Annotated in this window: 111 protein-coding genes, 3 tRNA genes and 2 pseudogenes (2 of these 116 running past the window's edge); 45 read left to right on the plus strand and 71 right to left on the minus strand. The window is 71.0% G+C overall.

Annotated features, from left to right (window positions below):
• Together GA0070561_RS07180 and GA0070561_RS07185 are read right to left on the minus strand one after the other, a co-directional pair.
• On the minus strand, window positions 1-360 hold the start of the coding sequence (locus tag GA0070561_RS07180) for a glycosyltransferase 87 family protein (protein ID WP_091396668.1). It extends 1,107 nt beyond the left edge of the window; 360 of the gene's 1,467 nt are visible here — the first part of the coding sequence; the start codon lies at window positions 358-360; its stop codon lies off the left edge, out of view.
• 215 nt (window positions 361-575) lie between these two features.
• Window positions 576-1,121, minus strand: coding sequence for a DoxX family protein (locus GA0070561_RS07185; protein ID WP_091396671.1), 546 nt, complete (start codon window positions 1,119-1,121; stop codon window positions 576-578).
• Window positions 1,122-1,254: 133 nt separating this feature from the next.
• Here GA0070561_RS07185 and GA0070561_RS07190 point away from each other — a divergent pair, with 133 nt between their 5' ends.
• Complete coding sequence (locus tag GA0070561_RS07190) at window positions 1,255-1,803, plus strand: GNAT family N-acetyltransferase (RefSeq protein WP_091396674.1); 549 nt, start codon at window positions 1,255-1,257, stop codon at window positions 1,801-1,803.
• A 24-nt stretch (window positions 1,804-1,827) separates the two neighbouring features.
• Here the strand turns inward: GA0070561_RS07190 and GA0070561_RS07195 are convergent, their stop codons facing one another.
• The 3 genes and pseudogenes from GA0070561_RS07195 to GA0070561_RS34100 form a co-directional block, all read right to left on the minus strand.
• Window positions 1,828-3,069 (minus strand): ATP-binding protein, encoded by a 1,242-nt coding sequence (locus tag GA0070561_RS07195; protein WP_091396677.1) that lies wholly within the window; start codon window positions 3,067-3,069, stop codon window positions 1,828-1,830.
• Window positions 3,070-3,225: 156 nt separating this feature from the next.
• Window positions 3,226-3,675, minus strand: a complete 450-nt coding sequence (locus tag GA0070561_RS34600; protein WP_091397548.1) for an LppU/SCO3897 family protein — start codon at window positions 3,673-3,675, stop codon at window positions 3,226-3,228.
• Window positions 3,676-4,097: 422 nt separating this feature from the next.
• Window positions 4,098-4,583, minus strand: a pseudogene (locus GA0070561_RS34100) (LppU/SCO3897 family protein); the annotation flags it as partial.
• A gap of 398 nt (window positions 4,584-4,981) precedes the next feature.
• Between GA0070561_RS34100 and GA0070561_RS07210 the strand changes: the two are divergent.
• Together GA0070561_RS07210 and GA0070561_RS07215 are read left to right on the plus strand one after the other, a co-directional pair.
• Window positions 4,982-5,986, plus strand: a complete 1,005-nt coding sequence (locus tag GA0070561_RS07210; RefSeq protein WP_208603692.1) for an EamA family transporter — start codon at window positions 4,982-4,984, stop codon at window positions 5,984-5,986.
• Between the two features lie 10 nt (window positions 5,987-5,996).
• On the plus strand, window positions 5,997-6,650 hold the full coding sequence (locus GA0070561_RS07215) for a prepilin peptidase (RefSeq protein ID WP_091396685.1): 654 nt from the start codon (window positions 5,997-5,999) through the stop codon (window positions 6,648-6,650).
• A 141-nt stretch (window positions 6,651-6,791) separates the two neighbouring features.
• Here the strand turns inward: GA0070561_RS07215 and GA0070561_RS07220 are convergent, their stop codons facing one another.
• From GA0070561_RS07220 to GA0070561_RS07240, 5 genes are all read right to left on the minus strand, one after another.
• Complete coding sequence (locus GA0070561_RS07220) at window positions 6,792-9,971, minus strand: UvrD-helicase domain-containing protein (protein WP_091396689.1); 3,180 nt, start codon at window positions 9,969-9,971, stop codon at window positions 6,792-6,794.
• A gap of 61 nt (window positions 9,972-10,032) precedes the next feature.
• Window positions 10,033-11,277: a metallophosphoesterase gene (locus tag GA0070561_RS07225; RefSeq protein WP_091396693.1), complete on the minus strand. Its 1,245-nt coding sequence runs from the start codon at window positions 11,275-11,277 to the stop codon at window positions 10,033-10,035.
• A 13-nt stretch (window positions 11,278-11,290) separates the two neighbouring features.
• Window positions 11,291-11,545: a MoaD/ThiS family protein gene (locus GA0070561_RS07230; RefSeq protein ID WP_091396696.1), complete on the minus strand. Its 255-nt coding sequence runs from the start codon at window positions 11,543-11,545 to the stop codon at window positions 11,291-11,293.
• A 2-nt stretch (window positions 11,546-11,547) separates the two neighbouring features.
• Window positions 11,548-12,561, minus strand: coding sequence for a GTP 3',8-cyclase MoaA (gene moaA, locus GA0070561_RS07235; protein ID WP_091396699.1), 1,014 nt, complete (start codon window positions 12,559-12,561; stop codon window positions 11,548-11,550).
• Window positions 12,558-13,472: a fructosamine kinase family protein gene (locus GA0070561_RS07240; protein WP_091396702.1), complete on the minus strand. Its 915-nt coding sequence runs from the start codon at window positions 13,470-13,472 to the stop codon at window positions 12,558-12,560. The genes moaA and GA0070561_RS07240 overlap by 4 nt, the downstream gene beginning before the upstream one ends.
• Before the next feature lie 173 nt (window positions 13,473-13,645).
• Here GA0070561_RS07240 and GA0070561_RS07245 point away from each other — a divergent pair, with 173 nt between their 5' ends.
• The 4 genes from GA0070561_RS07245 (at window position 13,646) to GA0070561_RS07260 (ending at window position 16,233) form a co-directional block, all read left to right on the plus strand.
• Complete coding sequence (locus GA0070561_RS07245; RefSeq protein WP_091396706.1) at window positions 13,646-14,689, plus strand: DUF4192 domain-containing protein; 1,044 nt, start codon at window positions 13,646-13,648, stop codon at window positions 14,687-14,689.
• A 61-nt stretch (window positions 14,690-14,750) separates the two neighbouring features.
• Entirely contained in the window at window positions 14,751-15,002 is a 252-nt protein-coding gene (locus tag GA0070561_RS07250; protein ID WP_091396709.1) for a hypothetical protein, read from the plus strand.
• The gene (locus GA0070561_RS07255) at window positions 14,999-15,397 is read left to right on the plus strand and encodes a hypothetical protein (protein WP_091396713.1); all 399 of its coding nucleotides are present in this window, start codon (window positions 14,999-15,001) and stop codon (window positions 15,395-15,397) included. Before GA0070561_RS07250 ends, GA0070561_RS07255 begins: the two co-directional genes overlap by 4 nt.
• A 119-nt stretch (window positions 15,398-15,516) precedes the next feature.
• The gene (locus GA0070561_RS07260; RefSeq protein ID WP_091396716.1) at window positions 15,517-16,233 is read left to right on the plus strand and encodes a GAP family protein; all 717 of its coding nucleotides are present in this window, start codon (window positions 15,517-15,519) and stop codon (window positions 16,231-16,233) included.
• A 13-nt stretch (window positions 16,234-16,246) separates the two neighbouring features.
• Here the strand turns inward: GA0070561_RS07260 and fdhD are convergent, their stop codons facing one another.
• Window positions 16,247-17,113: a formate dehydrogenase accessory sulfurtransferase FdhD gene (gene fdhD, locus GA0070561_RS07265; RefSeq protein WP_091396719.1), complete on the minus strand. Its 867-nt coding sequence runs from the start codon at window positions 17,111-17,113 to the stop codon at window positions 16,247-16,249.
• Window positions 17,114-17,401: 288 nt separating this feature from the next.
• Between fdhD and mobA the strand changes: the two genes are divergently transcribed.
• From mobA to GA0070561_RS07285, 3 genes are all read left to right on the plus strand, one after another.
• Window positions 17,402-18,196: a molybdenum cofactor guanylyltransferase gene (mobA, locus tag GA0070561_RS07275; protein ID WP_091396725.1), complete on the plus strand. Its 795-nt coding sequence runs from the start codon at window positions 17,402-17,404 to the stop codon at window positions 18,194-18,196.
• Window positions 18,193-18,459 (plus strand): DUF6457 domain-containing protein, encoded by a 267-nt coding sequence (locus GA0070561_RS07280; protein ID WP_091397554.1) that lies wholly within the window; start codon window positions 18,193-18,195, stop codon window positions 18,457-18,459. The genes mobA and GA0070561_RS07280 overlap by 4 nt, the downstream gene beginning before the upstream one ends.
• A gap of 81 nt (window positions 18,460-18,540) precedes the next feature.
• Window positions 18,541-19,647, plus strand: a complete 1,107-nt coding sequence (locus GA0070561_RS07285) for a T3SS (YopN, CesT) and YbjN peptide-binding chaperone 1 (protein ID WP_091396729.1) — start codon at window positions 18,541-18,543, stop codon at window positions 19,645-19,647.
• Between the two features lie 6 nt (window positions 19,648-19,653).
• Here GA0070561_RS07285 and GA0070561_RS07290 read toward each other — a convergent pair whose 3' ends face one another.
• Window positions 19,654-20,610, minus strand: a complete 957-nt coding sequence (locus GA0070561_RS07290; protein WP_091396732.1) for a zinc-binding dehydrogenase — start codon at window positions 20,608-20,610, stop codon at window positions 19,654-19,656.
• Window positions 20,611-20,683: 73 nt separating this feature from the next.
• Window positions 20,684-21,148: an Lrp/AsnC family transcriptional regulator gene (locus GA0070561_RS07295; protein WP_091396736.1), complete on the minus strand. Its 465-nt coding sequence runs from the start codon at window positions 21,146-21,148 to the stop codon at window positions 20,684-20,686.
• A gap of 59 nt (window positions 21,149-21,207) precedes the next feature.
• On the opposite strand from GA0070561_RS07295, the gene ddaH reads away from it, so the two are divergent.
• Entirely contained in the window at window positions 21,208-22,041 is an 834-nt protein-coding gene (gene ddaH, locus GA0070561_RS07300; RefSeq protein WP_341844839.1) for a dimethylargininase, read from the plus strand.
• Between the two features lie 67 nt (window positions 22,042-22,108).
• Here ddaH and GA0070561_RS07305 read toward each other — a convergent pair whose 3' ends face one another.
• A complete protein-coding gene (locus GA0070561_RS07305; RefSeq protein ID WP_091396743.1) occupies window positions 22,109-23,296 on the minus strand; it encodes an ABC transporter substrate-binding protein in 1,188 nt (395 codons plus the stop codon).
• A gap of 81 nt (window positions 23,297-23,377) precedes the next feature.
• The gene (locus GA0070561_RS07310; RefSeq protein ID WP_091396746.1) at window positions 23,378-24,175 is read right to left on the minus strand and encodes an alpha/beta hydrolase family protein; all 798 of its coding nucleotides are present in this window, start codon (window positions 24,173-24,175) and stop codon (window positions 23,378-23,380) included.
• 84 nt (window positions 24,176-24,259) lie between these two features.
• On the opposite strand from GA0070561_RS07310, the gene GA0070561_RS07315 reads away from it, so the two are divergent.
• A complete protein-coding gene (locus tag GA0070561_RS07315; protein WP_091396749.1) occupies window positions 24,260-24,862 on the plus strand; it encodes a bacterial proteasome activator family protein in 603 nt (200 codons plus the stop codon).
• A gap of 2 nt (window positions 24,863-24,864) precedes the next feature.
• Here GA0070561_RS07315 and GA0070561_RS07320 read toward each other — a convergent pair whose 3' ends face one another.
• The 3 genes from GA0070561_RS07320 to GA0070561_RS07330 all read right to left on the minus strand — a co-directional run bounded on the left by GA0070561_RS07320 (window position 24,865) and on the right by GA0070561_RS07330 (window position 27,558).
• Window positions 24,865-25,677 (minus strand): HAD family hydrolase, encoded by an 813-nt coding sequence (locus tag GA0070561_RS07320; RefSeq protein ID WP_091396753.1) that lies wholly within the window; start codon window positions 25,675-25,677, stop codon window positions 24,865-24,867.
• Complete coding sequence (locus GA0070561_RS07325; RefSeq protein WP_091396756.1) at window positions 25,677-26,498, minus strand: HAD family hydrolase; 822 nt, start codon at window positions 26,496-26,498, stop codon at window positions 25,677-25,679. The genes GA0070561_RS07320 and GA0070561_RS07325 overlap by 1 nt, the downstream gene beginning before the upstream one ends.
• Window positions 26,499-26,817: 319 nt before the next feature.
• Entirely contained in the window at window positions 26,818-27,558 is a 741-nt protein-coding gene (locus GA0070561_RS07330; protein ID WP_091396759.1) for a hypothetical protein, read from the minus strand.
• 131 nt (window positions 27,559-27,689) lie between these two features.
• Between GA0070561_RS07330 and GA0070561_RS07335 the strand changes: the two genes are divergently transcribed.
• The 3 genes from GA0070561_RS07335 (at window position 27,690) to GA0070561_RS07345 (ending at window position 29,449) form a co-directional block, all read left to right on the plus strand.
• Entirely contained in the window at window positions 27,690-28,121 is a 432-nt protein-coding gene (locus GA0070561_RS07335) for an OsmC family protein (RefSeq protein ID WP_091396762.1), read from the plus strand.
• A 149-nt stretch (window positions 28,122-28,270) separates the two neighbouring features.
• A complete protein-coding gene (locus tag GA0070561_RS07340) occupies window positions 28,271-28,618 on the plus strand; it encodes a metallopeptidase family protein (protein WP_181518411.1) in 348 nt (115 codons plus the stop codon).
• Window positions 28,619-28,726: 108 nt separating this feature from the next.
• Window positions 28,727-29,449: an AIM24 family protein gene (locus GA0070561_RS07345; protein WP_091396765.1), complete on the plus strand. Its 723-nt coding sequence runs from the start codon at window positions 28,727-28,729 to the stop codon at window positions 29,447-29,449.
• Window positions 29,450-29,522: 73 nt separating this feature from the next.
• On the opposite strand, the gene pheA is transcribed toward GA0070561_RS07345, so the two are convergent.
• The 5 genes from pheA to GA0070561_RS07370 all read right to left on the minus strand — a co-directional run bounded on the left by pheA (window position 29,523) and on the right by GA0070561_RS07370 (window position 33,019).
• Window positions 29,523-30,476, minus strand: coding sequence for a prephenate dehydratase (gene pheA, locus GA0070561_RS07350; protein ID WP_091397560.1), 954 nt, complete (start codon window positions 30,474-30,476; stop codon window positions 29,523-29,525).
• Window positions 30,477-30,486: 10 nt separating this feature from the next.
• Window positions 30,487-30,981: a hypothetical protein gene (locus GA0070561_RS07355; RefSeq protein ID WP_091396769.1), complete on the minus strand. Its 495-nt coding sequence runs from the start codon at window positions 30,979-30,981 to the stop codon at window positions 30,487-30,489.
• A gap of 207 nt (window positions 30,982-31,188) precedes the next feature.
• On the minus strand, window positions 31,189-31,578 hold the full coding sequence (locus tag GA0070561_RS07360; RefSeq protein ID WP_091396773.1) for an ACT domain-containing protein: 390 nt from the start codon (window positions 31,576-31,578) through the stop codon (window positions 31,189-31,191).
• Between the two features lie 75 nt (window positions 31,579-31,653).
• Window positions 31,654-32,112: a hypothetical protein gene (locus GA0070561_RS07365; protein WP_091396776.1), complete on the minus strand. Its 459-nt coding sequence runs from the start codon at window positions 32,110-32,112 to the stop codon at window positions 31,654-31,656.
• A 169-nt stretch (window positions 32,113-32,281) separates the two neighbouring features.
• Window positions 32,282-33,019, minus strand: a complete 738-nt coding sequence (locus tag GA0070561_RS07370) for a hypothetical protein (protein WP_091396779.1) — start codon at window positions 33,017-33,019, stop codon at window positions 32,282-32,284.
• Between the two features lie 163 nt (window positions 33,020-33,182).
• Here GA0070561_RS07370 and GA0070561_RS07375 point away from each other — a divergent pair, with 163 nt between their 5' ends.
• Window positions 33,183-34,400 carry an arginine deiminase gene (locus GA0070561_RS07375; protein WP_091396783.1) on the plus strand — a complete coding sequence of 406 codons (1,218 nt, stop codon included), beginning with the start codon at window positions 33,183-33,185 and terminating at the stop codon, window positions 34,398-34,400.
• Between the two features lie 73 nt (window positions 34,401-34,473).
• Here GA0070561_RS07375 and GA0070561_RS07380 read toward each other — a convergent pair whose 3' ends face one another.
• The 15 genes and pseudogenes from GA0070561_RS07380 to GA0070561_RS07450 all read right to left on the minus strand — a co-directional run bounded on the left by GA0070561_RS07380 (window position 34,474) and on the right by GA0070561_RS07450 (window position 49,705).
• Entirely contained in the window at window positions 34,474-35,361 is an 888-nt protein-coding gene (locus GA0070561_RS07380; protein ID WP_091396786.1) for a DUF5926 family protein, read from the minus strand.
• A 60-nt stretch (window positions 35,362-35,421) separates the two neighbouring features.
• Window positions 35,422-35,841: an ATP-binding protein gene (locus tag GA0070561_RS07385; protein ID WP_244166079.1), complete on the minus strand. Its 420-nt coding sequence runs from the start codon at window positions 35,839-35,841 to the stop codon at window positions 35,422-35,424.
• A gap of 61 nt (window positions 35,842-35,902) precedes the next feature.
• On the minus strand, window positions 35,903-37,357 hold the full coding sequence (locus GA0070561_RS07390) for a PAS domain-containing sensor histidine kinase (RefSeq protein ID WP_091396793.1): 1,455 nt from the start codon (window positions 37,355-37,357) through the stop codon (window positions 35,903-35,905).
• Between the two features lie 53 nt (window positions 37,358-37,410).
• A complete protein-coding gene (locus GA0070561_RS07395) occupies window positions 37,411-38,199 on the minus strand; it encodes a glycerophosphodiester phosphodiesterase (protein WP_091396796.1) in 789 nt (262 codons plus the stop codon).
• 10 nt (window positions 38,200-38,209) lie between these two features.
• Window positions 38,210-38,545 (minus strand): rhodanese-like domain-containing protein, encoded by a 336-nt coding sequence (locus GA0070561_RS07400; RefSeq protein WP_030487745.1) that lies wholly within the window; start codon window positions 38,543-38,545, stop codon window positions 38,210-38,212.
• A gap of 58 nt (window positions 38,546-38,603) precedes the next feature.
• On the minus strand, window positions 38,604-39,521 hold the full coding sequence (locus GA0070561_RS07405) for an LCP family protein (protein WP_244166080.1): 918 nt from the start codon (window positions 39,519-39,521) through the stop codon (window positions 38,604-38,606).
• A gap of 218 nt (window positions 39,522-39,739) precedes the next feature.
• Window positions 39,740-40,771, minus strand: a complete 1,032-nt coding sequence (locus tag GA0070561_RS07410; RefSeq protein ID WP_244166111.1) for an LCP family protein — start codon at window positions 40,769-40,771, stop codon at window positions 39,740-39,742.
• A gap of 399 nt (window positions 40,772-41,170) precedes the next feature.
• Window positions 41,171-42,397 carry an LCP family protein gene (locus GA0070561_RS07415; protein WP_091396803.1) on the minus strand — a complete coding sequence of 409 codons (1,227 nt, stop codon included), beginning with the start codon at window positions 42,395-42,397 and terminating at the stop codon, window positions 41,171-41,173.
• Window positions 42,398-42,473: 76 nt separating this feature from the next.
• Window positions 42,474-43,451, minus strand: coding sequence for an NAD-dependent epimerase/dehydratase family protein (locus GA0070561_RS07420; protein ID WP_091396807.1), 978 nt, complete (start codon window positions 43,449-43,451; stop codon window positions 42,474-42,476).
• 89 nt (window positions 43,452-43,540) lie between these two features.
• Complete coding sequence (locus GA0070561_RS07425) at window positions 43,541-45,232, minus strand: solute symporter family protein (protein ID WP_091396810.1); 1,692 nt, start codon at window positions 45,230-45,232, stop codon at window positions 43,541-43,543.
• On the minus strand, window positions 45,210-45,575 hold the full coding sequence (locus tag GA0070561_RS07430) for a DUF485 domain-containing protein (RefSeq protein ID WP_088950720.1): 366 nt from the start codon (window positions 45,573-45,575) through the stop codon (window positions 45,210-45,212). Before GA0070561_RS07430 ends, GA0070561_RS07425 begins: the two co-directional genes overlap by 23 nt.
• Before the next feature lie 175 nt (window positions 45,576-45,750).
• A pseudogene (locus GA0070561_RS07435) lies at window positions 45,751-46,302 on the minus strand (flavin reductase family protein); the annotation flags it as partial.
• Window positions 46,265-47,164 (minus strand): alpha/beta fold hydrolase, encoded by a 900-nt coding sequence (locus tag GA0070561_RS07440; protein ID WP_091396818.1) that lies wholly within the window; start codon window positions 47,162-47,164, stop codon window positions 46,265-46,267. The pseudogene GA0070561_RS07435 and the gene GA0070561_RS07440, both read right to left, overlap by 38 nt.
• 88 nt (window positions 47,165-47,252) lie before the next feature.
• Complete coding sequence (locus GA0070561_RS07445) at window positions 47,253-48,956, minus strand: ABC transporter permease (RefSeq protein ID WP_425255884.1); 1,704 nt, start codon at window positions 48,954-48,956, stop codon at window positions 47,253-47,255.
• Window positions 48,941-49,705 (minus strand): ABC transporter ATP-binding protein, encoded by a 765-nt coding sequence (locus GA0070561_RS07450; RefSeq protein WP_091396824.1) that lies wholly within the window; start codon window positions 49,703-49,705, stop codon window positions 48,941-48,943. The genes GA0070561_RS07445 and GA0070561_RS07450 overlap by 16 nt, the downstream gene beginning before the upstream one ends.
• A gap of 157 nt (window positions 49,706-49,862) precedes the next feature.
• On the opposite strand from GA0070561_RS07450, the gene GA0070561_RS07455 reads away from it, so the two are divergent.
• Together GA0070561_RS07455 and GA0070561_RS07460 are read left to right on the plus strand one after the other, a co-directional pair.
• Window positions 49,863-50,363 carry a SigE family RNA polymerase sigma factor gene (locus tag GA0070561_RS07455; RefSeq protein WP_091396827.1) on the plus strand — a complete coding sequence of 167 codons (501 nt, stop codon included), beginning with the start codon at window positions 49,863-49,865 and terminating at the stop codon, window positions 50,361-50,363.
• Window positions 50,356-51,210: a hypothetical protein gene (locus GA0070561_RS07460; RefSeq protein WP_091396831.1), complete on the plus strand. Its 855-nt coding sequence runs from the start codon at window positions 50,356-50,358 to the stop codon at window positions 51,208-51,210. Before GA0070561_RS07455 ends, GA0070561_RS07460 begins: the two co-directional genes overlap by 8 nt.
• A gap of 115 nt (window positions 51,211-51,325) precedes the next feature.
• Here GA0070561_RS07460 and GA0070561_RS07465 read toward each other — a convergent pair whose 3' ends face one another.
• From GA0070561_RS07465 to GA0070561_RS07485, 5 genes are read right to left on the minus strand one after another with little or no spacing between them, the layout of a single operon-like run.
• The gene (locus GA0070561_RS07465) at window positions 51,326-52,969 is read right to left on the minus strand and encodes a sodium/solute symporter (protein WP_091396835.1); all 1,644 of its coding nucleotides are present in this window, start codon (window positions 52,967-52,969) and stop codon (window positions 51,326-51,328) included.
• On the minus strand, window positions 52,970-53,383 hold the full coding sequence (locus GA0070561_RS07470; protein WP_238687560.1) for a DUF485 domain-containing protein: 414 nt from the start codon (window positions 53,381-53,383) through the stop codon (window positions 52,970-52,972). It lies immediately after the preceding gene.
• Window positions 53,384-53,427: 44 nt separating this feature from the next.
• The gene (locus GA0070561_RS07475; protein ID WP_091396838.1) at window positions 53,428-55,131 is read right to left on the minus strand and encodes a DUF4153 domain-containing protein; all 1,704 of its coding nucleotides are present in this window, start codon (window positions 55,129-55,131) and stop codon (window positions 53,428-53,430) included.
• Entirely contained in the window at window positions 55,128-56,210 is a 1,083-nt protein-coding gene (locus tag GA0070561_RS07480; protein ID WP_091396842.1) for a sensor histidine kinase, read from the minus strand. Before GA0070561_RS07480 ends, GA0070561_RS07475 begins: the two co-directional genes overlap by 4 nt.
• Complete coding sequence (locus tag GA0070561_RS07485) at window positions 56,207-56,887, minus strand: response regulator transcription factor (RefSeq protein ID WP_091396845.1); 681 nt, start codon at window positions 56,885-56,887, stop codon at window positions 56,207-56,209. The genes GA0070561_RS07480 and GA0070561_RS07485 overlap by 4 nt, the downstream gene beginning before the upstream one ends.
• 183 nt (window positions 56,888-57,070) lie before the next feature.
• On the opposite strand from GA0070561_RS07485, the gene GA0070561_RS07490 reads away from it, so the two are divergent.
• Window positions 57,071-57,622, plus strand: coding sequence for a Uma2 family endonuclease (locus GA0070561_RS07490; protein WP_167362343.1), 552 nt, complete (start codon window positions 57,071-57,073; stop codon window positions 57,620-57,622).
• A gap of 92 nt (window positions 57,623-57,714) precedes the next feature.
• On the opposite strand, the gene GA0070561_RS07495 is transcribed toward GA0070561_RS07490, so the two are convergent.
• The 5 genes from GA0070561_RS07495 to GA0070561_RS07515 all read right to left on the minus strand — a co-directional run bounded on the left by GA0070561_RS07495 (window position 57,715) and on the right by GA0070561_RS07515 (window position 63,191).
• Window positions 57,715-58,377, minus strand: a complete 663-nt coding sequence (locus tag GA0070561_RS07495) for a DUF5701 family protein (protein ID WP_091396851.1) — start codon at window positions 58,375-58,377, stop codon at window positions 57,715-57,717.
• 66 nt (window positions 58,378-58,443) lie between these two features.
• The gene (locus tag GA0070561_RS07500) at window positions 58,444-59,205 is read right to left on the minus strand and encodes a LytR/AlgR family response regulator transcription factor (protein ID WP_088950711.1); all 762 of its coding nucleotides are present in this window, start codon (window positions 59,203-59,205) and stop codon (window positions 58,444-58,446) included.
• Window positions 59,206-59,228: 23 nt separating this feature from the next.
• Window positions 59,229-60,455, minus strand: coding sequence for a sensor histidine kinase (locus GA0070561_RS07505; protein ID WP_091396854.1), 1,227 nt, complete (start codon window positions 60,453-60,455; stop codon window positions 59,229-59,231).
• Between the two features lie 39 nt (window positions 60,456-60,494).
• Window positions 60,495-62,066, minus strand: a complete 1,572-nt coding sequence (locus GA0070561_RS07510; RefSeq protein WP_167362353.1) for a sugar transferase — start codon at window positions 62,064-62,066, stop codon at window positions 60,495-60,497.
• A 264-nt stretch (window positions 62,067-62,330) separates the two neighbouring features.
• Window positions 62,331-63,191 carry an Fpg/Nei family DNA glycosylase gene (locus GA0070561_RS07515; RefSeq protein ID WP_091396860.1) on the minus strand — a complete coding sequence of 287 codons (861 nt, stop codon included), beginning with the start codon at window positions 63,189-63,191 and terminating at the stop codon, window positions 62,331-62,333.
• Between the two features lie 80 nt (window positions 63,192-63,271).
• Here GA0070561_RS07515 and GA0070561_RS07520 point away from each other — a divergent pair, with 80 nt between their 5' ends.
• On the plus strand, window positions 63,272-64,543 hold the full coding sequence (locus tag GA0070561_RS07520) for a glycosyltransferase (RefSeq protein WP_091396863.1): 1,272 nt from the start codon (window positions 63,272-63,274) through the stop codon (window positions 64,541-64,543).
• A 160-nt stretch (window positions 64,544-64,703) separates the two neighbouring features.
• Here the strand turns inward: GA0070561_RS07520 and GA0070561_RS07525 are convergent, their stop codons facing one another.
• From GA0070561_RS07525 to GA0070561_RS07545, 5 genes are all read right to left on the minus strand, one after another.
• Window positions 64,704-65,426: a CDP-alcohol phosphatidyltransferase family protein gene (locus tag GA0070561_RS07525; protein WP_091396866.1), complete on the minus strand. Its 723-nt coding sequence runs from the start codon at window positions 65,424-65,426 to the stop codon at window positions 64,704-64,706.
• Window positions 65,401-66,468 (minus strand): iron-containing alcohol dehydrogenase family protein, encoded by a 1,068-nt coding sequence (locus tag GA0070561_RS07530; RefSeq protein WP_091396869.1) that lies wholly within the window; start codon window positions 66,466-66,468, stop codon window positions 65,401-65,403. Before GA0070561_RS07530 ends, GA0070561_RS07525 begins: the two co-directional genes overlap by 26 nt.
• Window positions 66,456-67,187: a phosphocholine cytidylyltransferase family protein gene (locus GA0070561_RS07535; protein WP_091396874.1), complete on the minus strand. Its 732-nt coding sequence runs from the start codon at window positions 67,185-67,187 to the stop codon at window positions 66,456-66,458. The genes GA0070561_RS07530 and GA0070561_RS07535 overlap by 13 nt, the downstream gene beginning before the upstream one ends.
• Window positions 67,188-67,265: 78 nt before the next feature.
• Window positions 67,266-68,033: a hypothetical protein gene (locus tag GA0070561_RS07540; RefSeq protein WP_091396877.1), complete on the minus strand. Its 768-nt coding sequence runs from the start codon at window positions 68,031-68,033 to the stop codon at window positions 67,266-67,268.
• On the minus strand, window positions 68,030-68,479 hold the full coding sequence (locus tag GA0070561_RS07545) for an NUDIX hydrolase (protein ID WP_181539502.1): 450 nt from the start codon (window positions 68,477-68,479) through the stop codon (window positions 68,030-68,032). Before GA0070561_RS07545 ends, GA0070561_RS07540 begins: the two co-directional genes overlap by 4 nt.
• 112 nt (window positions 68,480-68,591) lie before the next feature.
• Here GA0070561_RS07545 and GA0070561_RS07550 point away from each other — a divergent pair, with 112 nt between their 5' ends.
• From GA0070561_RS07550 to corA, 4 genes are all read left to right on the plus strand, one after another.
• Window positions 68,592-68,984, plus strand: a complete 393-nt coding sequence (locus GA0070561_RS07550) for a CBS domain-containing protein (protein ID WP_091396882.1) — start codon at window positions 68,592-68,594, stop codon at window positions 68,982-68,984.
• An 83-nt stretch (window positions 68,985-69,067) separates the two neighbouring features.
• Window positions 69,068-69,526: a nuclear transport factor 2 family protein gene (locus GA0070561_RS07555; RefSeq protein WP_091397569.1), complete on the plus strand. Its 459-nt coding sequence runs from the start codon at window positions 69,068-69,070 to the stop codon at window positions 69,524-69,526.
• A gap of 106 nt (window positions 69,527-69,632) precedes the next feature.
• On the plus strand, window positions 69,633-70,727 hold the full coding sequence (locus tag GA0070561_RS07560; RefSeq protein ID WP_091396885.1) for an aminotransferase-like domain-containing protein: 1,095 nt from the start codon (window positions 69,633-69,635) through the stop codon (window positions 70,725-70,727).
• A gap of 323 nt (window positions 70,728-71,050) precedes the next feature.
• Window positions 71,051-72,205: a magnesium/cobalt transporter CorA gene (gene corA, locus GA0070561_RS07565; RefSeq protein WP_091396888.1), complete on the plus strand. Its 1,155-nt coding sequence runs from the start codon at window positions 71,051-71,053 to the stop codon at window positions 72,203-72,205.
• An 82-nt stretch (window positions 72,206-72,287) separates the two neighbouring features.
• Here corA and GA0070561_RS07570 read toward each other — a convergent pair whose 3' ends face one another.
• Window positions 72,288-73,067, minus strand: a complete 780-nt coding sequence (locus GA0070561_RS07570; RefSeq protein WP_091396891.1) for a hypothetical protein — start codon at window positions 73,065-73,067, stop codon at window positions 72,288-72,290.
• An 84-nt stretch (window positions 73,068-73,151) separates the two neighbouring features.
• Between GA0070561_RS07570 and GA0070561_RS07575 the strand changes: the two genes are divergently transcribed.
• Both GA0070561_RS07575 and GA0070561_RS07580 read left to right on the plus strand, forming a co-directional pair.
• Complete coding sequence (locus GA0070561_RS07575) at window positions 73,152-73,682, plus strand: peptidylprolyl isomerase (protein ID WP_091396894.1); 531 nt, start codon at window positions 73,152-73,154, stop codon at window positions 73,680-73,682.
• Window positions 73,683-73,776: 94 nt separating this feature from the next.
• Window positions 73,777-74,688, plus strand: a complete 912-nt coding sequence (locus GA0070561_RS07580) for a rhomboid family intramembrane serine protease (protein ID WP_091396897.1) — start codon at window positions 73,777-73,779, stop codon at window positions 74,686-74,688.
• Here GA0070561_RS07580 and GA0070561_RS07585 read toward each other — a convergent pair.
• On the minus strand, window positions 74,681-75,109 hold the full coding sequence (locus GA0070561_RS07585; protein WP_091396899.1) for a PH domain-containing protein: 429 nt from the start codon (window positions 75,107-75,109) through the stop codon (window positions 74,681-74,683). The genes GA0070561_RS07580 and GA0070561_RS07585 overlap by 8 nt on opposite strands.
• A 112-nt stretch (window positions 75,110-75,221) precedes the next feature.
• Here GA0070561_RS07585 and GA0070561_RS07590 point away from each other — a divergent pair, with 112 nt between their 5' ends.
• The 6 genes from GA0070561_RS07590 to GA0070561_RS07615 all read left to right on the plus strand — a co-directional run bounded on the left by GA0070561_RS07590 (window position 75,222) and on the right by GA0070561_RS07615 (window position 80,978).
• Window positions 75,222-76,394, plus strand: coding sequence for a thiolase family protein (locus GA0070561_RS07590; RefSeq protein WP_091396902.1), 1,173 nt, complete (start codon window positions 75,222-75,224; stop codon window positions 76,392-76,394).
• A 55-nt stretch (window positions 76,395-76,449) separates the two neighbouring features.
• Window positions 76,450-77,463 (plus strand): phosphotransferase family protein, encoded by a 1,014-nt coding sequence (locus GA0070561_RS07595; protein ID WP_091396905.1) that lies wholly within the window; start codon window positions 76,450-76,452, stop codon window positions 77,461-77,463.
• A 111-nt stretch (window positions 77,464-77,574) separates the two neighbouring features.
• Window positions 77,575-78,081: a hypothetical protein gene (locus GA0070561_RS07600; protein ID WP_091396909.1), complete on the plus strand. Its 507-nt coding sequence runs from the start codon at window positions 77,575-77,577 to the stop codon at window positions 78,079-78,081.
• An 89-nt stretch (window positions 78,082-78,170) separates the two neighbouring features.
• A complete protein-coding gene (locus GA0070561_RS07605) occupies window positions 78,171-78,863 on the plus strand; it encodes a response regulator transcription factor (RefSeq protein ID WP_091396912.1) in 693 nt (230 codons plus the stop codon).
• A gap of 28 nt (window positions 78,864-78,891) precedes the next feature.
• Complete coding sequence (locus tag GA0070561_RS07610) at window positions 78,892-80,322, plus strand: sensor histidine kinase (RefSeq protein ID WP_425255889.1); 1,431 nt, start codon at window positions 78,892-78,894, stop codon at window positions 80,320-80,322.
• Window positions 80,323-80,378: 56 nt separating this feature from the next.
• A complete protein-coding gene (locus GA0070561_RS07615) occupies window positions 80,379-80,978 on the plus strand; it encodes a hypothetical protein (RefSeq protein ID WP_091396919.1) in 600 nt (199 codons plus the stop codon).
• A 39-nt stretch (window positions 80,979-81,017) separates the two neighbouring features.
• On the opposite strand, the gene GA0070561_RS07620 is transcribed toward GA0070561_RS07615, so the two are convergent.
• Window positions 81,018-82,619, minus strand: a complete 1,602-nt coding sequence (locus GA0070561_RS07620) for a ricin-type beta-trefoil lectin domain protein (protein ID WP_091396922.1) — start codon at window positions 82,617-82,619, stop codon at window positions 81,018-81,020.
• 212 nt (window positions 82,620-82,831) lie between these two features.
• Complete coding sequence (locus GA0070561_RS07625) at window positions 82,832-85,051, minus strand: glycosyltransferase family 39 protein (RefSeq protein WP_244166081.1); 2,220 nt, start codon at window positions 85,049-85,051, stop codon at window positions 82,832-82,834.
• 123 nt (window positions 85,052-85,174) lie between these two features.
• On the opposite strand from GA0070561_RS07625, the gene GA0070561_RS07630 reads away from it, so the two are divergent.
• Window positions 85,175-85,882 carry a glycosyltransferase family 2 protein gene (locus tag GA0070561_RS07630; RefSeq protein WP_091397575.1) on the plus strand — a complete coding sequence of 236 codons (708 nt, stop codon included), beginning with the start codon at window positions 85,175-85,177 and terminating at the stop codon, window positions 85,880-85,882.
• Here the strand turns inward: GA0070561_RS07630 and GA0070561_RS07635 are convergent.
• Together GA0070561_RS07635 and GA0070561_RS07640 are read right to left on the minus strand one after the other, a co-directional pair.
• A complete protein-coding gene (locus GA0070561_RS07635; protein WP_091397579.1) occupies window positions 85,868-86,761 on the minus strand; it encodes a transketolase family protein in 894 nt (297 codons plus the stop codon). The two genes, GA0070561_RS07630 and GA0070561_RS07635, sit on opposite strands and share 15 nt — an antisense overlap.
• A 5-nt stretch (window positions 86,762-86,766) precedes the next feature.
• A complete protein-coding gene (locus tag GA0070561_RS07640; protein WP_091396924.1) occupies window positions 86,767-87,462 on the minus strand; it encodes a transketolase in 696 nt (231 codons plus the stop codon).
• A gap of 47 nt (window positions 87,463-87,509) precedes the next feature.
• On the opposite strand from GA0070561_RS07640, the gene soxR reads away from it, so the two are divergent.
• Entirely contained in the window at window positions 87,510-87,983 is a 474-nt protein-coding gene (soxR, locus tag GA0070561_RS07645; RefSeq protein WP_091396927.1) for a redox-sensitive transcriptional activator SoxR, read from the plus strand.
• Between the two features lie 27 nt (window positions 87,984-88,010).
• Here the strand turns inward: soxR and GA0070561_RS07650 are convergent, their stop codons facing one another.
• Window positions 88,011-89,009, minus strand: coding sequence for an NAD(P)H-quinone oxidoreductase (locus tag GA0070561_RS07650; RefSeq protein ID WP_091396935.1), 999 nt, complete (start codon window positions 89,007-89,009; stop codon window positions 88,011-88,013).
• A gap of 161 nt (window positions 89,010-89,170) precedes the next feature.
• Between GA0070561_RS07650 and GA0070561_RS07655 the strand changes: the two genes are divergently transcribed.
• Window positions 89,171-89,260 (plus strand) — tRNA-Ser (locus GA0070561_RS07655).
• A 59-nt stretch (window positions 89,261-89,319) separates the two neighbouring features.
• Here the strand turns inward: GA0070561_RS07655 and GA0070561_RS07660 are convergent.
• Complete coding sequence (locus GA0070561_RS07660) at window positions 89,320-90,501, minus strand: low temperature requirement protein A (protein WP_091396938.1); 1,182 nt, start codon at window positions 90,499-90,501, stop codon at window positions 89,320-89,322.
• Between the two features lie 51 nt (window positions 90,502-90,552).
• Window positions 90,553-90,741 (minus strand): hypothetical protein, encoded by a 189-nt coding sequence (locus GA0070561_RS32975; protein ID WP_112637859.1) that lies wholly within the window; start codon window positions 90,739-90,741, stop codon window positions 90,553-90,555.
• 110 nt (window positions 90,742-90,851) lie between these two features.
• Here GA0070561_RS32975 and GA0070561_RS07665 point away from each other — a divergent pair, with 110 nt between their 5' ends.
• Window positions 90,852-91,394: a YbhB/YbcL family Raf kinase inhibitor-like protein gene (locus tag GA0070561_RS07665; RefSeq protein WP_091396941.1), complete on the plus strand. Its 543-nt coding sequence runs from the start codon at window positions 90,852-90,854 to the stop codon at window positions 91,392-91,394.
• A gap of 129 nt (window positions 91,395-91,523) precedes the next feature.
• Here the strand turns inward: GA0070561_RS07665 and GA0070561_RS07670 are convergent, their stop codons facing one another.
• Complete coding sequence (locus tag GA0070561_RS07670; protein ID WP_091396944.1) at window positions 91,524-92,234, minus strand: class I SAM-dependent methyltransferase; 711 nt, start codon at window positions 92,232-92,234, stop codon at window positions 91,524-91,526.
• A gap of 212 nt (window positions 92,235-92,446) precedes the next feature.
• Here GA0070561_RS07670 and GA0070561_RS07675 point away from each other — a divergent pair, with 212 nt between their 5' ends.
• Window positions 92,447-94,282, plus strand: a complete 1,836-nt coding sequence (locus tag GA0070561_RS07675; RefSeq protein ID WP_091396947.1) for a DUF2029 domain-containing protein — start codon at window positions 92,447-92,449, stop codon at window positions 94,280-94,282.
• Between the two features lie 39 nt (window positions 94,283-94,321).
• Here GA0070561_RS07675 and GA0070561_RS07680 read toward each other — a convergent pair whose 3' ends face one another.
• The gene (locus GA0070561_RS07680; RefSeq protein ID WP_091397582.1) at window positions 94,322-95,098 is read right to left on the minus strand and encodes an IucA/IucC family C-terminal-domain containing protein; all 777 of its coding nucleotides are present in this window, start codon (window positions 95,096-95,098) and stop codon (window positions 94,322-94,324) included.
• A 326-nt stretch (window positions 95,099-95,424) separates the two neighbouring features.
• Between GA0070561_RS07680 and GA0070561_RS07685 the strand changes: the two genes are divergently transcribed.
• Complete coding sequence (locus tag GA0070561_RS07685; protein WP_091396950.1) at window positions 95,425-96,954, plus strand: peptide deformylase; 1,530 nt, start codon at window positions 95,425-95,427, stop codon at window positions 96,952-96,954.
• Window positions 96,955-97,022: 68 nt separating this feature from the next.
• On the opposite strand, the gene GA0070561_RS07690 is transcribed toward GA0070561_RS07685, so the two are convergent.
• Window positions 97,023-98,138 carry a globin domain-containing protein gene (locus GA0070561_RS07690; RefSeq protein WP_091396952.1) on the minus strand — a complete coding sequence of 372 codons (1,116 nt, stop codon included), beginning with the start codon at window positions 98,136-98,138 and terminating at the stop codon, window positions 97,023-97,025.
• A 144-nt stretch (window positions 98,139-98,282) separates the two neighbouring features.
• Here GA0070561_RS07690 and GA0070561_RS07695 point away from each other — a divergent pair, with 144 nt between their 5' ends.
• Window positions 98,283-99,053, plus strand: coding sequence for a CPBP family intramembrane glutamic endopeptidase (locus tag GA0070561_RS07695; protein ID WP_091397584.1), 771 nt, complete (start codon window positions 98,283-98,285; stop codon window positions 99,051-99,053).
• A gap of 4 nt (window positions 99,054-99,057) precedes the next feature.
• On the opposite strand, the gene GA0070561_RS34105 is transcribed toward GA0070561_RS07695, so the two are convergent.
• On the minus strand, window positions 99,058-100,350 hold the full coding sequence (locus tag GA0070561_RS34105) for a hypothetical protein (RefSeq protein ID WP_244166082.1): 1,293 nt from the start codon (window positions 100,348-100,350) through the stop codon (window positions 99,058-99,060).
• Between the two features lie 239 nt (window positions 100,351-100,589).
• Between GA0070561_RS34105 and GA0070561_RS07705 the strand changes: the two genes are divergently transcribed.
• Both GA0070561_RS07705 and GA0070561_RS07710 read left to right on the plus strand, forming a co-directional pair.
• Window positions 100,590-100,680, plus strand: a tRNA-Ser gene (locus GA0070561_RS07705).
• A 35-nt stretch (window positions 100,681-100,715) separates the two neighbouring features.
• Window positions 100,716-100,788, plus strand: a tRNA-Arg gene (locus GA0070561_RS07710).
• 451 nt (window positions 100,789-101,239) lie between these two features.
• Here GA0070561_RS07710 and GA0070561_RS07715 read toward each other — a convergent pair.
• From GA0070561_RS07715 to GA0070561_RS07735, 5 genes are all read right to left on the minus strand, one after another.
• On the minus strand, window positions 101,240-101,899 hold the full coding sequence (locus tag GA0070561_RS07715) for a dihydrofolate reductase family protein (RefSeq protein ID WP_091396955.1): 660 nt from the start codon (window positions 101,897-101,899) through the stop codon (window positions 101,240-101,242).
• Window positions 101,900-101,957: 58 nt separating this feature from the next.
• Complete coding sequence (locus GA0070561_RS07720) at window positions 101,958-102,704, minus strand: helix-turn-helix transcriptional regulator (protein WP_244166083.1); 747 nt, start codon at window positions 102,702-102,704, stop codon at window positions 101,958-101,960.
• Window positions 102,705-102,862: 158 nt separating this feature from the next.
• Complete coding sequence (locus GA0070561_RS07725; protein ID WP_091396958.1) at window positions 102,863-103,456, minus strand: RICIN domain-containing protein; 594 nt, start codon at window positions 103,454-103,456, stop codon at window positions 102,863-102,865.
• Between the two features lie 313 nt (window positions 103,457-103,769).
• Window positions 103,770-104,297, minus strand: coding sequence for an RICIN domain-containing protein (locus GA0070561_RS07730; protein WP_141710329.1), 528 nt, complete (start codon window positions 104,295-104,297; stop codon window positions 103,770-103,772).
• A gap of 941 nt (window positions 104,298-105,238) precedes the next feature.
• Complete coding sequence (locus GA0070561_RS07735) at window positions 105,239-106,864, minus strand: hypothetical protein (protein ID WP_141710330.1); 1,626 nt, start codon at window positions 106,862-106,864, stop codon at window positions 105,239-105,241.
• Between the two features lie 416 nt (window positions 106,865-107,280).
• Here GA0070561_RS07735 and GA0070561_RS07740 point away from each other — a divergent pair, with 416 nt between their 5' ends.
• The 4 genes from GA0070561_RS07740 to GA0070561_RS07755 form a co-directional block, all read left to right on the plus strand.
• Window positions 107,281-108,393 (plus strand): ricin-type beta-trefoil lectin domain protein, encoded by a 1,113-nt coding sequence (locus GA0070561_RS07740; RefSeq protein WP_091396969.1) that lies wholly within the window; start codon window positions 107,281-107,283, stop codon window positions 108,391-108,393.
• A gap of 169 nt (window positions 108,394-108,562) precedes the next feature.
• Complete coding sequence (locus GA0070561_RS07745; RefSeq protein WP_091396973.1) at window positions 108,563-109,141, plus strand: DUF3455 domain-containing protein; 579 nt, start codon at window positions 108,563-108,565, stop codon at window positions 109,139-109,141.
• Window positions 109,142-109,368: 227 nt separating this feature from the next.
• Window positions 109,369-110,985 carry a serine/threonine protein kinase gene (locus GA0070561_RS07750; RefSeq protein WP_091396975.1) on the plus strand — a complete coding sequence of 539 codons (1,617 nt, stop codon included), beginning with the start codon at window positions 109,369-109,371 and terminating at the stop codon, window positions 110,983-110,985.
• A gap of 508 nt (window positions 110,986-111,493) precedes the next feature.
• A protein-coding gene (locus GA0070561_RS07755) for a non-reducing end alpha-L-arabinofuranosidase family hydrolase (RefSeq protein WP_091396978.1) crosses the window boundary here: on the plus strand, window positions 111,494-112,568 show its 5' portion. 458 nt of this gene lie beyond the right edge of the window; only the first 1,075 of its 1,533 coding nucleotides appear in the window; the start codon lies at window positions 111,494-111,496; its stop codon lies beyond the right edge, outside the window.

Below are 112,568 nucleotides of genomic sequence, written 5' to 3' on the forward strand. Positions count from 1 at the left end.
GCTGGCGGCTGCGTTGACCAGGCCGGCCGCGCCGATCGGCAGTTGCGCCATCGGCAGCATGACCAGCCCGGCGAAGGGCGGATAGGTGAACCCGAGTGTGGTTTCGGGCGCGATGAACTCGTAGAGCTCGTGACCGCTCGCCCACCACACCACGGCACCGTGGTAGATCTTCATGTCGAAGAAGTTGTACGGCCGCCCGAAAGTGCCGATGGCAAGCCATGCGGCATAGGCGACGGCGGCCACGATGGCGCCCCGTACGACGTTCCTGCGATCGATCCCGCGCGTCACACGGTCGATCCCGCGTGTCACACGTTGGATTGGGGCGAGGCGGTCCGCCCGTCTACCGACATCCGTCGGCATGGCGTGGCCACCCCCGTACCAAGGTCGTCCTACCCGTCCAGGTCCTGCACGGAGCCTAGAACGGCGCCTCACGTCAGTGCCTCCCGCGTTATGCGACCGTGTCCGATCCCACACATGTTTTTGACATTTCCACCGCGTTAACGCCTACCGGGTGGTTCAGGTAATTCGTGGCCTTAGCGAGGGGTGGGGGTGAGGCGGAGACGGATCGACGCAGGTCAGCCGGGGAGTCGACGTGCGGTGGACGCGGAGCGGACGGCGATTCGGGCCTCCCGGCGGGCGGTCCGGACGGCGCGTTGCATGGAACGTCGAGAGTGGCCGATGCGATGGCCCGTCCGCCACCGCAGACCCGGCTTGCCACCGGTGTCCGCAGCGGCGAGCAGCAGACCGCCGAGGAGCCCGAGGTTCTTCAGGACGTGAATCTGGTTGTTGTTCTTGGCGATCGGGTCGTCGTTGTTCCAGAAGGGATGTCCGGCGATGGTCACCGGGACCAGCGTGCCGGCCAGAACCAGCGCCGCGGGTCTGCTGAACCGGCCGGCGGCCAGCATCAGACCGGCGCTGACCTGCACGACCGCGTTGAGTCGGATCAACGTCTCGGTCTCGGTGGGGAAGCTCGGATGTGCCTTCTTCAGCACTGGCGCGACCTTGTCGGTCACCGGTTTGGCGGCCACCGCGAGCCGGCCGGGGTCGCGCAAGTTGCGATACCCGCTGACCACGAAGATGCCGCTCAGCATGGCGCGGGCGAGGGAGCGTACGGGCGTCATGGATCAGTCATACCCCGTCGCGAGGTTTGCTACCCCGTCAACCGCAGGATCGGATTGGTGTTCGTACACGTGCGCCACGCCGAATCGAGCGACCGTCACGGATGGACGGGCGCTGGCGGGTAACGTCCCGCGGGTGACCACGCTGCGGCTACGCCCCGAGGACCCGGCCGACGCCGGTCCGGTCCGCCGCGTACTGGCCGCCGCCTTCGCCCGCCCGGACGTGGCGACGCCGCCGGAGGTCAGCCTGGTCGACGAGCTACGCGACACCACCGCCTGGTTGCCGGAGTTGGCCATGGTCGCCGAGTACGGCGGTGAGGTGGTCGGCTACGCGCTGCTCACCCGGGTGCGGCTGCGGCCGGAGCGAGGCTCGGACGTGCCCGTCCTGGCCCTCGGCCCGGTGGCGGTCGCGCCGCACCGACAGCGTGTCGGGCACGGCACGGCGGTCGTGCAGGCCGCCCTGGACGCCTCCACCGAGTTGGGCGAGCGGCTCGTGGTCGTCCTCGGTGCCCCGGTCTTCTACCGGCGGTTCGGGTTCGGCCCGGCGAGTGAGCTGGGCCTGACCGGCCCGTGGGCCGGCCTCGGTGAACCCTGGCAGGCGCTGGTGCTGCCGCCGTCCACCAGCGAGGAGGGCCCCCCGCCTCGCGGTGAGGTGCTCTTTCCGGCGCCCTGGTCGAAGGTCTGACCGGGTCGACGTGATCCTTGGAGGTCAGGCCGGCTGTGTCCGCAGGTACCGGCCGAAGTGCGGGACGGTGAAGGCGACAGTGCCCCGCTCACCGGAGTAGATCAGCCCCTTCTTGATCAGCGCGTCCCGGGCCGGGGACAGACTGGCCGGCTTGCGGCCGAGGGCACGTGCGATCTCCGCGGTGGGCACCGCGGCGTCCATGTCGTCGCGGACCACCGCGCCGGGCTCGCCCTCGACCGCGGACATCATGGCCATCGCCCGCATGTACTCGCGCTCGGCGGGAGTGGCCCGTTCGAACCGGGAACCGAAGAACCCGACCGCCAGCTCGGCCTCCGCCTCGGGCGCGGCGACCCGCACATCGGCGGCGGTGATCGGCGAGCGTGGCGCGTGGTCCCAGGTGGCCTTGCCGTACGCCTGGACGAAGTAGGGATAGCCGCCGGACTTCTCGTAGAGCAGGTCGAGTGCCTTCTGCTCGTACTCGACCTCCTCGCGCTCGGCGGGCGCGCAGAGCGCCCGGTCGGCGGCGATCCGGTCGAGCCGGTCGATGCGTTGATAGCGGAACAACCGTTCGGAGTACGACTTGGCGGCGCTGAGCACGGCCGGCAGGTGCGGAAGGCCGGCGCCGACGACGATCAGTGGCGCACCGAGCTGGGACAGCTCGTGGCAGGCGGCGCAGAGCGCCGACACGTCCTCCGGGCCGAGATCCTGCATCTCGTCGATGAAGATGGCGATGCCGGTGCCGACGTCGCTGGCCACGGCGGCGGCGTCACTGAACAGTTCGACCAGGTCGATCTCGATGTCGCCGGAGTCGGCCCGGCCGCTGGCGGCCGGCACGTCGATGCCGGGCTGCCACCGGTCGCGCAGCTTGGTGGCGGCACCGGCCCGGCCGGTCGGGTTGGACCGCTGGGCGAACGCCTTGAGGACGCCGAGGAACGCGTCGATCCGGTCCGGTGCGCGGTGGCGGGGGGCGAGTTCCCGGACCGCCATGTGCAGCGCGGCGGCGACGGGTCTGCGCAACGACTGGTCCGGTCGAGCCTCGATCTTGCCGCTGCCCCAGAGCCGGTTGATCGCCTGCGACCGGAGCGTGTTGAGCAGGACCGTCTTGCCGACGCCACGCAGCCCGGTGAGCATCAGACTGCGCTCGGGTCGGCCCCGGGCGATGCGCTCGAGCACGATGTCGAAGACGTCCAGCTCTCGCCCCCGCCCGGCAAGTTCGGGCGGACGCTGACCGGCGCCCGGCGCGTACGGGTTGCGGACCGGATCCACGCATCGCAGATTATCGGGCCATCTAGCTGCGAGGCTAGACATGGATAGATGGGGCTACCGGCGTGTCGAGACCGTCGACCAAAAACTAGGCCTGTCTAGCGTGGACGCTAGACAGCCCTAGTTTTGGCAATCGGACCACCGATCGGCCAGATCGGGCTAGCGCTTCTTCAGACAGAGCACGTAGTCGAACAGGTCGACCGAGTTGTCGTGCACGTAGTTCGCGGTCGCCTGTGGCGCGAGCGTCTCGCACCGGTCGCCGTCGGTGGTCGCCGGAATTCGCAGCAGCACCTGATAGGTGTTCGGGCCGCAGGGCACCTTGCGGAGTTCCGCGTCGGTCTCACTGCCGTCGTTCACCACGCAGTCACCCCTGGCGAACTCCTCGTCCGGAGTCGGGGCGGACGACGTCGGGGCGTCGCTGGGCAGCGCGGGTGGAACGCCCGGGGCGCTCGTCGACGGGGTACGCGCCGCGTCACTGCCAGCGTCGGCCACCTTCCAGACCGCCCATCCGGCCAGGCCGAGGCACGGACAGAGCACGAGCAGCACCACCACCGTGATGATGAGAGCGACGTTGCGGCCGGTCTTCTTCGCCGGCGCGACGGGCGGCATCCCGTAGCCGCCGGCGGGCTGCTGACCCCACGGCGCGGGTGGCTGACCCGGTATCGGTCCGGCCGGCTGGCCGGGCATCGGGCCCACCGGTGGGTACGGCCCGGCCGGTGGGAACGGCCCGGGCGGTGGGTAGCCCGGGCCCGAGGTGGGCGGAGGCGCCCACATCGGCGTGGTCGGCGGCTCCGGGTTGGTGGGCGGCGGCGCCCACATGGGTGCCGTCGGTGGCTCCGCGCCGGCCGGCGGCGGACCCCACTGCTGCCGGGTCGGATCGTCCGCGGGCGGCGGGGTGCTCCACTGGGGCACTGTCGGGTCGACCGGTGGTGAGCTGTCGGGCCCACTGGGCGGGCGCTGGTACGGATCGTCCGGCTGATCGGAACCCGCAGGTCCGTAGGTCGTCATGTCATCCCCGGGGGTGGGTGGTCTCAGCGTTGCTTGAGGCAGAGGACGAAGTCGAGAGTGTCCAGCTCACTGTCGAAGAAATACCAGTTGGTGTAGCCCTCGACCTTGCCGCACTTGGCCTCGGCGTCCCGCTCGCCGCTGGTCGGGCCGTCGATCCGGCTCAGCACCTCGTACGACTTCGCGGTACAGCCGCTGATCAGCAGCTTCGGCTTGCCGCCGGCGGTGCCGTCGTTGCGGACGCACTGGCCGACCTTCGCGAACCGGGGATCGGCCGACGACTCCGGCGCGGCCGCGCTCGGCGCGGGCTCGACCGCGCCCGCGCTGGGCTCACCGGCAACGGCCGAACTGCTCGGCGCGGCTGCCGGCGCCGGGTCGCTCTGCCCACGGCGAAACCAGAACACGCCGGCGACGGCCACCACCAGCAACACGACGGCCAGTACCGCGATCAGCGGCCCCCGACCGCGCCGCCTCGGTGCCGGATCCTCGCCGTACGGGTCGTCGGGCCGGTACGGCTGCCCGCCGTACGTCGGGGTCGGTGGGGTCGGCTGGTACGAGCCGCCGTAGGGCGTGCGGGGCTCGTGGCCGTAGGGCGTGTCCGTCCCGCCACCGTAGGGCGCGCCGGGCGCTGCACCGTAGGGCGGGTTGGGTGGGCCGCCGTACGGCCCGGGTCGTCCCTGTGGTGCGGGCGGGTACGACGGGACCGCCGGCGGGTAGGGCTCCGACGCGGGCGGGTAGGGCTGCTGCGCCGGTCGACCGGGCGTCTCGTCGGGTCTCTGCCCACGCCACGGCCCTGGGTGGCCGCTCCCCGGTTGTCCGTAGTTCGTCATGCCGCCCTCCTGCACAAGTGGTGAGAGGCCGGCCACCAAAGCGCGACGCGGACTCCGGGCCACCGTAGCGTGGTCCACTGATGAGCTCACCTCCACCGAGCACCACGGCCCTCGCTGGCCGTCGTGTCAGCAGCAAGCCGACCCTGATCTGGACCGCGTTGATAGTGGTCTACGTACTCTGGGGGTCGACCTATCTGGCCATCCGGATCACCGTGGAGACGATGCCTCCGCTGCTGTCGGCGGCCCTCCGGTTCGCCGTGGCCGGCCTGGTCCTGGCGGTGGTGCTGCGACTGCGTCGAGGCCCCGGCGCGCTGCGGGTGGACCGACGGCAACTCGGCTCGGCCGCGTTGGTCGGGGTGCTCCTGCTCTCCGCTGGCAACGGCCTGGTGGTGCTCGCCGAATCGGGGCCGCCGGGAGTGGCGGTGCCGTCCGGGATCGCCGCGCTGCTGGTGGCCACGGTGCCCCTTCTGGTGGTGCTGTTGCGCTCGGCCACCGGCGACCGGCCGCCGATCTGGACGTTCGCCGGGGTCACCCTGGGCTTCGTCGGCCTCATCCTGCTGGTGCTGCCGGGAGGTAGTTCGGCAGCGGTGCCGCTGCTCGGGGCGTTGACAGTGGTGGCGGCGGCCACCTCCTGGTCGGTCGGGTCGTTCCTGTCCGGACGGATCCGGATGCCCGCCGACCCGTTCGTGGCCACGGTGTACGAGATGATGGCCGGCGCGCTGGTGCTGGTGGCCCTCGCCGCCGGTCGGGGCGAACTGGCCGACTTCCACCCGGCGGCGGTGAGTACCCGGTCCTGGTTGGCGCTGGGCTACCTCATGGTGGCCGGCTCGCTGGTGGCCTTCACCGCGTACGTCTGGCTGCTGCACAACGCGCCGATCTCGCTGGTGTCGACGTACGCCTACGTGAACCCGGCGGTCGCGGTGGCGCTCGGCGCGCTGCTGGTGGCCGAGCCGATCACCCCGCAGGTGCTGCTCGGCGGTGCTGTCATCGTCGCCGGTGTCGCCCTGGTGGTGACCACCGAACGACCGCGTCGGGCGGGCACGGGATCACGATCGGGGGACACGCGGGAGCGCGACCGCCAGTAACGTCCGGCCCATGTCGGCCGCCGCGCTGGTGTCGATCGCGCTGCTCGGCGCGCTGGTCGGCCTCGTCGTACCCCTGGTGTCGCGGCGCTTCGCCACGGCGGACGCCCGGCCATGGGCGTTTCCACTGCCGCAGCCGGTCCGACGGCCCTGGGTGGACCCCATGGTGGCGGCCAGCGTCTTTGTCGGCCTTGCCGTCGCTGTGGGTGACGACCCGGCGCTGCCGGTCTTCCTCTCGGTCGCGGCGGTAGGTCTGGTGCTGGCGCGGGTCGACCTGGCCTGCCTGCGGCTGCCCGACCCGCTGGTGCTCGTCGCCGGGTTGCTGGCCCTCGGAGGGCTGACCGCAGCGGCGCTGCTGTCCGGCACTCCCGGCCGGCTGCTCGGCGCGCTGGGAGGCGCGGCGGTCGCGGGCGCGGCGCACGTGCTGCTGGCTCTGCTGCCCGGCTCACGGCTGGGCTTCGGGGACGTGAAACTCGCCGCTGTCCTCGGCCTGCCGCTCGGCTGGTTGGGGTGGGACGCCCTGCTGGCCGGGCTGCTCCTGCCGCACGTGCTGCACGGCGGTCTCGTGCTCGGTCTCCTTGCCGCGCGGCGGGTCCGTCGGAACACCCTGCTGCCCCTCGGCCCGGCCCTGCTGGCGGGCGCCTGGCTCGCCGCCCTCCTCGACTGACCGCCCCCGCCCCGCCCCGACCTCACCCCCGCCCCGGCTTCGTCGATCTTGCAGTTTCTGCGCCGACACAAGGTGCATCCCACGCACAACGACGACCGAAAGTGCAAGATCGACGGGGCGTGGGGCGTGAGGGCGCCGGGGTCAGATCAGGCGGAGTTGGCGGTCCTTGGGGCGGCGGGGTTCGGCTTCGCCGAAGCGTTCGAAGAGGCCGGGGTCGATGGTGCCGAGGAACGGCGAGGGGTCGCAGTCGCGCTCGGTGGCGTGCCGGGTGCGGCGGGCGGCGTGACTGACGTACAGCCGGTCCTGGGCCCGGGTCAGGCCGACGAAGAAGAGCCGGCGCTCCTCGGCGACGGCGTCCTCGTCGGGCGTCGAGCCCGGCCAGCGCAACGGCAGCAACCCGTCCTCGACACCGACCAGGAAGACCACCGGGAACTCCAGGCCCTTCGCGGCGTGCAGGGTGAGCAGCGTGACCGCCTCGGCACGCGGGTCGAGCGCGTCCACCTCCGCGCCGGTGGCCAACTGCGACAGGAAGGCCTCCAGGTCGTCACCGCAGCGTCGGGCCAGCGGGGTCAGCAGGTCCACGGCCGAGCGGACGTCCTCGGGACGGACCGTGCTGCCGGCGCCGTCCAGGGTGGGCACGGCGAACCGCTCGGCGACCACCTGACCGGCCAGCCGCACCCGGGCGGCCAGTGAGCCGGCCAGACCGTCGGCGTGCCGTAGCTCGCGGGCGATGGCCGCTACCCCGGGCCGGTCCCGCAGCCGGTCGTGGGAACGCTTCTGCACGGGGATGTTCGCCCGGGTCAGGGCGTCCACGATCGGGGCGGCCTGCGCGTCGGTGCGGTACAGCACGGCGATGTCGGAGAACGACAGCGAGGTGGACCGGCCGTCGATGCGGCCCGAGTCCAGCGAACGGTGTGACAACCCGCCGACCAGATCGTCGACGGTACGCACCACGAAGTCGGCCTCCTCTGCCACGGACGCCGCCGGGTAGCGCCCGACCAGCGGAGCCTCCGGGTCGAGCCGGGCCGGGTCCAGTCGTCGACCCCGGACCAGCGAGGACGGCGCGATGGCCTGCACGGCGGCGGCCAGGATCGGGGCCGACGAGCGGTAGTTGCGGTTGAGCCGGACCAGCCGGGCGTCGGTGAAGTCCTCGGAGAAGCGCAGGAAGTAGCCGACGTCGGCGCCCCGGAACGAGTAGATGGCCTGGTCCGGGTCGCCGATCGCGCAGAGGTTGCCGTCGGCGGGGCTGAGCAGCCGCAGCAGCTCGTACTGCACCTCGTCGACATCCTGGTACTCGTCGACGAAGATCCACCGCCAGCGGTCCCGGTACCGTTCGACCAACTTCCGGTCGGCCCGCAGCAGCTCCACCGGCAGGGTCACCAGTTCGTCCAGGTCGACCAGGTCCTGCTTGCGCAGCAGCGACGCGTACGCGGCGTTGTCGTCGCCGGCCTCGGTGCGGGCTGCCGCCCGCTCGGCGTCGTCGGCGATCCGGAAGTCGGCCGGGAGACCCGCCGCGCCGGCGTTCTCCCGCAGGATGGTCAACCCCAACGCGTGGAACGTACCCACTGTGACGTCCTCGGCGACCGGGCCGAGCAGGCCGTCGAGCCGGTGCCGCAGCTCCTCGGCGGCCCGGCGGGTGAACGTGATCGCGAGGCAGTGCTCGGGGAAGACGTTCAGCTCCGCGCAGAGGTACGCGATCCGGTGGGTGAGCGTCCTGGTCTTGCCGGTGCCCGGACCGGCCACGATGAGCAGCGGACCACCGGGTGCGGAGGCGGCCACCCGCTGCATGGCGTCCAGTCGGTCCAGCAGGCCGGTGCCAACCTCCTCCATGCCGGAGAGCATCGGCTCGAACGGCTCGTGCGGAGACGGCGGCGACGCGATCGGCGGCGCGGGCGCCGGGACCGGCTTCCGCTTCGGCTCCGCCTTCGTCGCCGCCGGGCGCTTTGCCGGGACCCGGGGAGCCGACTCCGCGGGTCGTCGCTGCGCCGGCACCGGTACGTCGAACAGCGTCTCCTGCGCGCCCAACTCGGCCGGGTCGAAGAGCGTGATCACGCCGTACTCGCCGTCGTAACCGGGCACCCGGCGGACGTCACCGCGCCGCAGCCGCCCGATGCCCTCCGCGAGCAGCTCACCACCGGCCTGCGCGATCTCGGTCAACGGCGTCGTGGTCAGGATCTCCAGCTCGGGGCCGAGCGTGGCCAGCAGTTCGTTGAACCGCCCCTCGACCTTCTTCGACCGGGCACCCACCTTGTTGATCTCGCCGAGGATCTCGGCCAGCGGCACCAGGTGGGTGACGTCCCGTGCGTGCGCCGGCCGGTGCCCGTCCGGGCGGTCCGCCAACTCCTCGATCCGGCTGAGGACGCCCACGGTGAGGGGTTTGCCGCACTCGGGGCAGCGCCCGCCGGCGGCCCGGGTGCGCTCCGGAGACCAGTTGACCCCACACAGCCGGTGCCCGTCCGCGTGGTACTTGCCCTCCTCCGGGAAGAACTCGATCGTGCCGGCCAGGCCGTCACCCGTACGCAGCGCCTCCCGAACGGCGAAGTAGTCCCGTTCGACGGTCAGCACTGTCGCCTCCCGGCCGAGCGCCGGCGGCGAGTGGGCGTCCGAGTTGGACACCAGTTGGTAGCCGTCCAGGCTGCCGACCCGCCAGTTCATGGCGGGGTCGGAGGAGAGCCCGGTCTCCACGGCGAAGATGTGCTCGGCCAGGTCGGCGTAGCAGTCCGCGATCGCGTCGAAGCCGGACTTCGAGCCCAGCGCGGAGAACCAGGGGGTCCAGATGTGTGCCGGCACCAGGTAGCCGTCCGGGCTGGCCTCCAGGGTGATCTCCAGGAGGTCGCGGGAGTCCAGTCCGAGGATCGGCCTGCCGTCGGAACCGAGGTTGCCGATCCGGCCCAGCGCGGTGTTGAACCGGGCCACCGCGTCCAGATCCGGCAGGTAGATCAGGTGGTGCACCTTGCGGGTCCGGTCGTCCCGCTTGTAGATGGTGGAGATCTCCACGCTCAGCATGAAACGGACCGGGTCCGCCTCCGCCGTCTGCGCGAGGCGGGGTGGCAGCCGGCGGGCGACGTCCCGCTCCGCCTCCGGGTCGAGCCGGTAGAGCCCCGGTTCGGCCGGGCGCAGCGTCTCCCGCAGGTGGTCGTACCAGGCGGGGTGGGTGAAGTCGCCGGTGCCGAGCAGGCCGATGCCCTTACGCCGGGCCCACCACGCGAGGTTCGGCAGGGTGAGGTCACGGCTGCACGCGCGCGAGTACTTCGAGTGGATGTGCAGGTCCGCGACGAATGGCGGTAGGCCACCGGGGGGTACGGCGCTGAACGGGGGCACGCCGCATCCTGTCACGCCCGCCGCGCCGGCCACCCGCCGCCACGCGCGGACGTGACCTCCGCTATGCCGAGCGCAGCTCGACCAGACTGATCTGCGGCTCCGCGCCGACCCGGACCGGCGGCCCCCAGAAACCGGCGCCGTTGGTCACGTAGACCTTGGTGCCGTCGACCTCGCCGAGCCCGCTGACCACCGGCTGCTCCAGCCCGACGGCCAGGTTGAACGGCACCATCTGCCCGCCGTGGGTGTGCCCGGACAATTGCAGGTCGACGCCGTACCGGGCCGCCTCCTTCGCAGCCAACGGCTGGTGCGCGAGCAGGACCACGGGGCGGCTCGGGTCGCGGTCGCCGAGAGCGGCGGCGAAGTCCGGCCCGGCGGCGAGGCCGGTGCCCGCCCCGGTGAGGTCGTTCACGCCAGCCAGGTCGAGCACACCGCCCCGGGCCTGGATCTCCTGCCGCCGGTTCTGCAGCACCCGCAGACCGAGCCGGTCGACCTCCTGGACCCACTCCTCCACGCCGGAGTAGTACTCGTGGTTGCCGGTGACGAAGAAGCTGCCGTAGCGGGAGCGCAGGTCGCGCAGCGGCGCGGCGGCCGAGCCGAGCTCGGCCACGGACCCGTCGACCAGGTCACCGACGACCGCGACGATGTCCGCGTCGAGCCGGTTGATCGCGGCGACGATCCGCTCGGTGTGCGCCCGGCCGCGCAGCGGGCCGAGGTGGATGTCGGAGACGGTGGCGATGCGCAGGCCGTCCATGCTGCGGGGGAGTTTGGCCAGCGGGATCCGCACCCGGTCGAGCTGGGGTGGGCCGAGCGCCGTGCGGATGCCGTACCCGGTGACGCCGGTGGCGGTGAGGCCGGCGAAGATGGCCGCCCCACGGGCCAGCAGCAACCGACGGGACGGGTCGTGGTCCGGTGCCGCCACGGCGCCGGCTGCCGGTGGCTCGGTCGGCCCGGCGGCACCGACCAGCACCGGCTCGGGCGCGGCGGTGGTGGGCTCCGCGGCAACCACCCGGCGACGCAGCACCAGCCGGGTGACCAGCATCGGGACTTCCAGCACGACCAGTACGACCAGGAGGTAGAACATCAACGCGAGCCACAGGTAGCCCGGCCAGGCGAGCCAGTAGAGCCCGGCCTGCGTCCCGGCGAGGGTGACCGGCACGAGCAGGGCCAGCACCAGGGCGGCGATCCCCCCGATCCGTCGCCAACGGCCCGGCGTGGTGGTGTCCCGAACGAGTCGCTTCCACAGGTAGAGGTGGATGAGACCGGTGACCAGCGCCAGGACAGCCACGAACCCCAGAACCGCCAGCATGTGTGCGCCTCCCTCAGCCGCCCGCGAACGGGGGCAGGACATCGATCGTGGCCCCGGCCGGTAGGGGTGCCTGACGATCATGACAGGTGACGCCGTTCACGAGGAAACTCGCCACCCGCAGCACTCCGGCGAGCCGGTCGCCGTGGCGCTGGGTCAGCTCGGCCGTGAGGTCGTCGAGTGACCGCCCGGCGGGGATGGCCTCCTCGGCGCGGCCGGCGGCGGCGCGGGCGCCGGCGAAGTAGCGAATGGTCAGCGGTGGTCCCTCCACGCTCAGCCTCCGATCGCGGACATCGGTCGGGTCGGCTGGAGGAAGGTGGGGTCGTCGATGCCGTGCCCGGCGCGCTTGCCCCACATCGCGGTACGCCAGCGCCGGGCCAACTCGTCGTCGTCCGCGCCGGCGCGCAGCGCGGCGCGCAGATCCGATTCTTCGGTGGCGAAGAGGCAGGCGCGGACCTGGCCGTCGGCCGTCAGTCGGGTGCGGTCGCAGTCCCCGCAGAAGGGGCGGGTGACGCTGGCGATCACACCGACCCGGGCGGGGCCTCCGTCGACCAGCCAGGTCTCCGCCGGTGCCGCGCCGCGCTCGACCGGGTCGGGGCTCAGATCGAAGACGCTACGCAGCGACGCCAGGATCTCCTCGGCGGTGACCATGGTGTCGCGGGCCCAACCGTGCTGGGCGTCCAACGGCATCTGCTCGATGATCCGCAGCTGGTAGTCGTGATCGAGGGCGAAGCGGAGCAGCGCCGGCGCCTCGTCCTCGTTGACACCACGCATCAACACCGAATTGATCTTCACGGGGCTGAGCCCGGCGGCTGCCGCCCCGGCGAGCCCGGCCAGCACCGCGTCGAGGCGGGGGCGGCGGGTGAGCTTGGTGAACCGGTCCGGGTCTAGGGTGTCCAGTGAGACGTTCACCCGGTCCAGGCCGGCCGCCCGCAACGCCGGGGCCAGGCGGTCCAGGCCGATGCCGTTAGTGGTCAACGAGACCCGGGGGCGGGGTTCGAGCGCGGCGACCGCCGTCACGATGTCGACCAGCCCGGGTCGGATCAGCGGTTCACCGCCGGTGAACCGCACCTCGGTCACGCCGAGCAGCTCGACAGCCACCCGGACCAGTCGGACGATCTCCTCGTCGGACAGCAGCTCGGGGCCGGCCAGCCAGGGGAGACCTTCCGCCGGCATGCAGTAGGTGCAGCGCAGGTTGCACTTGTCGGTGAGGGACACGCGCAGGTCCCGGGCGACACGGCCGTACCGGTCGACGAGGACGCCGTCGGTCCCCGGGGCGACGTTCACCTGTCGACCGTAGCGCGCTCGGCCCGGCTCAGGACGCCACGGGCGGTCTGGACGACCACATCTCGGAAGCTGACGCCGAAGAGTGCGGTGTGCACGAGCAGCAGATGCAGCTGATGCACTGGCACACGGTCACGCCAGCCGTCCGGTAGTGGCCAGCTCTCCTGGTAGGCGGCCAGCACCCGATCCAGGTGGGGGATGCCGCCGAAGAGGGCGAGCTGGGCGAGATCCGTTTCCCGGTGCCCACCGTGCGCTGCCGGGTCGACGAGCCAGGCCCGGTCGTCGGCCCCCCACAGCACGTTGCCCGGCCACAGGTCGCCGTGGATGCGCGCGGGCGGCTCGTCGCCGCCGAGCCCGTCGAGGCGATCGATCACCTGCTCGACCAGAGCGGCATCGGCGCTGGTCAGCGCGCCACCGTCGACCGAGCGTCGTAGGTAGGGGGCGAGGCGTCGCTCGGCGAACCAGGTCGACCAGCGCCCGCCGGTGGGGGTGTTGTCCTGGGGGAGCGAGCCGATGAACCCGGGCCAGGTGGCACCGAAGGCGGTAGCGCCCGCCCGGTGCAGCCCGGCCAACTCCCGGCCGAAGCGCTCCGCGGCCTCCGGCGTCGGTTCGCCGGGCTCCACCCAGTCGAGCGCCAGCAGCTCCGGCAGCACCACGATCACCTCGGGTACGCCGACCGCGTCCGCCTCCCGCAGCCAGCGCAGGCCGGCGGCCTCGGCGGCGAAGAAGCCCTCCGGCGGCGGTCGGTCGGCGCCTTCCGGCCAGGATTTGGCGAAGACGGAGTGGCCGTCGTCGAGGGTGAGCCGGGCGGCAGCGCAGATGTTTCCACCGGCGACCGGCGTCTCCCGGAGCCGCTGATGGGTCCGGAAGGTCGGGAGGTGTGCCGGATGCGCGCGCAGGTACGCCAGGTCCATCAGCGCACGGTAACCGCTCCTTACGACAGCCAGGTGTCGCCCGACGACATCGGCGCTCTTTCCGCACCCGTAGGTGTGGCGTGAGCAGGGAAAACACGTTCAGTAACTGTGGATAAGTCGCGTGTCGTCCACAGGGGTGGCAGGGCCCGGTACGCCCGCCGCAGGCTTCCGACATGACCTCGACCGAACGCCCTCAACTCGCCGTCCGCTCACCGGCCGACCTGATCGCCGCTGTGCCGTACCTGCTCGGCTTTCATCCCACCGACAGCGTGGTCGCCGTGGCGCTGGTCGGCCGACAGATCGTCTTCGCCGCCCGCGCGGACCTGCCCGACCCGACCGAGCTGGGCGGATTGGCCGGGCACCTGGCTGGTGTGATCCGCCGGCAGGGCGCGGAGGCCGCCACCGTGGTGGGTTACGGGCAACCGGAGCGGGTCACCCCGGCCGTGGACTCGGTGCGCGACGCGCTGAACGACTTCGGGCTGCACGTGCTCGACGCGCTGCGGGTGACCGACGGCCGCTGGTGGTCCTATCTCTGCACCGAGCCCGACTGCTGCCCGCCCGAGGGGCGCCGCTACGACCCGAGCGTCAACCGGTTGACCGCCTCGGCGGTCTTCGCCGGTCAGGTCGCACTCCCCGACCGGGCCGCCCTGGTGGCGCAGGTGGCACCGATGGACGGCCCGGCCCGGGAGGCGGCCCGCGCGGCCACCGCCCGCGCCGAGCAGAGGCTGGCCGAGCTGATCGCGCAGGCACCCGAAAGTGACCTGCTCGGGGCGCGGGCGCTGCGCGCCGCCGGGGTGGCGGCGGTCCGCGAGGCCCAGCGCCGGCAGCGGCGTGGTGAGCGGCTCGACGACGACGAGGTGGCCTGGTTGAGCCTGCTGATGACCCACCTGCCGGTCCGCGATCACGCGTGGGAACGCACCGACGGCCGGGACCGGGACATCGCCCTCTGGACCGACGTGCTGCGCCGCGCCGAGCCGGAGGTGACCGCCGCGCCAGGTGCGCTGCTGGCGTTCGCCGCCTGGCGCGCTGGACAGGGCGCGTTGGCGGCGGTCGCTCTCGAACGCACGCTGAGCCTGCACCCCGACTACTCACTCGCCCTGCTACTGGACGACCTGCTCCGGCGCGGCGTGCCCCCGGCCGAGCTGGACGGCTGGCCGTCGGTCGGGATGCCCGGGGTCATCCGCCCCCGCAAACGGAGCCGACGTGGCCGCCGCTGACCGACCCCGCCGCGCACACGGTATTACCGACGGTGCTACCAGAATTGATACGCTGACGGACATGACAGTGAAGCGTTCCGTGAGCCTCCCCGACGACGTCGCGGAATGGCTCGACCAGCAGCCCAACGTCTCGGCGGCCATCACTGCGGCGGTGCGGGCCCAGATGGACGGCACGCACCTTCATGAGGTGCTGCGGCGGGCCGGCATTGAGGTGACCGAGGCGGGTAGGGCGCGGTGGCGGGAGAGGCTGGCGACACCCATTCCGGCGGACGCCCTGGCCGAGGGGCGCCGGATGCTGGGCAGGGCCGGATGAGCGATGAGATCGCTGTCGTGTTCGACGCGTCGGCGTTGACGGCCTACATCGAGGGCAACGTCTCGGTGGGGGAGTTGATGCTGGAGGTCGCCGACGAGGGTCGGCAGGTGGCCATTCCGGCGACCTGCCTGGCGGTTGCCTTCGCGAGCGTGGCCGACGAGATCGACGCCGCGTTACTGGGCCTGATGATGACCGCCCCGATGATCCGCCTGCTGCCGCTCGACGCCGGGGACGTGCGCGACACCGGCAAGCTGGCCCGCGCTGTGGACGGAGACATCTCGTTCGGCCATGCCGCGCGTGCGGCACTCACCCACGAGGCGCACTACGCGACAGTCCAACCCAAGGCGGCGGCGAAGGTCCTCCCCACCAACTGGAGCATCCTCGACCTGGCGTGACCGGTCCTCCGGCGACGCCTCCGTCGAAGGATGTACGCGTTGCTCCTGTCCACGGCCGACGCGGACGGGTCACCGCCGCCGGAGAATGATCTCGTGGCCGTTCTCCGCGTTGGTACGACATGACCCCCGAGTTGCTGCTGTCGCTGGCCGGGCTGGCGTTGATCGACAGCACCAGCATCGGCACCCTCTTCATCCCGGTCTGGTTGTTGCTCGCCCCCGGGCCGGTCAACGTCCGGCGGATCCTGGGCTACCTCGCCACCATCGCGGTGTTCTACCTCGCGGTTGGGCTGCTGCTGGTCTGGGGAGGCAGCAGGCTGGGCGATGCGCTGGGCGGCGCCCTGGACAACCGGGGCGTCCTCTGGGCGCAACTCGTCCTGGGCGTGGGAATGCTGGCGCTCAGCTTCCGCTACGACGGCAAGCGGCGTCCCCGTACCGGTGGTGTGTTGCGGTGGCGGGACCGGGCCACCGCCGGAGATTCCTCCGCCCGATGGTTGGTCGGGCTCGCGCTGCTCGCGGCGCTTGCCGAGGTGGCGACCATGCTTCCGTACCTCGGTGCGGTGGGCCTGTTGGCCACCTCGGGGGTGGGCGCGGCGAGCGTGGTGGCGCTGCTCACCGGGTACTGCCTGGTCATGGTGCTTCCGGCGGTGGTGTTGCTGGGTGCCAGGGTGGCCCGCCCGCGACTGGTCGAGCCGGTGCTGGCCCGCCTGAACACCTGGATCGTCACGAAGGCGGGCAGCGCATTGGGCTGGATCCTCGGCATCGCCGGTTTCCTGATCGCCCGTGATGCCGCCGCGCGGCTGGCCCTGTTCGACCTGATCGACCGGATCGGTCGCTGACGGGCTGCCCGGGTCAGGCTGGCTGCTCCACCGTGATCCGGTGCGGCCCGGTGTAGACGTTCATGGTCCGCCCGCGCAGGAAGCCGACAAGCGTCATCCCTGCCTCGTCGGCCAGTTCCGCGGCGAGGGTGCTCGGGGCGGAGACCGCTGCCAGCAGCGGCAACCCCGCCATCCACGCCTTCTGGGTCAGTTCGAAGCTGGCCCGTCCGGAGACCAGCAGCAGGTGCCCGGTGAGCGGCAGCCGGCGCTCCCGCACGGCCCAGCCGATCACCTTGTCCACGGCGTTGTGCCGGCCCACGTCCTCCCGGAGCACCACCAGCTCACCGTCGGGGGTGAACAACCCCGCCGCGTGCAGCCCGCCGGTTCGATCGAAGCCTCGCTGGGCGGCGCGCAACCGGTCGGGCAGCTCGGCGAGCAGCGTGGCCGGGACGCTGAGCGGGTCCGCCGCGACCGGGAAGAGCGACCGGGTGCGTACCGCGTCGATGCTGGCCTTGCCGCAGACCCCGCAGGAGCTGGTCGTGTAGAAGTTCCGGGACGGGTCGGTGGTCGGTTCCGGTACGCCGGGGGCGAGCACCACGTCCACCACGTTGTACGTGTTCGGTGTCTCCGCGCCGGCGCAGAGTTGCGCGGTCAACACGTCGTCGGTCGACCGGATCAGCCCCTCCGTCAGCAGGAACCCGATGGCCAGGTCCAGATCGTCGCCGGGGGTACGCATGGTGACGGCGAGCGGCCGGCGTCGGCCGGGACCGGCTGCGCCGACCCGGATCTCCAGCGGTTCCTCCACGGCGAGCGTGTCCGGTCGGCGGACCGATGCGCGCCCGGCGGTCGCCGCGTCCAGGTCGATCCGGAGTACGCCCCGTCGATCAGTTGCCCGTCCCATCCCGCCATCCTCCACCCCCCGCCGGCACACCCGCACGACCACCGGCCATCGGGCACCCCCGAGCGCCAGCCCAACCGAGCGACGCCCAACCCAACCCACCCCACCCCACCCCACGCCACCCCCACCCCACCCCACGCCACCCCCACGCCACCCACCCCACCCCACCCCACCCACGCGCGTTGATCATGAAGTTGTCCGCGCGTGTCGTCGGTGTGTCGAGCGATAACTCCATGATCATCGAGGCGAGGGGCGGGCCCGACCGAGCGTCGGCACGGCTACGGTGGCCGAATGGGGACGTACGCCGCCGTGGTGCTCGCGGGTGGGGCCGCCCGACGGATGGGCGGGCTCGACAAGCCCGCGCTTCCGGTCGGCGGCCGGCCGATGCGTGACCGGGTGCTGGCCGCCGTCAGCGACGCGACGCCGCGGGTGCTGGTCGGTGCGGCCGATGCCGTACCGGCGGGTGTGCGGGTCGTCCGGGAGGACCCGCCCGGCGGGGGTCCGGTCGCCGCGGCGGCGGCCGGTCTGGCACTGCTGGATCCCGACGTCAGCGTGGTCGCGCTGCTCGCCGCCGACCTGCCGCTGCTCACCCGGGCCGCGATCGGTGACCTGCTGAAGCACCTCGAGCCGGAGACCCCCGACACCGAACCAGCGGGCGGCCGCTCTGCTCTCGCGCCGCCGGACCGCAGCGGCTCTGCTCTCGCGCCGCCGGACCGCAGCGGCTCTGCTCCCGCGCCGCCGGACCGCGGCGGCTCTGCTCCCGCGCCGCCGGACCGCGGCGGCTCTGCTCCCGCGCCGCCGGCCCGCGTTGGCCTCGGCGGCGAGCGGGAACCGGACGGGGCCTGCTTCGTGGACGGGGACGGGCGGCGGCAGTCGCTCTGCGGTGTCTGGCGGGTCGCCGCGCTGCGGGCAGCGGTCCACCGGCTGACGGTCGAGCGGGGCGGAAGTCTGTCCGGAGCCCCGGTCCGGGCGTTGCTGGCCGATCTCGTCGTGCGGGAGGTGGCCTGGTCCGGTGAGGGCCCGCCGCCGTGGTTCGACTGCGACACTGACGAGGACGTACGCCGGGCGGAGGAGTGGGCGCGATGACGGTGATGGACGACTGGGTCACGGCGGTGTGCGCCGAGTTGGATCTGGACCGGGCCGCGGTGCCGGTGCCGGCGGTGCTGGATCTGGCCCGGGACGTCGCCCACCAGGTGCTGCGTCCGGGTGCGCCGGTCACCGCGTACCTCTTCGGGTTGGCGGTTGGCCGGGGCGCGGACCCGGCGGACGCCGCGGCCCGGCTCAGCGCGCTGGCGGGCGCCTGGCCGGTCGAGTTGGGCGCCGACCCCGCCGACCCGACGGCCCCCTGACCGCCGCTGTCCGATCCCGGTCCGGGCTGATTCGACCAACAGGCGGCGTGGGTAGGGTGATCGTGACGGACGGAGGCGATCATGACGGCTGACCACCCCTCGGCGCCGCACGGTGAGCTGCCCGGCGCTTCGACTGAGCCGGCGGAATCGATCCTGCTCGACGAGCCCAGCACCACCGACCTGCGGGCGAAGGTGACCGAGGCGTGGCGGGAGTTCGCCCGCGCGCTCGCCGTACGGCTGCGGGAACTTCCCGTTGGCGCGCACCTCGACGTGACCCTCGACCCCACTGCCTCCGGCACCGGGGACGCCGTCTATTCGATAAGCGTCGACGTGGACGCGGACCGGGTGTTGTCCGCCCGCGCGGTCGGCAACGCCGCTCTGCCGGCGGGCTACCGACTGGACCGGGGCGCGGTGGCGGACATGGTCGCGCTCGGTTGGTCCCCGCCCGGGGTGGTCGCCGGCTCCGGCGGTTCCTTCGGGCTGAACGCCACGACGGCCGAGTCGACCCAGGTCGCCACGCTGCTCTCCCGCACGCTGCGGGACGTCTACGGGGCTCCGCACCCGGCCTTCCTCGTCTATCTGGTGCACGACGCCGAGGGCGAGCCGTTGGTAGTGGAACCCCTGGGCACCGCGCGCAGCGAGTTCGGTCCGGACGCCGACGTCGAGGCGGACCTGGAGGAGGCGCTGGCCGAGGCGGCCGCCGCGCAGGTCGAGCAGGACGACGTGCTCGACCTGGCCGATCGGGTCCGCACCGTGGTCTCCACGATGTTGAAGTCGGACACCGACCGGTTGCAGATCGACTCGGACGGCGACATCACCATCCGTGCCGGCTCGGCGATGGTCTTCGTGCGGGTGCGGGACAATCCGCCCCTGGTGGACGTCTTCTCCCCGGTGCTCACCGAGGTGGAGCCGACCGAGCGGCTCTACGTCAAGCTCTCCGAACTGACGAACCGGATGCCGATCGGCCGCCTCTACTGCGCCGACGACACGGTGTGGGCTTCCATCCCGGTGTTCGGCCGCAACTTCCAGGCGACCCATCTGATGCTGGCGGTGCAGGTGATGACCGGTCTCGCCGACGAGTTGGACGACCGTCTGCACGGTGAGTTCGGTGGCAAGCGGTTCTTCGGTGAGGGTGACAAGCCGGTCCGGCGCGACGAGTCGGAGCACCGCACCGGCATGTATCTCTGAGCCCGGTCAGGCCACGTCCAGCAGCGTCTTGCCGACCGTCGCGCGCGCCTCGATGGCGGCGTGCGCGTCGGCGGCGCGTTCCAGTGGGAAACGCTGGCCGATGAGCGGTCGCAGCTGGCCGGCCGCCGCGTCCGCCAGGGCCTGTTCGGTGTACGCCCGCAGCCGGGCCGGTGGCACGTCCGGGCGGACCAGCGTGACCTGCCGTGCCGTGGCGGCCTCCGCCGACACCGGGGACCACTCCCCGCTCGCCAGCCCGAAGCTGACCATCCGGCCGCCCGGAGAGAGCAGGTCGAAGGCGGCCCGGGCCACCGAACCTCCGACTCCGTCGAGCACCACGTCGACTCCGCCCACCGCAGCGCGGACCTGCTCGGCCCACTCGGGTAGCAGGTAGTCGACGGCCAGCTCGGCGCCCAGCCCGGGTAGCAGGTCCACCTTGCGTCGCCCACCGGCCACGCCGATCACCCGGGCCCCGGCCCGGACCGCGAGCTGCACCAACAGGCTGCCGACGCCGCCGGCCGCAGCCTCCACCAGGACCCGGTCACCTGGGCGGACGCCGACCGCCTCGATCAGCATGGTGGCGGTCCGCCCGTCGGCCAGCAGTGCCACCGCCTCGTCCAGGGCCAACCCGGCCGGCACGGCGATCGTCGCCGACGCGTCCACGGCCGCGCGTTCGGCGTAACCGCCGGAACCTCCGGTGGCGCTAACCACCCGCTGCCCGGTCAGCGCCGGGTCGACGTCCGACCCGACCGCCGTGATCACCCCGCCGACGCCGTTGCCGGGGATCAGCGGTGGGGTGAGGCGGAACGGGCCGGGGTGACCGGCGCGCAGTTGCGTCTCGATGAAGGTGATGTTCGCGTGCGCGACGTCGATCAGCACCTGGCCGGGACCGGGGACGGGGTCGGGCGCGGGGCCGGGCACCAGCACCTCGGGCCCGCCGAACTCACGTAACCAGATCGCCCGCATGACAGTCCCCTCGGCTCCGATGGGCTGACTCGCCCACTTCGGGGCCAGTCCATCTCCTCAACCTGGGTTGAGGTCAAGAGGAGCCGGCGGACGGGCCGACGCCGGGCGATTCGACCAGCCGGGAGAGCACGATGGTGCTGCGGGTGGAGGTCACGAAGGACTCGGCACGCAGCCGCTCCAGTGCTGCCTCCAGGTGCGCGATGTCGGCGGCGCGCAGGTGCACGAGCGCGTCCGCCTCCCCGGAGACGGTGTACGCGCCGACCACCTCGGGGTGTCGGCGGGCGGCCACGCCGATCTGCGCCGGGGTGGTCCGGCCGGCGCAGAACAGCTCGACGAAGGCCTCAGTGGTCCAGCCGACGGCGGCCGGATCAACGACGGCCGTGAATCCCCTGATCACGCCGGTGGCGCGCAGTCGGTCGACGCGACGCTTGACCGCTGGGGCGGAGAGTGACACCCGGGCACCGATGTCGGCGTAGGACGCACGGGCGTCCGCGACGAGTAACGCAATGATCCGCTGGTCTACCGCGTCTATCTGCAACGTTCCGCCTCTGGGAAGCAACGCTTGTGGCTGTTTTCAAAGTTCTACGGTACCTACTCTTGGTGACCGTGAACCAGCAGCGTTTCCCGCGAAAGCGGACATATCTCATGTGCTCGCCGGAGTACTTCGCGGTCGAGTACGCGATCAACCCGTGGATGGACGTGACCACCCCGGTCGACCGGGACCTGGCCGTCAAGCAGTGGGACCGGCTGCGCGAGACGCTTGTCGGCCTCGGCCACGAGGTGCACCTGCTCACCCCCGAGCAGGGCCTGCCCGACATGGTCTACGCCGCCAACGGCGGCTTCGTCGTGGACGGCAGCGTCTACGGCGCCCGGTTCAAGCACGAACAGCGGGCCGCCGAGGCCGCCGCGCACCACGCCTTCTACGAGGCGCAGGGCTGGCGGTTCATCGCACCCAGCGAGACCAACGAGGGTGAGGGCGACTTCGCGTACGTGCCGGAGGCGCACGGCGGGCTCATCCTGGCCGGGCACGGCTTCCGCACCGAGATCCCGGCGCACGCGGAGGCGCAGGAGGCGCTGGGCCGTCCGGTGGTGTCGCTGCGCCTGATCGATCCCCGCTTCTACCACCTGGACGTGGCGCTCGCGGCCATCGACGACGCGAACATCGTCTACTTCCCGGGCGCGTTCTCGGCGGCCAGTCAGCGGGTGCTCACCCAACTCTTCCCGGACGCGGTGATCGCCGACGACGAGGACGCGATGGCCTTCGGGCTCAACCTGGTCAGCGACGGCGCGAACGTGGTGCTCAACAGCGAGGCCACCCGCCTGGCCGGCAAGCTCAAGGCGGCCGGGTACACCCCGGTCCCGGTCGAGCTGGCCGAGCTGAAGAAGGGCGGCGGCAGCGTGAAGTGCTGCATCGCCGAGCTGCGGCACTGACCCGCGAACGTCTCGGGGCCGGCCTCCCACTGGGAGGCCGGCCCCGAATCGTGCTCCGGGTGGGCGCTCAGCCCAGCGTGGCCAGCTCGTTGATCAGCACGTTCGACATGACCTGACCGTCGCGCTGCACCTCGCGCAGGTACCACTTCTGCTGGGGGGTACGCGGCTGGTTGAACTGCCAGATGCCCCGGGGGCTGTCGATCTGGCCGATCTTGCCCAGCGCCAGGTTGACCTGCTGCGGCGTGGGCTTCCCACCGGTCAGCTGGATGGCCTGGTCGAGCACCTGCGCCGCGTCGTACGACGCCATCGCGTACGTGGTGGGGGTGACCTGGTACTTCTTGCGGTACGCCGAGGCGAAGACCCGGTTCGACGTGTTGTTGAGGTCGGCCGAGTAGTTCAGCGCGGTCTGGATGCCCAGCGCGTTGTCCTTCAGGTTCTCCAGCACGGTGCCCTCGGTGAGGAAGCCGGGTGCGTAGATCGGCCCGGCGAACTTCTCGCGCAGCTGCTTGATGAACTCCACCGCTGCCGCCCCGGCGAAGAAGCAGAAGACCGCTGTGGGCTTCTTGGCCAGTGCCTTGGTGATGTCCGAGGCGTACGTCGTCTTGCCGGGGTTGGCGGTGGCGTTGGTGTAGGTCACCGGGTCGCCGATCCGCGGGTCGGTCGCGCCGAACTCCTGCCGGAAGCCGCGGACCACGTCCGGGCTGCCGACGTTCTCCGGCATGATGATCGCGATGCGGCCGTTCGCCGGCAGTTGGTCGCGCAGGTAGCGGCCCAGCGCCCGGCCGGCCTCGTCGAGCACGTACGAGGTCCGCCAGATGTAGAAGACGCTCTGCAGGCTGCTCGGTGAGGCGTTGGAGCCGATCAGCGGGACCCGGGCCTGTTCCACGGTGTCCCGGATGCCGACCATCACCGCCGAGTTGACCACGCCGGTGAGTGCCAGCACGCCCTGCTTGAGCAGGCCCTCGACGGCAGCCTTGCCCGTCTTCGCGGTGTCGCCCTCGTCGGCGGTCAGCAGCTCCACGGGGTGGCCGCCCAGCCGCTGGTCGTGCAGGTCGAGGAAGAGCTGGAAGCCATTGGTGATGTCGTCGCCGATGCTCTTGAAACCACCGGCCTGCGGCGTGATCAAACCGATCTTGATCGGGCCCCGGTCGGCGGTCGACTCGCCGTCACCGTCTGAGCCACACGCGGCGACGAACCCGGTGGTACCGAGCGCGGCCAACAGTTGGAGCGCCCGCCTGCGATTCATCTGCGACACCGAGTTCCTTCCAGGGAAGCGTTGCAGGGCTGAACACCGCCCCACCGGCGTTCTACCTGGTCCGCGACGCTGCGTCAATGGCTAGTGATCATCGTGCAGGGACCGCAACACGGCGAGGATCTGAGGCCAGGCCGCGGCCTCCGGGTCGATCAGCCCGAAATGCTCGCATCCGGGCAGTTCAACAAGGGAAATATCGGAACCTGCGGCACGCGCCTCCGCGACGAAATCACGGCTCATCTCCACCGGAACCTGGTGATCCTCAGAACCATGAACAACTACTGTCCGTGTTCGCATCGGTACCAACATCCGTGGATCCGCAGCCGCGTACCGGTCCGGGACCTCCGCCGGTCCGCCGCCGAGCAGCGCGGCGACCGCGCCCGAGTCCAGATCCCGTCGGTACGCCTCACCCAGATCGGCCACCGGGGCGAGCGCAAGCACGCCGCCCACCGTCGCCGGGGCGGTGGCCGCCACGTACAGCGCCAGGTGGCCGCCGGCGGAGTGCCCGACCAGGATCGGTGCGGCCAGGCTCACCCGGCCGGGCAGCGCCTCAGCGGCCAGCACCGGCAGCTCGGCCACCCCGGTCAGGACGTCGGTCAGGGTGCCCGGCCAGCCACCTCCGGGCTGTCCGGTGCGGCGGTATTCCAGCTGCGCCACCGGGTAGCCGTCAGCGGCGAGCGCCGCGGCCAGCGGGCCGGTGTGCCGCCGGTCGTACTCGGCCCGCCAGAAGCCGCCGTGCAGGACGACGACCAGCGGCCGGGCCGGCCCGGTTCCCGCCGGGAGGCGCAGATCGGCCACCTGATCGGGGTGGTCCCCGTACGCCACGGTCCGGTCGGGCTCCGGTGCGGGCCGGGTCAACACGGCGCGCGGGTCGACAGGCATGGCGCGACGGTAGCGCGCCCCGCCCGGGTGGTTCGGCCCCGGTAGTAGGTCCCGGCCGGCATGGTTCGCGCCCGCTGGGTAAAGATGGACCCCATGACCGAAGCGCGCTCCGCTGGACAGAACGACGAGCCCGGCCCCGACGACTCCGGCCACTCCGGCACCGTGGTGGTGGTTGGCCCGGACGGCCGGCCGATCGGCACGATGCAGACCGACGAGGGCCAGGGCGAGGACCCGACCCGCCTGGTCGAACAGCCGGCCAAGGTGATGCGGATCGGCAGCATGATCAAGCAGTTGCTGGAGGAGGTGAAGGCCGCACCTCTCGACGACGCCAGCCGCAATCGGATGCGGGAGATCCACGAGCGGTCGATCGTCGAGCTCAAGGAGGGCCTCGCTCCCGAGCTGCGCGACGAGCTGGAGCGCATCTCGCTGCCCTTCGCCGAGGACAAGGCCCCCAGCGAGGGCGAGCTGCGGATCGCGCACGCCCAGCTCGTCGGCTGGCTGGAGGGCCTGTTCCACGGCATCCAGGCGGCACTGGTGGCCCAGCAGATGGCCGCCCGGGTGCAGCTGGAGCAGATGCGCGGCGGCCGGCAGGCGCTGCCCAGCGGCCCCGGTGGGGTCGTCCCCGGCATGCCGGGCATCGGCCAGCCGGGCGGCGGCGAGGGTCACAACACCGGTCAGTACCTCTGACCTCAGTCCACCCCGAAGATCTTCTCCAGGTACGCCGCCACGCCGTCCTCGGTGTTCGCCGTCGTCACGTCGTCGGCGACCGCCAGGACGGCGCGGTGCGCGTTGGCCACCGCCACCCCACGCCCGGCCCAGGTCAGCATCGGCACGTCGTTGGGCATGTCGCCGAAGGCCAGCACGTCCGCCGCGGCCACCCCGAGCTGGTCGCAGTACCAGGCCAGCCCCGCCGCCTTGGTCACCCCGGCCGCCGAGATCTCCACCAGCCCGGAGGACGACGAGTGCGTGGCCTCGGCCAACCCCGCCACCGCCGTGGCGATCAGCTCGGCGAAGGCGTCCGGGTCCTGCTCGCCAGCTCGGGCGAGGAGCTTCACCGCCGGCACCGAGAGCAACTCCTCCGGCGTCTCGATCGGCCGGATGCCGTTCGCGTCGGCGTCCCAGCGCAGCGGGTAGTGCGCCTCGTGTCGCATCTCCCGGCTGTCCAGGATCTCCACGGCGAAGCTGATCCCGGGCACCTCGGCCCGTAGCCTCCGGGCGACCTCGGCCAGGTGGTGCGGGGCGAGCGGGTCAGCCCGCACCACCTCGTCGGAGAACGGGTCGTAGACCACGGCGCCGTTGGCGCAGACCGCCGGCAGCGGCCGGGCGAGCTGGTCGTACACCATCTTGAGCCAGCGGACCGGACGGCCGGTGACCAGGACGACCGGCGTGCCTCGCGCGGAGATCCGCGCGAGCAGGTCGGCGGTGCGCGGGCTGACGGTGTGGTCGTCGCGGATCAGCGTGCCGTCGATGTCGGTGGCGATGAGGCGGGGTGTGTCTCCCATTACCGGGACAGTAGCCGGTCCAGATACACCGCCACCCCGTCGTCGTCGTTGCGCAAGGTCACCTCGTCGGCGGCGGCGCGCAGCTCGGGGTGCGCGTTGGCCACGGCCACCCGCGACCAACCGGCCCACTCGAACATCGGCAGGTCGTTGGGCATGTCACCGAAGACCAGCACATCGGCCGGGTCGACCCCGAGGGTCTGCGCCACCACGGTCAGCCCGGTCGCCTTGTCAACGCCGGGCGGGCAGATCTCGATGAAGCCGAGCCCGGCCTGGGTGAGCGTGGCGACCTGCGGCGGGACGATCCGGCGGGCCACCGCCAGCAGCTCGTCAACGTGATGGTCCGCGGTCCGGGCGAACGCCTTGATCACGTCGCAGGCGAGGCACTCGTCGCGAGTGCGCGCCTCGAAGCGGTCCTGGTAGGGCCAGCTCTCGTGGTAGTCGCCCCACAGCGGGGCGTCGTGTTCGTCGGACGCCTCGACCATCACGGTCAGCGGGCCGACCTCCGTCTCCAGGTCGGCGAGGAGCCGGGCCAGCACCTCGGCGGGCAGCCGCTCGTCGCGGAGCACCACCGGGCCGCTCGGGTCGCTCTGGTCCACCACCCGTCCGCCGCCGGCCATCACCAGGTAGTCGGCGGCGCGAATGTCGTTGCGGGTCAACTCGGTCAACCGAGGGCCGCGTCCGGTCGCGCCGACCACCGGAATTCCGGCGGCGCGCACCCGGTCGAGCACCCCATGGGTGTACGCGGAGACGGTGTCATCGCTGCGGACCAGCGTCCCGTCGAGGTCGGTCGCGATCAACTTGGGCAGTCCCGGGCGGGTCATCGTTCCTCCTTCGCCCGCCGCCGTCGCACCTGCCGTGGCCAGGGAAACCGAGGCCCGGCGTGACGGCGGGCAGCAACCGTACCTCGCGGAACCGGTCGCATCCATGGCTTCCAGGCGAATCGGACGCCAACCCGGGCCCTCGACGAGATGTCCCCGGGCCCCGTCCCCGCCTCCCGCCGCGATCTTGCGTTTTCGGCTGCCGTTTTGCGTGTTATGCACCCCATGTCGGGACAGCAACTGCAAGATCGACGTTTCTCGACCACCGACGCTCGAAGATCGTCACGCCGGTCCAAGCCCTGACACCGACTCGACTCACGCCCTAGGGCTGGGGGTCGGGGCGGGCGAAGGGGGCGGCGGGGGTGACCGTGAGGTCGGCTGGGGCGGGGAGGCCGTCCTCGATCGGGTCGGGGTCGCGGCGCCGGCGCCAGGGCCGTGGTGCTGGCGCGTCGCCTGGTCGGTCATTGTCTGGTGGCCCGGCGAACACCCTCGGGGGTGCGGCGGGGGTCAGCCGCAGGGCGGCCGCGAACAGCACACAGGCCACGAACGCCATCACCAGCCCACGGCCGTACTCGACCTGGAAGCCGTCCTGGGGCGAGTAGAAGAAGCTTCGCTGACCGGGGTTGTCGAGGCTGGCGGTGGCGGCCACCAGCAGCGCCAGCAGGGCACCGGTCAGGGTGAGACCGGCCAGCCGGGCGTTCGGCCGTACGGCCGCCGTGCCGCGCAACGTCAGCGCCACGGTGCAGACGAGAGCGAGAAGCCCGACCAGGTAGCCGACCCCGAAGGCACCGACCTCGGACACCCCGGCGGGCACCTTGATCGTCGTGTTCCCCTCGGGCCCGCCGTTCGGCAGGCTCATCACCAGCCACTCACCGACCAGCGAGGCGATCGCGGCCACCGCGCCCAGACCGGCGAGCAGTAGGGGCAGCCGAGGATCCTGCGCGAGATCGGCCAGGGACAAGGCGAAGCGGCGTCGCGGCGCCGGCTCGTCGGCACCCCACTCGATCACCGCCGGGGCCTCGGATCGGTCGCCCTGCCGCGGGATCGGAAGCTCCTCGGACATCGGCCACCCCTCCGCCGGTCACGGACCTGGGTCGCATCATGGCACAGCAAGCTGGTGGTGACAGGGATCGCAGGGCTGGCGAGCGCGCCGCTCTGTCGCTCGGCGGTCGCCTTTCCGCTAGCGTTTGCCCCATGCCTATCCGTACCGCTTCAGCACAATGGCAGGGCAATCTCACCGAGGGCGCGGGCACCATCCGCACCGGTAAGGGCGGCCTGTCCGGCAACTACTCCTTCAAGTCGCGCTTCGAGGAGGGTGAGGGCACCAACCCCGAGGAGCTGATCGCCGCCGCGCACGCCGGCTGCTTCTCGATGGCGTTCTCCAAGGCGCTTGCCGACGCGGGCTCGACGGCCACCTCGGTCGAGACCACCGCCAAGGTGCACCTGGACAAGACCGACGCCGGCATGACGGTGACCCGGATCGACCTGGAGACGGTCGGCCAGGTCCCGGGGATCGACGACGCGGAGTTCCAGAAGCTCGCCGAGGCCGCCAAGGCCAACTGCCCGATCTCCCGCCTGCTCTCGCCGGGTGCCGAGATCACCCTCAACGCCCGCCTGGCTGCCTGAGCTAGCTGGCCCACACCGTACGTCCACGGAAGGAGCCTCCGCCCGGTCCCGGGTGGTCGCTTCTTCCGTGCATGTGCGGCTGATGGTCACGGTCGTCCAGCAGGACCGGGCCGCGTGCCCCCGCGTCGGGCACAATGGGCGAGGTGCCGGTGGAGATGAGCCGTGAGCGCTTCGAGGAGTTGGTCGGCGAAGCCCTCGACGAGGTGCCCGAAGAACTACTCGGCCTGATGAACAACGTGGTGATCCTGGTCGAGGACGACCCGCCACCGGGAGAGGTCGACCTGCTCGGCCTCTACGAGGGGTATGCGCTCACCGAGCGCGGTTGGGACTATGCCGGCGTGCTGCCCGACCGGATCTTCATCTACCGCCGTCCGATCCTGCGGATCTGCGACAACGACGAGGACGTCATCGACGAGGTTGCGGTGACCGTGGTGCACGAGATCGCCCACCACTTCGGCATCGACGACGCGCGCCTGCACGCGCTCGGCTGGGGCTGAGCCCCGCGCTCGACCCGCGCGCGCCGCGCCGCCCTTTCGATGGCCGGTGCTTGCCGAGGTCGCCTACCGTCGGTGCAGCGAACGCGACCCTATTCAGGAGGCCCTTTCATGCGCAGCGAGCTGTTCTCCGCGGAGAATCTGGAGAAGGAGTCCGCGCAGCCCGGCATGCGGTTGCAGAACTCCAAGATGTTGAAGATCGAGCTCAACGGCGAGGCGATGGCCCGGGTCGGGTCGATGGTCGCCTATCAGGGGAATGTGCAGTTCCAGGCGTTGGGTTCAGGCGGGCTCGGCAAGTTCCTCAAGCAGAAGCTCACCGGCGAGGGCGTCCCGCTGATGAAGGTCACCGGCCAGGGTGACGTCTTCCTCGCCGAGCTGGCCAAGGACGTGCACATCATCGACCTGGAGCCGGGCGACGCCCTCTCCATCAACGGCAGCAGCGTGCTCGCCTTCGACTCCACCCTCCAGTACGACATCAGGATGGTCGGCGGCGCCGGGATGGCGTCCTCGTCCGGCCTCTTCAACTGTGTGTTCAGCGGCTACGGGCGGATCGCCATCACCACCAAGGGCACCCCGGTCGTGCTGAACGTGGACGCCCCGACGTACGTCGACCCCCAGGCCGCGGTCTGCTGGTCGGCCAACCTCCAGACCGGCTACCACCGGGCCGAGCAGCTCGGCCTCGGCACACTGCTCGGGCGCCGCACCGGCGAGTCGTTCACCATGAGCTTCGCCGGTCAGGGCTTCGTGGTGGTGCAGCCGTCCGAGGAGCCGCCGGCCCTGGGCAGTGGCCAGCAGCAGCAGGAGGGCGGTCTGCTCGGCGGTCTGCTGAGCTGACCGGAGCACCTGATCTGTCGAGCTGACCGCGGCGGCGCGGGCGCTCCCCTTCACCGGGGGCGCCCCGCGCCGGTCAGGTCAACTCACCGGTACGCAGGCGGGTCAGCCAGGCCGCCGCGTCGGCGTAGTCGACGTCGGAGAGGCCCGCTGGCGCGGGCACCGGGCGTTCGCCCGCCTCGGCCCACCGGTGCCGGGGGTAGGAGCCCAGGAAGCGGACATCGGCACAGACCCTGCGAAGTCCCTGCAACGCCTCGCCCAGGCGTACGTCGGCCACGTGGCCGGTGCAGTCCAGGAAGAAGACGTAGCGGCCCAACGCCTCGCCGGTCGGCCGGGATTCGATCCGGGTCAGGTTGACCCCACGGACGGCCAACTCCATCAGCACGGACAGCAGCGCGCCGACCCGGTCGTGGGCGATGTAGACCGCGAGCGAGGTGAGGTCGTCACCGGTCGGCGGCGGTGGCGGCCCGGGGCGGGACACCAGCGCGAACCGGGTCACCGCGTCGGGGTGGTCGGCGATCTTGTCGGCGAGTGTGGTGAGTCGGTGCCGGGAGGCTCCGATCGGTGCGCAGATCGCCGCGTCGTACTCGCCCCTGCCGGCACCGGCGGCGGCCGCGCCGTTGGAGAGCACGTCGACCACCACGGCGTCGGGCAGATGGTCGCGCAACCAGCCCCGGCACTGGGTGGACGCCTGTGGATGGGCCGCCACGGTGCGGATCGAGGGCAGCGGGGTGTCGGGCCGCGCGGCGAGCACGAACTCCACCGACAGGATCACCTCCCGGGTGATCACCAGCGGCTCGCCCTCGGCCATCTCGTCCAGCGTGACGCCCACCGCGCCGCCGATCGAGTTCTCCAGTGGCACCAGCGCGGCGTCGGCGTCGCCGGCCCGAACGCTGTCCAGCGCCTCTCCGACGCTACGGGCGGGCGTACGGGTGCCGCGCTCGGCGGCGGGTATGGAGCGCAGGGCCTGCTCGGCGAAGGTGCCCTCCGGCCCGAGGAAGACGAAACGTGTCGGTGGTGTTCCCGGCATGCCGATCAGCCTACGCACCCGGTCCGCTGGCCGGGCCGGCGTCGCAGGCGAGGGCGCGAATCCCGGCCGGGCTGGTGGCGCGTACCTCGATGGTGCAGACGTCCGTGCCGGCGGTGACCAGCACCGGGGAACCGGGCTCGCCCCGGGTGACCACCTGGAGTTCCTCGTGCCCGGTCACCGTCAGCACTGTGAACTGCCAGTCGCCGGCGCAGAGCGGCCCGGTGCGGACCTGGACCCGGACGTTCGCCGGCAGCACTCCGGCCCTGCCGCGCAACAGTTGCAGCACCCGCTGGCCGGTCGGCCCGTTGCGGCAGGCCGTCGCGACCAACCCGGCGTCCGGGGTGGGCGTGACCGTACCGAGAGACGGCGCGGTGGTCGGCGGGGTGGCCGGTGCGGTGCTCGGGCCGGACGGTGTCGGGGCCGCGGTGTGGGTGGGCACGCTGGTCGGCTCCCCCAGCCCGGGCGGGGCGCCACAGCCGGCCAGCGCCGCGACGGCGAGCGCCATCGGCAGGACTCGGGCGAGGCTCCGCGCCGGAACGCGATCGGCTGCCCGGCCAGGAGTCGCCGGTGGGGTGTGGATCGTCGACCGCGGTGAGGGGGACGCGGACAGGGGTGGGGTGAACGGCACGGGCCGATCCTCGGGACATCGGAGAATTCGTCGCGGCCGGGGTGGCCGAGCCCATCGTAGGGTGAGCGGCCGGTCGGGTGAAGGTCAGCCGGTGACGCGGTGCCCGGCGCGCTGGAGCGCGGCCGTGCCCTCGGTCAGCCGGACGGTCGGCACCAGCAGATAGTCGGTGTCGAACGTCGAGAACGTGACGGCGCTGACCCGTGCCTCGGCGAGCGGGTCGACCAGCGCGGCCAGGCTGCCGGTGCCGGCCAGCGCCACCGGGGCGGTGACCCGTAGGCAGCGCCAGGTCGTCTCCACCACGGCATGTGCCGGCGCCCGGTCGACTGGGCAGATCACCGAGATCCCGTCGGAGGTCCAGCTCACCGTCACCACGTCCGCGCCGCCCAGCCCACTCGACAGCGCGTACGGCAGGGTGGTGCCGGCGGCCAGCCGGCACACAGCGTATTCCCCCGGCAGTAGAGCGATATCGAGCATGAGGGCACCCTACGGCCTTCGTGCGGACCCACCCCGGCAACGCCGCGTGCGGCGAAGGACACACCGCGCCGCAGGTCAGACCTCGGAGAAGAAGGTGAGTGAGCCGGCGACGGTGCCGTCGGTGAGCACCGGGGTGGAGATCGCGTCAACTGTCGCGTCGGAGCTGTTCGCCGAGGCGGCCTGCACCCTGAGTAGCCCACGGGCGAGTCGGCCGGAGGAGAGCGCCAGCAGTGGCGGAATCTTGTCGATCTCGGCTTCGGTCAGCTCGCCCCGGTTGGCGGTGAAGTCGAGCAGGCGCAGCCCGCCATCGAGCAACGGCCGCCCGATCAGCCCGGCCGGCTCACCGAGACAGAGCAGCTCGCAACCGGCCGTGGAGATCGCCACCACCAGGGTGTCGGCGTCGATCAGCAGGCACGGCTCATCGGCGCGGGAGACTGTCGACGACCATTGGCCGACGTTGTCGGACTCCGGCTCTGTCGAGGCCCGCGCCGCCGGCACGAACGCTTCCGAGAGCGAAAGTTCGACGTGGGCCACCGCGCCTCCTATGTGCACCGATCGACTGTCCACGCTAGCGGGTCGCCGACGGAATCACCGAGCGCACCGGGTCACCGGGGCGCGCAGCGTGAACCGAGGCGACCGGTGACGGCGCGGAGACCGGTGAGGTGAACGGGGGGACCGGAGCCGCGTGGCGTCGCCGGTGACGTTACCGGCGGTGGGCCGGCTTGTCAGCGGCCGTTCGGCCCTCCTCGTACCACCGGTAGTCGGCGGTTGGACGATACGTGCCGTTCAGCCAGGTGCCCGGGTGCTGCGCGACCCGGGAAAGCTTCTCGGCGGTCGCGGGGCTGATCCGGCTGCCGCCGGCCACGAGCAACCGGTCCAGTTCCCGGTGGGTGGCCATCAGGCAGTCCTTCGGAAGGCCGTAGACGCTGATCACGCCAGAGCCGACGAAGGTCAGCACCGGCGTCACCGGAACGGGCAGCCCCACCGCCTCGGAGAGCGCCTTGCTGGCCCGCTTCGCGTCCCGGCGGGACTCGGCCACGTACGGAGGCCGCTTGCCGTTGATCTGCACCACGTCTCCGGCGACGAGCACCCTGGCTCGGCCGTGGTCGGCGATGGTCACGGCGAAGAGGCCACTTGGCCCGATGGCGAGGAACCCGGCCCGCTCGTCCTGACCGCGGTCGAGGACGTCTGTCACGTCGGTGCGCGGCCACTCGATCACGTGCCAGGCAGGCCCGAGGTGGTCGAGTTGGCCCAACGCCCGTGCCCCGGCCGCCTCCAGGCGGCGTGCACCCCGCTCGGCCCGACGGCGGCGGGCCCATTCGAGCGGTGTCGGACGGACCGGTTCGAGAACCCCCGGCGCCTCGACGCGGGGGTGTGGCACCGCGACGGGCGGCAGTGCCCGAGCGGACGGTACGGCTCGTCGTGCGGGAAAGACAGTCATCGCGACCTCCGGCAAAAGGTCCCTCGAAGTTATGTCCTCACTACCCTACGTTGCCACTACCGGTGTTCGGCAAGCCGGAGCGCCGGAGTGACTGTGGATGAATGCCATATTCATCCACAGTTCTTTTCTCGGATGCCGCTAAACCCTGCCCTACGCTGCGGGAGTGACCCACTACGTCGACAGTGAAGTCGGGCGGCTCGGCACCGTACTGCTGCACCGGCCCGGCCCCGAACTGGCCCGGCTCACCCCGCGCAACAACGACTCGCTCCTGTTCGACGCGATCCCCTGGGTGGGGCGCGCCCAGGAGGAGCACGACGCGTTCGCCGCCGCCCTGCGCGAGCGCGGCGTCGAGGTGCTCTACCTGGCCACCCTGCTGGCCGAGACGCTGGCCGTCGCGGACGCCCGAGCCGAACTCACCGAACAGGTGCTGCGCTCCCGGCGGCTCGGCGACACGCTGCGCGCCCGCGTCGCCGACCACCTCTCCTACCTGGACCCGGCCGCGCTGGCCGACGTGCTCACCGCCGGGCTGGCCCACGAGGAGTTGCGGATCAGCTCCGAGCGGCCGGGCGGCCTGGTCTACACGCTGATGGACCGACACGACTTCGTCATCGACCCGTTGCCCAACCTGCTCTTCACCCGCGACTCGTCGCTGTGGATCGGCGACCGGGTCGGTGTCACCAGCCTGGCCATGCCGGCCCGCCGCCGTGAGACCACCCTGACCGACGCCATCTACCGCCACCACCCCCGGTTCGCCGGCACCGAATTCGTCTACCGTCCCAGCCTCGAGCACCTGGAGGGCGGGGACGTGCTGCTGCTCGCGCCCGGGGTGCTGGCGGTCGGGGTGGGTGAGCGGACGACCCCGGCCGGCGCGGAACGCCTCGGTCGGCAGGTCTTCGCCGCCGGCCTGGCCCACACCATCCTGGTGGTGCCGATCGCCCAGAAGCGCGCCACCATGCACCTGGACACGGTGTGCACGATGGTCGACGTGGACGCCGTCCTGATGTACCCCAACATCGCGAGCACGCTGTCCGCGTACACGGTGATCGCCGGCGGGGACGGCGAGGACCCGCGGGTGGACGGGCCGGCGCCGTTCCTGCGGGCCGCCGCCGACGCGATGGACCTCGACCTGCTCCGGGTCATCGACACCGGGCTGGATCCGGTGACCGCGGAACGCGAGCAGTGGGATGACGGCAACAACACCCTCGCGCTGGCCCCTCGGCTCTGCGTCGGCTACGAGCGCAACACGGAGACCAACGCCCAACTGGAGCGGGCCGGCATCGAGGTGATCCCGATCGCCGGCTCCGAGTTGGGCTCCGGTAGGGGCGGACCGCGCTGCATGTCCTGCCCGATCACCCGGGACCCGCTACCCGTCGCCGGCTGAGCACCCGACGACCGCACCCGCCGCCCGGCTCAGCGGTACGACGGCCCCGGTTCAGCGGGACGACGGCCCCGGTTCAGCGCAGGGTGAGCTGGCGGCCGAGCAGCCCCTGACGGGCCCGGCGGCCGGCGGCGTCGAGTGGGTCGGTGACGGTGAGCGCCTCGGCGTACCGCTTGGCGAACTGCGCCACCGGCTCCTCCCACTCGGCGGCGGGGGTCTCCTCCGGCAGGTCCCAGACCGGCACGAGTCGACCGTGCGCCCGGAACATGCCGGCGAACTTGGTCTGCTCGCCGAGCGTCAGCGTGCCGGCCGCGCCGAGTCGGGCCAGCGCGTCCAGGGCGGCGTCCTCGTCGTCCGGCAGCACCCAGCGCACGTGGGCCTTCTCCGGGACCTGACACCAGTACGCGGCCTTCGCCGCTGTCAGCCGGACCGTCGGGTAGATGGCCGCGTTCGCCCGCTCCAGCGACGCCTGGACGGTCGGATCGTCGGCGGCCCCGGGGTCGAGCCAGAAGTCGAAACCGTCGTGCATGGTGATGTCCAGCGGACCGTCCACGAGGATGTCCTGGAGCCGGGGCCCGGGGCCGGGCAGTGGCGGCACGGCCACCTGGCCACCCGGCTCGGTACGCAGCGCGCTGAGCAACGCGTCGGCCAGATCCCGCGACACGTCACCGGACTGCTGGTGGCGCTGGAGACCGATCAGCACCCGGCCGTCCGGCTTGGTGATCGCCGGGGCGGCCATCGGCAGCACCGTGGCGAGCGTGGCCGTCCGGTCGCCGAATTCCTCGACCAGAGCGGGCGCCAGCCGCAGCGGGGCGGAGGCGGCGGGCACCAGTTCGCGAAGCGCGATCCACTCGGACTCGTCGACCAGCCCGTCGAACGGACGCGGCACGAAGACGTCCCGCACCTTGTCGCGACGGGGGGTGGTGTCGGCGGCGGCGCGCTGGCTCTTTCGACGCTTACTCACGGCGTCACAGCCTAGAGCCCCGAGCGGCTCGCCGTGACCGGGACCCGCCCGAGCCGGTCCTCAGCCCGCCGGCACCAGGTCGGGTCGGGGTGTCGGCGCCGGGTCGAACTCCGCCCAGACGCGCTGGCCCATGCCGTCCTGCTCGACGCCCCAACGGGTGGCCAGGCCGGCCACGATGTGCAGCCCGCGCCCGTCCGCCGCGTCCGGGCTGGCCGTCCGGAGCCGTGGCCCGGTGCTCGCGCTGCCGCCGTCGGTGACCCGCAGCTGGATCAGTGCGCCCTCGGTCGAGGGCCGTAGCTGCCAGGCAACCCGGATCACGCCGCCGGGCAGCGGTCTGGCGTGCCGCACCGCGTTGCCCACCAGCTCCGCGAGCACCGCGATCAGGTCCGCGAGGAGCGTCGGGGGTACGACGTCCGTCAGCTCGGCGGCGAGCCGGTGTCTGGCCAGCCGTGCCCCGCCCGGGTGGTGGGGAACCACCACGCACCAGGCTCGATCCCTCGTTGCCGCTGCCACCGTCGCCTCCACGTCGCGCCACCCCTGGTCAACCGCGTGGTAGCCGCACCTCTGCGACCGTACCGCCGCCGGTCCTCGGACGTAGGGATACCCATCCATTCTGCTGTTCAACGATCCGGCGGACGAGATAGAGGCCGAGCCCGGCCCCCGGGTAGCCGCGACGGTCGCCGGACTCGCCCTGCCAGAACCGGTCGAACGCCCGTTCCACGTGCTCGGGTCGGATGCCGATGCCCTGGTCGCTGACCCGGAACGCCACCAGATGACCGTCGCCCGAGGCGGTGATCTCGATGGGAGAACCGGGTGCCGAGTACTTACCGGCATTGGTCGTCAACTCGGTCAGCACTGTGGACAGGCTGGGCCGGTGACCGAGCGCCTTGGGCAGATCGCTCGGGAGGCGGAGCACCAGCCGGCGGCGCAGCTCCGCCGGCAGGTCGACGACGGCGGAGCGCAGCGCCTCGCCGAGGTCGAACGGGGTGGGAGGGTCGTCGCCCGGCCCCACCTCGGCCGCCGAGCTGAGCAGACGGTCGACCAGCCGGGCCAGCTCGTTGGCGCGTTGCCCGATCACCCGGGCCGCCTGCCGTCGGTCGACGTCGGTCAGCGACTCCCAGTGGTCGGTGAGGGTGTCCGCGTACCCCTTGATGACGGTGACCGGGGTGCGCAGCTCGTGGCTGGTCACCGCGACGAACAGCTCGCGGTCGTGGTCGCGGCGCTGCTGGTCGGTGATGTCGCGGAAGGTGACCACCCGTAACGTGCCTGGGCCGGGTAGGTCGCCGGAGGTGATCCGCAGCCAGCGGCCGTCCGGCATGCGGTGGTCCCGAACCTGCCCGGAGGGCGGCAGCGGGAACGGCAACGGGCGGCTCAGCGCCTGCTCGACCGTCCGGCCGGTGACCTGGGCGGCGGCCGGGTTCCAGAGCCGGACGTGCCCGTCCCGGTCGACGACGGCCAGCCCGTCGGCGAGGGCCGCCACCACCGGGCCGTCGCCGTGCACCGGCAGGCCACTCTGGTCGCCGTACATGTGCCCGATGCAGGAGGCGAGATAGGCGATGACTCCCTGCTGCTCGGCGCCCGGCTCGTCGTCGCCCGGATAGAGCGCGTGCAGGCTGCCGACGGTGTGACCGCCGATCTCGGCCCGGGAGACCACCATCCGGCGCAGGCCGCTGCCGGCCAGTTCGCCGGCCAGCTTGCCGTTGAGGTCGCTCACCCGCGCCTGGCGTACCCGTGGCCCGGAGAGCAGGCAGACGGTGTCCGGGTCGTCGACGGCCAGTGGTCGGCCGAGGGCCCACTCCGCCGCGCCGGTCGCGGCGATGACGCGACCGCCGGTCGGACCGAACTCGACGAACGCCATCCCGGTCGCGCCGAGCGCCGGCTGGGCCACCCGGAGCAGCTGGGTGAGGACCGGCAGGCCCGCGTCCCCAGAGTTGATCATCTCGATCACGACGGTGTGGCCGGCGATGAGAGCGGGGAAATCGATACGCTCCGGCATGTGCCGAGTCTGCCCCGCCGACCCGGTTTTGGGCACCCCCGCCCGGTCGTGGGTCAGCGGTCCAGCCGGGCGAGGGCGTACGCGGGCCGGTCGGTGATGATCCCGTCCACCCCGGCGGCCAGCACCAGCTCCAGGTCGGTCGGCTCGTTGACCGTCCAGACGTACACCTGGTTGCCGGCCGCGCGCAGTGCGGGCAGCAACTGCGGGCGGGCCCGGACCAGGCCGATGCCCGGCCCGGCGATCCGGGTGCCGAACGGCAGCCGACCCAACCGCAGCCAGCGCGGCAGCACCTCCAGCAACAGCACGGTGGGCAGCGTCGGGGCCAGCTCGCGCACCCTACGGACCGCCAGCGGGGAGAACGACATGACGGTGACCTGCACCGGGTCGTCCGGCGCGGGGTCGGCGAGCCCGTACCGGCGCAGCAGGCTGACCAGTCGCCGTTCCACGTTCGAGCCGTAGCGGGACGGGTGCTTCGTCTCCACCAGCAGTCGGACCGGCCGCCCGGCGGCGAGCACCGCGTCCAGGAGCCGGGCCAGGGTCAGCAGCCGGGTGTGCGACTCGTCCGGTGGCAGGTCGCCGTTCGGGGCGCTGCCCGGGTGCCACGAGCCGAAGTCCAGGGCGTCCAGCTCGGCGAGCGTACGCGCGCTGACCAGACCGCGACCGTTGCTGGTTCGGTCGAGTCGTCGGTCGTGCACGCAGACCAGGTGCCCGTCCCGGGTCAGCCGGACGTCGCACTCCAGGCCGTCGGCGCCCTCGTCGAGGGCGCGCAGATACGCGGCGAGGGTGTGCTCGGGTAGGTCGAACGAGGCGCCGCGGTGCGCGAAGACCAGTGGCCCGCCCATTCCGCCGGCCTCAGATGACCTGGCCGGGCTGCCCGTTCGCGTCGACCACCGGTCGGCCGACCGCAGCCCACTGGCGCATCCCGCCGTCGGCGTTGCGCACCTGCTCCCAGCCGTTGTTGATCAGGTAGGCGACGACCTGGGCGGAACGCCCGCCGGAACGGCAGACGACCGCCACCTCCCGGTCGGTGGGCACCTCGGCCAGCCGGGCCGGCAGTTCCATCATCGGCAGGTGGTGGGCGGTGGGCGCGTGGCCGGCCGCCCACTCGTCGTCCTCCCGCACATCCAGCAGGTAGGTCTCGTCGGCGATCTCGGTCACGGGCACGGTGGGAACCTGGGGTCCGAACACAGGAAGCAACACTAGATCCTTGTGGCCCGGTTCGGCACCGACCGGGCCGTCGGCACCGTCACAACCGGGTCACCCAGCGCGGGTTGGCCTGCGCCCAGGCCGGCACCCGGGTGCCGCGGAGTGCCTCGAAGAGCCCGTTGCCGCCGTTGTCCAGCACCACGTACGAGACCTCGTCGATGGTCTGCGGCGAGGAGGGCACCTGAACGCCGCGCATCCCGTCGGGCGGCAGCGCGCGCAGCGCGAGGAGCAGGTCCTCCAGGGGTACGCCGTTGGTGTCGACGGTCAACGAGCCGCCGACTGCCCGGAGCACCTGGTCCAGTTTGACGGGGTTGCTCCGCAGGTCCGCCCTGCCGGCGCTGTCCAGCATCGCCCGGAGCAACTGCTGCTGGTGGTGCTGTCGGTCGTAGTCACCGCCGGGCAGGTCGTAACGCTGTCGGACGTAGTCCAGCGCCTGCGCCCCGTCCATCTGCTGGCAGCCGGTGGCGAAGACACGGTTGGTGTGGATCGAGCGGACCTCGGTGTCCACGCACATCTCCACCCCGCCGAGCAGGTCGATGACCTTCCGGAAGCCGGAGAAGTCGATCAGCGCGGCACCGTCGAACCGGATTCCGGTGAGCCGGTGCAGGGTGGTGGAGAGCAGTTGGGCGCCGGCCTGCCCGCCGCCGCCGTGCTCGTACGCGGCGTTGATCTTGTCTTGACCGCCGCCGAAGCCGTTCGCGGGCGGGATGGCGACCAGCAGGTCACGCGGGATGGAGACCAGGTACGCCTCCCGCTGCCCGGCGGGGACGTGCACGATGAGGATGGTGTCCGAACGTTGGTCCGGGCCGCTGTCGCCCGGGCGTCGATCGGAGCCGACCAGGAGATAGTTGAGCGGCCCGTCCAGGTCGGTGCGCTCGGTGCGGGCGTCGGCGTCGAGCAGTTGCTCCTTGGCCACCGTGCGGTCGTAGCGGTGGCTGAGCGTCTTGAGCCCGGCCACGGCGAGCCCCGCCAGCAGGACGAGAGCCAGGCCGATGCCGAGCAGGATCCGCGGCCAACGGGCGCGAGGTGACCGGGCGGACGGGGCCGCTTCGGCCCGGTCCGCTGCGTTCCGTCCCCACCTGGGCGTGACCGCCTCCCCGCAGCCGATACGTGAAACCTGCTCACGTCAGGCTACGGGCGGTGACGGGGCCGTCGCTGGCTTTCCGCGACTCGGCCTCACTTGCGGGTGGAGATCACCTCGGGGTGGGTGAAGACGAACTCGGCGAGTTTGTCCTGCTTGACCGCCTGGAACATCGCCATCGTCTCTTCGCTCAAGCCCTCGGTGTTGTTGTCGTTGGCGTGGAAGGTGCCGTTGTTGGTCTTGAGCATGGTCAGCTCGTTGCCGGTGACCCCGCGCATGGTGAAGATGAAGTCCTCGATCGGCACGCCGCCGGTGTCCAGCACGAACGCCTTGCCCGCCGCCTTGATCAGGTTGTTCATCTTGGCCGGGTTGGACAACATCCCGCCCTCGGTGGCCTTCTTCGCCATCGCCTTGATCAGTTGCTGCTGGTTGGCCTGCCGGTCGTAGTCGCCGTTCTTGAGGGACTTGCGCTGGCGGGAGTAGTCGAGCGCGGCCCAACCCTCCATCTCCTGGCAGCCCTTCTTGTGCACCACCGGGGTCCGCTCTTTGCCGGTCTTCTTGGCGTCCGCGTTCCACATCGGCTTGCCGTCGACGTACGACATGTGCAGCGACTTGACCTCCTGGCTGACACAGATCCGCACCGTGCCCAGGGTGTCGATGACGTTCTTGAAGCCACCGAAGTTGATGATCGCCGCGCCGTCGAAGCTGATCCCGGTGAGTCGCTTGATCGTCTGGGCCATCAGCTGGGCGCCACCCTCCCAGCCGCCACCGTTGGCCGCACCGGCCTGGAACGCGGCGTTGATCTTTCCGGAGCCGCCGCCGTAGCCGCTCTTCTTGAACGCCGGGATCTGCGCCTCGGTGTCCCGGGGGATCGAGATCAGGTACGCCTGGTCGTGCGTGGCCGGAATGTGCAGGATGATGATGCTGTCCGAGCGGACGTCGTCGGCGGCCCAGCGCTCCCGCGCGTCCACACCGAGCAGCAGCATGTCGATCGGGCCGTCCAGGCTCGCACCGCCCTCGGCGTCGGACTTGCCGGCATCACCCAGCAGGTTGCCCTTCGCGATGCCGCCGGTCGCCTGCCCGATCAACGCCTTGCTGCCGACGATGGCCACCCCGCTGCTCAGCATCAGCACGGCACCGAAGACAACTGTCAGCCTGGCCCAGAGCGGGTCCTTGCGCTTGGTCCGCTTCTTCGACCCACCGCCACCCGGGCGGTCGCCGCCACCGCCGCCACCGCCACTTCCGGGCGGACGCGAGCCCGGCCCACCGCCCGAGGGGCGTGCCTGCGCGGGTATGGCCGCAGCGACTCGACCGCTGGGGGCGGCGGACCCGGAGGAAGAAGGGCGACGACTGGCCTGAACCGGCATGCGTGCTCCAGCTCGTGATCAGGAGGGGGCGGCACCACTGTACGTACATCAAATCGACTTGGCGAGTTCATCCCGGGTCAATCCGGACGTCGAATTTGGCAGACTCATTCGATCGTCGCTGCTCGATGACCCGAACGGCTGGTGCCAGTCGGGCCGCGGTCAGCCGCCGTCGTTGCTCTTCGGCGGGTTCGCCTTGACCCAGTCGGCCATCGTGTCCGCGGACATGGCCTGGTACATCGCGAGCGCCTTCTCCCGGTCCGACACCACCACCGACTCGCCGTTGATGGTGTCGCTACCCGAGTTCGGGCTGGTCACAAAGGTGAGGTTCTGGCCGCGCAGGTTACGGAACTGCAGCGCCATGTCTGTAACCGAGAAAGTCTGGTCGACGGTTACGGCCGCGGTCACCGACTTCAGGAAATCGTTGAGCTTCTTCGGGTTCGCCAGCGTGCCGGTGCTGGCCGCCTTGTCCATCAGCGCCCGAAGGAACTCCTGCTGGTGCCGCATCCGGGCGAAGTCCCCGTCCGGGAACTGCTTGCGCTGCCGGATCCAGTCCAGTGCCTCCGCGCCGTCCATGTGGTTGGTGCCCTTGGTGAAGGTCCGGTACGGCTTGTGGATCGAGGTGATGGTGCGCTCCACCTTCAGGTCCACGCCGCCGAGGGCGTCGGTGACCTCCTTGAAACCGCCGAAGTCGATCGCCATCACGTGGTCGATCCGAACGTCGGTGAAGCACTCCACGGTGCGTACCGCCAGCGGCAGCCCACCGAACGCGAACGCTGCGTTGATCTTCGCGCGGGAACCGGAGCCGCAGTCCGCGCCGGCGCTCTCCGGAATCGGCACGTACAGGTCCCGGGGGATGGAGACCAGGTAGGCCTCCTGGTGGTCGGCCGGAATGTGCATGATGATGATCGTGTCGGCGCGCCACTGACTCTTGCTGTCGACCGGCGCGTCCGGGTCCCGTGAGTCGCTGCCGACCAGCAGGATGTTCAGCGCGCCATCGACGGTCTTGGCGGGCCGGCCACCGGTGATCTCCGCGAACGGGTCGGTGCGGGCCAGGTCACTGTTGAGGTTGCGGGCGTACAACCAGGCGCCGACGCTGCCGAGCAGCGCCAGCACCAGCACCGCGGCCCCGGCCACCAGGGCGATCCGACCCCAGCGCGGTCGAGGGCCGCGCCGCCCCGGACCACCGGTGCCACCCGGACCGCCGGGCCCGGTGGGCCCCGCCGGGCCACCGGACCGGGGCTGCTCCTCGTCGTACGACGGGTAGAAGCGCGCCTCGGTCGGACGGGCACGCCCGGACGCGCCCCGATCGGGGCCGGGCACCGACGCGCGCCCGGCGCTGCGGTGCAGGTACGGATGCGGGGCGTCGGCAGACGAGGTCGCGGACATGTAACTCAGGGTACGTAGCGGGAGCCACTGCCGCCTTCAGGCGACACTCAGCGGCAGGCGGTACGCGAAAATCTGGTTACCCTAGCCGCGACCGGAAGTACTCGATCGTGCGTCGCAGGCCATCTTCGGGCGCGACCGACGGCTCGTATCCGAGCAGTTCACGAGCGAGCGTGAGATCCGGTCGACGCATCTCCGGGTCATCCGAGCTGCGGGTGACATAGGTCACCTTCGAGGTGCTGTCGGAGAGCGACACGATCAACTCGGCGAGTTGCCGCATGGTCAGCTCGTGCTCGGTGCCGCAGTTGACCGGGCCCGTCTCGGTCGAGTCGAGCAGCAGCAGGATGCCGCGCACCAGATCCTCGACGAAGCAGATGGACCGGGTCTGGTTGCCCGTGCCGTGCACGGTGATCGGCTCGCCGCGCAGCGCCTGGGAGATGAAGGTGGGGATGGCGCGGCCGTCGTCCGGGCGCATCCGCGGGCCGTACGTGTTGAAGATCCGGACGATCGCCGCGTCGAGCCCGCGGTAGCGGTGGTACGCCATCGTCGCGGCCTCGGAGAAGCGCTTGGCCTCGTCGTAGACGCTGCGGACCCCGATCGGGTTGACGTTGCCCCAGTAGGTCTCCCGCTGCGGGTGCTCCTTCGGGTCTCCGTACGCCTCGGAGGTGGAGGCCATCAGGAACCGGGCGCCGTCGGCGACCGCGCGCTCCAGCAGGTGCAGGGTGCCGACCGAGCCGACCCGGAGGATCTCCACCGGCAACTGGGCGAAGTCGGTGGGGCTGGCCGGAGAGGCCATGTGCAGGATCGCGTCGAACCGCTCGGCCAGCGCCGGGTGATGGGTCGGCAGACCGTCGGAGATGTCCGCTTCGACGAGGGTGAAGGTCGGCCGATCCAGCAGGTGGGCGACGTTCTCCTTGGAGCCGGTCACGAAGTTGTCCAGCGCCACCACCGTGCAGCCTCGGGCGATCAGGGCGTCCACCAGGTGCGACGGGACGAAGCCAGCTCCGCCGGTGACGAGGACGCGGTGATCGGAACCAAAGCGCTCAGCAACCTTCATGCCGCTCAGCCTACCGACCGCCGAATTTGCGGAAGGGGTCCCCTGTTGACGTCGCACGTCAACAGGGGACCCCTCGACAGGTGCCGCGATCAGTGGGCGCCAGAGCCGGTGAGGGCGCGCACCTCCAGCTCCGCGTACTTGTCCTCGTCGTGCTCCTTGGAGATGACAGTGCCGATCCACCCGCAGAGGAAACCGAACGGGATGGAGAGGATGCCCGGGTTGGACAGCGGGAACCACTGCCAGTCGTGGTCCGGGAACATCGAGGTCGCCGCACCGGAGACCACCGGCGAGAAGAACACCAGCAGCACGGCCGAGAGCAGCCCGCCGTAGATCGCCCACACCGCGCCGGAGGTGTTGAACCGCCGCCAGAAGAGGCTGTAGAGGATCGCCGGCAGGTTGCCCGAGGCGGCGACCGCGAAGGCCAGCGCCACCAGGAACGCCACGTTGAGGTTCTGCGCGTAGATCGACAGGGCGATCGACACCGCGCCGATCCCCAGGGCGGAGATCCGGGCGACCCGCACCTCCTGCCGCTCCGACGCCTCACCCTTCTTCAGCACGTTCGCGTAGAAGTCGTGCGCCAGGCTGGACGACGAGGCCAGCGTCAACCCGGCGACCACCGCGAGGATGGTGGCGAAGGCGACCGCCGCGATGATCGCCAGCAGGGCTGCCCCACCCAGTTCACCGCCGAAGAAGTCGATGCCGAGCGCTTCGGCCAACTGCGGCGCGGCGGTGTTGCCGGCCTTGTCCTGTGCCGTGATCGCCTGGCTGCCCACCAGCGCCGCCGCACCGAAGCCGAGGGCCAGGGTGAGCAGGTAGAAGGTGCCGATGATGCCGATCGCCCAGAGCACGCTCTTGCGGGCCGCCTTCGCGGTCGGCACCGTGTAGAAGCGGATCAGGATGTGCGGCAGGCCGGCGGTGCCGAGCACCAGGGCGATGCCCAGGGACAGCAGGTCGACCTTGTTGTAGAAGGTCTGCGTCGAGTTGCCGGCGACCTCGACGCCGTACCGCAACCCGGGTTCGAGGAACGCGCTGCCCTTGCCGGAGGCGGCGGCCGCCTGGCCGAGCAGCTCCGACAGGTTGAAGTTGAACTTCGCCAGCACCAGGATGGTCATCAACAGCGCGCCGCCCATGAGCAGGAACGCCTTGACGATCTGCACGTAGGTGGTGCCCTTCATGCCACCCACGGTCACGTAGATGATCATCAGCGTGCCGACCATGATGATGGTGGCCACCTTCGCGGTGTCCGCGTCCATGCCGAGGAAGGTCGTCCCCGGCCGGATGCCGAGCAGCAGCGCGACCAGCGCGCCGGCGCCGACCATCTGGGCGAGCAGGTAGAAGATCGACACCGTGATGGTGGAGACCGCCGCCGCCGTACGCACCGGACGCTGACGCATCCGGAAGGCCAGCACGTCCGCCATCGTGTACCGGCCCGAGTTCCGCAGCAGCTCCGCGACCAGCAGCAGGGCCACCAGCCAGGCGACCAGGAAGCCGATCGAGTAGAGGAAGCCGTCGTAGCCGTACAGCGCGATGATGCCGGCGATACCGAGGAACGAAGCGGCCGACATGTAGTCGCCGCCGATCGCCATGCCGTTCTGGAAGCCGGAGAAGGACCGGCCGCCAGCGTAGAAGTCGGTCGCCGTCTTGGTCTGCCGGCTGGCCCAGATGGTGATGCCCAGGGTCACCGCCACGAAGACCAGGAAGAGCGTGATGGTCAGGTTGCGGGCGGTGTGATCGCCCGCCTCAGCCGCGAGGAACGTCTCAACCGCGTGAACCGTCTTCACGGGTCACCTCCCCGATCTCGGCGCGGATCCGGTCCGCGATGGGGTCGATCTTCCGGTCCGCGTACCGGGAGTAGAGCCAGGCGATCAGGAACGTGGAGACGAACTGGAGCAGACCGAAGACCAGTGCGACGTTGATGTTGCTGCCGAACAGCTTCGTGCCCATGAAGTCCCGGGCGTACGCGGAGAGAATGACGTAGAGCGCATACCACAGGAAGAACGCGACGGTCATCGGGAAGACGAAGCCGCGCAGCGCACGCCGCAGCCCGGCGAACTCGTCCGACCGTTGTACGGCCAGGTACTTGTCCGACTGGGAAGCAGCCGGAGCGGGTGTGTCCGTGGACATCTGTGGATCACCACCTTCACAGGCGTCAGAGGAGTTTCGCGCACCGTAAAGAGCGCACTCCCCGGCAGGGAAGGCTGAGATCGACGCCGGTCGGCGAGTGCGCCGAGCGGTTGGCTGGCTGCGCCAAGTGACTCAGGTCACTGCGGTGATCGGTCGCCCCTGGCGAGGCGTCCGTTCAGGCCGGCAGCTCGTGGTAACGACCGCGGTAGTGCAGCAGCGGGGTGGCCTCCCCGGCCAGGTCGACCGCCTCGATCGTGGCCTCGATCAGCAGGCCCCAGCCGTACTCCCGGGCGGTGTCCAGCCGGCACCCGGCCCAGCCGCCGGCGTCCGCCGGAACCGGCCCGTACGGCGTCTCGTTCCACACGCCGGTGGCGAAGAGCCCGCCCGGGGCGGGGAAGAGGCCGGCGAACCGGTCGGCGAGTTGCCGGTGCGGCGGACCGAGCGGCGTGACCGCGAACCGACCCGACTCCTCGACCGCCGCCCAGAGGTCGGACTCGGGGTCGATCAGCCCGAGCAGCCGGTCCGGTTCCCCCTCGGCCACCAGGGTGGACGAGACGGTCAGCCCGGCCGGACCGGGCGCCGTCCAGAGGGTCACCGGTGCGGCGAGGCGACCACGCAGCCGGCGTACCGGCGACCGTTGCCCGGTCGGAACCGCGAACGGATCGGTGTGGTGGATCTCGGCACCCGGCTCATGATTCACGTGAAACATTGTGACCCGTCCCGCCCGTCGCCCGAACCCGACCGGCGAAGGAGCGAATCAGGGCGGCGACCTCGTCCGGTCGCGTGTCGAGCACGAAGTGCCCCCCGTCGAGCAGGTGCACGTCCGCCCCCGGCACGTCGGAGCGGTACGCCTCGGGTTCGGTGACCTCGAACGAGGTGTCGTAGCGACCCCAGACGACCAGCAGCGGCGGCTGGGTTCGGCGGAGCCAGTCCTGCCAGGTCGGGTACGAGGCGACGTTGGTCCGGTAGTCGTACTGGAGGTCCACCTGACGTTCGATCTCCCCGGGGCGGCTGAGGAAGGCGTGCTCGTCGACCCACAGGTCGGGGTCGTACCGCTCCGGGTCCGGATCGTTGCCGACGTGCCGGGTCCGGATCGCCGCCAGCGAGAGGATGTTCTCCCGGACCGCCGCCTCGTGGGCGGCCCGGTCCTGCCAGAAGGCCCGGCGGGTGTCCCAGAGCGGGCCCAGCCCGGTGTCGTGGGCCACCGCGTTCTGCACGATGAGGCCGCGCAGGCGACCCGGATCGGCGAGGGCCATCCGGAACCCCACCGGCCCCCCGTAGTCCTGCACGTAGAGCAGGTAGCGCTCCGCGCCGACGGCGGCGGCGAAACCCGCCATCGTGTCGGCGATCCGGTCGAAGGTGTACGGACCCCGTGGATCCGGGGCGGCACTGTGCCCGAAGCCGGGGTAGTCCGGCGCGATCAGCCGGAACTGGTCGGCGAGCCGATCGAACAGCGGCTCGAACATCCGCGACGAGGACGGGAAACCGTGCAGGAGCAGCAGCACCGGCGCGTCCGGTGCGCCGGCCTCCCGGTAGAAGATCGAGAGCCCGTCGACGACGATGCTGCGGTAACGCGTGCGCGAGCCCATGCCGACCGCCCCTTCGCCCCGACTGCTCGCACCATAACGAGGGTCGGGTGCCCCCGACCGGCGTTCGGCCGGACGGGGCGGCCCGCGCTCAGCGCCGGGGGGTGACAGTGGCCAGCAGTTCCGGCTGGCGTCGGTCCAGCACGTCGCCGGCCAGGTACGCGCCCAGCAGCGCCGCGCCCAGCCCGTACGCGGCGCCGACTGGCAGGGCCAGCCAGAGCCACGCGTCACCGAGCAGCGCGGCGGCCACCACCATCGGCACCGCGACCACCACCGAGACGAGCATGGCCAGCAGGGTGAGCAGCCCCTTCGCCAGGCCCGCACCGCTGTTCATGGCGAACGGGTTGCTCGTCTCCGGCAGTGAGTACGCCCCGAGCACCGAGATCAGACTGTTCACCGCCAGCCCGGCGCCGTAGGTGGCGACCAGGCCGCCGATGGTGAGCCCGATCCACTCCGGTCGGCTGAGCAGGAACGACAACACCACCGCGACGACGCCCAACATCGGCAGCACGTACAGCGAGAAGGCCGTCATCCGAGCCCGCAACTCGACCCGGCCGGGGACCCCGGCCACCACGTTCGCCGCGTACGCGCTGCCGTCGAAGCCGAACTGGTTGGCAAGGGTGACGGCGGCGAGCACGCCCACGAGGAGCATGGAGATGGTGACCACCACCGGTGAGCTGTCGCTGGCGGCCGCCGTGAACCCGGCACCGTCCTCGAACGCGAAGTCCCCGCCCGTAACGTTGATCAACACCGGCACGAAGATGCCGACCACCGCGATCGTGATCAGGTTGGCCCGGCGGCGCGCGTCCCGCCACCAGTAACGGGCCTCCCGGGCGACCAGGGCACCGAACCGGTCCCGGCCGGCCCAGGTGGTGACCCGGGGAAACAGTTGGGCGACAGCGCCGCCGGTGACCCCGCGCCGAACCGGGGCCTTGCCGGCGCTCGCCGCACCCACCATCGCCGACTCGATCGACCGGGACCACCAGGCCAGCAGGGCGCCGAGCGCCACCACCGTGATCAACAACTTGACCGGTGCCGCCCACACCCGCCCCTGGGCCACGTCGATGCCGACGGTCCACGGAGCGCCCAACGGCGTCCAACCGATCACGGTCGCCACGCCGGTCAACCGGGTCCAGTCCGCCTCGCGCAGCGCGGCGAGGCCGAAGACCTGCAACGGGCCGAGAAGCGCGGCCGTCACCGCCAGCAGCACGGCCGCCAGGTCGCGGACCCGCCGGGACCGCAACATGGTGGCGAAGGCACTGGTCACCGCCCGGCTGGCGGCCACACAGAGCAGTATCCCGGCGAGCACACCGACGACGGCGACCAACCCCGCCGACCAGCCACCCAACGACCAGGCGGTCAGCACCAGCCCGAACGTCGCGATGAGCACCGCCAGCACCGGCACGCTGATCAGGGCCGCCACGAACAGGCCGGTCACCAACGTGCGCCGGGGCAGCGGCAGCAGCGCGAACCGGGCCGGGTCCAGTGTCTCGTCCACACCGAAGAAGACAAGTGGCAGGAACAGCCAACCCAGCACCAGCAGCCCGCCACCGGCCGCCGCGATCAGCACCGCGTACCGGCCGTTGCCGGTCAGGCCCGGCGCGGCGAAGAGGAAGAACCCGGCGGCGGCGAACCAGAGCCCGAGCAACGCGCCGCCGACGAACAGGGCGATCCGCCAGCCCTGGCCCCGAAAGTTGTTGCCCATCACCCGCAGCTTGAGCCGCACGAAGTGGCGAGCGGAGACAGTGCGTACGGGCGCTGCGGGGGTGGCGTCCACGCTCACTGGGAGAGCCACGACAGCTCCTCGCCGGTCGCGGTGCGCCCGCCGACCACCTCGACGAAGACCTGCTCCAACGAGCGACCGCCGCGGACCTCGTCGATGGTCCCGACCCGCTTGATGGTGCCGCCGGCCAGGATCGCCACGTGCGAGCAGAGCCGCTCGACGACCTCCATGACGTGACTGGAGAAGACCACAGTGCCGCCGCCGGCCGCGTAGCGGGTGAGGATGTCCCGGATCAGCGCTGCGGAGACCGGATCGACCGCCTCGAACGGCTCGTCCAACACCAGCACCCGGGGGCCGTGCAGCAGCGCGCAGGCCAGGCCGATCTTCTTCTTCATGCCCGCCGAGTAGTCCACCACCAGCGTCCGACCGGCGTCGCCGAGCGCCAGCACGTCCAGCAGCTCGGCAGCCCGCTGGTCGACCACCGCCGGATCCATCCCGCGCAGCAACCCGTTGTACGCCAGCAACTCCGCGCCGGTCAGCCGGTCGAACAACCGGACCCCGTCGGGCATCACACCGAGCAGCCGCTTGGCGGTGACCGGGTCCTGCCAGACGTCGTGCCCGAGCACCCAGGCCGAGCCGGCGTCCGGTCGCAACAGCCCGACGGCCATCGACAGGGTGGTCGTCTTGCCGGCGCCGTTCGGGCCGAGCAGGCCGTAGAAGGAGCCGGCGGGGACGTCCAGGTCGACGCCGGCCACCGCGATCGTGCCGTCGAACCGCTTGGCCAGGCCACGCAGTGCGAGCGCGGGGTGCTCAACAGTCATGCGCCGACGTTATCCGTCGATTGCCAGTTCCGCCGTCCGGCGACGGGCGGACCCGCGATCATCCCCGAGGCGGACGAGCCACTCTCCTCGCGGAACCTGATGCAACCGGACACCGTGCTCGCGGGTGACAGAGGCAGGAGCGACACGGGGAGGGACATTGGACAGAGATGACGGCTTCGAGGAGTTCTACCGAGCCAGCAGGCACCGGGTGGTCACCGTGCTGTATGCGCTCGGTGGCGACATCCACGAGGCGCAGGACGCCGCGCAGGAGGCGTACGTGCGGGCCTGGCAGCGTTGGCGGCGCATCAGCGAGTACGACGATCCGGAGGCGTGGGTGCACGTCGTGGGACACCGCCTCCTCCAGAACCGGTGGCGGAAGATTCGGAACGGGATCACCGCCCATCGGCGGAACAGTCCGGTGACCGCTGTCGGACCACCATCGGAGAACACCGTCGCGCTGGTCGCCGCGTTACGCCAGCTGCCGAGGGACCAACGCGAGGCGATCGTTCTGTACCACCTCGCGGATCTCTCGGTCGCGGACATCGCGACGCGGACTGCTGCTCCGGTCGGCACTGTCAAGGCCCGGCTCGCCCGAGGGCGCAGGGCCCTCGCACCTCTGCTCGGCACCACCCTCCCCGAGGAGGTCAGCAATGCCTGATCAGCCCTTCGTCGAACTGTTCCAGGACACCGAGCACCTGAGCTGGGCCCCGACCGAGCAGGTGCGGGAGCGCGGCCGGCGGCGAACCCGTCAGACGAGGATCGCGGCGGCGCTCGCCGGCGTGGTCGCGGTGGCCCTGGTCGCCACCGGGGCGGTGGCGCTGGCCGGCGGCCGGGAGGGGGCGCCGACGCCGGTGCTCCCGGCGACCGGATCACCCACCCCGACACCCACGCCGTCGGCCACCTCGGTCGCGCCTCGGCCGTCGACGACCAGCACCACTCCCGCCGCACCGCCCTCGAGCCCATCACGTACCAGTGGTCGGCCGTCGGCCGGTTCCACCAACCCGGCCATTCCGGCCGCAGCCATGCTGCAGCTCTCGGATCTGCCCGCCGGCTTCACGAGGACAGAGGGCGACATCGACGGCGACTGGAGCCTGGAGTCGGTGTCGATCTACTGCCGCGAAGCACCGTCGTGGACGTCCAACGGCAGGCTCGCCCAGCGAACCGTGTCGTTCGACTCGCCCACCGACAGCATGATCCAACGGGTCGTCCGCTACTCGGCTGGCAATGCTGCCCTTGATATGGACGGGGTCCGCGCACTTTTCACCGGCTGCAAAACCAGCGGGGCAGCCAGCTCGACTTCGGTCCTGGCTGACGGGCTGGGGGCCGGTGACGAGGCTCTGCTGGTGGGCTCGGACATCGAGGGCGTGCGGAGTCGCTGGCTCGTCGTACGGCAGGGCGATCTGGTGGCACAGGTCGCGTTGGACATGGACACCACGCCGAAGGAGGCGCGGCGGTACGCCCGCCCGGTGGCGCAGCGGCTCTGCGCCGGTACTGACACCTGTTGACCTGTTGGCGGCCCCGGGCCCACCTCTGCCATGGCGGAGGTGGGTCAGGGTGAAGGTGGGTCAGGGTGAAGGCGCCTGGCGATGATCATGACTGAGGGCGTCGCGGCGGCGGTGATCACTGCATGCGGAGGGCTTCCGGGGTGTGTAGGCGGAGCATGGTGGCGGCGACGTCGGCCGGGGCCCGCCTGCGGGTCGCCATCGACACGGCGACCATCACGGTGAAGGCCAGCGGCACCGTCCAGGCGGCCGGCTGCGCGATGAGCGTGGCCGGCCAGCCGGACAGCGGTGGGCCGAGCACGGTGACCAGCACCGCGCCGATCGCCGCGCCGCCGCCGGCCACCACGCCAGCGGTGGCGCCCACGTCGGTCAGACCGCGCCACCAGATGCCGAGCACCAGCAGCGGGCAGAAGCTCGACGCGGCGACCGCGAAGGCCAGCCCGACGACCTGCGAGACGTCCAGCCCGGAGACGTGCAGCGCCAGCACCGCTGGCACACCGCCGGCGATGACGGTGGCCAGCCGGAACCCGCGTACCGAACCCCGGCCGAGCACGTCCGTCGAGATCACCCCGGCGACGCTGGTCAGCAGGCCGGACGAGGTGGAGAGGAACGCCGCGAAGGCGCCCGCGGCGACCAGCGCGGCGAGGAGCCGCCCGGCCAGGCCGTCACCCAGGGCCGCTTCGGGTAGCAGCACCACCACCGCGTCGGTCTGGCCGCTGAGCAGCAACTGCGGGGTGTAGATCCGGCCGAGGACCCCGTACAGGGTGGGCAGCAGGTAGAACGCGCCGACCAACGCCAGCACGACCAGGGTGGTCCGGCGGGCCGCCGCGCCGTCCGGGTTGGTGTAGAAGCGCACCAGCACGTGCGGCAGCCCCATGGTGCCCAGGAAGGTGGCCAGGATCAGCGAGTACGTGGCGAACAGGCCCCGGTCGTCGTCACCGGCCGCGCTGGGCAGCAACCAGTCGTTGGCATCGGTGGCCACCCCGGAGACGTCCGGCACCGGATCACCGGCGGCGAAGGTCAACTCGTCGCCGGGGCGTACCTCCCGGATGTCACCGTCGGGCAGTGTGAGGGTCGCGCGGTGCTCGACCACGACGGTGGTCGCGGCCCGGAACGTCGGCCCGTCGGGCGGGGTCACCGCCGGGCGGCCGTCGGCCTGCCACTGCAGGGCCAGGAAGATCACCGGTACGGCGAGAGCGGTCAGCTTCAGCCAGTACTGGAACGCCTGCACGAAGGTGATCGCGCGCATGCCGCCCAGCGCCACGTTCGCGGTGACCACGGCCGCCACCAGCAGGGCTCCGAGGGGGTACGGGGAGCCGGCCACCGTGGCCAGGGTCAGCCCGGCACCCTGGAGTTGCGGCACCAGGTACAGCCAACCGATGAAGATCACGAAGGCGGTGGCCAGGATGCGGAGTCGACGCGACCCCAGCCGCAACTCGCAGAAGTCGGGCAGTGTGAACGCACCGGAGCGGCGCAGCGGCGCGGCCACGAAGAGCAGCAGGGCCAGGTAGCCGGCGGCGAACCCGACCGGGTACCAGAGCACGTCCACGCCGTACTTGAGGACCAGCCCCGCGATGCCGAGGAAGCTCGCCGCCGACAGGTACTCCCCGCCGATGGCCGCAGCGTTCCAGGTCGGGCTGATCGCCCTGGACGCCACCAGGAAGTCGGACGTGGTCCGGGCCAACCGCAGCCCGTAGAAGCCGATCCCGACGGTGACCAGGGTGACCGCGACGATGGCCGGGACCACGAAGTCGTTGCCCACTCAGCGCTCCGGCCGTTGCACCAGGTCGGTGAAGTCCTGCTCGTTGCGCTCGGCCAGCCGCACGTACGCCCAGCCCACGCCGATCAGGAACGGGAAGGAGGCCACCCCGAGCAGCAGCCACGGCAGGTTGACGCCGGCGACTGTGGTCCGGCCGAGCGAGGGCGCGATCGCGAACAGCCAGGGCAGCCCGCCCAACCCGATGGCCACCACCAGGGACAGCCGCAACGCCAGCGCGAGTTGGGCCCGGACCAGGCCGCGGACCAGCGCCTCGCCGACCTGGGTCTGCTGGGCCAGCTCGGCGCGGGTCCGCTCGGCGCGGGTGTCCTGCCTGGTGATCTCGGCCAGCACGATCCGGGACCGCCGGGGCGGCGGTACCGCACCGCTCGACCCCACGTCGGGGAGTTGCTTGGCCACCCCGGCAGTCTCGCCCGCCGTACGCGATTGTCAAGCGTTCATGCTCACCAGCGTTGCAACCCGAGGCAGTGGGTCACGCTGGCGCTCACCGGGGTCGTGTCGAGAACCCGCCGGGCGCGTTCCCTGCCGACGTTCGCCTCCCAGAAGCCGTCCCGGGGCAGCTCGGCGGCGATCTGCCCCAGCGCGCAGGAGCGCATCGGCTCGGGCAGCCGATCCAGGGCCGGTACGGCGTCGGCCGACAGACCGGACAGGTAGCTGACGTCCAACCGGCCGGTCTCCAGGTACCGGTCGACGTTCCGCTCGGCGATCAGGCGATCCGGGTTGAGAAGGGCCAACCCGAGCAGCGCCAGCACCGCGGTGCCGACCACCAGCCGGGGGAGCCATTCCGCCCGCAACCGCGCCACGGCCACCCCGACCAGGACGAAGAGCAGCCCGAGCCAGATCTCGATTGTCGACACGACGAGCCGCAGCCGGGTGGCACCGTACGCGTCGGCGTAGACCTGCATCCGGTAGAGCGCCGAGGCGACGATCACCAGACTGAGCACTGTGAGCGTGCCGAGCAGTCCGCGGACCAGCAGCCGGTCTCCCCGGGTGGCCTTCGGCGCCCGTCGGGCGGCGATCGCGATCACCAGCAGGGTGAGCGCGGTGACGGCGAGCAGTTGCCAGAACCCGCCACGGGCGTACTGGGCGTAGGTGAGCCCGGCCGTACGCAGCACGTGCCCCGCCCCGCCGAACAAGACCGTCAGCTGGACCAGCACGAACGCGGCGAACAGAGCGTCGAGCAACACCAGCGGGAGGGTCCACTCCAGCCGGTGGGCCGGCCGTGACGACGCCGGTCGCAGGCCCTCCAGGTCGGGTGGGCGGGTGACCAGGTACGCGCCACCGAGCAGACCACCGCCGATCAGGATCAGCCGCAGCAACCAGCCGATCACACCGGCCGGCGCGATGTCGGGCAGCAGACCGCCGACCAGGTTGGCGAAGACCGCGTCGGCGGAGGAGAAGAGCAGCCCGAACAGCGTCAGCAGGACGGCGGACACCGTCAGGCTGGTCACGATGCGTCCGAACCCGATCCCCGCCCCCGCCGACCGGTTGGTGCGCACTCCGCGTACCGCCCACGGGAGCGCCCGTACCGTCGCAGCCGGTGGCAGGGTCATGGCGACCAGCATTCCGAATGGGCTTCGCCCGCCGGTTACCGCGAGCGTCGCGGTCCCCACCGCTGCGATCAGGCAGAGCGCGAAGAGCCAACCGGCGGCCCGGAACGTGCCGACGGCGATCAACGCGACCGTCGCGGCAGCCCAGGCGGCCTGCGCCACCCGCCCCGGTGCCCCCGTGGCACCGGGACGGGCGGGTTCGGCGCCGGTTGCGGTGCCGGGCTCGGTCGGCGCGGTGCGGCCCGCAACCGGGGAGGACGTCCCGGACCTGACGACCGCGGCGGTGCTGAGGGCGGCCGTGGCGGCCAACGCGGCGACCAGCCAGCCGAGGCTCGGACGAACCATCGTGAGCGCCGAGGCGCCGACGACGGCCGCCGCCGTCGACGCCACCAGCACCGTCGGAACGGCATTGCCGGACGGCCCCGGCCAGCGCCGCGCGATCATCGATGGTGGCCGGGGCAGGATCGGTGCGGCCGGAGCTGCCGGGGGCCGACCGGCCGCAGGCGGTGCGGCCGGGCCGGGCCTGGCGGTCGGGGCGACCTGCGCCGGCCCGGTCGGCCCGGTGGCCGGGAGGGGGGTGCTGCCGGGGCTGGTCATGCGGCCTCTTCTCGGTATGGCCCGTCGCACGGGATGGTGACCTGAATGCGGCAGCCGGGCCGGTCACCCCGGTCTGGTCCGGCGGGATCGAGGACACCGATCCGACCGCCGTGTAGTTCGACGACCCACCGGGCGATGGCCAGGCCGAGCCCGGTCCCGCCGCCGGCCGACCGGTCGCCGCGGGTGAACCGCTCGAACACCCGGGAACGCTCGGCCGGCGGAATGCCCTGGCCCTCGTCGCTCACCTCGAAGCGGAGCTGGTCGCCGTGTTCCTCGGCGCACACCCGTACCGTGCCGCCCGGTGGGCTGTGTCGGGCCGCGTTGTCGAGGAGGTTCGCGAAGACCTGGTGCAGCCGCCACGGGTCCGCGTGGACCGTCAGCGGTGTCGGCAGGTCTCGGAGCTGGAAGCGCACGTCCAGACCGGCGCCGGACGCGCTGGCCGTGGCGTGCTCCACCGCCTCGTCGAGGAAGTCCCCCACGTCCATGCGTACGCGCCGCAGCGGCACCACCCCGGCGTCGAGTCGGGACAGGTCGAGCAGGTCGGCGACGAGGTGCCCGAGCCGTTCGGTCTGGGCCAACGCCGAACGCAGCGCCGCGGGTTCGGGGTCGGCGACCCCGTCCACCATGTTCTCCAGCACGCCCTGCAACGCGGTGATCGGGGTACGCAGCTCGTGCGAGACGTTGGCGATCAGCTCGCGTCGACGCTGGTCGGCGGCGTGCAGATCCTCGGCCATCTTGTTGAACGCCTGGGCCAGCTCGCCGACCTCGTCCCGGGAGGTGGCCCGTACCCGACGTGTGTAGTCGCCGCGGGCCATCGCACCGGCGGCCGCCGTCATGTCCCGCAACGGCGAGGTCATGCCGTGGGCGAGCACCTGCGAGGTGAGCAGGGCGACGGCGATGGCGGTGGCCGAGGTGACCGGCGGCGGCCAGCCGATGCCGTACGAGAAGTAGGCCAGGCCGGCCGCACCGGAGGCGACCAGCAGCACACCCAGCTTCAGCTTGATCGAGCGCACCGGGTCCAGCGGTCGGGGCAGTAGCTCCAGCACCCGGTCCAGCCGGGTGAGCACTGTCGCCGTCATGACGGCAGCTCCAGGGCGTAGCCGACCCCGTGCACAGTGCGGATGAGGTCGGCACCCAGCTTGCGGCGCAGAGCCTTGATGTGGCTGTCCACGGTGCGGGTGCCGCTCCCGTCGCCCCATCCCCAGACCTCGGCGAGCAGACGTTCCCGGGGGAGCACAGTGCGGGGCCGCCCCGCGAGGTGGACCAGCAGGTCGAACTCGGTCGGGGTGAGGTGCACGTCCGCGCCGGCCCGGCGGACCCGTCGCTCGGCCTCGTTGATCTCGATGTCGCCGAGGCGGATGGCGGGCGGTGCGGGAGTGGCGGCGGCCCGCTCCATCCGACGCAGCAGGACATGCACCCGGGCGGTGAGTTCCCGCATCGAGAACGGCTTGGTGAGGTAGTCGTCCGCGCCGACCGCCAGCCCCACGAGCAGGTCGGTCTCGTCGTCACGGGCGGTGAGCATCAGCACCGGCACCGGCCGGTCGGCCTGGATCCGGCGGCACACCTCAAGGCCGTCGAAGCCCGGCAGCATCACGTCGAGGACGACGAGATCCGGCTGTCCGGCGTGGAACTGGGCGACCGCGCTGGGCCCGTCCGCCGCGATCTCCACAGTGAAACCCTCGGCCCGTAGGCGGGCGGCGATGGACTCGGCGATGGTCCGTTCGTCCTCGACCACCAGTACCCGGCGTGCGTTCATGGGTCCTGACTGTAGGGAGCGGCCGTGGAGATCAGTGGTTTGCGTTGTGAATAACCTGTGGAGAACCGGTCGCGGCTGTGGATAACTCGGGGATCATGCCGGCTGGCGTGTGGGAACTCCGGAGGCTCGTTGTGGACAACCGACTGAGCTGTCAGGGTGGTCCGGTAGAGAGGAGGTGTGACGGTGACCAACCCTGCCCGGCCCGGCTGGGGTGATGCCTGGACGGTGGACGACCTCCAGAGCCTCCCCGAGGACGACCAGGTCTACGAGATCTTCGACGGGAGCCTGCTCGTGTCCCCCCATGCGGACGTCTTCCACGGCGCGGTCGCCAATCGCCTCCGCCGGATCCTCGACCGGCAGGCCCCCACCGGTGTGCTCGTTGGTCAGGACATCGGGGTCAGCGCGAAACGCTCGTCGTACTTCGTGCCTGATCTCTTCGTCGCCAGTGAGAGCGCACTGGACAGCGGCGGTGCCGCGCTCGACCCGGCCAACGTGCTCCTCGTCGTCGAGGTGATCTCGCCGAGCAACGCCGGCCGTGATCTGGTGCTCAAACGCCACGAGTACGCGGCCGTCGGCATCCCGCTCTACTGGCTGGTGGAGCCCCGCAAGCAGACCCTGACCGTGCTGGTGAGTGGCGCGGGCGGTTACCGCGAGCAGGCCGTTCTGGCGGTCGGCGAGGTCTACCGCACCGAGCAGCCGTTCCCCCTCGCCCTGCCGTTGGCCGACATCTTCTGACCCGCCGGGCTTGATCCACTCGAGGTGCTGAAAGTCGGGCCGTCCGGGCCGGTGGGACGGCCCGACTGTCAGCGACCCTCGGCGTCCGACGGTCACTCCAGGCCGACGCGCTCCGGTCGGGCCGAGGCGGAGCCGAGCCAGGTGTGCGGGTTGCCGTACCAGCACCAGCCCAGCTTGGGTGCGCCCTGGCTGATCCAGAGCGCCGGCACCCGCTTGTCCCCGCAGCGGGAGCCGACCAGCGAGAAGCACCGGTTGCTCGCCAACGCGGCCGGGTGCAGTGTGATGAAGGCGAGCCCCTCGTCGATGCTGAGCGGCAGTCGACCCTGGGCGGTGATCCCCTCCATGGCCGTGGCGGGTGCCAGGTTGCGGTACTCCTCGCCCCGGTCGACGTCGAAGAGCAGGTACGCCGGACCGGCCGGCACCTCCAGCTCCTTGATCGGGTCGAAGCGGGGCAGGTCGTCCTCGGCGTAGTTCCGGTCGATGACGCCGGGCTTGCGCTTGCCGGCCAGGGTGGTCAGCTCCACCCGTTCCGGCACACCGATCAGGTCCCGGGTGATGATCAGCAGGAACGGCACCCGGGCGTCGGTGGGGGCGGGCAGCCCGGCGCTGCCCTCGGCCGCCCTGGCCCGCAGTGGCACGACCAGGTCGCGGAAGGCGCTCTCGGTCAGCCCGGCGAGGGCGGGGTAGCCGAGCTGCACCAGTCGGTCGAGTTGGCTGTCGAACTCGGATTCGGCGTCGAACGGGGTCTCGGTCACGGCAGGCCTCCCGGAAGTCGTACGGACTAGCGTACAACGTACGGTAGGGCTGCTTCCATTCCTGGCTCAGCGACTCCAATCCTGCTTCGCGGCCCTGACCAGCTTGTCCTTCAACTCCCGGGTGTGCCGCCGGCTCACCGGCAGCTCGGTCGAGTCGATCACCACCACGTAGCCGGAGTTGACCAGCCGCAGCTCCGCGATCAACTTCAACTGCACCAGGTACGACCGGTGCACCCGGACGAAGCCGGCATCCGCCCAGCGTTCCGCCAGCGTGGCCAGCGAGACCCGCACCAGGTGCGACCCCTCCGCGGTGTGCAACCGGGCGTAGTCACCCTGCGCCTCCACCCAGCGCACCGCCGACCGGGGCAGCATCCGGGTGGTGCCGGCCAACTCGATGGGGATGGTCGGGTCCTCCTCCGCGCGGGCCAGCGCCGCCGGGTGCGACGGCACCACCCGCGAGCCGATCACCCGGCGCAGCGACTCGGCCAGCCGATCGGCGCGCACCGGTTTCCGCACGTAGTCGGTGGCGCCCAGATCGAAGGCGTCCACCGCGCCGTCGTCGTACGCGGTGACGAACACGATCGCCGGTGGCCGGGCGAAGCGGCGCAACACCCGGGCCAGCTCCATGCCGTCCAGGCCAGGCATCCGGATGTCCAGGAAGACCACGTCCACGTCGCCGTCGCGCAGCAGCCGCAGCGCCTCGGTGGCATCGCCGGCCGTGTGCAGCCGGGCCACCCGGGGGTCGGCCCGCAGGTGGTACGCCAGCTCGTCGAGCGCGGGCGGCTCGTCGTCCACCGCGAGGACGCGCAGGAAACCGGACGCGTTCACCGCACCCGTCCCGGTTCGCTCGCTCACGACCCTGCCCGCACGCCGGGGTGGAACTTCGGCACCCGCATGCTCACCTTCGTGCCCGAGCCCAACCCGGTCTCCACGACCAGGCCGAACCGGTCCCCGAAGACCGAGCGCAACCGCTCGTCGACGTTGGAGAGGCCGACGTGCTGGCCCGTGTCGTCGCCCGGGTCGCCGGTGCCGCGGGCCAGCTCGGCGATGCCGGCGGTCAGCGTGGTCGGATCCATTCCCACTCCGTCGTCCTCCACCGTGATGTGGCATTCGGCTCCCGCGTCCCGGGCCTCGATGCTCACCATGCCCGTGCCCGGCTTGCGGGACAACCCGTGGCGAACCGCGTTCTCCACCAGCGGCTGGAGGCAGAGGAACGGCAGCGTCACCGGCAGGACCTCCGGGGCGATCTGCAACCGCACCTGCAACCGGTCGCCGAACCGGGCCCGCTCGATGGTCAGGTAGCGGTCGATCGACCGCAGCTCCTCGGCCAGCGTGGTGAACTCCCCGTGCGCCCGGAACGAGTACCGGGTGAACTCCGCGAACTCCAGGATCAGCTCTCGGGCCCGCTCCGGGTCGGTGCGTACGAACGAGCCGATCGCGGTCAGCGCGTTGTAGATGAAGTGCGGGCTGATCTGCGCCCGCAACGCCCGGATCTCGGCGCGGGCCAGCCGCTCCCGCGACGAGTCCAGCTCGGCCAGGGCGAGCTGGTTGCCGGCCCAGTGCGCCGTCTCCAGGGTGGCCTGCACCAACCCCGGAGGCGGCGGGCTGTCGGCGACCGCCACCAGCGCGCCCACCACCCGGCCGTCCGCCCCCAGCAACGGTGCGACCACCGCCCCGCGGACCGGGCAGTCGACCCGGTCGCAGTGCAGTTCCTGCTCACCCAGCACTGTCGAGCGGCCGCTGTCCACCGTTCGCCGGGCCGCCGCGAGCAGTTGCTCTCCATGGTGCGTGCCGCGCCCGTCCAGGGCCAGCAGCCGGTCGGCGTCGGTGAGCGCCAGCCCGACCGCGCCCACCAGCGCCCGCAGATGCCGTACGGCCTTCGCCGCGCCCGCCTCGCTCAACCCCGCTCGCAGCGGCTCGGCGGCCAGGCCGGCGGTGTGCAGCACCTCGTAGGTGGCCCGCTGGGTGGCGGTGGCGATGCCACGGCGGGCTCGCAGTCGCAGCACCGCCAGCAGGGCTGCGGTCAGCGCGGTGACAAGTGAGACGACGCCGACCACGGCGGAGAGGTTGGCAGCCACGCAGCGATCCTCGCCCCTGCGAGCCGGCGCGCCAACCCTCTAGTACGCGCCCTTGCGGGCGAGCACCACCCCGACGGTGCGCCACAGGATGCTCAGGTCGTACGCGAGCGACCAGTTGTCGACGTAGTAGAGGTCCAGTCGGACCGACTCGTCCCAGGACAGGTCGGAGCGGCCGGAGACCTGCCACAGCCCGGTCATGCCGGGGCGGACGAGCAGTCGGCGCCGCACGTCACCCAGGAAGTCACCGTCGTCGGCCGGGAGCGGACGCGGCCCGACCAGCGACATCTCGCCCCAGAGCACGTTGATCAGCTGCGGCAGCTCGTCCAGCGACGTGGCCCGCAGGAAGCGACCCACCGGGAAGACCCGAGGGTCCTCCTTCATCTTGAACAGCATGCCGTCGGTCTCGTTCCGATCGACCAGGCTGGCCAGCCGGTCCTCGGCGTTGACGTACATGGTGCGGAACTTCCACACCCGGAACGTGCGCCCCTCATGCCCCACCCGGGGCTGGCGGAAGAAGACCGGCCCGGGGTCGGAGATCCGGATCGCCACGGCGATGGCCAGGAAGAGCGGGATCAGCAGCAGCAGGCCGAGGCCGGCGGCGACCCGGTCCATCAGGTTCTTGGCCAGCAGCGCCGGCCCGGAGAGGGTCGGCTCCTCGACGTGCAGCAGCGGCAGACCCTCGATCGGCCGGATGTGCACCCGGGGGCCGGCGATGTCGGTGAGCTGTGGCGCGACCACCAGGTCGACGCCGGAGCCCTCCAGTTGCCAGGCCAGCCGGCGCAACTCGCCCGGCTCCGCGCTGGCCGACCCGCAGACGGCGATGGTGTCCCCACCGACCTCACGGACCAGGGCCAGGACGTCGCGTCCGGCGTACACCGGAACCGGGGTCGGCATGCCCCGGGCAGCCGCGTACCCGTCGGTGATGTGGATGGCGACGGGCATCAGCCCGGCGGCCGGGCTGCGGGTGACCGCCGCGTAGACCTCCAGGCACTCGGGCAGGGTGCCGACCAGCACCATCCGGTGCGCGGCCTGGCCGGCCCGCCGCCGGATGTAGTGCAACGCCCAGCGCGCCACAAAACGACCCCAGAGGATCAGCAGCGTCGCCCCGACCAGCGCCGTGCCCACGGTGAACCGGGAGAGCTGGGTCACCGTGGAGAAGGCGAGGAACGAGACACTCGCGGCCACGGTCACCGAGGCACGGATCACCCGCTTGAACTCGTCCGGGCCGAGCCCCAGATAGCGCCGGTCGTACGCGCGGTTGCTCCAGAGGATGATCACCCAGCCGAGCGGGAGCAGCAGGTAGGAGACGGTGTGGAACCACGTCGGGTCCTGTTGGGTGCCGGAGAACCCGGAGGCAGCCTGGTCGAAGAGCTGGATCGCGATCCAGCTGGCGAACGCCGCCGCGCCGAAGTCGAGCAGCAGCAGGATCGCGATGTAGGGGCGGTGCCAGCGGGAGACACGGCGTCGCGCCCTGGTCCATGCCGACCGGGGTACGCCGTTGTGGGACGGCGGCGTCGGCGGCTGGATCTCGAAGCTGTCGACGTGCCGCACGAGTCTGCTCCGGCCTTCGTTGGTTACCGGGCGCTGGAGGCTTGCCGTCACCTCACCCATGTCCTCCCGCATGACACGGGCCGCTCACTCGGCGTGAAGGCCCGGGTCGCCCACCGTCCCAGTCTCCCACGCGGCCTCCGACCGATCGTCGCCCCGAAGGAGATTGGCGACCGACGGTGCTGGCGGGATCTGGCCGGCTCCGCACCATTTCAGAAGCCGGGGACCGGGCCACTATACCGATGGATGCGCGCGTGGCGAGAAGGGCGGACCGGAGCTTCCGCTCAGGGAGGACGAATCCGCTACGTAGTCCTGAAGTGCAATTACTCACCGTACGAGGCGAGACAACCGACGGTCAGCGAGCGGCTTGCCGCCGGTCTGGCAGGTGGGGCAGTACTGGAGGCTGGAGTCGGCGAACGACACCTCGCGCACAGTGTCCCCGCATACCGGGCAGGGCAGCCCGGTGCGCGCGTGCACCTTCAGCCCGGAGCGCTTCTCGCCCTTCAGCTCCGCGGCCCGCTGGCCGAGGGACCGCTCGACCGCGTCGCCGAGGACCTGTCGGGTGGCGGCGTGCAGGGTGGCGATCTGGGCGTCGGTGAGCCGATCGGTGATCGCGAACGGGGACAGCTTCGCGGCGTGCAGGATCTCATCGGAGTACGCGTTGCCCACGCCGGACAGCACCGACTGGTCGGTCAGCACCCCCTTGACCTGCCCCCGCCTGCTCCGCAGCCGCTCGGCGAAGAGGGGCAGATCCGCGGCGAGCGCGTCCGGGCCCAGCTTGGCCACCCCGGGGACCTCCGCCGGGTCGGTGACCAGGTATGCGGCCAGCTTCTTCTGGGTGCCGGCCTCGGTGAGGTCGAAGCCGGACCCGTCATCCAGGCGTACCCGCACCGCGATCGGGCCCTTGCCCGGACGTAGCGGGGTGGTGGAGGGGAAGGCCTCCCGGTAGTGCAGCCAGCCTGCTCGCGCCAGATGCACCACCAGGTGCAGGCCGCCCTCGAAGAGGACGTCGAGGAACTTGCCGTGCCGACCGGCGTCGATCACCGCCCGGCCGGCGACCTCGGTCGGCGCCGGTTCGTACGTCTTCAGGGCGCTGATCGCGGCGATCTCCAGTCGATCGACGCGCCGCCCCACCGCGCGCTGACGCAGGTAACCCGCGAGCGCCTCAACCTCCGGTAGTTCGGGCACGACACAACGGTAGCCTTCTTTCCCGTGAGCGTGAGGAATGAGCTTGCGAGTCCCGCAATCGCGAACGAAAGGCAAGCTCCGTGAGAATCGTGGTGGCACACAACCGGTACCGGGAAGCCCAGCCTTCCGGTGAGAACACGATCGTCGACTCGGAGATCGCTCAGCTCACCGCCGCTGGCGTCGAGGTGCTGCCCTTCATTCGCAGTTCGGACGAGATCCCGTCGATGTCGAAGGCGGCGAAGGCGCTGTTGCCGATCTCGCCGATCTGGGCGCCGCGCGCCCAGCACGATCTGAGCCGGCTGCTCACCGAGCACCGACCGGACGTTCTGCACCTGCACAACCCGTACCCCCTGATCTCGCCCTGGGTGGTGCGGACCGCGCACCGGCACGGTGTGCCGGTAGTGCAGACGGTGCACAACTACCGGCAGGTCTGCTCGTCGGGGATCTACTTCCGAGACGGCGTGATCTGTCAGGACTGCAAGGGTCGGGCGTTGGGTGTGCCGGCGATCAAGCACCGCTGCTACCGCGACTCGGCGGTGCAGAGCGCGCTGATGGCGACCACCCTGGCCGTGCACCGGGGCACCTGGCGTTCGGTGGATCGGTACATCGCGCTCACCTCGGCGATCGCCGATCACCTCCGCGACTACGGCATTCCGGACGAACGCATCGTGGTGAAGCCGAACTCCGTACCCGATCCGGGTCGGCCGGTGCCGCTGGGTGACGGGTTCCTCTACATGGCCCGGCTCTCCCCGGAGAAGGGCGTCGACCTGCTGCTGGACGCCTGGCGTCGGCACCCGGTGGGTGCGCTGGGCACGCTGCGGATCGCCGGTGACGGTGAGCTGCGCCCACTCGTGGAGGCAGCCGCCGCCGAGCGATCCGACGTGGTCTACCTCGGTCAGCTCGACCGGGCCGGCGTGCAGGCCGCCGTCGAGGCGAGCGCGGTGGTGATCGTCGCCGCGATGTGGCACGACGTGCTGCCCACCGTGATCATCGAGGCGTTGGCGAGCGGCCGGCCGGTGCTCGGTACGGCGTTGGGCGGCATTCCGTACCTGGTCGGGGCCGACGCCCCGCACGAGCCCGCCGGCACCGGGCCCGCCGAGATCGCCTCCGCGGTCGCCGGGGGCGCTGGCGGATCAGCCATGCCGGCGGGGATCGGTCTGGGCGAGGCCGGTTGGGTGGTGGCCCCGGAGCCGGCCGCGCTCGCGGCCGCGCTGCCGGTCGCCCGCGCCGGTGCGTCCGGGCTGACCCTGGCCGCCCGCGCCCGCTACGAGCGCATCTTCCACCCCGACGTGGTCACCAAGCAGCTCATCGACATCTACGCGGGCCTGGCCCGAACCCCCAACCACGTCTGAACCCGGTCCCGCCCGCGTCGGCCCGCCGGGCATGATCGCGCTCGATCCAGGAAGTAGTCCCATCCGGCTGCTCCGAGGCCACTACATCCTGGATCAAGCGCGATCTTGGCCCTCCCGCGTGGATCTTGCGGACGGGCGGCGCGCGGGGGTGAGGGGCTGGTCAGCGCAGGGAGGCGCGGGCCGAGAAGGCGATGCTCGCCAGCAGGAAGCCGCCGTTGACGATCGTGAAGGCGACCATCACCCAGAGAACCAGCGCGGGGGCCACGGCGAGCACCACGGCGGCCACGAACACCACCGCGCCGTAGTCGCGGACCAGCTTCACCAGGCGCACCGGCAACGAGGTCGAGGTGACCATGCTGGCCGCGTTCGGGCCGGCCTGCATCACCGACGTCACCAGGTTGACCATCCAGGTGCCCGCGAAGGTCGCCACGAGCCAGGTCGGCGTGCCCGGCTCCTGCGCCACGGCGGTGGCGGCCAGGGCTGCCACCAGGGCGATCTGCGCGGCCACGTCGCAGAGCACGTCGACGCGCGCGCCGGCCGCGCTGCCCTGGCCGGTCACCCGGGCCAGCTGCCCGTCAGCGCAGTCCAGGGAGTACGCCACCTGCCAGCCGACCAGGGCGAGCAGGCCGACCACCCAGGCCGGTACGTCCCCGGCGGCGACCGGCCCGGCGAGCGCCACCACGGTGACCGAGGTGGCCAGCCCGAGCACCAGGTTGGTGATGGTCAACGCGGTCGGTCGCAGCCCGAGCCGCTGGGCGACGAGCGCGAAGACGGCCCCCAGCCACTGGCTGATCGACTCGCTGAACAGGCCGCCGCCCCGGTTCACCCGGTGGAAGTCGGCGACGGTGGGACGGGGGTCAGCCAAGCTGGTCGCGGATTGCACCGGCGTAGTCTGCCAGCCGCTCCCGGGTCTCGGTAGGCGACAGTGCCAGGTGTTCGAGGATGGTGTACCGGTCCGGCCGGGTACGTGGTGCGAACTGCACCGCCTCGATGAACTGGTCGTCGGTGAGCGCCACCTCGGCGGGAAGCCGGGGCAGACCGTGCCGGGCGAGACAGGCCGACATCTCCCGGAAGCGGCGGAGATCTCCGCGCAGCCAGGTGCAGAACAGCGCACCCAGCCCGGCCAGCTCGCCGTGCGAGGCGGTCCCCGGAAAGAGCGAGTCGACCGCGTGCATGATCTCGTGGCAGCCGCCGCTGCACGGACGGCTGGTGCCGTCGACAGCCATCGCCAGGCCACTGGAGATCAACGCCTCGGCGAGGACGATCACGAAGGCGTCGTCGCTCATGTCGCCGGGGTGGTTGAGCACCGCTTCGGCGCCCGCCCGCGAGAGCGAGGCGGCCAGCCCGTCGACCGGCTCACCGCGTACCTGTCGGGACAGCTCCCAGTCGGCCAGCGCGCTGATGTTGCTGATCACGTCGCCGATACCGGCCCGGTTGTGCCGGTCCGGGCCGCTCTCCACGAAGTCCAGGTCGACGATCACCCCGATCGGGATGTGGACGCCGTAGGAGCCCTTGATCCCGTCGGTGATCAGGCTGGCCACCGGGGAGGCGATCCCGTCGTTGGCGAGGCTGGTCGCCACCGACACCATCGGCAGCCCTCGGCGGGTCGCCGCGTACTTGGCCACGTCGATGGTCTTGCCGCCACCGATGCCGACCACCGCGTCGTACGACCGGGAGCGGAGTTTGCCGCCCAGGTCGTCGGCGGCGTCCAGCGTCCCGCCGGAGACGGTGAACACGTCCGCCGAGCGCAGTGACGGTCGGATCAGCTCCGCGATCTGGGCACCCTGACCCGGGCCGACCACCACCGCGACGTCGCCACCGGAGGAGATCCGCCCGTCGGCCAGGATCGCGCCCAGGTCGGCGACCGCCCCGCGTCGCACGTCGATGTGCAGCGGGGTGAGGACGCTCCGAGCTAGTAGCGGCACGCGATCTCCCGCGCGCGGGCCAGGTCGGCGTGGTTGTCGACCTCGACCCACGGGACGTCACCGATCGGCGCCGCCCGCACCTCACCGCCCCGGTCGGAGAACTCCTGGTAGCCGTCCTCGTAGTAGAGGTTCGGGTCCCGCCGCCAGGTCGCCTCCAGCGCGTCGGCGAGGGCGTCGGCGACCTGCGGTTCGATCAGCGTCGCGCCGATGTACTCCCCGTACGCCTCGCCCGGGTCCATGATCTTGGTGATCCGGGTGAGCTGGCCGGCGGCGTCGAAGGTGGTCTTCATCTCCTCCTCGGCCAGCGGCTTGAGGGTGTCCACGGCCAGCAGGATCCCCGGGCCACGCTCGGCGAGCAGGGTCTTCTCCACGCTCACCGGGTGCACGGTGTCCCCGTTGACCAGCAGCACCCCGCGCGCGAAGTACTCCCGGGCGAGCCAGAGCGAGTAGGCGTTGTTCCACTCCTCGGCCTTGTCGTTGTGCACCAGGGTGAGCGTGACCCCGTACCGCTTCTCCAGGTCGGCCTGCCGCTCGCGGACCGCGTCCGCCGCGTAGCCGACGACGATCACGATGTCGGTGAGCCCGACCTCGGCGAGGTTGCCCAGCGCGATGTCCAGGATCGTCGTCTCGCCGTCCACCGGCACCAACGCCTTGGGCAGGGTGTCGGTGTACGGGCGCAGCCGTCGTCCCGCTCCGGCCGCGAGCACCATTCCGATCATCGCGACATCCTCCCTAGTCCTGCTCCCGTCACCGGTGGAGGATAGCGCCGGCCGGGTGCGCCGCTCCGGCCAACCGGGTCAGCCGGGCAATGCCGCCAGGTCGGCGAGCATGCTCAGGCGCTCCTCCGCGCTGAGTGCGGCGTACGGGCCGGCGGCCCGCCGGTCGGTCTCCAGTTCGATGGCGAGTCGCTCGGGACCGGCTGGCAGGGCGGCGATGCTCGACGCGGTGTGCCCGGCGGCGGTCCAGGCGGCGGCGTGCGCGTCGGCCCGGTGGTGTCGCAGCGTGCTGAGCCGGTTGAGCAGCAGAACGCCCGACGGGGTGCCGTCCGGCTCGTACGGGGGTGCCAGCGCGGCGAAGGCCGAGGCGACCGGGTCCGGCTCCTCGTCGGCCAGCACCAGGGCGTACGACAGCAGTCGGCCGAGCATGGCCACCAGCCGGGCCACCCGGTCGTCGTGGCCGGCCCACAACTCCTCGGTGACCTCGGCGTGCACCTGGTACAGCTCGGCGAGGAAGGCGGCGCCCCGCTCGGTGGCGGACAGGGCTCCGTCCGGACCGCGGTAGATCATCCCGTGGGCCACCTGCTTGTCCACGGTCCGCCGGCAGGCGACCGGGTCCTGGTAGCGGGTGATCGCCGCGAACCCAGGCCCGTCGACAGTGCCACCGGGTGCGGCCAGCCGGGTGCGCAGGTCGACCAGGAAGCCGGTCGCCGTGATTCCGCCGTAGCGCTGGGACAACTCGGCGCCACCACCGTCCCGGCCGGCCAGGATTCCGGCGCGGAAGGTCCGGTCCACGGCCGGCGCGAGCAGCCCGGCGATCCGGTGGGGCGCCAGTTCGACGGTGTTCACAGACCGATCGACCGCAGGACGGCGAAGCCCTCCTCCGCAATCCGCCGGATCAGCCCGTCGTTGACGTCGCGGTGCTCGTCGAGCACTGTCACCTCGTGCTCGGCCAGCCAGCGGTACTCGGTGTGCTTGCCGGCCTCCAGCATCGGGCGGTCGAGGTCACCGTCGACGCGGACCAGGAAGTCGTACTCGGTCCGGGCCAGGCCGTCGTCGCCGACGTAGCTGTACTCGCCCACCTGCCCCAGGACGTGGGAGAGGACCCAGCCGGTCTCCTCGGTGATCTCCCGGCGCATTGCCTCGTCGATGTCCTCGCCCGGCTCCACGTGGCCGCCGACGATGTCCCAACAGTTGGGAAACAGGCGTCGGTGTGGTGAGCGGCGCTGAAAGAAGATGCGGCCGTCATGGTCGACGATCAGCGCGCCGGCGCAGCGCAGGGGCTCGGTGGACACCACCCGACAGTAGCCAGCGTCCGCAGCTTGTGCGATGCCGCTCTTGTCCCGGAAACATCCACCGAGCACCATGTCCGTACCGAATGCCACCGTCCCAAAGGGGTGATGTGTGATGCAGGTACGGGATGCGATGTCCAGCCAGGTCCTCGTCGTCGGTCCGGAGCACACGCTCCGCCAGGCGGCCCGGATGATGTCGGCCCGCGGTGTCGGGTCGGCGGTCGTGATCGACCCGGATTCTGAGGGTGTGGGGATCATGACCGAACGTGACGTGTTGAAGGCCATTGGCGCCGGCCTGGACTGCGATGTGGAACGCACCGGCGCCCACCTGACCTGGGACGTGGTCTACGCGGGGCCGGAGTGGACGGTGGCCGAGGCCGCCGCCGCGATGGCCCGGGGCGGATTCCGGCACCTGGTGGTGCTGGACGGCCAGGAGGTGGCCGGCGTGATCTCCGTGCGGGACATCATGCGGGTCTGGTCGGAGAGCCAGGCGGTCGCCACGACCTGACCGGGGGTGGTGTGCGGGGCCGGATCGATGGGTAGACATCCCTTGCGGGCGCGGAGATGCCGTGGCCCGTGGGGGAGGTCCCGATGCGCGACGCGGAGCGGCTGGTCGAGCAGCAGTACGACATGCTCCTGCGTCGGGACGTGGCCCGGCTGCCGGATCTCTACGCCCCGGAGGCTTTCTACTCCATGCCGGGCGTGACGGTCCGGCCGATCGAGCTGCCCGCGCTGCTGCGCACCTGGACCGGCGCCTTTCCAGACCTGCGGGTCGACCCGATGGGCGTGGTCCGCACCGGCGGTGGCGCCGCCGTCGAGCTGCGACTGACCGGCACCCACACCGGCACCCTGCATACGCCGTACGGCACCGTCGCGCCCACCGGCCGGCTGGTGAGCTGGGAGGTGGCCGACGTGGTCCGGGCCCGCAAGGGTCGGATCACCGCCTGGCGCTCCTACTTCGACTGGAGTCAGCTCCTCGACGCGCTCGGCGTGCAGTTGGAGGGACTTTCCCGGGCCGCGCAGCACGACGCGCTCGCCCTTCCGGTCTGATCTGCCGCCGACCGGCCCAGTGGGGTCACCCGACCCGGTGGCTCAGGATGCGGACATCGCCGTGCCGACCGCGCGTCCCCCGCCGCCGCCCGTACGCTCAACATCCATGACCGCCGAGCAGTTGATCTCCTTTGCCCGTGGGGCTCCCTCGCTGGACATCGTCGATGTCGAGGGGCTCAAGGCCGCCGCCGTCCGCGCCTTCGACGCCGACCCCGCGGGGGTGACGGCGTACGGCACCTCCGTCGGGTACCTACCGCTGCGAAAGTGGATCGCCGAGAAGCACGGGGTCGAGGCCGACCAGGTGCTGGTCACCAACGGGTCGCTTCAGGCCGACGCGTTCCTCTTCGACCACCTGGTACGCCCCGGCGACGCGGTGGTGGTGGAGCGCCCGACGTACGACCGGACGCTGCTCAACCTCCAGCGGATGGGCAGTGAGCTGCACGGCATCGCCGTCCAGCCGGATGGCCTGGACACTGCCGAGCTGCGCAAGCTGCTGGAGTCCGGGGTCCGCCCCCGGCTCGCGCACGTCATCCCGAACTATCAGAACCCGGCCGGCATGACGCTGTCGCTGGAGAAGCGCCGGGAGTTGCTCGACCTGGCCGCCGAGTACGAGTTCACGATCTTCGAGGACGACCCGTACGCGGACATCCGCTTCCGTGGCGAGGCGCTGCCGTCGATGCTCTCGCTGGACACCCGCAACGTGGTGGTGCACGCATCGAGCTTCACCAAGACGGTCTGCCCGGGTGTGCGGGTCGGTTACCTGGTCGGCCCGGCCGACCTGATCGCCTCCATCGCGAAGAACGCGACGAGCCTCTACATCTCGCCCGGGATGGTGTCTCAGGCGATCGTGCACCAGTTCTGCGTTTCCGGTGACATCGACCGGTCGATCGAGACGGTCCGGGCGGCGCTCGGCGAGCGGGCCCAGGTGCTCGCCGATTCGTTGCGCCGGCACCTGCCGCAGGCGCGGTTCGTGGAGCCCGACGGCGGCTACTTCCTCTGGGTGGAGTTCCCGGAGGACGTGCTGGTCGACCGGCTCGCCCCGGCGGCGGCCGAGCGCGGGGTCGCCGTGGTCAAGGGCAGTGACTTCGTGCTGAACGGCGGGCGGCACGCTCTCCGGCTGGCCTTCTCGGCGGTGACCGCCGACCGGATCGACGAGGGTGTCCGGCGGCTCGCCTCGGCCGTCGAGGCCGTCCGTAGCTGAATTAACTGTCGGGTTCCTGACAGAACGACGATACCGGCCGTCCCGGGGCTCCCCTCCGGGCGGCCGGCTGGCCCACAATGCTGCGAGCGTCACCCCGCCGGCTGCGGAGTTCACCGTCCGGCCTCCGGGCCGGCCCCGCCGGGTTGACGCGGCAGCACAACCTCCCGCCCCCACAGGTGCCGGGTGGGCCGTGTCGTCCCCCGCACACCCCCCGATGCGGCCCGGCCCGCCCGGCGCCGCCCCCCACGCGACCGCCGTCACACCGGTCCTCGACCGCGATCGGCGTAGCCTGCAAGCCGCAGCTGAGCGCGGGAGGTGACGCGATGACGGATCGGACAGAGCGGGACCGGACGGCACCGTCGACCACCGGTCGGGTGCTGCGGCCTCGGGCGTGGCCCTCCCCGGTCCGGGCGATGACCCGGATCCTCAACGCCGACGGCTCGCCGCCCGTTTCGGCCCCGACGGGCACCGGCACCGGCCGCAGCGCTGTGGTCGACTGCGCGCTCTACGTCGACGGCAGGCGGCAGCCCGGCGACTGGACCTACGCGGAGGCGTTGGCCGCTGCCCGCCGCGAGGAGCACGGCTTCGTCTGGATCGGTCTGCACCAGCCGGAGCTGGCCGAGATGACCGCCATCGCGGAGACGTACGGCCTGCACGAGCTGGCGGTCGAGGACGCGGTCAAGGCCGAGCAGCGCCCCAAGCTGGAGCGGTTCGGCGACGTCGTCTTCCTGGTGCTGCGTACCGCCCGCTACTGCGAGCACACCGAGCTGACCGAGAACTCCGAGGTGGTGGAGACCGGGCAGGTGATGCTCTTCATCGGCCCGAACTTCGTGATCAGCGTCCGGCACGGCGATGCCTGCCGGCTCGCCCCGATCCGCGCCGACCTGGAGACCAAGCAGGAGTTGCTGCTGCACGGCCCGTGGGCGGTGGCGTACGGGGTGACCGACCGGGTGGTCGACCTCTATCTGGAGGTGGCCGAGCAGATCGAGGACGACCTGGACGTGCTGGAGGCGGAGGTCTTCGACCGGCACGGCCACGGGCGGATCCAGCGGATCTATCAGATGAAGCGGGAGCTGGTCGAGTTCAAGCGGGCGGTGGTGCCGTTGCAACGGCCGCTGATGACGCTGACCTCCCAGGTCAACCGGGACGTGCCCAAGGAGATCCGCAAGTACTTCCGGGACGTGCAGGACCACCTGAGCCGCACCGTGGAGCAGGTGAACTCCTACGACGACCTGCTGAACTCGATCCTCCAGGCGCGGCTGGCCCAGGTCACCGTCGACCAGAACAACGACATGCGCAAGATCGCCGCGTGGGCGGCCATCGCCGCGGTCTGGACCTCCATCGCCGGCGTCGAGGGCATGAACTTCGACAACATGCCCGAGCTGAAGATGACGTACGGCTATCCGGTGGCCCTGGCCCTCATGCTCGGCGTCTCACTGGCCCTCTACCGCTGGTTCCGCCGCAACGGCTGGCTCTGACCTTGCGGTAGTGCCCGCTCAGGCGGAAGCGCCGGCGAGTGGGTGGACCCACTCGCCGGCGCCCGATGCGCTGCTGTTGACCTCAGCGGCGGCCGTTGGTGCGGGCCGTGTCCTTGCCCAGCGCCTTGGTGAGGTCGTCGGTCGGCCGACCGGAGACGTCGGTGGCGCCCTCGGCGACCGACGGGACCTTGTCGGTCGGGCGGACACCGGTCGGCTTGGCCGGGGCGGTGGTGCTGGCACTGGAGCCGCCGGCCACCGCCGAGCTGCCCGCGCCGGTCATCCCCGCCGCGCCGGACATGGCGGACCCGTCGGACCCCCGGGCGGCGGACGGCGTACGCACCTCGATCGAGTCGACCTCGTCGCGCATCGGCTCCAGGGTGCTGCGGGTCGGGTCGTACTCGGCCCACTCCTGCTGCTCCCGGCGGCGACGCAGCGCGACCGCGCCGGCCAGGCCGGCGATGGCACCCGCCGCCAACAGGCCGGTCATCATCGAGCCGCGACGACGCGGCTGCTTCTTCTTACCGGTGATCCGCATGGTCTTCGACTTGGCCTTCCTGGTCAGCGGCCCTGCCTGCGCGGCGCCGTCACGAGCAGCCGCCGCCAGTGGTGCCAGCGTGGTGAGAGTCGTCCCCCAGCCGGTCGACGCGCGGTCGCGTACCTTCGCGGCCGTCGGTGCGACGTAACCCCGGGCCACCTGGACCCGCGGGCCGACGGTCGCGCCGGCACCCTTCGCGGCGTGGTTGGCTGCCAGCATCAGGTGGCTGATGCTCTGGTTCAGCTCGGCCAAGGCCTGCTGCCCCTGGGACTTACGCCGCCCGAATCCAAACACGGTCCTACCTCCTGGGAGTTGTTCCTTCGTCATCCTCCACCTTCGGATGCCTCCGCGATGCCAGATCGGGCACATGGGAGGATCCGCATGGAACTGACCAACGAGTGAGGAGTACCCGTGGCCGAGGCTGTCTACGCCACCCTGCACACCAACGCTGGCCCGATCCGGCTGGAGCTCTTCCCGAACCACGCGCCGAAGACCGTCCGCAACTTCGTCGACCTGGCCGAGGGAAACCGTGAGTACACCGACCCGCGCACCGGTCAGCCGGGCAGTGGTCCGTACTACGACGGCACCATCTCGCACCGGGTGATCAGCGGTTTCATGGTCCAGATGGGCGACCCGACCGGCACCGGCCGGGGCGGACCGGGCTACAAGTTCGCCGACGAGTTCCACCCGGAGCTGCGGTTCGACCGTCCGTACCTGCTGGCGATGGCGAACGCCGGACCGGGCACCAACGGTTCGCAGTTCTTCATCACCGTGTCCCCGACGCCGCACCTCAACAACCGGCACACCATCTTCGGCCAGGTCGCCGACGAGGAGTCGGTGAAGATCGTGGATTCGATCGCGAACACCCCGACCGGCCCGAGCGACCGTCCGCTCCAGGACGTCGTCATCGAGCGGGTCGAGATCGAGCGGTCCGCTTCCTGAGCGACTGGCGAGGTACCTTTGCTCGCATGATTGAGCGCTCCGGAGCACAGCCGGTGCCGGTGGACCGTGCGATGGCGGACGGAGGGTCGGCCCGGTGAGCGAGTCTCCGCCGACCACCCCGGTCTGCTACCGGCACCCCGGCCGGGAGACCTACATCCGGTGCACCCGCTGTGACCGGCCGATCTGCCCGGACTGCATGCGGGAGGCCTCGGTCGGGCACCAGTGCCCGGAGTGCGTCAACGAGGGACGTCGCAGTGTTCGGCCGGCACGTACCGCCTTCGGCGGCGGTACGGCCGGCCGGCACGGCTATGTCACCAAGGCGCTGATCGCCGTGAACGTGCTGTTCCTGCTCGCCTCCATCGCCTCCGCCCGGGGCGGGGACGCGGCGGTGGGCGGCTCCGGCTTCGGCGGCCTGATGGGTGGCAGCACGCCGCTGACCGAGTGGGGTGCGGTGCTCGGCCGCGCCTACCTCTCCGACTACACGCTCGGCGGGATCGCCGACGGCCAGTGGTACCGGCTGGTCACGGCGATGTTCCTGCACTACGGCGTGCTCCACCTGCTGCTCAACATGTGGGCGCTGTGGGTGCTCGGCCGGTCGCTGGAGGCCAACCTCGGGCGGGTGCGGTTCGCCGCGCTCTACCTGATCGCGGGCCTCGGCGGCAACGTGGCCGCCTACCTGTTCAGCAGCCCGCGGGCGGCCACCGTCGGCGCGTCGACAGCCGTGTTCGGTCTGTTCGCCGCGCTGATCATCATCGAGCGCAAGTTGGGCCGGGACATTTCCCGGATCATCCCGATCTTGGTGATCAACCTGGTGTTCACGCTGGCCGTGCCGGGCATCTCGATCCCCGGGCACCTGGGCGGGCTGGTGGTCGGCGCGCTCATGGCGTTGGTGCTCGCGTACGCACCGCGCAGTCGTCGCACGCTGGTGCAGGTCACCGGTGGGGCGCTGATCCTGCTGATCCTGCTCGCGCTGGTGCTCTTCCGGACCGCCGCACTGCTCACCTGATCGGGCGGGCGGCACGCAACGCGGCGGCCACCTCTTCCGGGGTGGCCCCCAGGTCGTACCGGCCGAACAGGTGCAGCGAGTTGCCCGCGTCGATCTCCAGGGTTTCGCTGGTCAGCCCCAGCCGGGGCCGCCGGTCGACGGCGATCGCCTCGACCGCCGACCAGGGCAGCAGTCGCCGTCCGGCGAAGCCGTGGATGACGGTGAGCCCGGCCGGGTCCACCGCCAATCGGACCGGCGCGACCAGGTCACGTACCGCCCAGCCGGCCAGCGCGGCGGCGGCCAGGACGGCCACCGCCAGGCGGACCGGGTCGCCGTCGGCGAAGAGCAGCCCGAGCGCGACGAGCAGGACGGCGCCGGCCAGTTTCGCCGCCGGCAGGCTCGACGGCACCCGCCACTGCTGTGCCGGGGAGGTCTCATTCACCCGCCCAGCATGCCAGCGGCAGTCGGACTCCGGCACCTCGTGCGGGTGTGGCCGGACGACCGGTCGATGGACGACGTAGGATCGGGGCAGCCCAAGTTACCGGGGAGTAAACATGAGTGACGCGGTCATCGTCGGCGCGGTACGTACCCCGGTCGGGCGGCGCAAGGGCAGCCTCGCCAGCATCCACCCGGTCGACCTCTCGGCGCACGTGCTGCGCGCCCTCGCCGAGCGCACCGGGCTCGACCCGGCCCAGGTCGACGACGTCTTCTGGGGCTGCGTGTCCCAGGTCGGCGAGCAGTCGTGGAACATCGCCCGCAACGGCGTGCTCGCTGCCGGCTGGCCCGAGACGGTGCCCGGCACCACACTGGATCGGCAGTGCGGCTCCAGCCAGCAGGCCCTGCACTTCGCCGCCGCGACGGTGCTCTCCGGTCAGGCCGACCTGGTGGTCGCCGGCGGGGTCGAGTCGATGACCCGGGTGCCGATGGGCTCCAGCGTGGCCGGCGGCATGCCGTTCAGTGACCAGCTACGCGCCCGTTACCGGGGCGTCGAGGGCTTCGCCGACGACGCGCCGCTGCCGTTCAACCAGGGGGTCGGGGCCGAGCTGATCGCCCAACGGTGGCGCCTCTCGCGTACCCAACTGGACGAGTTCGCGCTGGCCAGCCACGAGAAGGCGGCCGCCGCGCAGGACGCTGGCGCGTTCGACCCGGAGCTGACCCCGGTGCCGCTCGCCGACGGTGGCAAGTTCGCCGCCGACGAGGGCATCCGCCGGGAGACCTCCCTGGAGAAGCTGGGTGAGCTGGCCACCCCGTTCCGCGCCGACGGCGTGGTGACCGCCGGTTCCGCGTCCCAGATCTCCGACGGCGCCGCGGCCCTCGCGGTGACCACCTCCGACTGGGCCAGCCGACACGGCCTGCGCCCGCTGGCCCGGATCCACACCGCCGTGGTCGCCGCCGACGACCCGGTCGCCATGCTCACCGCGCCCATCCCGGCCACCGCGAAGGCGCTGCGCCGCGCGGGGCTGGGCATCGAGGAGATCGGGGTGTACGAGGTGAACGAGGCGTTCGCCCCGGTGCCGCTGGCCTGGCTGGCGGAGACCGAGGCGGACCCGGAGCGGCTCAACCCGCGCGGCGGGGCGATCGCCCTCGGCCACCCGCTCGGCGGCTCCGGTGCCCGGATCATGACCACCATGCTCCAGCACATGCGGGACAACGGCATCCGCTACGGCCTCCAGACCATGTGCGAGGGTGGCGGCATGGCCAACGCCACCATCGTCGAGCTGGTCTGACGCGGGGCGGGAAAAGGCTCGCCTCGACGCGGAACGGCCGCCTAAGGTGCCCAGCGTGACGACGATCGCCGGTGAGCGTGCCCCAGACTGGTCCAGCGAGCAGTGGCAGGTGCGGGCCCGATCCTGGGTCGACGCGCAGTTGAGCCAGGCCGGCCGACGGGTGACCGGGCTGGTGGAGCCGAGGCTGCGGCCCTGGTCGCTGGTGTGGCGGGTGCCCACCGACGACGGTCCGGTCTGGTTCAAGGCCAACAACCCCGGCACGGTGCACGAGGCCGTCCTGATCACGGCGCTCGCCGAGTTGACGCCCGACCGGGTGCTGACGCCGATCGCGGTGGACCCGGCGCAGGGCTGGTCACTGCTGCCCGATGGCGGCGAGTCGTTGCGCGACGTGCTGGCGCGCGACCCCGACCTGGCGCACTGGGAGCGAGCGCTGCCCGGGTACGCGGCGCTGCAACTGGCGAGCGCGTCGCGCGCCGACGAGCTGGTCGCCCTGGGCGTGCCGGATCAGCGTCCGGAGGTGCTGGCCGGTCTCTTCGCCGAGCTGCTCGACGATCACGAGGCGCTGCTGATGGGTGCCGAGGGCGGGCTCAGCCCGGAGGTGCACGAGCGGTTGCGGGCCGAGCTGCCGGCGTACGCGCAGCGGTGCCGCCGGCTCGCCGACCTGGGCATTCCGGCGACGGTGCAACACGACGACCTGCACGACGGCAACGTCTTCGCCGGCGCGGCCGGGTACCGGTACTTCGACTGGGGTGACGCCTCGGTGGCGCACCCGTTCGGCACGCTGCTGGTGACCCTGCGTTCCATCGGGCACGCCGGGAAGCTCGCCGCCGATGACGCCCAGCTGGTGCGGTTGCGCGACGCGTACCTGGAGGCGTGGACCGACCGGTACGACCGGCGGACCCTCGTGGAGGCGGCCGACCTCGCGATCGGCCTGGGGCCGGTGAGCCGGTCGCTCTCCTGGCGTCGGGCACTGGACACCCCCGAGGAGTCCCGTGCCGGGTACGCCGACGCGGTCCCTGGCTGGCTGGAGGAGCTGTTCGCCGCCAGTCCACTTCAGCCGAACTCCTGACCATGATCCGTCCGAGTCGGAAGTCGGACAGGCAGTGCGACACGGGGCGTGGAACTTCCAAAAAACCCGCGTGACCCACGTCACCCTGCTGGGGACGTCGTTGGGCAGGTCATGGACGTCTTCTCCCGAACGTTCCTCCCGGCCGCCGCTGAGGCTGGCCTGGCCGTGCAGACGGTGAGCCGGCACATGCCGGTTTTCCGGCGCTGTGTCGGCTCCGGTGACGCCACCATCCTGGTCACCCGTTGCAGCCGCCCCGACCGCCCGGTCACCGGCGACTACCTGTTGCTACTCACACACCGCCGCCTGGTGGTGACCCAGCAGACCCGCCTCCTGCACCGACTGCGCCTGCACCTCAACACCGAGTTGCGCGAGCTGAGCAACGTCACCTGGAGCCCGGACCCGCGGCTGCAGTCGGTGGAGATGGCGGCCACCGCGATCGACGGCATCCGTGAGCGGTTTCTGATCCGGACCAGTCACCCGAAGCAGGTCTGGCAGCTCGACGCGTTGCTCAACCAGGCGTTCCGGACCCGCCTGCGGCCGCCCGGCGCGCGGGTCGTCGCCAGCATCGGTGACGCACCGGCCGCCGTCCGGCCCGGGATGTTCGCTCCGTCCTGGTGAGCTGACCCCGACCGGGTGTCGCCCGGCCTTTACCGAATTCGAACACACACCGATCGCGCCGAGCCTTCGCAGTCGGCAATCATGGGCCGGTGACCGTCGAACCACCGCATCGCGGGCTCGTCCTCGTAGTGGAGGACGAGCCGGCCATCGCCGACCTGGTCCGGCTCTACCTGACCCGGGACGGGTTCGGCGTCCACCTGGAACGTGACGGCGAGGCCGGTCTGAGTGCGGCCCGCCGCTTGCGTCCGGTGGCCTGCGTCCTGGACATCGCGCTGCCGGGTCTGCCCGGCACCGAGATCTGCCGCCGGCTGCGTGAGGCCGGCGACTGGACCCCGGTCATCTTCCTCACCGCCCGCGACGACGAGGTGGACCGGATCGTCGGCCTGGAGCTGGGCGCCGACGACTACGTCACCAAGCCGTTCAGCCCTCGGGAGCTGGTTGCCCGGGTCCGCGCGGTGCTGCGCCGATCCGCCGGCGGCCCGGAGGGCGCGGACCGGCCACGTGTCGTCGGCCCGGTGACGCTCGACCCGGGCCGCCGCACGGTCACCGCCGCCGGCTCCCCGGTGCAGCTCACCTCCACCGAGTTCGACCTGCTGGCCCACCTGATGGCCCGGCCCGGCCGGGTCTTCACGCGGGAGGAGTTGCTGGCCGGTGTCTGGGGCTACGCCGCGCACGCCGGCACCCGGACGGTGGACGTGCACGTCGCCCAGGTGCGGGCGAAGCTCGGCCCGGCGAGCGTGATCCGGACCCATCGCGGCGTCGGGTACGCGGTCGATGCCTGACCACCCCGGGCACGTCGAGTCGCCGACCATGGCCCTGCCGGTGGTGGGCGCCCCCTTACCCACCGCACCCCGACGAGGCCGCCTCGGCCGTACGCTGACCGCCCGCGCGGTGCTCGTCACCTGCGCGGTGGCGCTGGTGTCGGTGCTGGTCACCGCCATCGTCGCGGTGCCGTTGGCGATCCGGGGCGCGGAGCGCAGCGAGCAGGAGGCGCTCGCCGCCCAGGCCCGGCTCGCGGCCGAGGTGCTGCGGACCCGCCTCGACCGGGGTCGCAGTGCCGACGAGGAGCGGCTCATCCAGCAACTGCGCGACCAGGGCATCGACGCGTACCTGATCCGCCGTGGGGCGGTCGACCGGGCGGGTCTGCCACCCCGGGTGGTGCAGCGGATCGGGCAGGGCCGCAACGTGTCGGCCCGCCGCTCGGTCAACGGTGAGCGGGCCCTGGTCGAGGGTCGGGCCCTGCCCGGCGGCAACGGGGTGGTGCTCTCCCGTCCGCTGGCCAACGGGCTGTGGGCCCGGGTGCTGCTCAGTCTGTGGTTGCCGCTGCTGGCCGGGTTGACCGCCGGTGTGGCGGCCGGGCTGCTGCTGGCCCGTCGGCTGGCCCGGCCGATCCGGGTCGCGGCCACCGCCGCCGCCCGACTGCGCGCGGGTGACCGCGCCGTCCGGGTGCCCGTCGAGCCGCCGGACGAGGTCGCCGACCTGGCCGAGGCGTTGAACGGTCTGGCTGCCGCGCTGGCCACCAGCGAGGGCCGACAGCGGGAGTTCCTGCTCTCCGTCTCGCACGAGCTGCGCACCCCGCTGACCGCGATCCGGGGGTACGCCGAGGCGCTCGCCGACGGGGTGCTCGGTGCCGACGACACGGTGGACACCGGTCGGACGATGCTGGCCGAGGCCCAACACCTGGACCGGCTGATCGGCGACCTGTTGGCACTGGCCCGGCTGGAGGCCGCCGACTTTCCCCTCGAACCGGTGCCGGTGGACCTCACCCAGTTGGCCCTGGACGCGGAGCCGACCTGGTCCGGCCGGTGTGCGGTGGTGGGCGTGCCGTTCCGGGTGGAGACGCCCGGTCAGCCGGTGCCCGCGTACACCGATCCGGGGCGGATCCGGCAGGTGCTGGACGGGCTGCTGGAGAACGCGCTGCGGGTCGTACCCCCGGGGTCGCCGGTGGTGCTCGCGGTCCGGCCGGCCGGCGCGGACCCGGCGCACGGCGGCGTGTTGGAGGTTCGCGACGGCGGGCCCGGCTTCACCGACGACGACCTGGCGGTGGCCTTCGAACGCGGTGCGCTGCACGAGCGTTACCGGGGGGTGCGCAAGGTGGGCAGCGGACTGGGGTTGGCGCTGGCCGCCGGGCTGGTCCGCCGGTTGGGCGGGGAGATCGCCGCGGGGCACGCGCCGGAGGGCGGTGCCGCCTTCACCGTCCGGCTGCCCGGTGATCCTTACCTGACCCGAACATCGGCCTGACGCTCCGCTCGTCGTTCCCGGGAAGGCTGAGGGCTCCACGGACGAGAGGGAGAGTCATGCCACGTTGGGGTATCGCCACCGGCACCACGGCACTGCTCGCGGCGGTCGCGCTCGGCGTCAGCGGCTGCGGCGCGGCCGAAGTGGCCAGCCAGCCCGCCCGGGATGTCGCCGTCGAGGTCGCCGCCGCCATGGGAGTCGAGGGTCAGGCGCTGGCCGCGATGGGCTTCGACGCCGACGACCTGGACGTACTGACCGTCGCCGCACCGGCCACGCCGACGCCGGGTGCGTCCCCCAGCGCAAAGGAGAAGGCCCGGGACAAGCGCGGTGAGGAGTGGCGCAAGCGCCGCCAGGCCCGCGTGCTGTTGCGCAGGAACACCCTGCACGGTGAGGCGGTGGTGAAGACGAAGGACGGCGGTACGCAGACCGTCGCCGTGCAGCGCGGCGAGGTGACAGCTATCGACGGTGACTCGATGACCGTCAAGTCCACCGACGGCTTCACCATGACCTGGACCTTCGGCGACGACCTGAGGGTGGTCGAGCGGCGGGCCACCGTGCAGCCGAGTGAGGTCACTGTCGGTGACACGCTCGGCGTCGCCGGCGCGAAGGACGGCGACAAGGGCGTGGCCCGGCTCATCCTCGTTCCCCGCGCCAAATGAGCGCAGGGGCCCTGGCCGACGCCAGGGCCCCTGCCCTCGTCAGTAGACGCGGGAGCCGATGAAGTCGTCGTGACCGTAGCCGACCGGGTTGGCGGCGGTACGGGCCTCGAACGACCACTGCTGCCGGGTGCTGCTGGAACAGGTCGCCAACCGCAGGCGAGAGCTGCCCAGCAACGGGTTGTCGAACGCCACGCAGAGGTTGTTGGCGCTCGCCGGCCTGATCTGGTTACCCACGAAGACGAACTGCTGCGCGCCGGTGCCGTTGCAGTCGTAGATGTTGACAGCGGTGCCGGCGGTCATCGAGCTGTTGGCGACGTCCAGGCAACGGTCGTGGGACAGCTCCGAGTGCAGCGACCGTCGGGCCGAGTCGTACCAGAAGCCCTGGTTGCGCCCACCGTGGCAGGAGTACGGCTGCTGCGCGGTGCCGTTACGGGAGTCGTACCCCTTGCCGTCGACACAGGTGCCGGTGGCCAGGTTGCGCAGTTGCTTGAACTCCAGCAGCCCCGGGTAGAGCACGCCACCGCCGGTGCTGGCCGGGTCGACGCAGCTGGCCCGCGTCTGCCCGGAGTTCCAGAACTGGGTGATGCACTGGGCGAACATGCCGTGCCCGCGCGCGTTGGGGTGGAACGACTGTCGGGCGGCGTTCTCGTTCCAGATGCCGACCTCGATGAAGAGGCCGCGGACCGAGGTGTTGTCGGTGCACACCTCGTGCCCGTGGAAGAGCCGGCTGGCGTCCAGGTACCGGGTGCCGGTGTTCGCCGCGGCCGAGCGCAGCGCCGACTCGAACATCGGCACCGCCTTGTTCCGGGCGAACGCCGCGTCGGCCAGGTAGAGCAGACAACCCCCGGAGTACCAGCCGGGGAAGTTGGGGTTGTCCTCCACGTCGGGGCTGCCGGGGCTCGGGTACGACATCAGCACCAGCTCGTAGTCCGACCGCAGGTAGCCGGCGTTGGTCATGGTCTGCCGGATGTTGGTCAGCGCCGACTCCACGGCCTGCCGGCTGCCGTCGGTGCGGATCGTCCACTGGTCGGTGTAGGTGGGGTAGCAGGCACCCTGGAAGAAGACCCGGCGGACGGCGCAGTCGGTGGCGACCGGACCGAACTGGATGGTGCCGTCACCGTTCGCTCCGACCACCACCCAGATCAGCTTCACGTGCGTGTTGCGCGCCTTGATGCCCAGGTAGTCGCCCTGGTTCAGCTCGTTGTGCTGGGTTGGGCCGCCGGCGATCAGGTTCCAGGGGGTGGCACCGGAGCAGGCGATGTTGTACTGCGCGTCCGACGTGATGCCGGTGCGGAAGACCGCCTGGTCGTACGAGCGGTCGCACCAGTTGCCGTCCTGATGGGTGCCGGGGACGTAGTTGCCGACCCCCTCACCGGAGATCTCGCTGTCACCCATGGTGATCAACGCGGTACGCCGTTGTTCGATCGGGCGGATCGCCGGGCTGCCGTAGAGGGCGGTCGCCTCTGCGGCCCGGACGGCTTCGAGGTTGGCGGGGAGTGGTTGGACGGCTGGTCGGTCGGCGGCGGTGGCGGGGGTGGCCGGTCCGGCGAGCATCGGTAGGACGAGAGCGGCGACGGCGACGGCGACGGTGATGGCCCGTCGTCGGGTCGCGCGTTCGGGCCTGGCGGGGATTGCAGGCATCGACGCACTCCTTTCGGCTCAATCGCGGGACGTCGATTGAGTTACCAGACGGTAACGTGCGGATCAATAGATGTGAATGCGCTTCAGGTCCTTGCGCGCGGGCTGCGGAACCGCCCGGATAGGACTATCCGGGCCCGAACGCCACCGCCACGGCGGTGGTGCGGCCGGGCCTCTGGTCCAGCGGCCCGGCGGCGGTGCGGCCGGCTTCTGGTTCAGCGGCCCGGCGGCAGGGCGTAGCCCACGTAGCCGCGGAACTCCAGCCGCCAGCCGGCCGGGACGAGTTTGGCGCAGGCGGCCTTGTTGCCGGTGCAGACGATCGCGTCGACCGAGGAGGGGTCGGCCGGCGGTCGTTCCGGCAGTACCGACTGCAACGCCACCAGGTCCGGTGATCCGCCGTCGGGCTGCCGCAGCAGCAGCCACCACGGGTACTCCCAGTTGTCGTTCTGCTGCACCAGCCCGATCCGTCGCGCACCGCTGTCCTGGACCGCTGTCGCCGCCCAGCGGAACTCGTCGGCCCACTGGGGGCGGCGCAGGAACCGGGTGTCCCAGTCCGAGGTGGTGAAGACCGAGCCGGCGCCGACCAGCCGGCGCGGGAAGCCGTACGACAGTGCGAGCACCCCGGCCAGCGCCGAGGTGGCCAGCACGGTGACGGCTGCCACTGTGGCAACCGTTCGACGCCCACCCGCGCGGTTGCGCAGGAGAGCGTCCAGCCAGAGGCCGGCGAGGGGCACGGCGAGCACCACGGCGTAGAGCAGCAGCCGGTTGCCCCACGGCTGCCACTTGATCATCGCGGTGTGCAGCAGCACGGCGGTCAGCACCACCACGGCGTACGCCCGCAGTGACCCGGCCCGCTCGGGAGCGATCCGCCGTGGGCGGGCGAGCGCGATCACCGCACCGATCACCGCCAACGCTCCGGCCAGCGGAAACGCCACCCGGTCCTCGTCCGGATACCAGGCCGGCTCCGGGAACAGCTCCCGCCCGAAGGTGATCGCGCGGTCCTGCGGGTCGACCCCGATCGCCTCGGCGCCGCTGATGATCACCTCGGCCCCGGCCCGACGCAGCGGCGCCAGCGGCGTGTCGAACGCGGTGTGCCCGATCCGCAGCGCGTTGACCACTATCGACGCCGGGTCGTGTCGCTCCATCGGAATGGACTCGCGCAGCCGGGGCGGCCCCAGCGGGTGCCCGAACTCGGCGGTCACCCGAGCCAGGAACGGGCCGACCACCACGGCCGCGACCAGCAGGATCAGCACCGAACCGCCGACCGTGCGGGCCAGCCCACCGACCGGCCAGGGCCTCCCACCCCCGCCCGCCGCTGCCGGGTCGGTCGACCCGGCGTTCCTGCTCCGGGCCAGCCTCAACTGGGCCAGTCCCCAGAGCACCAGCAGCGGGCCGACCGCGATCAGGCCGCTGGTCTTGGTCACCGCGGTCAGCCCGGTGGCCGCCCCCAGCCCGAGCAGCGTGCTCCAGCCGGTCTGTCGACTCAGCCCGTCCAGCACCAGCGTCGCCGCGCAGGCCACCCACGCCGCGCAGATCAGGTCGGTCTGCGTGCTGGTCGCCTGGAGCACCACCATCGGCGTGGTCGCCAGCACGAACGCGGTGAGCAACTGGGCCCGCCGGCCGCCGCCGAGCTGTGCGGTGATCCGGGCGGCCACCAGGAGACAGACCACTCCGGCCGCCCACTGCACCAGGTTGTGCAGGTGGTCCCCGCCGGTGAGCAGGCGCAGGTGCAGCAGCAGGTACTCGGCTCCGGGCGGGATGGTCACCTGCCGGTGGATGGCGGTGGGCCAGAAGTCCAGGTCGCCCTGGGCCACCCAGTGCTCCACCTTCGGCAGGTGGTACGTCTGCGAGTCGAAGTTGTTCGGCTCGGCCAGCAGCGCGACCAGCAGCTCCACCAGGACCAGCCCGCCGACCGTGCCGGCGAGGAGCCGCTCACCCGGTCGGGCCGTACGCCACGCGTCGACCGCTACGGCACGAAGGTCAGGGAACCCCCGACCAGTCCGGGTCGGCGCGGGGGCGGGCGCACCGCTCTCGGCGGCCGGGGCGGACACGTCGGGTCCGCCACCGGACACCACCGCGCCGACCGGCACCGGCCGCGATGCGGTGCTGACTGCCGGCGCAGCGCTGACCGGCACCGGTGCGGCGGCGGGCGGCTGCCCGAGGCGGGTCGCCCGTCGCCAGCGCAGACCGGCCGCCGCCGCAGCCACGACCAGGAAGAGCAGCCAGGCGACTGTGAACGCGCCTCGGGTCAGCGCGTGCGACGCGCCGAGCACCTCGACGACGAGCACCGCGTACGCCCCGCTGAGCAGGACGGCGCGTACCACGGCGAGCCGCAGCGGTGCGACCGCGCCAGCCTCGCGTGGCATCGCCGCGATGATGAGCAGGAGCACCGCAGCGACAGGGATCACCGCGAGCAGGGAGCCGGCAGCCGACATGGCGGAAGTAAACACCATTGATCTGAAGCCGCCGCGCCGACTGCCCAGCGGTAGCGGTACGTGGTAAACAAACCAACCAGGCTAGGCTATGGCCGACGTGTTGCCGCCACCGTGGAGATCCCCGTGAAGCTCTCGATCCTCATGCCGGTCTACAACGAGGAAGAACGCATCGCGGATGCCCTCAAGCAGGCATTGGCGGTGGACTATCCCTGTGAGATCGAATTGGTAGTCGTCGACGACGGCAGTCGCGACGGCACCGGCGAGGTCCTCGGCCGCGCCGACGACGCGCGCCTGCGGGTCATCACCCACCAGCGCAACGCCGGCAAGGGTGCCGCCATCAAGACGGCGGTCGACAGCGCCGAGGGTGACTACATGGTCATCCTCGACGCCGACCTGGAGTACGACCCGCAGGACATCCCCAAGCTGCTCGACCCGGTGCTCGACGGTCGCGCCACGGTGGTCTACGGCAATCGCACCTTCGGCAGCCACAGCGCCTACAGCTTCTGGTACGTGATGGGCAACAAGGGCGTCACGATGGCGGCCAACGTGCTGTTCAACTCGTACATCGGCGACCTGGAGACCTGCTTCAAGCTGATGCCGGTGGCGCTCTACCGGTCGCTGGGTGTGCGCTCGCGCGGCTTCGGCATGGAGGCCGAGGTGACCGGCAAGCTGCTGCGTCGCCGGATCCGGCCGTACGAGGTGCCGATCAGCTACCGGGCACGCGGCCGGGAAGAGGGCAAGAAGATCACCTGGAAGGACGGCGTCGAGGCGATCTGGATCCTCGGGCGCGAGCGCGCTCGCCGCCGCCCCGCCGTCTCAGCCGCCAACTGACCCCAGGAACGCGCTGATCGACCGCCGCAGGCCGTCGGCGTCCAGACCATGCCACCGGGCGTGGTCGGCCGGATCGCCGTACCGTCGCAGGTCGGTCTGACCCACCCCGAGGGCGAGCAGCCGGTGCGGTACGTCCGCCAGAGCCCGGTTCACGAGCGCGCTCGACGTTCCCGCCAGGTACGGCTCGACCAGCACCACGTCGGTGTTGGCAAGCGCCCGCAGCCCGGGCGTGTCGAGCGGCCGGGGCGTGTGGGTGTACGCCACAGTCACGTTCATTCCCTCGGTCGCCGCCAGTGTGGGGTCGAGCATCGGTCCGACCGCCACCACGAGGGGCGCATTCGTCAGGCCTCGCCGGATCACCCGTAGCCGGGTGGCGTCCGGGTACGCCTCGGCGTTGCGCTGCTCGGAGAGCCGCAGGTAGATCGGATCGTCGGTGGTCGTGGCGTTGCGCAGCAGCGGCGCCACCTCGTCCGGGTGGCCGGGCACCCGGACCGTCCAGCCGTCACCGAGGGAGTCGAAGAGCGCCACGTCCCCGGGCGACTGGTGGGTGCGGCCCTCAGCCGACCCGTCGTACGACGCGCCGATGCTGACCAGGACGGCGCCCACGCCCTGGTGGTCCAGATCCAACTTGATCTGCTCGTACGCCCGGTCCACCAGGAACGTCGCGTACGAGTGCGCGATCGGACGCAGCCCGGTCAGGGCGAGCCCGCCGGCCACACCGATCATCAGTTGCTCCCGGATCCCGACGTTGAGCACCCGGTCCGGGTGGCGGTGGCCGGCCGAGGCGAACTGGCTCGCCGAGATGTCGGCCAGCACCAGTGCGGTACGCGGATCCTCGTCGAGGAGTGCTGTGGTGGTGTCGATGAAGGCGGTACGCATGTCGGTCATCCCTTGCTCCCGATGCGGGCGACCACCAGGTGCGGGTGTCGTGGCCGGTGCCCGGTCAGCGCCGCGTACAGGGCTTCGTGGTTGCGGCCGTCGACGGTGTCGGCGGTCCAACCGTTGACGGTGAACCGGCTGGCGATGCCGCCGGCCCATCCGTGGCTGGCCGACGAGTTGTCGACCACGACCGCGGTGAGGCTGTCCAGGCCTGTCGCTCCCGCGTACGCGATCGCCTCGTGGTTGGATCCCTCGTCCAGTTCGGCGTCGCCGAGCAGCACGTACACCCGGGGGTTGAGCAGCCCCTGGGCGCGAAGGCCGAGCGCTGTGCCGACGGCCAGCCCGAGCCCGTGCCCGAGGGAGCCGGAGCCGATCTCGACCCCGGGTACCAGGAGTCGGTCCGGGTGGTGGCCGAGCCGGCTCTCCGGCCCGGCCAGGTCGTCGAGCCAGGCGTCCGGGATGAAGCCGTGCGCGGCCAGCACCGCGTAGTAGGCGGCCGGTCCGTGGCCCTTGGAGAGCAGGAACCGGTCCCGCTCCGGGTCGTCGGCGGTGTCGGGGGTGACCCGCAGCACGCGGTCGTAGAGCACCTGGAGCACGTCGGTGGTGGAGTGCGCGCTCGGCGCGTGCTTCTCGTCGCCGGTCAGTCGTCGGATCAGCCCGGGCAGTCGGGCGCTGCTGTCGGTGGGCAGTGTGGTGGTCATGCCACTACTGTGTGAGTTGAAGTGGACTTCAACTCAAGGACCTGGTGATGCCGGATCTACTGACGATCGGTGAGCTGTCCGCCCGCTCCGGGGTGGCACCGTCGGCGCTGCGCTACTACGAGCGACTCGGGCTGATCCGCGCCGACCGCACCGGCGGCAATCAGCGCCGGTACGCCCGCGCCGAGCTGCGGCGGGTCGCCTTCATCCGGATTTCCCAGCAGGTCGGCGTCTCGCTCGACGAGATCCGGGAGGCACTCGACTCGCTCCCCGAGGCCCGGACCCCGAGCCCGCAGGACTGGGCGCGGCTCTCGGCGAGCTGGCGCAGCCGGCTGGACGAACGGATCCGGCTGCTCACCAAGCTCCGCGACGACCTGGACGGCTGCATCGGCTGCGGCTGCCTGTCCCTGCAGCGCTGCACGCTCAACAACCCGGAGGACACGCTGGCCGGCGAGGGCCCGGGCGCCCGGCTGGTGCTGCCCCGACCGACTGACGACCCGACGCTGGCAGGCGCGCTCAACTGACGGCCGGCACCCACCCGGCAGCCTCGCTCAGCTGACGGCCGATCCGCCACCCGGCGGGCGGGTGAGCAGCACCTTGCCGAAGTGGTCGTTCGACTCGACGAGCCGGTGCGCCTGCGCCGCCTCGGTCATCGGCAGCCGCCGGTCCACGATCGGCCGGATCCGGCCCGCCTCGACCAACGGCCACACCTCGTCCCGTACGCCCTGGACGATCTCCGCCTTCTCGGCGAGCGGACGGGACCGTAGCGACGTCGCGGTGACGCTCGCCCGCTTGCTCAGCAGCGCGCCGAGATCCAACTCGGCCTTGCGCCCACCCTGCATCCCGATCACCACGAGCCGACCGCCGGTGGCCAGCGCGGAGACGTTCCGCCCCAGGTAGGACCCACCCATGATGTCGAGGATGACGTCCACGCCGCGCCCGTCGGTGACCCGCCGGACCTCCTCGACGAAGTCCTGCTCCCGGTAGTCGATGATGTGTGCCGCGCCCAGCTCACGCAGCCGATCGTGCTTGGCCTCCCGCGCGGTGGTCAGCACTGTCACGCCGAGGGCCGCCCCGAACTGGATGGCGAAGGTGCCGATCCCGCTGCCGCCGCCGTGCACCAGCAGCGTGTCGCCCGCACCGAGCCGCGCCACCTGGACCAGGTTCGACCAGACAGTGCAGGCCACCTCGGGCAGCGCCGCCGCGTCGACCGGGTCGCAGGCCGGTACCGGCAGCAACTGCCCGGCGGGGACCGCCACCCGCTCCGCGTACCCGCCGCCGGCCAGCAACGCGCAGACCTGCTGCCCGACCGCCCACCCGGCGACCTCCGCGCCAACCTCCGTGATCACCCCAGAGCATTCCAACCCGGGGTACGCCGGCGCGCCCGGCGGCGGCGGGTAGTGCCCCTGTCGTTGCAGCAGGTCAGCGCGGTTGACCCCGCTGGCCCGCACATCCACGATCACCTCGTTGGGGCCCGCCTCCGGGTCGGGCACCTCGGCCCAGACCAGCGCGTCGGGTCCACCGGGCTGCGGAATCGTGATGGCTCGCATGGGCCCAGTCTTCCCGATCTCACCGGGTGCCGCAGGCACACCCTCCAGCCCACAGTGGACACGGCAGACCGCCTGGCCGGCGCACCGGGGAGGGACGCCGGGCCGCCCGGAGCGAGCCGTGGCAGACTATGCGTGGCCGTACGCCCACGGGTGGCGGCCCAGGAGGGTTCGCCTAGTGGCCGATGGCGCTGGTCTTGAAAACCGGTAAGGCAGCGATGTCTTCGTGGGTTCGAATCCCACACCCTCCGCCACCTTGATCCACTCGACTTCCCGGAAGTCGGGCTGTCAGGACTCCTGGGACACCCCGACATCACTGAACCCGAGTCGATCTTCTGGTCCACGCCTCGTAGCTGAGCAGCACGACGAGGAACGCGGTGAGCAGGCCGAGCGCGGCCAGGTCGGGCAGGTACCGGCCGATGGGAAGCAACGGCAGCGCCACGACGGGAGCGACGAACTGCCCCGGTCGCACGCACCGGACGCTGAGACTGAGGAACGTCGCCCTGCCTGCGAGGAACAGGGCGGTCCCGCCGAACAGCGCGATTGCCGGCATCCAGTCCGAGATGCCGTGGGACTCCTCGTGCGCGAGCCCGGCGAAGATCTGCTCGACTCCCAGCGCCACGTAGATGGTCCCGGCGAGCAGCGGAAAGTGGGCGAGGGTGTAGGCGTTGGCGCCCACATGGGCCCGCCGTAGCCCGGACTCCATCATCAACGCCTGGCCGGCGGCCATCGCAGTGGAGGCGTACAGCCAGTACAGGCACACAGTGACGGCCAGCGTGAGGACCGCAGCCAACAGGATCGGTCCGCGGATCCGCTGTATCCCGACGCCGGCGCCGACTGAGATCAGGGACTCGCCGAGCGCAATGATCACCACGAGGCTGTGTCGCTCCGCGAAGTGACTGGGGCTTCGCACCGGCCACCCGCTCAGCACCGAGGACGCCACCCCGCCTCCCATGTCGATGGTGAGGGCCGCCGCCCAGAGCAGGAGTTGTGCGGTGCCGCCGAGCACGGCACCGAGGACGAAGGGGATCCAGGACAGCACGGTCGAGAGGGCGTACAGACGAATGGTCCTGCTCAGCTGTCGGCTGCCCGCAGCGGCCCAATGGAAGAGCGCGAGAGCGATGACGCGAAGCGTGACGTAGGCCAGCACCAGGATCAGTCGTTGTCTCGTCGTGCCCGGCCCGGTCGCCCAGGCGTCGGGGATGACCAGTGCGACGAGGAAGACGGCCGCCATCGCGACGGTGACGCCGGCACGGATCAGCCCGACGTCGATGCGGACGTGGTTGCCCAGCCAGGAGTAGACCACCCAGGAGATCCACAACAACAGGAGTACGAGGAATCCCTGCGTGAGCGCCACCGGCGACGGCCGCTCGCTCATGAACGTGGTGACCCGGATGAGTCCGAAGACGAATACCAGATCGAAGAAGATCTCGAACAGGGTGGTTCTGTGTGTCTCCGCGGTCGCCACCGGCCGCGACCGGAAGATCCGCCCCATCAGGTCATCTTCACCGGTCGCACCGAGGCAGTCCGGTGCCCCGTGTCCCGGTCACTCCGGCGGGTCGGTGGCCTGCCGCTCCCGGCGGATCGTCTCCTCGGCCAGTCGCTCGACCGCGCGTCGGCGTTCCTCGGCGATGGCTCGTTCGTCCCGGCGGCGGAACGCGGTGATGACGGCTACCGCGAAGTCCCGCCAGATGCCGGCCACGATGTCCCCCTGCGGAACGTTGCCCGAACTCAAACGTAGCTCCGCGAAACCACAGTCGGTCAGCGCGCGCTTCCGGTCGTCGGGAGGGCCGTGGCGGGGTAAGAAGGGGCTGGTATCTCCGCACATCGGAAGGACGCGTCGCCATGACCCTGGAACGACCGATCGCCCCGGACCCGTACGAGCTGCTGCCGACGGTGCCCTCGTTCACGCTGACGAGTGACGACGTGCAGAACGGCGAGCCGATGGACGCCCGGCACGCGCATGGCAGCACCGGGGGCGACAACGTCTCGCCGCAGCTGACCTGGTCGGACTTCCCCGCCGAGACGAAGAGCTTCACGGTGACCTGCTACGACCCGGACGCGCCGACCGGCAGCGGTTTCTGGCACTGGGTGCTGGTGAACGTGCCGGTGAACGTCACCCAGTTGCCCACCGGGGCAGGTGGCGCGGCGGGCACCGACCTCGGCGGGGCGTTCTCGGTCCGCAACGACTACGGCGAGCAGGCCTACGGCGGGGCAGCTCCGCCGCCCGGCGACCGCCCGCACCGGTACGTCTTCGCGGTGCACGCCCTGGACGTCGACCGCCTGGATCTGACCCCGGACGCCAGCCCCGCCTACGTCGGCTTCAACCTGACGTTCCACACCCTGGCGAGGGCGGTAATCCGCCCCACGTACCAGATCAAGGACTAGCCCCGCCCCCAGCTCCCGCGATCTTGCACTTACTGTCCCGACATCCCTGACATACCAGGCATAAGGACGACAGGAAGTGCAAGATCGCCGGGGCCGGGGCCGGGGCCGGGGCCGGGGCCGGGGCCGGGGTCAGGCTGGGACGCGGGCCACGGCGAAGACGGACTGGCCGAACGGCGGGAGAACCAGCTGCTCGGCGGCCTTGGTGGCGGGCAGGACGAGGGTGTCGTACACCTTGACCATCGGGCCCTCCTTCGGCATCAGCCGGAAGACCTTGGTGGCCATGAAGTAGCCGATCAGCCCGAGCGCGTTGGCGTAATGCATCTTCTCGATGGTCAGACCGGCGTCGGTCATCGCCGCCCCGAGCGTCTTCTTCGTGTAGCGGCGGACGTGCCCGGTGGCGATGTCGGCCGGGCCCATCGCGAACTGGAACGCGGGCACGATGATGATCACGGCGCCGCCGGGTCGGACCAGGTCGCGCATGCTCTGTAGCGCGCCCACGTGGTCCTCGATGTGCTCCAGGACGTTGTACGAGACGGCGGCGCTGTAGTCGCCCCGGTCGTTGTGCGGCAGCAGCATCTGCCGGACGTCGATGTTCGGACGGTCGGCGAGGCGCTCCTTGAGCTGCACCAGCCGGTCCGGGTCGGCCTCGGTTGCGGTGAACCGCGGCAGCCGCTCGGACCATTCCAGTGCGTAGTCACCGAGGCCGCTGCCGATCTCGATCGGGTCGTCGCCGAGGTACGGCACGGCCAGTTCGATGAACCAGCGACGGTGGTTGACAGCGGTTGCCAGGCCTTCCAGCACCTCGGACTGCACGCGCTGATCCCCAGTGATTTCTGCCATGCGTCGATTCCTCACGATATGAACTCGACCTGCGCCTGGACCGACAGAGTGAATCATCCGCTGGGACGGCGAAAGAATCGGGGCATCGGGGTGGCCGAATTGTGGTCGGGGGGTGGGTTCGTGATCGGCGGTCGGCGAACCCGACACATAGTACGGCAGTACGCCGAAACATGTCACGGCGGCGCCATGCGCTGACTACCCTATGAATTGTCATGACTACTCCTGAACCGGACGTGCCCAGCGACAGCGGCGGCCCGGCCGCCGCGCCGTCGGCGGAGGGGGCCTCCGGTGCCGTTCGGCCTTCCCGCAGGGGGATATGGGCCGATCTGGCCGCCGTGCTGAGCTTCGTGCTGCTCGGCTTCTGGGTCACCTGTCGACTCTGGCTGGACCCGGGCAGCGATGTGCGGGACAACCAGTCCGATCAGTCACAGTTCGAATGGATGATGGCCCACGGTGCGCGAGTGGTCACGCACTTTGCGTATCCGTTCCATTCCAATCAGATGAACGTCCCCGACGGCGTCAATCTGATGGCCAATACGTCCGTATTATCCATTTCATTGCCAATGACGCCGATCACCCTGCTGTTCGGGCCGCGAGCGTCATTTCTGGTCTTTCTCACCGCCGGGATGATTGCCACCGCCGTGGCCTGGTATTTCGTGCTCTCCCGGGTCCTGATCGGCAGCCGGGGGCCGGCGTGGTTGGGCGCTGGCTTCTGCGCCTTCGCGCCGGCCATGGTGTCGCACGCCAATGGGCACCCGAACATCGTGTCGCAGTTCGTCGTCCCGTTGATCATTTGGCGCACGCTGCGACTCGGTGAACCCGGCCGATGGCTGCGCAACGGGGTCCTTCTCGCGCTGGTCATCGTCTGGCAGGCGTTCCTCAACCTGGAGATCCTGCTGATGACCGCGATCGGGCTCGGCGTGATCGTCGGCGTGCTCGCCCTCGGCCGCCCGGATCTACGGTCGCGGGCCCGATCCTTCCTCGCCGGTCTGGCCGTCGCCGCCGGAATCGCCGGGCTCCTGCTCGCGTACCCCCTGTACGTCCAGTTCTTCGGACCGGACGCGTACTCCGGGCTGTCCCGCCTGATCCGCGGCTACTCCAGTGACGTGGCCTCGTTCGTCGCGTACTCCCGGGAATCACTGGCCGGTAGCGCGCGCACCGCTGCGGGCCTGGCCAAGAACCCGACCGAGGAGAACAGCTTCTTCGGCTGGGCGCTGGTAGTGCTGGTGATCGCCCTGGTCTGGTGGCTGCGCCGCTCGATCGTGGTACTCGCGCTGGCCGCGCTCGGGTTGCTCTTCGCGGTGCTCTCGCTGGGTCGGGAGGTCCGCTTCGACAACCGGGGTACCGGTGTGCCGGGCCCCTGGGCGGCGCTGGAGAACCTGCCCATCCTGCACTCGGTGGTGCCGACACGCTGGGCGTTGGCGATCACCCCGATCATCGGGCTGCTGCTCGCCTACGGCGCCGAACGTGCCCGCGAGTTGGCCGAGGCGCACCCGGCCGCTCGGGGCCAGGTCCGCTTCGTCACCGCCACCGTGCTCACGATGGCCCTGCTACCGATCGTCCCCACCCCGCTGCCCGTGGCCCGCCTCGACCCGGTCCCCAGTTTCGTGACCACTGGGGCCTGGCGGCCGTATGTGACCGGTGGGCGCAGTGTGGTGACCCTGCCGTTGCCGGACACCACCTACGCCGAGCCGCTGCGCTGGTCCGCGGCGACCCGGCTGGACATGCCGCTGGCCCGTGGCTACTTCCTCGGCCCGGACACCCGCCCGAACGCCGATCCGCCGAAGGTCGCGTTGTTCGGTGCGACTCCCCGCCCCACCAGCAGTTTCTTCGCCACCATCCGGCGCACCGGGGCGGTGCCGCCGATCACCCCGCAGAGCCGGGTCCGAGCGGTCGACGATCTGCGTTACTGGCGGGCCGGGGTGGTCATCCTCGGGCCACACGAGCACGAGGCCGCGCTGCGGCGGGGCATGACCGAGCTGACCGGGATCCAACCGGTCTTCACCGGCGGCGTGTGGGTGTGGGACGTCCGGTCACTGACCGACTGAGCGGTGCGGTCCCGCCCGGCTCAGCGGATGCAGCCCGGCCTAGCGGACGCAGCAGCCCTGGCAGACCTTCGGCCGGGGCAGGGTGAAGGCGAGGCAGCAGGTGCGGCGCTGCACTGTCGGCTCACCGGCCGGCCCCGGCACCAGCTCGATCAGGTCGGCCAGGTCGAGCGCGCCGAGCACTGTGTCGATGCTCTGCACCGTGGATCCGGGCAGGGCGTCCGCAGCCCGCAGGATGCCGTGCGCGATGCCGGACGCGACAGAGCCGAGCAGCGTCCGGGTGCCCACCCGGACCTCGGACTGGATCGCCGCGATGAGCGGCGCCAGGTGGGCGTCGAGCAGGGACGCGCGCAGTGCGGCCAGCAGCTCCGCCTCGTCGGCGACGACCCGCACCTCCGGCAGGCCGGCCAGCGCCAGCGGATCGTTCGGCAGCACCGCCACTGTGGTGCCCCGGCGCAGGCCCATGGTGAGCAGCTGCCGATGGTCCTCGAAGTGGATCAGCAGGTCGGCCGGATCGAGCAGTGGCACCCGCCGGGCGGAGGCCCAGCCGAGCACGACCGGCAGCGCCGCCCAGTAGCTGTAGGACTTCCAGGCCAGCGCCGCGCAGGCGTGCGGGGTGCCGCCCCAGCGGACGGCGGCGCCGTTCAACAGCTCCGGCAGCCGGCTGCCGTCGATCAGGGTGGTGGCGGGCGCCCAGCCGAGCTCGTCGTCGACAAGCAGGCCCCGGGCGAGGCCGGGGAGGTCGTCGGTGCCGAACATGGCCCGGAGCGCCGCGGTGACGGGGGCGAGCGGCGTGGTGGTGGCCTCCCGCCGTGGCATCACCGCTGTCACCTGAGTCGTCCCCTGTCTGTGTGACCGAGGAGTGCGCCCCGGCGGACGAACCAGTGCCGTCCTGAGCTAAGGCTAGCCTAACCAAGTCCCTGGCCGTAAGGGAAGCCTCACCTTGGTCACATCCCAGACGCCCAGGTCACCCCGTATCCGGCGGGAGTAGCGCTTCGCGTACTACCCGGAGTCAGTGCTGGGAAACGCCGTCGCACAATCGATGGCCATCGGTGGATTGTCAAGCGGTGTGTCGAAAACATGCCACTTGCGTGTGTGCTCGCGCACGGAACGTGAAACTTATAGCCCCGGCCACGAGGAAGCTGATGACGACCTCACCCCTCGAACGGGCTGCCGACTCCTTCGCGGCCGAACTCGCCCGGCAACGGACCGGGCGCGGGCTGTCCAAGAAGCAACTGGCCGTCCTGATGGGGTTCGACCCGTCCTACGTGAGCCACGTCGAGGGGCGCCGGCACCGCCCAACCGAGGACTTCGCCCGCCGCGCGGAGGCCGTCCTGGAGGCCAGTGGCGCGATCTGGCAGCGCTTCCGGGAGTACGACGACCTACGGCACGCCCGGTCGGGTCAGCCGCACCGCGAGCCGTACCTGCCGGGACAGTGGCTGCCACCCGGCACCGGCCTGGTCGTGGAACGGGAACTGGCGACCCTCACCCACGCCGACGACGGCTACCGGTGCGTCATCCACCGTGAGCTGTACAACGCTGGCACCGAGCCGGTCACCCGCTACCTGGTCCGGGTCGCCGTCGACCGCTACCCGAACGACCCCGGCCGCTCCAACCGGCACCATCGGGAGCACCCCCTCACCTTCGCCGAGCTGCAGATACAGGCCCGTCGGGACGACGGCGGCGGAGACCCGGAGCCGATGCACTGGCGAGCCAAGCACGATCGGGACGCGTTCAAGGAGATCTGGCTGCTCTTCGAGAACGGGGAGCGACGCTTCCCCCTCTACCCGGGCGACCGGGCCACCATCGAGTACGCGTACAGCGTCGGGCACGAGAAGTGGGGCCCCTGGTTCCAGCGAGCCGTGCGACTGCCCACCCGGCAGCTCGCCGTACGCCTGGACCTGCCTGCGGCCCTCGACCCGCAGGTCTGGGGCGTGGAGACCTCGCTCAGCGCGGAGGAGGGCCCGCTGCGGACGGCGCCGCAACGTCACGACGAGGGCGACCGGGTGATCTACGACTGGCAGACCGACGACCCCCCGTTGAACGCCCGCTACCGGATGCAGTGGCGGTTCCGTGCCCGCCCGGACACCGAACCGGACATCGGCCCCGGTGGCGCCCGGGTCCGACCCAGCGACCGGATGCGCGGCCTCGGCATCGTGCAACGCGGGAACGACCTGCTCCGCCAGCGGGCCCGCCCGTTCGACCTGCCGGGGGAGGAACACGTCGCCCGGGACGCGGTCGACCGGCTCACCATGGCCCTGGCCCGGCTCGACGAGCTGCACCCGTTCAGCAAGGGAGTGGGTGTCGCGGCGCCGCAGTTCGGCATCGGCCGCGCGGCGGCCGTGGTGCGGCCCCCCGACCGGTCGGCGGAGCCGGTCGTGCTGCTCAACCCACGGGTGGTCGACGCCGACCCGGAGACCGACGAGCAGTACGAGGGCTGCCTCTCCTTCTTCGACCACCGGGGTCTGGTGCCCCGGCCGCTGCGCTTGGACGTGGAACACGCCCAGTGGGACGGCAGTCAGATCATCACGTCGTTCGAATTCGGCATGGCCCGGCTGGTCGCACACGAGATCGACCACCTGGAGGGCCGGCTCTACGTCGACCGGATGGCACCCGGCGTGCCGTTGGTGCCGGTGGAGGAGTACCGCGAGACCGGGCGCCCCTGGCGCTACTGACCAGGAAGGGACCGGGGCGCGTGCCCCAGGGGGCAGGGGCACGCGCCCCGGTGTGGGGGGAGGAACGTCTAGAGGTCACCGAAGGTGTCGTAGCGGATGTGCGGCGGCGGCACGTTGTCCGCGGCGAGCACCCGCAGGGTGGACCGGACCATCCGGGCGGCGCCGGAGACGTAGCAGTCGTGCGTGGTCCACGGGCCGTACCGGGCCACCACCTCCGGGATCTCGCCCTGCTCGCCGTCGAAGTCCGGATCCTCACTGCACGCCGCGGTGACCGACAACCACGGGTGTACGGCCACCAACTCCTGCAACCCGTCCAGGCCGTACAGGTCGGCCGCCTGCCGGGCACCGTAGAAGACGTGCACCCAGCGGGTCCGGTTGAAGCTGGCCAGCTCCTCCACCAGCGCCTTGATCGGCGCCAGCCCGACGCCCCCGGCCACGCAGAGGATGTCCCGTTCCGAGGCGCGGTCCAGGGTCATCGACCCCATCGGCGCCGCCAGGCGGATCAGGTCACCCGGACGCACCCTCCGCACCAGGGCGCCGGACACCCAGCCGGCCCCCGGAGACCGCACGTGGAACTCCAGCACGTTGTCGTCGTTCGGGGCGTTCGCCACCGAGTAGTTGCGCCACACCCGGGGGTGGTACCGCGGCACCTCCAGGCTCACGTACTGCCCCGCCTGCCAGCGCAGAGGATGCTGCAACGCCCGGCAGGTCAGCACGGCGGTGTCCGGGCCGTACCGCTCGTGGGTCAGCACCTCGGCGTGCCAGAACGGCGGGTCGTCGTCGGAGGCGGCACCGGCCACCATCAGGGCGGCGATCGCCGCGTACGCCTCCCGCCACGCCTGGTCGTACTCCAGGTTCCAGCCGTCGCCGGCGGTGCTGCGCAGCGCGTCCAGCAGGGCGACGCCCATCGTGGCGTAGTGCCGCTCGTCGACGTGGTACTTGCGGTGGTCGCGGCCCAGCGCCCGGAGGAACTCGTCGAAGCTTTCCGGGTCGTCGACGGTGTGGATCGCCGTGATGATCGCTTCGAGTAGGCGGTCGCCCTGGCCGGTCATCTGCACCGGGAAGAGTTGCCGCAGGGCGGGGTCGAGCAGGAACAGCCGAGCGTAGAAGTGACCGCTCAACCGGACCCGGTCGTCCTCGACCAGGGTCCAGCTCTCCTTCAGCAACCGCGCGAGGTTGTCCACGGACGCTCCTTCTCCAGACGGCAACGGATCGGGCGCCCATAGAATCTCCACGGAGAGTGTCGACTGGTCGCACAGAATGTGCGATCGGCTCATGGTGGCCGGTCGGCCGTGTCCCGGGTGCCGTACGTCGGGCAGAGTGGTGCGGTGACCGTTGAGCTGACCCGCCCGGTGTCCCGCCGACTGCTGGGCACCGAGACGCTGCTGGTCCTCGGCCTCTCCCTCGGCCAGTCCGCGATCTACGCGGTGGTCTCGATCATCGCGAAGTTGACCGCCGACGGTCCGCTCTCCAAGCAGACCGCCTCGCTGAACACCTCGGCGTCGGCCCGCCCCTGGCTGGACCTCACGTACCAGCTGCTCGGCATCGTGTTCGCGCTGCTGCCGGTGCTGCTCGCCGTACACCTGCTCACCCGTGACCCCGGCGACCCGGCGCGGACCCTCGGCCTGGACGCCCGGCGGCCCGGTCAGGACGTGGCCCGCGGCGCCGGCCTGGCGGCGCTCATCGGCCTACCCGGGCTGGCGTTGTTCTGGGTGGCGGCCCACCTGGGCCTCAACGCCACGCTGGTGCCGGCCGCGCTGCCGAACGTCTGGTGGGCGGTGCCGGTGCTGATCCTCGCCGCCGTGCAGAACGCCGTGCTGGAAGAGGTGATCGTGGTCGGTTACCTGGTCACCCGGCTGCGCCAGCTCCAGTGGCGGCTGGCCGCGATCATCGCGGCCAGCGCGCTGCTGCGCGGCTCGTACCACCTGTACCAGGGCTTCGGCGCGTTCGTCGGCAACGCGATCATGGGCGTCGTGTTCAGCCTCTTCTACCTGCGCACCCGGCGGGTGCTGCCGCTGATCATCGCGCACACAGTGCTCGACGTGTTCGCCTTTGTCGGCTACGCGCTGCTGCCCCGGGAATGGTTCGACTGGCTCTGATCCGTCAGCGCCGGCCGGGTCGGTAGACGGCCACCGTGCGGGCCGCGAGCCGGTCGGCCGCCGCCGCGTCACCCAACGCCGCCGCGAGCACCGCCGCGCCCGGCAGCAACCGGGCCACCAGCCGCAACGCCACCCAACCACCGGCCTGTGCCGTGAGCGGCGCGGCCAGCCGCCAGGCCGCCTCCGCCGCCCGCGGCCACGCCCCCTCGACCGGGTCACCCGCCGTCTCGGCGGCGGCCAGAGCCGCCGCCGCGCTCGCCCGATCCGGGTGCACCTGGGTCAGCACCAGCAGGTCGACGGCCCGGTCGGGATGCGTCGGATCCTTGCCGTACGCGGCGGCCAGGTGCAGCACCAGCTCCGAATGCGTCCACAGCACCGCCGCCAACTCGGCCAGCGGCGCGAAGAAGCCAGCCAGCGCGGCGGTCGCCCCACCCGCACCCGCCGAGCGGACGAACCGCCGGGTCGCCAGCCGGGCCAGGCCGTCCGCCGAGGCGTCCGGGTACCGGGCGCGCAACCCACCGGCCCACCCGGCCGCGTCCGGCCCGAACGTCCGTACCGCAGCCAGAGCCAACAGCTCCGGTGCGAAGCCAGGGTGGTCGAGCACGCGCGCGGCGACCGCGCGCAGCTCCGATTCCGGGGTACGCCGCAGAGCCGGCTCGGCCTGCCGCACGGCGGGTGCTGCCCGTGCCGTCTGCCGCTCGGCGGGTGTCGTCTGCGGCTCGGACGGTGCCGTCTGCTGCTCGGCGGCGGATTCGAGGGCGGGCTCTGTCGGCGTGGTGCTCCTGCGTGGGGTGGCCGCGCGCTTGGTGGTCTTTGCTGCTCTGACCGGAGCCGCTGGTGTGATGGTGCTCGCCTCGCCAGTGGTGCTCGCGGTTGTGGTGGTCTGCGCTTCGGTGGTGCTCGCGGCTTTGGTGGGTTTTGCGGCGCGCTTGCGGGGTGCCGGCGTGGTCGGGGTCACCTCGGCGGGCGTCTCGGCTGCCTTCCGGGGGGCAGTCCTGCGGACGGGGGTGGTCCGGGCCCTCGGCGGTGTCGATGCGAGGCCGGTTGCTGGGCTCGGTTGGTCGCCGGTCGGCTGCTCCGCGTGCTCCGGCTGCTCCGCGTGCTCCGCGCTGGTGTCGGGGGTCAGCTCGGCCGGTGCGCGCCGAGGCTGTCGAGGCAGGGGGCTATCCGGCTCCGGTGGTTGGAAGAGCACCGCCGGGGCGGCCTTGGCCCGTCGAGGGCGCTGGCTCGCCGGGGCGGCCGCCGTAGGTGCCGCCGTCTCCGGGGGCTCCACCGTTTCGGTGGGCTCCTCGGCCACGGTCGGCGGCCTGAAGGTGGCCCGTGGAGAGCGCCGACGCGCTCGTTCAGCAGGCTCTCGACGGGTCGACTCGCTGGGCGGCTGCTCCTGCATATCGATGGAGCGTAGTCCCGATCACGCCGGCGCACAGCGTGGAAACACGGGGGCGGGCGGGTCGCGGTGGGCGTACCCCGGAAGTCGTTTTGCTCCCGGTGGGTGGCGACCTGTATCCTCGGGCGCGGTGGTCTGAGGATCACCAGGGAGACTTCGCCTAGTCTGGTCTATGGCGCCGCACTGCTAATGCGGTTGGGGTCTTAAAGCCCCTCCCGGGTTCGAATCCCGGAGTCTCCGCGCGAAAGCCGGGTGTGTACACTGGCTGAGCACAAGCGCCCGTAGCTCAATGGATAGAGCATCTGACTACGGATCAGAAGGTTAGGGGTTCGAGTCCCTTCGGGCGCACAGCAGTTGAGCAGGGCAAACGCCTCTTTGGCCATCGACGGAAGTCGACCAGAGGGGCGTTTTTCGTGCACCCCCATGGGTGCACACCCGGCCGCTGACGCTGGCTGCCCGTTACGGAGAGTTGCCAAGGGTGACCTCTGGAGAGGGTCCACCTACGTCGGCGGCTAGGCCCTGAGGCGATGGCTACAGGGCAGCGGGAGCCCTTGTCTCCGGATCTCGTGGGCATCCCCGGCTACGGGTCCTGGCCGACAAGGCGTACGCGTCGAAAGCGAGCCGGGCCTACCTGGGCCGGCACGGGATCGCCGCAACGATGCCCGAGTAAGACTGACCAGGACGCCCACCGACGGGCCGAGCAGCATCCAGTTCGCCGCTATCAACGAGTGGCTGTGACCCGACTTCGACCCAGGCCCTGGCCGGAGATCAGGGCCTCGAAGCCGGTCGGGCACCGTTGTCAGTCGAGGACCGTCGTCGAGCGCCCTTCGTCGACCGTGTACGCGCCTGCGGAGATCGCGCCGAGGCTCGTGGGGTTGAGGGCCAGCGAGACGACGCCGCCGGGCAGTACGCGCGAGCTCTCTTCGACGGTTGCGAACGTCGCGGGCGTCGATCCGTCCGGGAACAGGCGCTTTCCCGTGCCGACGATGACCGGGTACTGGAGTAGCCGGTAGACATCGACGAGTCCTGCCTGGTGCAGCGTCTGCACGAGTTTCCAGCTCCCGTGAACCTGGAGTTCCTTGCCGGGAAGCTCCTTGAGGCGGCGTACCTCGTCGGCCGGGTCACCGCGTAGGACCGTCGTCGGGTTCCAATCGGCTTCATCGTCGGTCAGCGTGGAGCTGACTACATACTTTGGCAGCGTGTTGAGCTTGGTGGCAATCAGGTTGTCAGGTTCGGTGACCTTCGGCCAGTACCCGCCGAGCAGGCCAAAGCTGGTGCGGCCGAAGAGGAACGCGTCGGCCTCACGGAACCAGCTCTCGACGACTTCGGTGGTGTGCGTCGAGGCGTGCGGAACGAGCCACCCGCCCCGGTCGAAGCCGCCGGAGCGGTCCTCGTCGGGATTTCCGGGTCCTTGCACGACGCCGTCGAGACTGACGAAGATGTTGACGCTGAGTAGCACGGTTTTCCTTCACGTTCTGGGTACGGACAGCCGGCCAGGGCTGGCTGGCAGACGGACGCTAGCTGCCGGGCCCAGGGTGGGTCTTGTACAGGAACGACATCGCGGCGAGGTGGCCCGCCTGCAGCTCGCGTGCGGTGCACCCGACGTAGCGACGCAGCGCATGCGCGAGGTGGGCTTGGTCGAAGTACCTCAACGTCTCGACGACTGTGCGCCAGTCAAGGCCGTCGCGCAGCATCGTGGCTGCGGCGTTCGCGCGGTCGATCTGCCTCACGGCGGTTTGCGACAGTCCAATGATCGCTCGGTAGCGACGCTGCAGGGTTCGCTCGGTCGGGCTGGCTTCGGGATGCTCGGCGATCTGCTCCTCGTCCCCGAGATGCGATCGCACCAGCAGACCCGCGTCCTGCAATCGCCGGACGAAGTGCTCGACGTTCTCGAACGTCGGCGCCTCCCAGCTTTCGCCGCCGATGACGATCCTGCCCGATTCCGTCACTGGGAACGGCACGTACCCATCGACGATCGAGGCTGCAGGATGCGGCCGAAGAACCGCGCCGAATGCGAACCGGACCCCGAGGAACTCGGTGCCCGGCGGGACCGGTGCCGTAGTCGCCCTCGTTTCCGGCCCGCGCAGGCTGGCGAGTAGGCGTCCCTGCGCCCGCGAGAGGATCAGATGCCAGCAGGTGCGTGCTGCGGACGTCATCGTCTCCTCCGTGTCAGAGCGGGTGCGCCACACGCGGTCGACGAGGCTCACGTCGATCTCGGTGTCGCGATGCTCAAACCGCAGCGCCATGGCCTCTTCCGTCTTCACTCTGCCGAGGTTCCCTCCTGAGGCTAGCGAGCACGTGCAGCGTCAATAAGCCAGCTGGCCGTCTGGTCATTTCCCCGTGGAGGCGCCCGACGACGTCGGCCGGCTCTGGAGTGACACTCCAGAGCCGGCCGACGTCGTGTCGGGTCTCGCCTTTAAAATCAGTTCAAGAATCTCCAGGTCTGATTCGCGGCGGCCGGGCTGGCGCACGCGAACTGGGCGGCCTGTCCGCCGTTAGCGGTACTTGCCCCCGAGATTCCCAAGCACAGTCCGCTTCCTCGGTTCTGCAGTCGGAACCACGTCTGCGTGCTGTCGGTCCACAGAACCTTCCAGTCCTGGTTGTAACCGGCGCCAGGGGCCGCGATGATCGCCGCCGCTCCGGAGGCGGTGCTGCCACCGTTGATTCCCATGTTCCTGATGGGGTTCGCGGAGTAATTCTGCAGGCTGATCCAGCTGCCATCGTTGATGATGTACCACCGCTGTACGCCGCTGCCAGCGTCCGACTGCTGAACGACCTTGGTTCCGGCGGCAAAGCTTCCGTTTTGCGGCTGCAGCAGTTTGGAAGAGTTCCTGTTCTGCAGCTTGAAAGGGTTGGCAGCGGCGACGAAGTCGTCAGCATTCACAGGTGTCGAACCGACCTGTGCACCAGCACCGTCAGGTCCCGCATTGGCGGCGACCGGCATAATTACGGTTGCAATAGCGGTAGCTGCGGTCATGATCGCAGCAGCCATAGCCTTACTGGCCCTGTCACGCATCGTTGTCTCCCCGTGTCGACTAGGTTGCTAAAAAGTGATCTGGTCAGGAGACTGCCAGACCGTCCAGGCGCCTGCCTGCCCCGGTGGACAAAGAGGACAATAAATTTCCTCAAGCATGATTGGGCCGTATCCACAAGGGAATCGACGTTCCGCTGGTCAGCTACCGCAGGTCACGACGCATAGACGTACGTAGGACGTTCGTCACGTTCGAAGCGTGGTAGAGCGACTTGCGGCGTTGGGGTGCCGAGGTGGGCAGGCGCGGTCCGGCCGAGCAGAGCCAGTCTGTTCGGCCGGACCGGACAAGCGGGCTCGACTAGAAGTTGGTGAAGGACCACGTCTGGTTAATCGCGTTGGCGCAGGTGTAGATGGCGGCCCTCGCGCCGGCGGCCGTGCTGGCGCCGTCGATTCCCAAGCACATCGAGGTGTTCTTGCGGTTCTTGAGGTAGAAGAACGTGCCGTCGATTGACGATACGAGCCAGTCTTGATCGAAACTGCCGGAGGGGTTGACGATCACCGCAGACGTGTTGGAGGCGGTACTGGCGCCCGAGGTTCCCATGTTCCGGACCACGCCATAATTCTGGAGAGTGGCGTAGCCGGAGTCGTTAACGAGGATCCAGCCCTGAAGGCTGCTGGAGCTGCCGTTCTGCTGGCGGACGGCGGCGTTGTTGGCGGTACTGCTGGCCTGCAGGTACTTGGAGGACTTCTTGTTCCTCACCGCAACTGGAACTGCGGCCAGTGCTTTCGACGGGGACAGGACCGTTGAGATCGGTAGCGGGGCCCTGTCACCGGCCTCTGCATGCGCGGCTGCCGGGCTGACGGCAACCACCAGTGCTGCGGCCACAGCCGCCGAAACTGCTGCCCTGATTACTCTGTTACGCACAGTTACTCCTCCCCGTGTTCACTCGGCTGCTCCGAGTAATCGCCTGGCAGCGAGAGTGTCAGACGGATCGCGTTCGCGCAATAGGCGTCAATAAATGCCCTGGCGGTGATCATGGAATCGCTGGGATCGGCCTCGACCGCCAGACTTGGTGGAGGTGCGCACTTGACCTGCACTCTGCGTGCACCGGCCATGTGTCTACTTCGGAGTCGCGCGCGTTAAGCCGCCCCCGCTGAGCATCGCGGGCGTCCGAGTGGTTGGGCCAGCGTGGTAACTTACGTCGATGAGTTCGACATCCGAGGCCGTTGCGCCTGGGCATGTTGATCGCCTCGTCGACTACTACTGCGACAACACCCGTCGTTTCCTGCTGGTTGCCGAGAGCTCAGGTAGCGACGCTATTCACCGCGGAGTTATGGATGCCGGATGTAGCGAACGTGGCGGAAGCGGTGGACACCGTTAACCGCCTAATAATCGAGCGTTTGCGCGGGTACGTGCCTCCAGAAAACGCACGTTTGATCGACCCTGGCCGTAGCGTCGGTGCGACTATGGTTCGCCCGGCCACTGAGACAGGCGGATCTCTATCCGGTGTAGCGATTAGCCGAGTACAGGCCGATCGCTGCAAAACGGCTCGCTCGTGAAGGACTGACCCACCGCTGACGAGCGATCTGTGGTCCTCCCCCGTGATGATGGCGGGCGATTGACCAGAGCATGGAGGAGGGATCGCACGGGCGGTCGACGTCGAGGAGACCCGTTTCTCCGATCAGGACGGTCTGATGGAACCGGCGGCTGGTCTGCCCAGCGGCATCCGGTCCCGCCGCAGGTCCGATCTTCGTGACCGAACCTGTGCGGGACCGGATGTTGCTCCGATACCTCTTTGCTACCCGAGTGCCGGGGCGATCGGATGATCAGCCGAAGCAGTTGGGCACCGGTGGTGAGCTGGGTGTGCAGTTCGTGGGCCGGTTGCCGCTGATCACCGTCTTCTGGTCCACGGTGACCTGGCCGCCGTCGTTGAAGATCCCGCCGGGTGCCAGGATGGAGATGTTGTCGGTGACCTTGCTTTCGGTGAGGGTGAGCGCGGCGTTGTTGTAGATTCCGCCGCCCTGGGAGCTCGATCCGATGGCCCGGTTCCGGTCGACGTGGGTGCGGCGCAGGACGACGGTGCCGCTGCCGTTGTAGACGCCGCCGCCGTGTTCGATGGTGCTGTTCGTGCTGGCGGTGTTCTCGTTGATCCAGCTGTCTTCGGCAACGAATTGGTTGATCTGGTTGAAGACGCCACCACCTCGTTGGCCGGCTTCGTTGTGGTGGACCTTGCCGTGCCGGAGGTGGAAGACGCCGTCGGAGAAGATTCCGCCGCCCTCGCTTCCGGCTCGGTTCTCGTTGACCTCGACGTTCCTGGCCTCGGTGGTGGAGTTGATGCCGCCGCTGATGCCACCGCCACGGAAGCCTGCGGTGTTGTTGTGCAGGCGGACGTTCTCGAGCACGGCGACCTGGCTGTTCGACAACCCGCCGCCAGTGCCGCCGATGGGCAGGACGTTGACGACCCCGATCGTGTTGTTGTAGCTCAGCCGGGTGTTCTGCACGGTGAGGTTGCCGTTGTTGAAGATGCCTCCGCCACTGAACACGGCGCTGTTGTTGCTGATGTTGCTGCCGCCGTCCTTGTCCTTGCCGTCCCGGTCCTTGCCGTGGTCGTTCCCGCCGAGGATCTTCGTGACGCCGAAGTTGGCGATACCGCCACCCGGGCCGTTGGTGTGGTTGTAGACCACGTGGGTGTTCTCGATGACAGCCCTGCCGCCGATGTCGATCCGGATGCCACCGCCGCCGGCGCCGACCCCACCCTCGGCTTGGCCGCCCTTGATGGTGGCGTCGCGCAGCGTCAGGTCGCCGCCGGCGCCGACCTCCAGGATCCGGAACGGGGTGGCGTTGGCCGCGCGGACGATGGTGGATCCATTTGCGTCGATCACGACCTGCTGGGTGATGATCGGCAGGCCGACCGCGCCGAAGGGCACCGGTGGCTGGGGTGCTGACCTGTTGAGCGTGTAGGTGCACTTCTCGGCGAGCCGGAGCTTCGCCCCGGAGCCGGCGTTCGCGCGGACGATCGCCGCGATCAGCTCGTCGGCGTTGCAGGGTACGGACCGGAAGTCGTCGCCCCTGTCGTCTCGATGGTCGTTGTCCTTCTTGTGGTCCTTGCCGTCGCGGCCGCCCGGGTCCTGGCCTCCGTGGTCGTCGCCGCTGCCCCGGTTGCCGTCGGCGAGGAGCTGCGCTCCGGCGTTGGAGGGGTTGCCGCTCTTCCCGGTTGCTCCGCTCACTCCATTCGTGGTGAAGGCGGCCAGACCGACCACTCCGGTCAACCCGGCCACCCCGGCGACGAGCCAGCGGGCCCGGCGCCGCTTCGGCGGACTGGCCTGACCTGCCGCTACTTCGCTCATGTTCGGGTGTAGATAGTTGGACATCGAGCTACCTAGCCCTTCTCCGTACACCAGGTTTCCGCACGTCGCAGTCGGTGCAGAAGGCGACAAATCGCTTGTCGTCACCAAGGCGAACGTAGTCGAATGATCCTCACATCAAACGGTCTTATGCGAAAAACCCCTACATTCGGCGTACGTGTCACTGGCGCCCCAGCAGTGCCACGATGCCCTTCTGCCCTACCGGCACCTCGCGACCGCGCGGGCAGGATCCACTCGCTCGGCTCACCGAGACCAGGGGTGGCAAGCGGCACGACGGCGAGTGGCAGCTGGCGACCCTCAACGCAGGGCGCCGTCGCCGCGCCGGCCAGGGCGCCCGTGTTGCTGGCGCTTGACGTGGGCCAGATCAGCGACAAGAATTTACAAGAATCGCTGTTAGCGTTAACAATCCGTCCCAGTGCTGCGACGGCATCGTCATGCCGATGTCGCGGCGGTCGCGACGGCCTGACTCCTCGGTCAGCACTACCACTGCAGGGGAGAAATCTATGCGAACGAGGGCAAGATGGCTCGCGGCGACTGCGGCACTCGGTGTTGTCCTCGCCGGGGTGCTGACCTCGACCGGCCCGGCCAACGCGGAATCCAACGGCGGGGTGCGGGTGATGCCTCTCGGCGACTCCATCACCGAGGGCACCCAGGTGCCGGGCGGGTACCGCATCGGGCTCTGGCAGCGCCTCGTCAACGGTCGGTACACGGTGGACTTCGTCGGGTCGCAGTTCAACGGGCCTGCCAGCCTGGGTGACCACGACCACCAGGGACATCCCGGCTGGCGCATCGACCAGATCGACGCGAACATCGTCGGCTGGCTGAACACCCAACGGCCGCAGACCGTTCTGCTGCACATCGGTACCAACGACATCCTGCAGAACTACAACGTGAGCACCGCGCCGAACCGGCTCTCCACCCTGATCGACCGGATCACCACCACGGCTCCCACCGCGGAAGTGTTCGTCGCGCAGATCATCCCGCTCTCCAACAGCAACCAGGAGGCGGCCGCACGTACCTTCAACGCGGCGATCCCCGGCATCGTGCAGAGCAAGGTGAACGCCGGCAAGCGGGTACGCCTGGTCGACATGCACAGCGCACTCACCACCGCCGACCTGATCGACGGCGTCCACCCCACGTCCGGCGGTTACGACAAGATGGCTGCCCGCTGGTACAGCGCGCTGCAGTCGGTGCCCGGCAGCATCGGCAACCCGGGCAGCGGCACCGGGCAGACCACTGCGATCGTGGGTGCCCTGTCCGGTCGCTGCGTCGACGTCCCCGGCTCGTCCACCACCAACGGCACCCAGGTGCAGTTGTGGGACTGTCACGGCCGCACCAACCAGCAGTGGACCTACACGAGCAGCAAGACGCTGACCGTGTACGGCAACAAGTGCCTCGACGCCGCCGGCTATGGCACCTCCCCGGGCACCCTGGTCACCATCTACGACTGCCACGGCGGAACGAACCAGCAGTGGAACGTCAACGCCAACGGCACCATCACCGGGGCGCAGTCCGGCCTCTGCCTGGACCCGTACAACGTGGGCACGGGCAACGGGACGAAGCTCGTCCTCTGGACCTGCACCGGCCAGGCCAACCAGCAGTGGAGCCGCCGATAGCTCGTACGGTCGCGGTGGGTGGTCGGAGCGCCTGTGATCCGACCGCCCGCCGGCACCTCCGCCAGGTGAATGGTCGTTCAAATCGGGATCCATTTTGATCGTTCTACGCATGCCGTCCGTGCAGGAGGAAAGTGGGCGTAGGTGCGCCTGCCTGAAACGGAGGAATCGCATGCTCAGCACGTTTCACTCGCGGGTCCGAGCGGTTGCCGTCGTCGGTATGGCAGGTGTGGTGGCGGCGATCGGCGCGGTGACCCAGCACGCGTCCGCTGGCGAGGTAGCCGCGCCAGCTGCTGTGGGCGCCGACGCACGCCGGGTCGACATCCCGCGCATCGCCTCCACAATCAAGCCACCGGCGGGATCGCGCCCCGTTGGTGCGTACGTCGTCACTCGCGGAACGCAGACCTACACATGTGCTGGCGGCGTGTTCACCGGCGCATCGGTGCCGGAGGCCCAGTTGATCGGTACCGGCGGCCGGGTCCATCACTTCAAGGGCCCGAGCTGGCAGTCCGAGCGGGACGGCTCATTGATCACGGCGAAGAAGACCGCGGAGAGCCCACGGGCGGGGACCATCCCCGAGCTGCTGCTGACCGTGGACACCCATGCCGGCACCGGCATTCTCAGCAACGTCGCGTACATCAGCCGTCTGCTGACGTCGGGTGGCGTCGCCCCGGCCGGTGCCTGCACCGACGGCGCGACGGTGGCCGTGCCGTACGGCGCTGTCTACGTCTTCTGGGCCTCGAAGCGGTAAGGGTCTCGTTCCGGCGGAAGCCGCCCCTGCCCGGTCAGACGGACAGGGGCGGCTTCAGTAGCGCCAGCCGCGAGAGACGACAGGCCCCGGTCGTGGCCGACTGGTGGACGGCATCGACGGGATTCGGTGGGCGGACGATAGGCTGCGGCCGGCGTCGGAGTGACCTGAGGGGAACGGGTGATGGGCGGAACGGTTCGCGCGGTGGTCGCGATCTGCGGACATCTGGTGTGAGCGACGGGTTGCGTCCCGGTGACCCGGCACGCCTCGGTGGGTACGAGGTGCTCGACCGGCTCGGCGACGGGGGTATGGGCAGTGTCTTCCTGGCCCGTTCGCCGCAGGGGCGGCGGGTGGCCGTCAAGGTCGTCCGTGCGGACCTCTCGCACGACGAGGAGTTCCGGGGTCGGTTCCGTAGCGAGGTGAACCGCGCCCGCCAGGTTCCACCGTTCTGCACAGCCGAGGTCCTGGACGCCGATCCGGACCACGACCCGCCGTACCTGGTGGTGGAGTACGTCGAGGGCCCCAGTCTGGCCGAGGTGGTCCGAACACAGGGCCCACTGGGGGCGGCGCGGCTGCACAGCATCGCTGTCGGGGTGGCCACCGCGCTCACCGCCATCCACGGCGCAGGGGTGATCCACCGCGACCTGAAGCCAGCGAACGTCCTGGTCGCACCGGGTGGGATCAAGGTCATCGACTTCGGCATCGCCCGAGCGTTCGAGGCGACGAGCCAGCACACCCGGACCAACCAGATGGTCGGGACCATCTCGTACATGGCTCCGGAGCGGTTCGACACGGCTTCCGGTCGTCCGGCGGGCCCGGCCGCGGACATTTTCGCCTGGGGCGCCCTGGTCGCCTACGCCGCGACCGGCCGCAGCCCGTTCGGGGGCGACTCCGCTACCTCCACCGCGATGCGGATCCTCACTCAACCGCCGGACCTGACCGGGCTCGGTGGGCCGTTGCGGGAGCTGGTCTCCCGGGCGTTGGAGAAGGACCCCGCTGCCCGTCCCACCGCCCGGGAGCTGCTCGACGGGTTGTTGACCGCAGCGTCTCCGGTGGGTGCCGGCGGGCCGGCTCAACTCCCGGGCGTGACGCCGCCGAGTGTGTCGTCCGCGGCCGGCGGTGATGATCAGGGCGCGCGGCCGACGCCGTCGGGTCTGGCCACGGCCGGTCGCGCGGGTCCACGCGGGCGTGGCTGGCTCACCGCGCTCGGGGCGACCGCTGCGGTGATCGCCGTGCTGGTGCCCGCTTTCCTGTTCGGCCCGCGACTGCTGACTGGGTTGTCCAAACCGGACCGGGCCGGCTCGACGCCGAGCGGTGGCCCGACGACGAGCGGGCCGGCGGCCACGACGTCCACGCCTGCGTCGGGCAAGCCGTCCGCCTCACCGTCGGCCAGCGCGGACCCGACCCAGGCCATGCTGGCCGGTCAGCGGCGAATCCTGCTGCACGTGGTGGAGATCGACGGTGACCTGTCGCTGCCGTCTCACGGCGAGGTCGAGGTCGGCAACGGAACCGGCAAGGATGCGCTCTTCGTGCTCGAACCAGTCGGTGTCGACTACATGATCAAGTCGGTGAACCCGGAGATCGCCCACCGACCGTGCCTCGGGGTCAAGCTCGACTCCCAGGGGTACAAGTCGCTCGTGGGAGCCGACTGTCGGCCGACCAAGGCAACTCTGTTCGCGATAGACCGTGACGGCAAGGACGACAAGGGGCGCCCCTCCTACGCCATCATCAGCGAGGAGTACGGCCCGGTGCAGTGGAGCCCGACCAAGAAGGAGATCTTCGTCGAGTTTCTCGGCGACGCCCCGCTGATCACCACGTTCAGCCTGGTCGATCGCGGCGCGGTCTGACTCGGACGTACCCCGGCCCCTGGGCCTTGACTCGCACGGCGATCGTTTCCTGACCGTCGCCGCGCCAGCGCTCCTGCCGGTCGACTTGTCAGGCTGAGTTCACCGGCGCCACCAGCGAGCCGCCGGCGATGGGCAGTCGTCGATGTTAACGCGCTCGCGGGGCCTCCTCAAGGGCCCGGCGGTTGCCCGCGCGGGGGATCTGGGGCGATGCCTGCGGGAATGCGGTTCAAGACGTTTCACCCCAAGATCCGCAGCCCGGCAGCGGTAGATGTTCCCAGCACATTACGTCTTGACGAACGGCATGTTATCGCTCACAGTCGATGCCTAAGGACGACGACACCTTGGCTTTCCGGGCAAGCCCTGCTTCGTCGATCTCGAATCAGGCGTGCGCCACTGCGCGTCGGCGTCTTGTTAACGCTAACTCTCTGACGCCTGCGCGCTCGGCCACGCGTCGCGGTACGCCCACCCTCGGGCAGGCCGTTCGGCTCTTGGTCACTGGAGGAGGATCATGTCTGCCCTCGATAGGTCTCCATCGATCGCAACGCCGTCACGGCGGCGTTGGTGGTTGCCCCGCATCCTCGCCGCCAGCGCGGCGGCGTTGATGGTCGGTGGCGCTGCCGTAGCGGTGGTGTCGTCTCCCGCCGCCGCGGCGTCGGTCGACACGAACGCGTGGTACGTGCTGGTCAATCGCAACAGCGGCAAGGCCCTGGACGTCTACAACCTGGCCACGAATGACGGTGCCCGGATCACCCAGTGGGCCCGCAACAACGGCAACCAGCAGCAGTGGCAGTTCGTGGACTCCGGTGGTGGCTACTACCGGGTGAAGTCGCGGCTGTCCGGCAAGGTGCTGGACGTCTCGGGCTTCTCGACCGCCAACGGTGGCAGCATCGTGCAGTGGAGTGACCTCAACGGCACCAACCAGCAGTTCCGGCTGGCTGACTCGGACAGCGGCTACGTCCGGTTGATCAACCGGAACAGCAACAAGGTGATGGAGGTGCAGGGCGCCTCGACCGCCGACGGCGGAAACATCGTGCAGTACGACGACTGGAACGGCGCCAACCAGCAGTGGCAGTTCGTCCGCGTCGACGGAACCACGCCGCCGCCGACGACGACTCCGCCGCCGGGCGGCACGTGCGACCTTCCCTCGACGTACCGGTGGTCCTCCACCGGGGTGTTGGCGAACCCGAAGTCGGGTTGGGTGTCGCTGAAGGACTTCACCGTCGCCCCCTACAACGGCCAGCAACTGGTCTACGCCACCACGCACGACTTCGGGTCCAGCTGGGGTTCGATGAACTTCAGTCTCTTCACGAACTACTCGCAGATGGCCTCGGCCACCCAGACCGGGATGAACTCCGGCACCGTCGCGCCGTCGCTGTTCTACTTCGCGCCGAAGAACATCTGGGTGTTGGCCTACCAGTGGGGTGGCACGGCGTTCTCCTACCGGACCTCGACCAACCCCACCAACCCGAACGGCTGGTCCGCAGCGCAGCCGCTGTTCACCGGAAGCATCACCGGCTCCGGTACCGGTCCGATCGATCAGGCTCTCATCGGTGACGGTACGAACATGTACCTGTTCTTCGCCG

The sequence above is a fragment of the Micromonospora saelicesensis genome, assembly GCF_900091575.1.
GTDB classification, from domain to species: Bacteria; Actinomycetota; Actinomycetes; order Mycobacteriales; family Micromonosporaceae; genus Micromonospora; species Micromonospora saelicesensis.

Coding starts and splice junctions, on each gene's coding strand:
- GA0070561_RS07185 (WP_091396671.1), bottom strand. CDS start 1,121: ATGACGCCCGTACGCTCCCTCGCCCGCGCCATGCTGAGCGGCATCTTC.
- GA0070561_RS34600 (WP_091397548.1), bottom strand. CDS start 3,675: ATGCCGCCCGTCGCGCCGGCGAAGAAGACCGGCCGCAACGTCGCTCTC.
- GA0070561_RS07210 (WP_208603692.1), top strand. CDS start 4,982: ATGAGCTCACCTCCACCGAGCACCACGGCCCTCGCTGGCCGTCGTGTC.
- GA0070561_RS07215 (WP_091396685.1), top strand. CDS start 5,997: ATGTCGGCCGCCGCGCTGGTGTCGATCGCGCTGCTCGGCGCGCTGGTC.
- GA0070561_RS07225 (WP_091396693.1), bottom strand. CDS start 11,277: ATGCTGGCGGTTCTGGGGTTCGTGGCTGTCCTGGCGCTGGTCACCGGT.
- GA0070561_RS07240 (WP_091396702.1), bottom strand. CDS start 13,472: ATGGACCTGGCGTACCTGCGCGCGCATCCGGCACACCTCCCGACCTTC.
- GA0070561_RS07245 (WP_091396706.1), top strand. CDS start 13,646: ATGACCTCGACCGAACGCCCTCAACTCGCCGTCCGCTCACCGGCCGAC.
- GA0070561_RS07250 (WP_091396709.1), top strand. CDS start 14,751: ATGACAGTGAAGCGTTCCGTGAGCCTCCCCGACGACGTCGCGGAATGG.
- GA0070561_RS07255 (WP_091396713.1), top strand. CDS start 14,999: ATGAGCGATGAGATCGCTGTCGTGTTCGACGCGTCGGCGTTGACGGCC.
- GA0070561_RS07260 (WP_091396716.1), top strand. CDS start 15,517: ATGACCCCCGAGTTGCTGCTGTCGCTGGCCGGGCTGGCGTTGATCGAC.
- fdhD (WP_091396719.1), bottom strand. CDS start 17,113: ATGGGACGGGCAACTGATCGACGGGGCGTACTCCGGATCGACCTGGAC.
- mobA (WP_091396725.1), top strand. CDS start 17,402: ATGGGGACGTACGCCGCCGTGGTGCTCGCGGGTGGGGCCGCCCGACGG.
- GA0070561_RS07280 (WP_091397554.1), top strand. CDS start 18,193: ATGACGGTGATGGACGACTGGGTCACGGCGGTGTGCGCCGAGTTGGAT.
- GA0070561_RS07285 (WP_091396729.1), top strand. CDS start 18,541: ATGACGGCTGACCACCCCTCGGCGCCGCACGGTGAGCTGCCCGGCGCT.
- GA0070561_RS07290 (WP_091396732.1), bottom strand. CDS start 20,610: ATGCGGGCGATCTGGTTACGTGAGTTCGGCGGGCCCGAGGTGCTGGTG.
- GA0070561_RS07310 (WP_091396746.1), bottom strand. CDS start 24,175: ATGCCTGTCGACCCGCGCGCCGTGTTGACCCGGCCCGCACCGGAGCCC.
- GA0070561_RS07315 (WP_091396749.1), top strand. CDS start 24,260: ATGGACCCCATGACCGAAGCGCGCTCCGCTGGACAGAACGACGAGCCC.
- GA0070561_RS07320 (WP_091396753.1), bottom strand. CDS start 25,677: ATGGGAGACACACCCCGCCTCATCGCCACCGACATCGACGGCACGCTG.
- GA0070561_RS07325 (WP_091396756.1), bottom strand. CDS start 26,498: ATGACCCGCCCGGGACTGCCCAAGTTGATCGCGACCGACCTCGACGGG.
- GA0070561_RS07330 (WP_091396759.1), bottom strand. CDS start 27,558: ATGTCCGAGGAGCTTCCGATCCCGCGGCAGGGCGACCGATCCGAGGCC.
- GA0070561_RS07335 (WP_091396762.1), top strand. CDS start 27,690: ATGCCTATCCGTACCGCTTCAGCACAATGGCAGGGCAATCTCACCGAG.
- GA0070561_RS07345 (WP_091396765.1), top strand. CDS start 28,727: ATGCGCAGCGAGCTGTTCTCCGCGGAGAATCTGGAGAAGGAGTCCGCG.
- pheA (WP_091397560.1), bottom strand. CDS start 30,476: ATGCCGGGAACACCACCGACACGTTTCGTCTTCCTCGGGCCGGAGGGC.
- GA0070561_RS07355 (WP_091396769.1), bottom strand. CDS start 30,981: ATGGCGCTCGCCGTCGCGGCGCTGGCCGGCTGTGGCGCCCCGCCCGGG.
- GA0070561_RS07360 (WP_091396773.1), bottom strand. CDS start 31,578: ATGCTCGATATCGCTCTACTGCCGGGGGAATACGCTGTGTGCCGGCTG.
- GA0070561_RS07370 (WP_091396779.1), bottom strand. CDS start 33,019: ATGACTGTCTTTCCCGCACGACGAGCCGTACCGTCCGCTCGGGCACTG.
- GA0070561_RS07390 (WP_091396793.1), bottom strand. CDS start 37,357: ATGCCGGAGCGTATCGATTTCCCCGCTCTCATCGCCGGCCACACCGTC.
- GA0070561_RS07395 (WP_091396796.1), bottom strand. CDS start 38,199: ATGGGCGGGCCACTGGTCTTCGCGCACCGCGGCGCCTCGTTCGACCTA.
- GA0070561_RS07410 (WP_244166111.1), bottom strand. CDS start 40,771: ATGCTGAGCAGCGGGGTGGCCATCGTCGGCAGCAAGGCGTTGATCGGG.
- GA0070561_RS07415 (WP_091396803.1), bottom strand. CDS start 42,397: ATGTCCGCGACCTCGTCTGCCGACGCCCCGCATCCGTACCTGCACCGC.
- GA0070561_RS07420 (WP_091396807.1), bottom strand. CDS start 43,451: ATGAAGGTTGCTGAGCGCTTTGGTTCCGATCACCGCGTCCTCGTCACC.
- GA0070561_RS07430 (WP_088950720.1), bottom strand. CDS start 45,575: ATGTCCACGGACACACCCGCTCCGGCTGCTTCCCAGTCGGACAAGTAC.
- GA0070561_RS07440 (WP_091396818.1), bottom strand. CDS start 47,164: ATGGGCTCGCGCACGCGTTACCGCAGCATCGTCGTCGACGGGCTCTCG.
- GA0070561_RS07450 (WP_091396824.1), bottom strand. CDS start 49,705: ATGACTGTTGAGCACCCCGCGCTCGCACTGCGTGGCCTGGCCAAGCGG.
- GA0070561_RS07460 (WP_091396831.1), top strand. CDS start 50,356: ATGCCTGATCAGCCCTTCGTCGAACTGTTCCAGGACACCGAGCACCTG.
- GA0070561_RS07475 (WP_091396838.1), bottom strand. CDS start 55,131: ATGACCAGCCCCGGCAGCACCCCCCTCCCGGCCACCGGGCCGACCGGG.
- GA0070561_RS07480 (WP_091396842.1), bottom strand. CDS start 56,210: ATGACGGCGACAGTGCTCACCCGGCTGGACCGGGTGCTGGAGCTACTG.
- GA0070561_RS07485 (WP_091396845.1), bottom strand. CDS start 56,887: ATGAACGCACGCCGGGTACTGGTGGTCGAGGACGAACGGACCATCGCC.
- GA0070561_RS07510 (WP_167362353.1), bottom strand. CDS start 62,066: ATGGGTGAGGTGACGGCAAGCCTCCAGCGCCCGGTAACCAACGAAGGC.
- GA0070561_RS07535 (WP_091396874.1), bottom strand. CDS start 67,187: ATGATCGGAATGGTGCTCGCGGCCGGAGCGGGACGACGGCTGCGCCCG.
- GA0070561_RS07550 (WP_091396882.1), top strand. CDS start 68,592: ATGCAGGTACGGGATGCGATGTCCAGCCAGGTCCTCGTCGTCGGTCCG.
- GA0070561_RS07555 (WP_091397569.1), top strand. CDS start 69,068: ATGCGCGACGCGGAGCGGCTGGTCGAGCAGCAGTACGACATGCTCCTG.
- GA0070561_RS07560 (WP_091396885.1), top strand. CDS start 69,633: ATGACCGCCGAGCAGTTGATCTCCTTTGCCCGTGGGGCTCCCTCGCTG.
- corA (WP_091396888.1), top strand. CDS start 71,051: ATGACGGATCGGACAGAGCGGGACCGGACGGCACCGTCGACCACCGGT.
- GA0070561_RS07570 (WP_091396891.1), bottom strand. CDS start 73,067: ATGACGAAGGAACAACTCCCAGGAGGTAGGACCGTGTTTGGATTCGGG.
- GA0070561_RS07590 (WP_091396902.1), top strand. CDS start 75,222: ATGAGTGACGCGGTCATCGTCGGCGCGGTACGTACCCCGGTCGGGCGG.
- GA0070561_RS07600 (WP_091396909.1), top strand. CDS start 77,575: ATGGACGTCTTCTCCCGAACGTTCCTCCCGGCCGCCGCTGAGGCTGGC.
- GA0070561_RS07610 (WP_425255889.1), top strand. CDS start 78,892: ATGGCCCTGCCGGTGGTGGGCGCCCCCTTACCCACCGCACCCCGACGA.
- GA0070561_RS07615 (WP_091396919.1), top strand. CDS start 80,379: ATGCCACGTTGGGGTATCGCCACCGGCACCACGGCACTGCTCGCGGCG.
- GA0070561_RS07620 (WP_091396922.1), bottom strand. CDS start 82,619: ATGCCTGCAATCCCCGCCAGGCCCGAACGCGCGACCCGACGACGGGCC.
- GA0070561_RS07625 (WP_244166081.1), bottom strand. CDS start 85,051: ATGTCGGCTGCCGGCTCCCTGCTCGCGGTGATCCCTGTCGCTGCGGTG.
- GA0070561_RS07635 (WP_091397579.1), bottom strand. CDS start 86,761: ATGCGTACCGCCTTCATCGACACCACCACAGCACTCCTCGACGAGGAT.
- GA0070561_RS07640 (WP_091396924.1), bottom strand. CDS start 87,462: ATGACCACCACACTGCCCACCGACAGCAGCGCCCGACTGCCCGGGCTG.
- soxR (WP_091396927.1), top strand. CDS start 87,510: ATGCCGGATCTACTGACGATCGGTGAGCTGTCCGCCCGCTCCGGGGTG.
- GA0070561_RS07650 (WP_091396935.1), bottom strand. CDS start 89,009: ATGCGAGCCATCACGATTCCGCAGCCCGGTGGACCCGACGCGCTGGTC.
- GA0070561_RS07660 (WP_091396938.1), bottom strand. CDS start 90,501: ATGGGGCGGATCTTCCGGTCGCGGCCGGTGGCGACCGCGGAGACACAC.
- GA0070561_RS07665 (WP_091396941.1), top strand. CDS start 90,852: ATGACCCTGGAACGACCGATCGCCCCGGACCCGTACGAGCTGCTGCCG.
- GA0070561_RS07670 (WP_091396944.1), bottom strand. CDS start 92,234: ATGGCAGAAATCACTGGGGATCAGCGCGTGCAGTCCGAGGTGCTGGAA.
- GA0070561_RS07675 (WP_091396947.1), top strand. CDS start 92,447: ATGACTACTCCTGAACCGGACGTGCCCAGCGACAGCGGCGGCCCGGCC.
- GA0070561_RS07680 (WP_091397582.1), bottom strand. CDS start 95,098: ATGCCACGGCGGGAGGCCACCACCACGCCGCTCGCCCCCGTCACCGCG.
- GA0070561_RS07685 (WP_091396950.1), top strand. CDS start 95,425: ATGACGACCTCACCCCTCGAACGGGCTGCCGACTCCTTCGCGGCCGAA.
- GA0070561_RS07725 (WP_091396958.1), bottom strand. CDS start 103,456: ATGCGTGACAGGGCCAGTAAGGCTATGGCTGCTGCGATCATGACCGCA.
- GA0070561_RS07740 (WP_091396969.1), top strand. CDS start 107,281: ATGCGAACGAGGGCAAGATGGCTCGCGGCGACTGCGGCACTCGGTGTT.
- GA0070561_RS07745 (WP_091396973.1), top strand. CDS start 108,563: ATGCTCAGCACGTTTCACTCGCGGGTCCGAGCGGTTGCCGTCGTCGGT.